The organism is Mesorhizobium sp. M0923 (assembly GCF_040319365.1).
GTDB lineage: Bacteria > Pseudomonadota > Alphaproteobacteria > Rhizobiales > Rhizobiaceae > Mesorhizobium.
In genome coordinates this window covers 286,086-399,432 of the sequence record NZ_JAMYNW010000004.1, presented here as the reverse complement: position 1 = coordinate 399,432, position 113,347 = coordinate 286,086, and the positions used below count along the sequence as shown (strand labels likewise).

The following is a 113,347-nucleotide window of genomic DNA, read 5'->3' as shown; positions in this document are numbered from 1 at the left end:
GCCGGAGGACAAAAGCACCCGCTTCTTTGCCAACGGCAATTTCTACACACCCGACGGCAAGGCACGCTTTATTGCCATCCGCCCAACCGCCCAAACCCGCACCAGCCTGGACTACCCGTTGGTGCTCAACACCGGGCGCGTGCGCGACCACTGGCACACCATGACGCGAACCGGCAAGAGCCCGCGCCTGTCGCAGCACATGGCCGAGCCTTTCGTCGAAATTCACCCGGCTGATGCGCAGCACTACGGCATCGGCGATGCCGATATTGTGCGCGTCTCGACAGCTTATGGCGAGGTCGTGGTCCGCGCGCTGGTGACAGGGCGCCAACGCCAAGGCTCTGTGTTCGTGCCGATGCACTGGACCGATCAGTTTTCCGCGCGCGCGCGCGTCGATGCCCTGGTCGCGCCGACGACTGATGCGATTTCAGGCCAGCCGGCTTCAAAGAACGTTGCCGCCCGAATCGAGCGGTTCGCCGCCACGGCCTTCGGCTTCGCGGTGCTTGCGGAACGGCCCGCATCCATCGACGCCGATTATTGGAGCCTCGCCCGCTGCCCCGCCGGCTGGCGCCTTGAAATTGCGCTGCAGGACAGCCGCGACTGGACCGGGTTTGCCGCCGCGCTGTTCGGCCCGGAAGGCGAGGCGCTCGCCTATCACGACATCGCCGGCGGGCACCATCGCTTCGCCCGTTTCGCGGGCGGTCGGCTGGTCGGCGCGCTCTATCTTGCGCCTACCCCGGTAGCGGTGTCGCGCGGCTGGGCGGCCGAACAACTGGGTGCCGACCATGCCGATCGGCAGGCGCGGCTGGCGATCGTCGCCGGCAGGCCTGGCGGCAAGAGCGTCGACCGCGGCGCCACCGTCTGCGCCTGTTTCGGGGTCGGTGCCAACCAGATCGCGGAAGCGGTGCGCGGCGGCTGCACCAGCGTCGCGGCAATCGGCGCCGCCCTTCACGCCGGCACCAATTGCGGCTCCTGCCGCGCCGAGATCAAGACCATTATCGACGGGCGGCGTCTGCAAGCTGCAGAGTGAATGCGCCGAGGAACTCTGCCGCGCCGCTGCATGATGCTTACTAGCAATTTACAAACCATAGGCTACCACCGTTCTGACTTCGATTCGTTCGGAACGGGAGCCCCATGAGTAAAGCCCTGACCTCATTCGCGCTTGCGAACGTGCTGACGGCTTTGCTGATGGCGCTCAGCCTGGCGGTGGCCAGGCATGGCTATCCCTATGGCGCGATCGGCGCCAAGCGCTTGAGTGACGTCGCCGATGCAGGGGCATTCATTCCGCTCGCGGCGGTCTACTTCCTCAGCGCACTGCTGATGATGGTTCTGCCGATCAGGCTCGCCGGCATCGTCCTGACGCATGCCGCCGATGCAATCTTCTGGACGGTCATCGTGTTGTTCGCGGTCATCGTTGGATGTCTCGCCGCCAGATTTGCTTTCGGTCAGCACGATGTGCTCTCGGCACTGCTGAACTGGCGGTTCCTGTTTGTCGCAGCCATCGTCGGATGCCATCTCTTCATCAACGAACTGCGGCGCAACATCCTGTTGAGAAGCCTGTTCTTCGTCGTCTTCGCCGCTGCGACACTGGCCTGCCTGTTTTGGTCCTTCACGATCTGAGCATGTGCGACCGTCGGGACAGACGGCTTAATTCTTGTCGACCGGCTTTGAGCGCATTCGCGAAACGGTCTCACGCTCGGCCCGCTTCGAACGCATCGGCGGCAGGCCGCGGTCGACCAGGTCCATGTCTTCCAGCACCATGTCGCCCATCCGCTTGAAAGCGATGTCGAGTGCGCCGGCCCGGTGGGCGGAGCGCAGGAACCCCGGCAATGTGCGGACCGGGTGATCTTGGGCCAGCGGCTCCTCAGGAAAAACATCACTGGCGGCGACGATGTGGCCGCTGCGGACAGCATCCATCAGTGCCGGAAAATCGACCACGCCAGCCCGGCTGAGTAGGATGAAAGCGGATCCCTCGCGCATCCTGGCAAAGGCTTCGGCGCCGAGGAAACCCTGGTTTTCGCTGGTCACCGAAGTGACGACGAAGACGAAATCGCTGCTCGACAGGACTTCATCGAGCGAGGCCGGCTCAACGCCGTTCTCGATCAGGATCGACGGCGGCAGCCACGGGTCGAAGACTTTTGTCCGCGTGCGAAAACCCGTCAAAAGCCGGTTGAGCGCGCGGCCGAGATCGCCGAAGCCGATGATGCCGACATCCGCGCCGGAAAGAAGCCGCGCCGTCCGGTTGCCGTCGCCGCCCCACAATTCCTTGCCTTGACGAAAAGCGAGGTCGGCATCGACGATGTCGCGGGCAAGGTTGAGCGCCATGGCAAGGCCGAGCTCGGCCACCGGTTCGGCAAAGACCAGCCCAGTGGTGACGACATGGATGCCGCGCGAAAACAGCGTCTCATATGGCATGTTGTTGATGAGGTTGCTCTCGACATTGAAGATGCAGCGCAGCGCCTTCATTTTTTCCAGTGTCTCTGGCGCGATCGGCGGCTGGCCGACAATGTAGCGCGCCTCGCCAAGGATATCGGCCGGCAGCGCCGCGACACCTTCGGGCGATGTTTCGACGATGCGGTATTTCGACCGAAATTTCGTCAGCGCAGCCGGCGTGAAGATCAGGTCGAGCGTGCGTGGATGGGGTGCGCTGATCACCAGCGGCAACGCGTTGTCGGACATGATACTTTTCCTCCCGTGCGATCCACGACGCACCATACTGGAATCATCTTTTCCAGCCCGACCCCTATCACATGCCTGTCGAGGAGGAGAAGTTTGCCCGCCTTTCGGCCTTGCGGTGTGGCGGTCGGTGGTCCAGATAGACGGCGATCGAAGGACGACAAGGAAGACAGCGACATGATCCCGTTTCGAAAGAACCTCATCGATGGCGAGTGGGTGGGCGATGCCGGCTCCCGCAATATCAACCCGTCCAATCTCGACGACGTGGTCGGCGAATATGCATCGGGAGGCGCCGAGCACGCCCGGCAGGCCATCGCGGCGGCGAAGGCGGCATTTCCGGCATGGTCCCGATCGGGCCTGCTGGCACGCCACGCGGTGCTGAGGAAGGCGTCGGACGAGATCACCGCGCGGAAAGATGAAATCGGCCGGGCCTTGGCGCGCGAGGAAGGCAAGACGCTGGTCGAGGGCATTGGCGAGACTGTGCGGGCTGCCCAGATATTCGACTTCTTCGCCGGCGAGACGCTACGCCTGTCGGGCGAGCTGGTGCCAAGCGTGCGGCCCGGCGTCGGCGTCGAGATCACCCGCGAAGCGGTCGGCGTCGTCGGCATCATCACGCCGTGGAATTTCCCGATCGCCATTCCGGCCTGGAAAATCGCTCCGGCGCTGGCCTACGGCAACACTATCGTCTTCAAGCCGGCGGAACTCGTTCCGGAGAGCGCCTGGACAATTGTCGACATCCTGCACCGCGCCGGACTGCCCAACGGCGTGCTCAACCTGGTGATGGGCAAAGGTTCGGTGGTCGGCCAGGCCATGCTCGCCAGCCCTGATCTCAACGCCATCACCTTCACCGGCTCGGTCGGCACCGGCAAGCGCGTGGCCGCCGCCAGCGTCGAGCACATGCGCAAGTTCCAGCTCGAAATGGGCGGCAAGAACCCGCTTGTCGTGCTCGATGATGCCGACCTTGCCGTCGCCGTCGACTGCGCGGTCAACGGCGCCTACTTCTCGACCGGCCAGCGCTGCACGGCGTCGTCCCGCCTGGTGGTGACGGACGGCATCCATGACCGCTTCGTCGAGGCGATGAAAGATCGCCTGGGCAAGCTGGTCATCGGCGACGCTCTCGATGCCAAGACCCAGATCGGGCCGGTGGTCGACCAGAGCCAGCTCAAACAGGACGAGGACTATATCGCCATCGGACGTCAGGAAGGTGCCGATCTCGCTTTCGGCGGTGAGCGGCTCGATCGCGAAACCCGCGGCTTCTATTTGCAACCGGCGCTGTTCACCGAAACCACCAACGCCATGCGCATTTCCCGTGAGGAGATTTTCGGACCTGTCGCTAACGTCATCCGCGTCAAGAATTATGATGAGGCGCTGGCGGTGGCCAACGACACGCCGTTCGGGCTGACGTCCGGCATCTGCACCTCGAGCCTCAAGCATGCCACGCATTTCAAGCGCAATTCGGAAGCCGGCATGGTCATGGTCAACCTGCCGACGGCGGGCGTCGACTTCCACGTGCCCTTCGGCGGGCGCAAGGGGTCGAGCTATGGCCCACGCGAGCAGGGCCGCTACGCCGCGGAGTTCTACACGACCGTGAAGACCGCCTATACATTCGCTGGCTGATCACGGCGGCACTCATCCGGGACCAGCCAGGCAGGCGAGCAAATCGATGGCATCTGAAAATACGGACCTGACCTGGCTCAATCCGCCGCCGCACCACGAGTTCGGCGACAATACGGTGCATGTGCGGACCGGCAAGGAGACCGACTTCTGGCGAGAGACGTTCTACGGCTTCTGGCGTGACAATGGCCATTTCCTCTATCGTGAGGTCGAGGGCGATTTCAGCGCCGAAGTCACGGCCAAGGGGCACTATGAGGTGCTTTACGACCAAGCCGGGCTTATGGTCCGCCTGAGCGAGACCCATTGGATCAAGGCCGGCATCGAATACACCGACGGGCTGATGTATTTTTCCGTCGTCGTCACCAACGATGCCTCCGACTGGTCGCTGGCCAATATTCCGGCCAACCCGGACGGCGTCAGGATCCGCTTGACGCGTCATGCCGAGACGATCCGTGTCCAGTATCTGGACGCGACCGACAAACATTGGAAGCCGGTGCGGCTTGCCTATTTCCCGCCGTCGAAAACGGTCGATGTCGGCATGATGTGCTGCTCGCCGCAGCGCGAGGGCTTCGAGGTCACATTCAGCGACTTTTCGATCGGCCCGCCGATCTCGCGGCAGCTTCACGACTGAGGCGCCGCGATCCGGTCGGGCGGTTTGCGTCCGGCCGGCCTCAGTAGGTCGCCCGGCCGCCGGAGACGTCGAAGACGGCCGCCGTCGTGAACGAGCATTCCTCGGACGCGATCCAGCAAATCAGCGCCGCCACCTCCTCGACCTCGCCGAACCGCGCCATTGGTATTTTGGACAGCATGAAGTCGATGTGCTGCTGGCTCATCTGCTGGAAGATCGCGGTGCGCACGGCCGCCCGCGTGACGCAGTTCACCGTTACCCTGGTCTTGGCCAGTTCCTTGCCAAGCGATTTGGTCATGCCGATCACCGCGGCCTTGGAGGTGCTGTAGGCCGAGGCGTTCGGGTTTCCTTCCTTGCCGGCAATCGAGGCGATGTTGACGATCCTGCCGTAATTGCGTTCGAGCATATGCGGGACCAGCGCTTTGTTGCAGAAGAAGACGCCGTTGATGTTGATGTCGATGACCCGGCGCCAATCCTCTACGGAATACTCCCAGGTCGTCATGTTCGGTCCGGTGATGGCAGCGCTGGTGACAAGGACATCGACTGCGCCAATCGCTTCGATCGTCTCTCGGGCGGCGGCTTCGACCGCTATGGGGTCGGCGACGTCTAAGGTGACGCTGTGCAGGCCTGGAACAATGGCCTTGGCCTGCTCGATCTGGGCGGCATCGCGATCCCAGACCGAAACACGCCCGCCTTCCTTAGTGATCCTTTGCGCGACGGCAAGGCCGATGCCTGAGGCGCCGCCGGTGATAACAGCAGATCGTCCGGCAAATCGTCCCGCGAAACTCATCGGCATGTGGTCTTCCTCCCAATCGGCGGCGAATGTGAAGTCAACGGCGGACAAGTTCAAGCGCGGACTTGCAGCCTCCGAACAGCTTCGTGATGGGCCAGCACCAGGCAATTGAACGGCACTGCCTCCTGGCCAAATCGTCTCGTCCGGCATGGGAGAACTGCAGGAACGACTTCGCCCAGTTTGTCATCCAGGTGACATGCAGCGCCGGATGCGCTATATTGCACTGCACAATGCGAGCGCCTGCAGGCGAGGCTCCCATCGATCCAATGAATCGACCCATGAGCGGCCCATGAAATCGGCATTGAGCTGCAAGGGCGGAAAACCGATACCGAGATGAAGATTCCAAAATCTCTGTTGATCGATCCGGACAAGAACACGGTCTATGGCAGCTTTGCCGTTGCCGTCTCGATCTGGGCGTTCTCCTACTCGACCATTTTCGGCCAGGCCATGATCCTGGCCTATTATGCAGTCTGGCTGCCGCTCATCCTGGTCGACTACCGGAAAATATTAAGGCACGCTTCCAGCGCCTGGCTTCCGCTGGCGTTTGCAGCCTATGTCTGCTTCTCGGTGTTCTGGTCGGCAGCTCCCGGCACCACGGCAAGGACGGCCGTGCAATATTGTTCCCATATCGCATGCGCCTACATTGCCGCGCGCACGGTCAGCGTCCGGACCTTGACCATAGGCGCCCTAATAGGGATTTTCGTCGTCCTGCTCTACTCGCTCAAGGTCGCGAGTTATTCCTACGACGTTCTCGACGGGACATACAATTTCGTCGGCGCTTTCAGCTCCAAGAACCAGATCGGCTTTGTCGCATCGCTTGGCATCTATTTCTGCGTTGTCTACCTGGCCTTTCTCAGGCGCGGCCGCATAGGTTTTTTGTTGATTGTACCAATCGTCCTTCTGTCGGGCTATCTGCTGGTCGTGTCGCATTCGGCCACTTCGATGGCATCGACCCCGGCGGTTCTCGCCCTGGTCGCGCTGCTTTCCATGGGCAAGCTGCTTTCGCTCCGCCATCGCCGGGTTATTTTCGTGATCGGTGCAGGCGGGCTGGTCGCCTGCACCGTGATTGCGCTGAATCTCGGGCTAATGGACTTTGTCCTTGGCCTCTTCGGCAAGGATTCGACGCTCACCGGACGAACCTACCTCTGGCAGCAGGGCTGGAATGCCGCGCAGCAATCGCCCATCCTCGGCGTCGGCTACGCGGCGTATTGGGTGCAGGGCTTCTCCGAGGCCGAGCGGCTGTGGAATGAATTCTACATCGCCGCCCGAAGCGGCTTCCACTTCCACAACACCTACATCGAGACCTTGGTGGAACTCGGCTTCGTCGGAGCGACACTGCTGTCGCTGATCATCCTGCGCACGCTCTGGGGGCACGTCTCGGCGCTGATATTCAGGACATGGCAAGCCGAGTCTGTGATTCTCGCAGGCGTCATGGTGCTTTTGTTCATCCGCTCCTTCGTCGAGGTCGAGACCCTCAATCCCTACATCATGGGATCGTTCCTGCTGTATTACAGCTACTTCAAGCTGGTGAAGGTGCCGTCCGTCGCCCGTTCCCGGTGGAGCGCCGCGAACCATCTCGAGGAACCGGACGCCGTGCGAGGCTAGAGCGGGGCCGATCCGGGCTGTTCGTCGCCCAAAGGCCGCCTTGTTTTCTGATCCATAAAATACGAAGCCCAAAACCCCGCAGGCCGCCGCCTGCGAGGTGGGTGCTTCGCTCCGGTGGAAAGAAGCTACTGGATGGCCAGGGGCGCCGGTTTGACCTTGATCACGTCCCCGGGCAGCACCGGCGTGTCTTCGTCGGCGGTGATTTCGCTGGTCTTGCCGTCGACCACCCGCACCAGGGAAAACGACATGGCGGCTGGTTCGTTGTTGCCATAGAATTGCGGCATGGGGTTGCCCGACAGGGCTTCGGTCATCAAGCCTTTTTCCATATTCAGCTTCAGCGTCGCTTCGTTGAGGTCGGCTTCCGTCTGTTGCCGGTCGGTCGCGAGGGTGGAGTTCTGGGTGTTCTCCAGATCGATAGCGTCCTGAGTGGCCTTGCTGATCGACTGCTTGGCCGTGAGAATCGCCGTTTCATAATCCAGTATCTGGCCTTCGAGGTCGGCGATGGTTTGCTGGGAATTCAAAACCCGGGTGTTGACGACCAGGCCTTTTTGCGCCAGCGAGCCGATACCGTTGAGCTGCTCCTTCGCCAGATCGACCTGCTTCTGCTGGTTGACGATCTTTTTCTGCAGCGAATCGATCTCGCTCTGCAGCAGCGCCTTCAAGTCGTCGAGCGCCTGCAAGCGTAGGTTGAGTTTCTTCTGGTCGGCCGCCAGGATCGCCGTCTCATCGGCAACGATGCTGGGCAGCTTCGGATCGTCGGCCACTTCTTTCGGCACTTCGAATGACGGTTTGTTCGCCAGTTCCGCTTCGATGCGGGCGCGCTTGACGATCAGCCTGACCTGTTGGTCTTGAAGTACGTCGAAATTGCCCTTGGCATTGATCAGGTCGCGGTCGTAGCGCTGCCCGCTCTCCGAGTTCCGCCGCGTTCCGCCGGCAATGCTCATCGCTTTCAGCACCGTCAGCCCAGGCACGCAAGGATACTGTCCGGGCGATTGCACCTCGCCAGAAATATAGAACGGCCGGTACTGCGCCATTTCGACGGAAGCCTCGGGCTTGTCAGCCAGGGCGAGCTTACGCTGTAGCGCCTCGCCGAGCGATGCCGCGATCTCCGAGGTCGTCTTGCCGGATGCGGGCATCTCGCCGACGAACGGCACCGACAAGGTTCCTGCCGGCCCGACCGTGTATTCTCCATTGATGGCCGACCAGTCACGGAACGTGCCTTCGACAGTCTGCCATTCCGCTACGCGGATGGTTAGCTTGTCTTGTGCTCCAAGCCGATAGTCATCGGCGAAGGCAAACTGCGGCAGGGCCAGCGACAGGCCGGTCGCCAGCGTGAGGCAAGTCGTCAAAAGTCGTACTCGCCGCATGCGTCTGGAGAGAATGCCGGTGCAAAAGATATCGATTATATCTGCTTTCAACTGAGCGTTTCCGATCTGGTTTGCCCCGCCCGATGCCTGAGTCCCGGGGCCTGAGTTCCGGGCTCGAATTCCGGACAGTCGCTCCTCGATGCACGGCCAGCAAGCGGCCGTCAGTAGCAGCCTCGCGACATCCAGACCGCAGGTACGGTCTTGATGATGATGCGAATGTCTTCGAACATCGACCAGTTCTCGACATAGTGTCGATCGAACGCGACGCGGCTGTCGTAGGAAACATCGTTGCGTCCGCTAACCTGCCAGAGCCCGGTCAGGCCGGGGCGCGATTTCAGGTAATAGACGGCCGAATTGCCATAGATCTCCAACTCATCGCGTACCACGGGACGAGGCCCAACCAGGCTCATATCCCCCTGCAGGATGTTGATGATCTGCGGCAACTCATCGAGGCTGAGCTTCCTCAGCACCGCTCCGACGCGCGTGATCCGCGGGTCGTTCTTCAACTTGCGGGTCGCTATCCATTCGGCGTTGGCCTCCGGATTCGCGGCGAGATAGGCAGCAAGCACCCGCTCGCCGTCTGGAACCATAGTGCGGAACTTGAGGCACGGAAAAATCCGTCCTCCGCGGCCGATCCGGCTATGACCATAGAAAATCGGCCCGCCATCGGAAAACCTGACAAGCAGCGCTATCATCACGAACAGCGGGCTGAGAGCGATCAGGCCGATCAGCGAACCGGCAATATCGAAGCTGCGTTTGAGCAGGCCGCCGATCGGCGGCGGAAAATCGACGCCGGCCTGCGAAAAATCCGCGTCGGCCGGCTTGGCTACGTCCCTCATGCGTAAACTCCATACGTTGAACGGATGGTTTAGCGCACGATACCAAAAAAATGCTGCAGCGCAACACACAATTTCCCAGCCGGCTGTAATAGTCGCGTCATGAACTGACTAAATAATGAACTCGTCCTGCACAAAATTTTGCCTTTATGTCGCAAAGGCGACAGATTATGGGCAATTTTGGAAAATCTAGTCCAATTTTGGGGCTGATTTTGGGCGAATCGCTCTTTATACCCGGTTGTGGAGCTTTGCCGTCACTTAGAAGTTCAAAATATCGACTGATGTTATGATAAGATACTGGTCAATATTATAAATCTTACTGGAGCGAGTCGATATCCGTCAATCAGTGGTGATGCCGACGTGTGCATTGCACCATGGCAGAGGCGATCCTGAGGATTCGCTTAAAATTATTCCGTAGCTGCCCTTGCCGCCTATTGCTCGCCTCAATAGAGTTGCAAATTGTTTCTGTCGGAGTATGGACAGATTGGGCAAGGCCGGAAGCAACCGGCCAGAAGCGGGCAACCTAAACAAGCTCGCAGAGTTTAAGGGAGGTGCTCGGGGTGGGCTTGTCGACATTTTTTCCCGAGCCGGTTGATGGGCTATCGGGTATGTCACTGCCAAAGTTCATTATCGGAATGTGTTTTGCGCTGGCGATCGTGGTCGTCTGGTCCTATTTGGGCGGCGCCTCGCTCGGCACGACGCTTTTTCGCGTCATCGGCTGCGCCATAGTCATCCAACTCGGTTATTTTCTGCTGGTCTTTGCCATGGTCGCAAGAAATGCCCCGACCTCGGCCGACAAAATTCGCGACGCAGAACGAAAGCTGAGTTCGAACGAAGCGGCCGAAGGCGAGAAATTAAGCGCCAGGAGAGGCCTTCACTGATTTCGGGCGTTGGCCTCCAGCAACACGCCGCAAGTCGGCATCCCGTTTCTTCAATTCCTCGATGCTCCCGGCCTCCACCAAGCGGCCGCTCTCCATCGCCACGACCTACTCGGCAGTGACTGGTTGGCCAACTGAGCGCGCCAGTGGCTTGATCCGGGCCGTGCAGGAGCGGCTCTGCCAAGCGGCGCCTTTCGGGAGCTATCCCGATTGCGGCTCGCCGCCTGCCCAGCCGCGTCATGACACCCAGCCAAATGAAAAACTGGACGGCGCCGATGATTTTGGCGATGCTTGCTTCGCACTTGCAGCATAGGCATTTGGGCCGATGCATGTCAGACGGGCGGTGAGGCATTGAGCGGGGAGGGCGAGGAAATCCGCAACGATTTCTGCAATCGAGAGGCATGTCCATGACATCATCCCAAGTCTGCGTGATCATCGCTGCCCGTAACGCGGCGCGGACAATCCCGGCTGCCATTGCATCGGCATTGCGCGAGCCGGAGGTTGCGGAAGTCGTCGTCGTCGACGACGCGTCCACCGACGATACCGCGAAAGTCGCCCATGCAGCCGACGACGGCACGGGCCGCCTTTCCGTCATCCGCTTCGACGTCAATCGCGGCCCCTCCTTTGCCCGCAACGCCGCGATAGCCGGTTCCAGGTCGCCGTTCATCAGCATCCTGGACGCTGATGATTTCTTTTTCGAAGGCAGGTTTCACAGACTGTTCGCCAGCACCGATTGGGATTTCGCGGCAGACAACATCATGCTTGTCAGGGATGACGCGGCAACCGACGTCTCGAAAATCGTCGCTCCACCGTTTTCGCCCGAGCCGGAATTCCTCGATTTCGAGGGTTTCATCGACGCCAACATCTCCAGGCGCCGTGTGCAACGAGGGGAACTGGGCTTCCTCAAACCCGTGATCAGCCGCGCCTTCCTCGATCGGCATGGGCTGCGCTACGACGAGAAGCTGCGCCTTGGCGAAGACTATGAACTCTATGCGCGCGCGGTTGCGCATGGCGCGCGCTTCAAGGTCATCAAATCCTGTGGCTACGGCGCGATCGTGCGCGCCGATTCGCTGAGCGGACGGCACAACACCCAGGATCTGAAGCATCTGGCCGATGCCGACCTGGCACTGCTTGCGATCGACAGTTTGCCGGAGGCATCGAAGGCTGCGCTGAGAAGGCACGAGCGGCACATTCGCGACAAATACCGGTTGCGGAAGTTCTTAGACGTGAAGACTGAGCGCGGGCTGGCGCCGGCTGTGGCCTATGCCTTGGCCGGCTCGTCCAACCTCACGGCCGTCGTCCGCGGCGTTGCCTCCGACAAGCTGGATGCGCTGTTTCGCCGCGCTGGCTTCGCCGCGAAGCGTCAGCATGTGCCGCCGCTGCGCTTCCTCATGGCCGGAACCAGCACAGCCGGCGAAAGCTAGGCTCGTCAACGTGGCGATCGCCTTACCTCGGTCAGCTCGCACCATTTCGACGCGATTTATGAGTTTACGATCTAGGTGGTTGCCTATGCGCGCGGGGAATGGCAATCTATGTTGCGGTGCAGCAATTTTGGACGGCCAACCGAACTGGCCCGAGACATCCCCTGTCAGAGGAGCTGGACGATGCGAGAAATGTCTTTTGAACGTGGACGGGCGCCAAGGCCGGTCATCGTCTCGACGATGATGGGGCGCTGACTGCATGGCCTCGATCTTTCGCTTCCGATCGAGAGATCCGGCGCGCGACACGCAGACCGACACCGCGCGACTCGATCGCTTGGCGAAGCTGCTGGACCAGATCGCGGCCGAGGTCGAGGCGGAGAAGAACGGACTTGAGAACCGCTACAGGACAACGGCCACCAATGCCGCCTTCCTGGTCGAGGCCATGGAAAACGGGGCGGTCTCCTCCCGCAGGTCTTCCGAAGTTGGCGAACTGACTAGGTCGATCCTGAATTGCGAGCGGCGCATCGCTGCGCTCTCGCGCCAGAAGCAGATGATGAAGGATCTCCGTCATTCGCTGGATGAAATCTTCGAGGAGGATCGGCAGAACGGCCCAGACATAAGGACCGATTTTGTGAAACCCGCCGGTCCCGGCACAGGTTGAGCGAATATCCCGGAGTCGGCGCAATGGTTTTGGGCACGCTACACGGAGCCTAGGAGCGACAGAGGTCAAGATTAGCTTGTTTCGTCACGGTTCGAACGATCGCTTTGGGGGCGCACAGCACAAAGGTGAGTTTGATATGAACGCAGATCCTAAAAGCACGTCCACCCCGGCAACCGGCGGCACCCCGTTCACGCGCCCGATCCCAGGCCAGCTGCGGCGGCTCCGTTCAGACGGCGCGTTTCTGCTGATCGTTCTCGGCAGCCTGGTTGCGGGCCTGGTGCCCGTCCGCGCCCAGGATCTCCCAACCGCGCCGTCCTTTGTCGATGATTTCACCAGCCTCAGTCGCGCGCGCTGGTACATTTCCGACGGCTGGACGAACGGCAAGCATCAGAACTGCACCTGGTCCAAAAGCCTGATCGGCCTTTCCGACGGCATGCTGACGCTCGGTTTCGAGAAGCGCAAGCTGAAGGATCGCGAATTCGCCTGCGCCGAGATCCAGACCAAGCAGCGCTTCGGCTACGGCACCTACGAGGCGCGGATGAAGACCGACACGGGCTCCGGCGTCAACGCGGCATTCTTCAGCTTCGTCGGCGATGCCGACAAGCAGCCGCATGATGAAATCGACTTCGAGGTGCTGACCAAGGACACGTCCAAGGTCCAGGTCAACGCCTACATAGCCGGCAAGGGCAAGAACGAGAAGCTGGTCGACGTCGCCGGGGGCACCGACAAGGCCTTCAACGACTACGCCTTCGTCTGGGAAAAGGACCGGCTGCGCTGGTACGTCAACGGCAAGCTTGTCCACGAGATCACCGATCCGGCGAAGCTGCCCACCCATTCGCAAAGAATCTATTTCAGCCTGTGGGGCAGCGATACGATGAAGGGCTGGATGGGGCCGTTCTCGGATCCGGGCCGCAAGCTCGCCATGCAAGTGGACCGCGTTGCATTCACCGCACTCGGCCAGCCCTGCCAATTCCCGGAATCGCTGGCATGCAAAACGAACTAGAAGCGCATCTGAACCCGCCGGGCCGAAGGTGGTCCGAGCCCGAAGCTCGAACAGGCCCCGAAGCCTTGAACAGGAATGAAACCGAATGAATTTGACTGTCTTTGGAATCGGCTATGTCGGTCTTGTACAGGCGGCGGTGCTTGCCGAAGTCGGCCATCAGGTGGTCTGCGTCGACATCGATGCAAAAAAGGTCGAGCGGCTCAACCAGGGTCATGTCCCGATCTTCGAGCCTGGGCTCGAAAACATGGTCAAGGAGAACCATGCCGCCGGCCGCATCAAGTTCACCACCGACGCCGCCGCGGCGATCAAGCATGGCCATATCCAGATGATCGCGGTCGGCACGCCTCCGGGCGAGGATGGTTCGGCAGACCTGAAATATGTGCTGGCCGTCGCCGAGGCCATCGGCCGTGAGATGGATGCGCCCAAGATCGTCGTCGGCAAGTCGACCGTGCCGGTCGGTACCTGCGAAAGGATAAAGGCCAGGATCGCCGAGACGCTGAAGGCGCGCGGGCGCGAGGATCTGGCTTTCGACGTCGCCTCCAATCCGGAATTCCTCAAGGAAGGGTCCGCCGTGAGCGACTGCATGAAGCCCGACCGCATCATCGTCGGCACCAGCAACGAGGACACCGAGGCGGTGATGCGCGAGCTCTACGCGCCGTTCAACCGCAACCACGAAAAGATGATCGTGATGGACGTGCGCAGTGCCGAGTTCACTAAATACGCGGCCAATTGCATGCTGGCGACCAAGATCAGCTTCATGAACGAAATGGCCAACCTGGCCGAGCAACTGGGCGCCGACATCGAGGAGGTCCGCAAGGGCATCGGCAGCGACCCGCGGATCGGCTACCACTTCATCTATCCGGGCCTCGGCTATGGCGGCTCGTGCTTCCCGAAGGATGTGCGCGCCCTGATCAAGACCGCCGAAGCCATCAAGTTCGACGCCAAGCTGCTGCGTGCCGTCGAGGAGCGCAACAACCAGCAGAAGTCGGTCCTGTTCGAGAAGGTGGACCGCTATTTCAAGGGCAATCTCAAGGGCAAGACCTTTGCGCTGTGGGGCCTGGCCTTCAAGCCCAATACCGACGACATGCGCGAAGCCCCGGCCCGCACGCTGATGGAGGCGCTCTGGGCCGCCGGTGCCAATGTGCAAGCCTACGATCCCGAAGCGATGCAGGAATGCCAGGCAATCTACGGGTTGCGCGACGACCTGCAATTGTGCGGCACCAAGGAGGCCGCCGTGCGAGGCGCCGACGCGCTCTTGATCGTGACCGAGTGGAAGAGCTTCAGTGCGCCGTCCTTCGATGCATTGAAGGACGCGCTGACCACGCCCGTCATCTTCGACGGACGCAACCTCTACGACCCCAAGGTCATCGCCCGCTACGGCATCGAATACCACAGCATCGGCAGAATGGCGGCGTGACGATAAGGCGGTCCAGCAAGGAGCCAGGTCCATGAAAGTTCTGTTTGCAGGCGGCAACGGCTACACGCCGCAGTTCAGCGGTGGCGTTCAGTCGAGCACGCACCATCTGGTCGAGCAGCTGCGCGAGCACGGTCATGACGCCTCGGTCCTGGCGGCACTGTTCGGTGATGGCATGTTTGGCTTCAAGGCGCGCGCCAAGATGAAGCTGCTTCGCCAGCGTGCGGTCATCGACAGCTATCCCGGCTATCCGGTCGTGCGGGCGTGGTTTCCCTGGGAGGCGGCGCGCTTCGCGGTCGAACGGCTCGATCCCGATGTCGCCGTCGTGCAGTGCCACAAATCGGTGCCGATCGGAAAAGCGCTGCAGGCGCTCGGCGTGCCGCTGGTGGTCTATCTGCGGAACGTCGAATTCCACGAACTGGCCGGCGACCTGCGCGAACTGCATTCGGCGCTTTATATCGCCAATTCCGAATTCACCGCGCGCACCTATAAGGAAAAGTTCGGCATCGACTCGACCGTGATTCCGCCGACCATCAATCCCAGGCTCTACAGCACCCCGACGACCGGCGAATTCGTCACGCTGATCAACCCTTACAATGAAAAAGGGTTCGAACTCGCCGTGCGCATCGCCGGCCAATGCCCCGAAATCCCGTTTCTGTTCGTCGAAAGCTGGAAGCTCGACGACGACCACCGGGCGCAGATCGAACGGACCATCGCGCCGCTGCGCAACGTCAGGCTGGAAGGCCGTACCACCGACATGAAGACCGTCTATGGCCGCACCAAGATCCTGCTGGCGCCCAGCAAATGGGAAGAGGCCTGGGGGCGCGTGGCATCCGAGGCCCATTGCAGCGGCATTCCGGTCGTCGGGTCCCGCCGCGGCGGCCTGCCGGAAGCGATCGGCGCCGGCGGCGTTGTACTTGACTATGACGCACCGCTCGACGACTGGGTCGCCGCAGTCAGGCGGCTATGGAGCGACAAGGCCGAGTACGACCGGCTGTCGGCGGCGGCGCAGCTGTTTTCGGAGCGGCCGCAAATGAATCCAGACATTCAGTTCGCGACCTTCCTCGGCGTTCTCGACAACGCCAGGCAAGGCGCGCTGGAGCATGCCGCCTGATGCATTTCGTCCAAAACCATGCACGTTCCCCAAAAGCCGGCTCTCGCGCCTGACCGGGGTGGGAGCTGCTTTGGGACAACGGCACGCACAACACCAGACGCTTGGGGCGCCTCGCACGGCGGCGACGGGCTTCAGCCCTCATCCGCGCGAGCAGATCGCCGACCGGCCTCGAAAGATCGTCCATTCGATGAAGATTTGCTTCGTAGTTGATAAGTTCCCCTGTTTGTCGGAGACCTTCGTCCTCGACCAGATAGAAGGGTGCCTCGAGCGCGGCATGCAAGTCGGCGTCGTCTGCAACGAGACGTCGTTCGGCAAGGACAGCAACATCGACGATCGCCGCTGGCAGGCGCTGCCTGGCAAGGTCGTCTGCTGGTGGGGGGGCGGACTGGGGCGCTTTCGCCCGATGCTCAGGAGATGGTCGGGCAGGTTCTGGGATAAGCTCTCGACCGCTATCGACATCGCCTTTGCGCGCAAATTGCAGAACGCCGATGTGATCGTCGCGCATTTCGGCAATAACGGCATGCGCGTTGCCCGCGCCATGAAACGAGGCCGGATTTCCGCTCCTTTGGTAACCATATTCCACGGCCGCGATGTCGGCGAACCGCTGCATGACGACACGCTCACGCGCTACAAGGTTGTTTTCGAAAAGGGCGTTCTCCAGCTGCCGGTGAACGCGTTTTTCCGCGACGCCCTGATCGGCGTCGGCGCGCCTGCCGCGCAAGTCATGGTTCACCATATGGGCGTGCGGCCGGGCGAGATCAGCTATCATTGGCGTTCCTGGGACCGGGACACGCTGTCCTTCATCTCGGTCTGCCGGCTGACCGAAAAGAAGGGCATCGAATTCGCCCTGCGCGCCCTCGCCGGCCTTCCGCGGCGCGACTGGGTCTATACGGTGATTGGCGGCGGCGAATTGCTGGAAGAGTTGAAGAAGCTCGCCGCAAATCTCGGCGTTGCCGACAGGGTGACTTTCCTCGGGCCGCGCCCGCACGCCGAGGTCAAGCAGCGCCTGCGCGACGCCCACGTATTCCTGCTGCCCAGCGTTGCTGCACAGGACGGCGATCTCGAGGGTATTCCGGTGGCGCTGATGGAAGCTATGGCCGCCGGGCTGATTGTTGTCAGCACCTATCACTCGGGCATCCCCGAGTTGATCGAGGATCAGGAGACAGGCTTCCTCGCACCGGAGCGAGACGTTGCGGCGTTGGCCCGCAAGCTTGTCTGGGTGGCCGAGAACCCGGACAAATGCGAGCGCATCGCACGTGCGGCGCGCCGCAAGATCGAGCAGGATTTCAACGCGGACCTGCTCAACGAACGTTTTGCGCAGATCGTTGCTCAACTGGCCGAAGCCAGGCGCCCGGCATGAACGCCAACCCGCCCCCCCAGTTCGGTCGCGTCGCTCTGCGCGGCGGCGTGGTGACGATCGGCGCGCAAGGCTTCAAGATGGCGATCCAGTTTCTCTCGGTCATCGTGCTTGCGCGTCTGCTGGTCCCCGAGGATTTTGGTCTCGTGGCTTCCGTCGGGCCGATCGTGGCCTTTGTCGGATTGCTTCAAAACCTAGGCCTGCAGCAGGCTGTGGTCCAGCGCAAGGACATCAGCACCGAACAGCTCAACCAGGTATTCTGGATCAGTGCGCTGGTTGGGCTGGGCAGTGCCGTGGTGGTGGCATGCCTGGCGCCCGCCATCGCCGCCTTCTACGGCGATCAACGCATGGTCGGGATCACCATCGGCTCTGCCTTGCCGCTGCTTCTTGGCAGCCTCGCCGCGGTGCCGCTGGCGCTGATGAACCGTCATTTGCGCTTTGGCCAGCTCGCGCTGAACGATGTGATAACCGCCGCTGCCGGACTTGCGACTACCGCAATCGCCGCCTATGCGGGACTGGGCTACTGGTCGCTGGTCATCGGCCCGGCGGTTTCGGCTGTTGTCGCGCTGGCCGCGGCATGGCAGGTGGCGCGCTGGACGCCGTCGCGGCCGGACCTGAAGGTCGATACCGACATATTGTCCTTCGGCGCCAATCTGACCGGCTTCAATCTGGCCAACTTCTTCTCGCGCAATCTCGACAACATCCTGATCGGAAAATATTCGGGCGCGATCGAACTCGGCTACTATGACCGCGCCTATAAGCTCCTGCTGTTTCCGCTGCAGAACATCAACCAGCCGCTGACACGCGTGATGGTGCCGCTGCTGAGCCGCATCCATGAGGACAAGGCGCGGTTTCGCGACATCTATGTGCGGACCAATTGGATGCTGGCGGCCATCACCATGCCCGGCATCGCGGCGCTGACGCTGACGTCGGACCAGGTCGTCGGGCTTCTCTTCGGCGAGCGCTGGACAGCGGTGGCGCCGATCTTCGCCTGGCTGGGCATCGCCAGCCTGATCCAGTCCGTCTCAAGCACCACCGGATGGATCTTCATCTGCCAGGGCAAGACCAAGACCATGTTCCACTGGGGCATCTACTCGTCGCTGACGACGGTCGCCGCCTTCATTATCGGCCTGCACTGGGGCGCCGTCGGTGTCGCCGCGGCCTACGCGATCAGCGGCTATATGCTGCGCGTCCCGGTGCTTGCCGTTCTTGTCCACCGGGTCGGCCCGGTGACCGCAGCCGACTTCCTGATCATGCAGGGGCTTTTCATTATGTCGTCGCTGCTTGCCTGGTCCGTCTACCGGGAGTTGCCCGTATCGCTGGCCGGCCAGTCAGACCTGCTCGCGGTGGTCCTGGCGGTTGCCCTCAATTATTCGATCGGCCTGATCCTCATGCTTGCCCTTCGCCAGTCGCGCAGTGCGTTGTTCACCACGCTTTCCAGCGCCATGCGCAACGCCCGCTAGGCAGGCAATAACCGGCCTCAAAAGCTCACCTGCCGACATCGCCGACGCATGCTCCTCAAGCACTGCCTGAAGGCTCGTCCTGCGATAGAGGTCGAGATTGGCGGTAAGTCTGCCGAGCTTCTCGCTCGCTTCCTCGGGCGTTACCGTGTCGATGTCGAGCAGCAGGTCGGCGACGCCGATCCGCTTGGCGAGTTCCTTGGTCTTGAATTCATAGGCGATCGGCAGCACCGGCGTGCCGACGCAGAGCGACATGATCATCATGTGCATGCGCGTCGCGACGACGAAGTCGAAGCCTTTCACCAGGGCCATCAGTTGCTCCGGCGTGTGGAACCAAGCGTCCACGCTCACATGCTTGGCGATCTCCGGATCGAGTTCGGCAACGATCGCCCGCGCCGTCTTGGAATCGTCATGGGCGTATTCCGGCACGCCCTGGCAGGTAGAGACGAAGGTCACCTGCTTGGCGTGGTCCCTGACCAGGATGGTCGCAATCTCGCGGATCGAGTCGATGTAGCGGCGCATGCCGCCCTCGCCGTCGCTGACATAGTTCCAGTGACGGACGGAAATGGCGACGCGGCCGGTGACAGTCGCCGACTGGCCGGAGGCCAGAAAACTTCCGATCCTGTCGGTATCGGCCAGCGCAAAGACGGCGTCGGCCACGACGTGGCATTTGCCGGGGTCTTTCACCATGTCCACAATGTGGCCTCTCGAACGTTCATCGCGCAGCAGGATGAGCGGGCTCCGGTCGAAGATCGGGCTCAACTCCTGGCGATTGTAACTTTTGTTGAACGGGCCGAGCGATTGCGTGAAGAAGACCGGGTCCTTGCCCAGAATCGCGTCGATCCGGAATTGATTGAGGCGCCGTTCCAGATTGTAGGTCTCGACGAGATAGGTTCCGCCTGTCGTGACCACGAGGTCGGCGTCTTTGTAGATCTTGAGACCACGGCGATTGCTTGAGCTGAACAAACGCCCGAGAACGCCGCGGATGCCGAACCGCCGCAGGGCATTGAGTACGAGCCGATTGTAGATCGGCTTGAACAGGTTCTTCAGCCCACTGCCGTATTTGTAGCGGAACAGCGATTCCGACAGCAGCTTGTGGAATTCGAGATCTGGATACTCCTTCTTCGTGTAGAGCCTCGCCGCCACCTCCGGCTGGCTGTCGAAGACGTAGAACTGGATATCGTCCTGCACGATCGTCTTGAAAACATGGCGAATCGCCAGGAGAATCGCTGCGTCTCCGGTATTCAGGCAGACGGTGTTTTCAACCGCGATCTTCATTGAATGACCTCATTTCGTGAGTAGTCCCGCGGTTCGGTCGACGGATGCCGAGGTGCGGGTTGGCCGAAAATGCTGCACGCCAAGGATGGTCCTCGCGTCGTGATTATTGGCGCGCAGCCCAATGGCAGGGCCAACGCGCGGTCCATGCGGCCCAAGCAGAGCGAGATTAACCCATCGATTTTGCAGTGCAACAAAAAATGTGGATCTTTGCTACGCTGCAACCAAAAATGTTGCGATGCAGCAAGAGCTGTACTAGCATTGTCGCGGGCGGGCCAACAGCGGTCGAGTTTTCATGCTGCATGTCTTGTACTTGGTACACGACGTCTCCGACCCGGCAGTGCGCCGGCGGATCATAATGCTCAAGGCAGGCGGCGCCCAGGTTACGCTGGCGGGCTTTCGTCGAACGGCAAGCGCGGTTGCTGATGTCGAGGGCTTGCAGCCGATCGATCTCGGCCCGACGCGTGATGGCCGATTCGCCCAGCGTCTGGCGGCGATCATGAAGGCGGTGGTCTCGACCGGCTCCAAGCTGGGTTCAATGCAACGGCCCGACCTCATTATCGCGCGCAATTTGGAAATGCTGGCGCTTGCCCGGCGCGCCAGGTCGGCTTTCCAGGCAACGGTGCCGATCGTCTACGAGTGCCTCGACATCCATCGTCTGCTGCTTCGCGACGATCCGCTGGGCTGGACGATGCGCGGTGCGGAACGCTTCCTGGCCAGGGATGTGAAGCTTCTGGTGACCAGCTCTCCGGCCTTCATCGCCAACTATTTCAAGCCGTTCGGACAGATTGCCGCGCCGGTCGAACTGCTCGAAAACAAGTATTTCGAGCCAGCCGCGGCTTCCCTGGATGACCGCATGACGGAGGAGAATCCTGTTGCGCCGCCTTGGCGAATCGGCTGGTTCGGGGCGCTCCGCTGCCGCCGCTCCCTGGAGCTTCTGGCCGAATTTTCGCGCCGCCTCGACGGCCGCTTCGAAATCGTCCTCAGAGGCCGCCCGGCGTTGTCCGAATTTCCCGATTTCCACGGTTTTGTTGAATCGGAACCCTGGCTCTCGTTTGGCGGACCCTATCGCAATCCGGAGGATATGGCGGCGATCTACCGCGAGGTTCACTTTTCCTGGGCCATCGACTTTTTTGAGCAGGGCCTGAATTCCGAATGGCTGCTGCCCAACCGTCTCTATGAGGGCTGCCGCTTCGGAGCCGTGCCGATCTCGATGGGCAACACCGAGACCGGCCGGTTCCTCGATCGGCAAGGCATCGGCGTTCTTTTGCCAGAAGCCACGCCCGAGGCGCTCGAAGCTGCCCTCGGCACCATGGAGCAGCATCGGTTCGAGACATTGAGGGCACGTGTTCTCGCCCGCAATCCGCGCACCTGGAGCTACGACCGCGCCGATTGCCGGGCGCTCGTCGAAAAACTCCGCGGCCTTGCCGCGGCGCCCGGTCCATATGCTGCCGAAGCATTGGCATAGAAGGACGGCCGATGACGCAAACCGAAACGCTCCCATCCTGCATGATCGTGGTTCCGTGCCTGAACGAAGCGCCCCATATCGGCGCGTTGCTTCGAGAGCTCCGCCCTGCGGCCAAGAGGCTGGGCGCCGTGATCATCGTTGCCGATGGCGGCAGTACGGACGGCACCAGGACGATCGTCGCGGATATCGCCGCAAAAGATCAGCGGGTGGTCCTGCTCCACAATGAAAAGCGCTTGCAGAGCGCGGCGATCAATCTCGCCGTTGCCAGGTTCGGGGAGGGCGTCGACTATCTCATTCGCATCGACGCGCATGGCGGCTATCCCGCCGACTATTGCGACCGGCTGGTCGAAGAAGCGCAGGCCACCGGGGCGGATTCGGTCGTCGTCTCGATGCTGACCAGTGGCAGCGGCATGGTGCAGAAGGCGGCGGCCGCGGCCCAGAATTCCAGGCTCGGCACGGGCGGCTCCAAGCATCGGCACCTTTCGGCGGGGGAATGGGTCGATCATGGCCACCATGCGCTGATCCGGATATCGGCCTTCACCGCGGTCGGCGGCTATGACGAGACGTTCAGCCACAATGAGGATGCCGAACTCGACTATCGGCTCCGTCAGGCCGGTTACCGGATCTGGATGACCGGTAAGACACAAATGGTCTACTACCCGCGCTCCTCGCTGAAGGGCCTCTATTTTCAGTATCTCGGCTATGGCCGCGGCCGGGCGAAGAACGTTCTCAAGCACCGCATGATCCCGAAGATCCGGCAGATGGTGCCGCTTCTGGTGTTTCCCGTGGTTCTTCTCGCCGCCTTTTCCTTCGTCCACTGGCTGGCGGCCGTGCCGCTTTTGCTATGGGTCTCGGTCTGCCTTGGCTACGGCTTCTGGACCGCGGTCAGTCAGCGCAAACCCGACATTGCGCTTGCCGGGGTCTCGGCAATGGTCATGCATTTCGGCTGGTCGGTCGGCTTCTGGCTGCAGCTGCTAGCACCGCGACCGCAGCGCGGGGTAGCGTGATGGACCCGGTCAAGAAAAATCGAAGCATCGATATTTGCGTCTGCACATTTCGCCGGCCGGAGCTTGTCGACACGCTCCGCTCCGTAGCAGCCATGGATATGCCCGCGGGATTCGATGTCGGTGTCATCATCGCGGACAACGACGATACGCCGACGGCCGAAACGCTGGTCGCCAAGCTAGCGGGGGAGTTGAAGCTGCCGGTGACCTACCGGCACGCCCCGGCCCGCAACATTTCGATCGCGCGCAACGCTTGCCTCGATGCCAGTGCGGCGGATTTCGTCGCCTTTATCGACGACGACGAGACGGCCACCGCTGGCTGGCTTGCCGAACTGGTGGCGGCGGTGGAAGCAACTGGTGCTGCGGCCGTGCTCGGGCCGGTGCAAGCCCGTTACCTGCCGGATGCGCCCGACTGGATGCGCAAAGGCGATTTCCACTCGACCTCGCCGGTCTGGGTGCGCGGCGAGATCCGCACCGGCTACACCTGCAACGTCCTGCTCAGAATTGGCGCTGAGAGCCTGCGCGGCCGGCGCTTCAGCCTGGCACGTGGCCAGACCGGCGGCGAAGATACGGAATTCTTCGACCAGATGGTCAAGGCCGGCGGCAGTATCGCCTTTTCGCCAGAGGCTTGGGTCGATGAAGTGGTGCCGCCTGCCAGGGCGGCATTCGACTGGCTCGGCCGCCGCCGGTTCCGCGTCGGGCAGACGCATGGTCACCTCCTGGGGCGCAACGCGCGCGGCCTTGCCCGGCTCAAGCAGGTCGGCATTGCCGCGGCAAAGGCCGGCTATAGTTTCCTGTCGGCAATTCCGGTCGCCATCGACCCCGTCCGACGGAACCGCAGCGTCCTTCGCGGCATTATGCATGTCGGCGTCGTCAGCGGCCTCGTCGGGGTTCGTGAAATCCGCCAATACGGCCTGTCTTCGCCGCAGCAAGGGGGCAAGCGTGCAGCCTGACGTGAGCTTCGTGATTGCCGCCTACAATGCCGAGGCGACCATCGATCGGGCGATTGCCAGCGCCGTCGCCCAGCGCAATGTCAGCCTCGAGGTCATCGTCGTCGACGACAAGTCGCGCGACCGGACGCTCGACCTGGCGAGATCCTACCCCGAAGACATCGTACGCGTTGTCGCGCTTGAGCAAAACCGTGGGCCTGGCGGCGCCAGGAATGCCGGCCTTGAGCTTGCCCGCGGCAGGTGGGTAGCGGTTCTCGATTCCGACGACGCGGTCTATCCCGGGCGAATCTGCACCATGATCGAACGCGCGGAAAAAGCCGGCGCCGAGATCGCGGTCGATAATCTGCAGGTCGTTCGGGAGGACGGCGTTGCGGAAGAGACGATGTTCCCGGCCGACTATCTGGAAGGGCTCAGTGAAATCTCGCTGGCGGATTACATCGGCGGCAATGTCCTCTTCGAATCGAGGTTCAATCTCGGCTATCTCAAGCCGATCTTCCAGCGCCGGTTCCTGAACGAGAACGGGCTTCGTTACGATGAAAGCCTGATCATTGGCGAAGACTACATCCTCCTGGCCAGTGCTCTGGCCAAAGGCGGCAAATGCGTGGTCGAGCCGACGACGGGCTATATTTACCACATTCGCACCGGTTCCATCTCCCGGGTGCTCGAACTTCATCACGTCGAGGCGATGCGCCGGGCCGATGCCACCTTCGCCGCGACCCATTCCATGGATGCTGCGGCCGCGGCGGCGTTCGCCAGGCGCGCTCGCAGCCTGCGGCGGGCGGCATCATTCCTGTCGCTGGTTCAGCACATCAAGGCGCGGTCCCCGCTCAAGGCGATATGGACGGCGCTCAGCGATCCGGCGGCGGTTCGGCATATGAGCATGCCGATCGCCGTCCGGCTGCGAAGGGTAGCGGCACAGTTTGCCGTGGTGGCGGGGAGGTAAAGGGCTGCAGGCGAATGAAGACAAATTTCGCCGCCTGCGACAGGGTTGAAATCGATCTCCTCAGAAGGAACATGCAATGAAAAAAGTCAGGAAGGCAGTCATACCGGTGGCGGGGCTTGGAACGCGGTTCCTGCCGGCGACCAAATCCATGCCGAAGGAAATGCTGCCGGTGGTCGACAAGCCTGTGGTGCAATATGCGGTGGACGAGGCATTCGAGGCCGGCATCGAGCACATCGTCTTCGTCACCGGCCGCAACAAGGCGGTGATCGAGGACTATTTCGATCTGCATCCTGAACTGATCGGAACCCTGGAGCAGAGCGGCAAGAAGGCGCAGCTCGAATCACTCGAGAGCCTGCTTCCCGTCGCCGGCGCGACGAGCTTCATCCGTCAGCAGTCGCCGCAAGGCCTCGGCCACGCCGTCTGGTGCGCGCGAGAGGTCATCGGCGACGAACCTTTCGCGTTGCTGTTGCCGGATATGGTGTCCTTTGGCGGGCGAGGGTGTCTTGCCGAAGTCGCCGATCTTTATGCGCAGACTGGCGCAAACGTTATCGCCGTCGAGCGTTGCGATCCGACCGAGACCAACAAATACGGCATTGTCGGGCGCGGCGCGGATGTCGGCACCGGCTTCGAGGTGACGGCCATGGTCGAAAAGCCGGCACCGGCCAACGCGCCGTCGAACTTCTACATCAACGGCCGCTACATCCTGCAGCCCGAGATATTCTCGCTGCTGGGCAGCCAGCAACGCGGCGCCGGCAACGAGATCCAACTGACCGACGCAATGGTGCGTCTCGCACAGACGCAGGCCTTCTTCGCCCAGCCTTTCAACGGCCGCATGTTCGACTGCGGTTCGAAGGAGGGCTTCATCCAGGCCAATGTCGCTTTCGCGCTGGCGCGTGAGGACATGAAGGGTCCGATCTTCGAGATGCTGCAGGAATTCGTCCGGTCGCATCAGCGTCGGGAAGAAGCCGCATAATGTCCATTTTTTCGAGGCATTGTGGGTGCGGCTGATGACGCAGGACAGGCCGTTGCGCCGCGCGTAACGCGCACTGTCCGGCGCAAGGTTTGCACCCTATGTGCCGATCTTCGAGGCGGTAGCGCCTGCAAACTAGAATTGGACCGAAGATGAACTATGCCAATTTTCCTGTCGACAAGAGGACGCCATTGCCGACTTCGAGTGCGGCAAACGCCGAAGACTTCATCGACATCGAGCGTCTGCTTGGCATGGCCGCGCGGCAGGCGAAAGTGGTTGCCGCCTGCGCCATCATCGGTCTCTTTCTCGGCGTGCTCTATTTGCAGACCACGCCTCCTACCTATGTGGCGACGAGCAGCGTGCTGATCGACGAAGGATTGAACAAGGTCGTCGACGATATTTCGGCGGCGTCGGTCAGCATGCAGACCGACTCCGCCGTTCTGAGCCAGATCGAAATTCTACAGTCGGCCAGGCTGGCGGGGGTGGTCGTCGACAAGCTGAAGCTCGATCAGAACGACGCTTTCATGAACCCTCCGACATCGGCCCTGTCTAAGGTCGCAAGCTTTGTACGCGGTATCATCCAGTCTGTCCGCCCCAAGCGCGCCGCGAGCACAACCGATGTCACTCAGCTTGATGCCGCGACGCGTGACGCGATCACCGCATCGTCGTCGTCCCGCGACTACGCAATCTTCAAACTGCAGAACCAACTCGATGCCGAGCGGATCGGCCGAAGCTTTGTCATCAGCATCTCCTTTCAGGCGACGGATCCGGCGCTTGCGACCGCCATCACCAAGGCCTATGCCGACGCCTATCTCGCCGATCAGCTTGATGCCAGCTTCGACGCGACCGAGCGGGCGGCTGTCTGGCTGCAGGGCCGGCTGACCGAGCTTCGTGAGAGCTCCCAAGCGGCCGCACTGGCGGTCGAAAAGTTCAGGGCCGAACATGGATTGGCCGTCAATGACGGCCAGCTGATCAGCGACAAGCAACTGTCCGATCTCAACACTCAGCTGATCGTCGCACAGGCCGATACCGCACGTGCCGGCGCCCGCTATCAGCAGTACAAGTCGATCGTCGAAAGCGGCTCGGACAATGCGTTCAAGGACGCCGCGATATCGAACGACCAGCCGAGCAGCTCCGTCATCACGACGCTGAAGAACCGCTATCTCACAGTCGCCAAGCGGCAGCAGGACGTCGAAGCCAATTTCGGCCCGCAACATCCGCAGGCCGTCGCGCTCGCCAAGGAGAAGGCCGACATATCGGCGCAGATTTTCGGCGAGCTGAAGCAACTGACCGAAAGCTACCGCAACGAATACGAGGTCGCTCTGGCGCGCGAAACCGCGCTCCGCGCAAATGTCGCCCTGGCGGCAGGCAAGAGCTCCATCGACAACCAGTCGCAGGTCAAGTTGCGTGAACTGGACCAGAAGGCGACGGCGCTCTCGACACTCTACCAGACATTCCTGAACCGCTATGAGGAGGCCGCCCAACAGCAATCCTTCCCAGTCGGCAAGATCCGGGTCATCTCGGACGCGACGATGCCACAGTCGGCCGCAACCCCGCGAACGGCCATCGTGCTGGGGCTCTCGCTGGCGCTTGGCATAATGATGGGGGCAGGGGTTGGTGGTCTGAATGAATTCAGGGAACGCTTCTTCAGGACCGGCGAGGATGTGCGCGACCGTGTCGGCCTCAAATTCCTCGGCTATCTCCCGGTCATCGGCAAGGCTGGCAAGGATGACCAGCGCAATGGCGGTCAGCCTGACGTCAAAGTCGTTGAATCCAAGACCGTCAAGTCCTCCAAATCCCAGCCCTCCAAAACATTGTCGGCAGCCGAAAAACGTGCGCGCATGCGGGTAACCGTCGATGCACCGGCATCGATGTTCTCCGAGACGCTGCGCAACGCAAAGATCGCCTTCGACGTCGTGATAGAAGGCCAGGGCAGCCGGGTCATCGGCGTGGTCTCGGTGCTTCCGGGCGAAGGCAAGTCGACGGTGGCGGCCAATCTTGCCGGGCTGCTTGCCGCCAACGGATCGAAAACGCTGCTGATCGACGGCGACTTGCGCAATCCCGGCCTCAGCCGCAGCCTCGGCATGGAGGCCGAGCAGGGCTTGATGGAAGCGGTGGTGAGCGGGCAGACCTGGCAGTCGGTCGGCAAGATCGACCGGCAGACCAAACTGGCGATCATCCCGGCCGTCCTGCGTGGCCAGTTTTCGCATACCAGCGAGCTTCTGTCTTCGGCCGGCATGCGGCGCTTCATCGACAACGCGAAGGAAACCTTCGAGTACATCATCGTCGATCTGCCGCCGCTCGGGCCCGTCGTCGACGCCAAGGCCTTCGCTCCGCTTGTCGACGGCTTCGTGCTGGTCACCGAGTGGGGACGCACGCCGCGTGCGATGGTGCAATCGATGCTCAGCTCGGAACCCTACATCGCGAAGAAGATCATTGGCGCGGTCCTGAACAAGGTCGAGCTGAAGAAACTCGCCAAGTATGGCGCGATCGGCGGCTCGGAAAAATTCTTCGACAAATATTCGAGCTATTATCTGGAAAAATCGGAAGCGCGCACAAAGGCGGCTGCCTGAGTGCGGTCCGCGCGTTTCGAGCATTTTTGCACCGAAGCGGAATCACCCGGCGTCGCAAAGATCTATTAGGGTGTTGACATTCTGAGATGCTTGCTGATGAAGCTAAGCCTCTCCAAGCCTCTGCGCACTTCCGGCGCCCTCATGAAAAGCCGCCACAACAGCCCTGTACGATGGTTCTCGATCATCGCGATGATCGGCCCCTGATTGATCGCCAGATAGATTCGGGAGTACCAGTTGCGGCTTTCGCAAAACGCGTCAACAAAGCCGAAGCGGCCCCATATGCGTTTTCGAGGCTTGCCCAGGAAGCCACGCAGTGCGCGCATCGCCTCCGCCGGGGCATAGGGAAAGCTCGACAGGGCAGCAGACGGAGTGATCACGCCAAAGTCCCTGTCGGGTGCATGCGCGACGTATCCTCGCGGCCCATGGCTCGCGGTCAGACCCCAGCAGTCCGGTCCATATCCCAAATGGCTATGGGGATTGCGAACGCAATGCCGATAATTGATCTGCGTATGACTGACGTTCTGTTGCCAGTAATCGGCGTAGCGGTCACTTAGGCCCCGGGGATCGAGCCCGCAGAAAGAATAGTGCGAAAAGAAGAGCGGGCCACCAGAATTCATTCCCAACGGCAGCACGATCCCGTCATGGTCGCGCCCGTTTCGAAAGCCAGGTCCTACAGCAAAACCCTCGTGATAGATTCCCGGATCAATAGGGTGGCGCGCCGATCCCGCCGCCAGCACGAAAGTGAGCAGGCATTCGTTCCAACCCCTGATCGGGCTGTCCATCGCCCAGCCAAAATTAGGGCTCCAATGCCACATGAGTTGCCGAGCGCCGCGTGTAAACCAGTTCCATTCGGCCTGTAGCAACAGCGCGTCCACGCGCTGGCGTAGGCGCACTTCGCCAGTTGTCATCCCGGCGAAATACTCACGGGCGCAAATCAGACCCTGAAACAGGAAGGTGGTTTCGACGAGATCAGCGCCGTCGTCCTTGCGACGAAACGGGATCGTCGCACCAGTTCGCCCGTTGATAAAATGCGGAAAAACGCCGTGGTAGCGCGGGGAGTTCTCCAAGAAATCGAGCATGCCGTGCAATCGCAGCAAAGCCACGGTGCGGTCGATCCATCCCCGCTCGACCGCAACGATGATGGCTGCAATGCCAAAACCGGCCCCCCCGATCGTCACCAGATCGTTGGCAGGATCACCTGTGGTCTTTTGCCGGTCGCGGGCAAGACCGCTGACGGGATGCGCGCCTTCCCAGAAATAGCGCACCGTCTGCCGCTGCACGACATCCAACAGCGCATCATCGTCGAGCTCGAGAGTATTTTCCGGGAGGTCGAGTGCTGGAATCATCGAGCCGGTGTTAGCGCCTCGGGTGTCCTAAGGCCATTCCTAAAACAATTGTGCGCACGGACCGGCCGCTCACTCGTGTCAGGCCGATTCAATTCGCGACAGGTGCCTGGCGACCCGGTAGAAAGAAAATCAAGGGGAAACAGCCCCTGGATTGGCCTCGAAGCCTATGTTCCATCCCATTGCGAATATCGAAGACGCGCAGACGCTGGCACAGGCCATCGTCAATACGATGGTCGAACCCTTCCTCGTTCTCGATGAGAACTTTCGCGTGCTGGCGGCCAACCACTCCTTCTATCAGACCTTCAGGGTCGACCCCGAGCAGACGCACGGCTCGCTGCTCTACGCGCTGGGCGACGGCCAGTGGGACATTCCAGCGCTTCACCTGCTCTTGGAGACGATCATTCCCGAGAAGACCGCCATGGACGGCTTCGAGGTCGAGCATGATTTCCCCGATATCGGCCGGCGCACGATGCTGCTCAACGCGCGGAAGGTCCTTTACGACCACAGTTCAGCCGCGACCATCCTGCTCGCCTTCAATGACATCACGGCGCGCCGCGCCATAGAAAGGGAAAAGGAAGAACTTCTCGGCCGCACCGAAGACCTGCTGCGGCAGAGATGTGCTGCTGCGCGAAATGGAGCACCGGGTCGCCAACAGCTTGCAGATCATCGCCAGCATTTTGCTGCTGAAGGCCCGGTCCGTCACCTCAGATGAAACGCGGCAGCACCTGAAGGATGCCCATCAACGCGTGCTGTCGGTAGCAGAAGTGCAGCGGCATCTCCATGCCTCAACCGGTGCCGACGAAATCGAGGTTGGTTCTTATCTGTCGAAGCTTTGCAGTAGTTTGGCCGCTTCGATGATCGGGGAAGCACAGGCTATTGCTGTAAACGTTATGGCGGAAAATGGAAGGATAGATTCCCAGAAGGCGGTCAGCCTTGGCCTGATCGTTACCGAGCTCGTTCTCAACGCCATCAAGTATGCATTCTCGACAGAAAAGGTCGCTGATCTTGGTGACCTATGAGACCGATGCGGAGGATTGGAAGTTGACCGTATCGGACAACGGGTGGGGCAAACCCGTTCGCGACATTCCAGGTGCGGGACTGGGGACAGCGATCGTCGAGGCGCTTGTCAAACAGCTTGAAGCACGCATTGACACGGTCACGGGCAATACTGGCACGACGATTGCCATTACCAGAGCGACGTTCACGTCGCGGATGCCGAAAGCAGCATAGTTTGGTGCTTGGCATGCGTTTCAAGCGGCTGTTCCGAATATCGCCTTGAAGGTCGTGTCCCCTCAGGTGGTGTAGCTCGAACGTTGCGAAGCCGCTCGCGAGCGGCTGCCGCTGATGTTCCTATTCTCTGTGCTATAGATTCCGTTTAATTGAAGAAGAAACCAATGCAGCGGACGGTGACAGTAATCGAGAAAATTACGGGCCGGGTGATCGGCGCGTATCCGATCGATCTTTCGGGCCAGGATCACCAGACTTCCGATGATCAGTATTTTGCCAAAGCGTTCGAAGCCGCCGTCGACGGCGGCCTCATTGCCGAGGCTGAAGCGCACGCTGTCGAATTCCGTCTGGAATAGACACTCAAGCCGAGATCCACGCTACTTTCGCTTTTCCATCGCCGCCTTGGCGCCGCTACGAAAACCCCGCGCGATGCGAGGTTGTTGATGCGGTCAAAAACCTTACGTTTCAGTACGGCGAATTACACTGCTGCCGAGGGCCATAGCTAGGCTGGAATGTATCGTCTGAAGCTCGATAGCTCCGGTATCGGTCGTAGCACCACTGTACATGCGAATCGCCGCGATCGACCGGGTTCTGGTTGTTGTTAATGATCACGCCGCTGATCACCGCGCCGGCAGCGAAGGCCGCCAGAGGAAACCAGTAGTCACCATGACGGCGATAACCGCGATGGTATTCACGATAGCCGCGATGACCGATCCAGTTTACGCCATCGTTGCGCGAAAAATTGCGATTGCGGTTGGATTTCCGCTTCATCCACGGCTTGTAGTCGACCGTCGCCACATATCTTGTTCATAAATCTCCTTTGAAGGAATGGTTGATATCCCTTCTCGGATTTAAAACGATTTAAAGAGGTTAAGGTTCTGTGGCGTGCCAGACAGCCTTCGACACCGCCAGCCAGGCTGTTCGAATCACTTGTCAGGTGCTACGGCTCGAACAAGCATGGGCAATCTTCACTCGACGCGGTGTGCTGGCTTTTTTCTACGTTTCATACAGTGAGGGACAATGGCCGGCACTCCGTTGATCAGCATTCTGATCACTTTCCTTGTCATCATTCTGGTGCTGTATCTGGTCAATCGGCTGCCGCTTGATGGTCGCACTCGTCAGATTGCCCAGATTGTCGTGATCATTATTGGCATCATTTCGCTGCTGAAGTACCTCGCAGTGTTTTAAGCCATCACGGTTGGGAGATGCGACGCTGCTGGCGTCCGAGCGAGCAAGACAACCCAGCGCTTTACACCCACTCATGAGCAGGCGGCTTGAGACCTTCCCGCTCTAGGAAAATATCAGCCTCGCGCGGTTGTCGACGATCCTGAGGGCGGCCAGCTGGCCGGTTTGGAAGGCGCCGGTGTCTATGCCAAGCCGGCGTCCCTCAAGCTTCGGAATGTCGACCGGCGTATGCCCGTGCACGACATAACGTTCGAGAAGATGCGCGGCTTCGAAGAACTCCGAGCGGATGTTGAGCAGGTCGTCCTCGTCTTGCGCGGCCAGCTCGATGCCGGGCCTGATGCCGGCGTGTACGAACACGAATTTGGCCGAATAGACCATGACCGGCAGCGCACGCATGAAGCTGACATGGCCGGCTGGAATGATCTCCCGGATGCGCCGGTCGACCTCCTCGCTTGAACCGTAGAGATCGGCCATGCGCGACGGATCAACGCCGTAGGAAAACAGCGTTTGCAGGCCACCTATCGCCAGCCACGATTCTCTCGAAATGATCCCGTCGAGGTAGTTCAGCATCACGACTTCGTGGTTGCCGGCAAGGCAGACGCGCTGGAAGCCTTGGAGTGGCGGCGCCAGCAGATGATCGAGCACGCGCGCCGACTGGGGGCCACGATCGACGTAGTCGCCGAGCATGATGATGAGCTTGCGCCTTTCGAAAGACGCAGAATCGACCAGGATGTTCTGCTCCAGGGAGCGAAGCTCCTTATAGCAGCCATGCACGTCGCCGATCGCATAGACGACCGTGTCCTGCAGATCCATCTCGAGCCGCTGGCGCGCCACGGTCCGGGGCTTTCTCGATCGCTGGAACAAGGTCACGAATGGCGTCTCGTATGGCTATGAATGCGCCTCGATCTCGAAACAACCTGGCGACGCAGCGCGTGGATACCATGTCTGGCACCGGTCGTTCCATACCGGAGCTTCGGACGCAACTCGGCTTCGGCGTCTTACAGGCCGATGCCACGGCCGTTCAGCGCGGCGGTGATCTCGTCGAGGATGGCGGGGTCGTCGATCGTCGCCGGCATGCTCCATTTCTCCTTGTCGGCGATCTTCTGCATGGTGCCGCGCAGGATCTTGCCGGAGCGCGTCTTCGGCAGGCGCTTGATCGTCACCACCGTCTTGAAGGCGGCGACCGGGCCGATCCGTTCGCGCACCAGCGCGACCACCTCGTTTTCGATGATGCCCGCGTCGCGGTCGACGCCGGCATTCAGCACGACGAAGCCGAGCGGAACCTGGCCTTTCATCGCATCGGCGATGCCGACGACGGCGCATTCGGCAACGTCGGGATGCGCGGCCAACACCTCCTCCATGGCGCCGGTCGACAGCCGGTGGCCGGCGACGTTGATGATGTCGTCGGTGCGGGCCATGACATAGAGATAGCCGTCCTCGTCCATCATGCCGGCATCCGCCGTTTTGTAGAAGCCGGGGAACTCCTCGAGATAGGCTTGGCGAAACCGCTCGTCGGCATTCCACAGCGTCGGCAGACAGCCGGGCGGTAATGGCAGTTTGACCACAACGTTGCCCAGTGTGCCGCGCTTGACCGCATGCCCGGCATCGTCGAGCACGCGAATGTCGTAGCCGGGCATCGGCATGCCGGGCGAGCCGTATTTGACAGGCAGCAGGCCCAGTCCGGCGGGATTGATGGTCATCGGCGAACCGGTCTCGGTCTGCCACCAGTGGTCGATCACCGGCAGGTTTAATTTCTGCTCGGCCCATTTGATGGTTTCCGCATCGGCGCGCTCGCCGGCAAGGAACAGCGTGCGGAACCGGGACAGATCGTGTTTCGGGACGAACTCGCCCCTCGGGTCCTGTCCCTTGATGGCGCGGAAGGCGGTTGGCGCGGTGAAAAGTGCGACCACGCCATGCTCGGCGATCACACGCCAATAGGTGCCGGCATCGGGCGTGCCGACCGGCTTGCCTTCGAACAGCACCGTCGTGCAGCCATGCAGCAGCGGGCCGTAGACGATGTAGGAGTGGCCGACCACCCAGCCGACGTCCGAAGCCGCCCAGAACACTTCGCCGGGTTTCACACCGAACTCGTTTTCCATCGACCATTTCAACGCGACCATGTGGCCGCCATTGTCGCGCACGATGCCCTTTGGCTGGCCGGTCGTGCCGGACGTGTAGATGATGTAGAGCGGATCGGTGGCAAGCACCGGAACGCAGTCGACATTGGCACCCGCGGCCCGCTCCCGCGCCACAGCGTCGGCATAGTCGATGTCGTAGTTTTCCCTGAGCTCGCAGCGCAATTGGTCGCGCTGCAGGATGAGGCAGGCTTCGGGCTTGTGCCGCGACATCTCGATCGCCTTGTCGAGCAGCGGCTTATAGGCAACGACACGCGCGGGCTCCAGGCCGCAGGACGCCGAGATGATCAGCTTCGGCTTGGCATCGTCGATGCGCGTGGCGAGCTCATGTGAGGCAAAACCGCCGAAGACCACTGAATGCACGGCGCCGATCCGCGCGCAGGCAAGCATGGCGAAGGCTGCTTCCGGCACCATCGGCATGTAGATGATGACGCGATCGCCTTTTTGGATGCCGCGATTCTTGAGTACCGAGGTCAGTGCGACCACCTCGCGCTTCAACTCGGCATAGGTGAATTTCCTGATTGTGCCCGAAATCGCGCTGTCATGAATAAGCGCTATTTGGTCGGCGCGGCCGTCCGCCACATGACGATCGACGGCATTGAAGCAGGTGTTGCACGAGGCACCATTGAACCACCGGCCATAGACGCCGGCATTGGCATCGAACACGGTCTCGAAGGGCGAGAACCAGTCGATTGCGCCGGCGGCATCGGCCCAGAATTTTTCCGGGTCGCGTTTCCAGCCATCATAGACCTCGTGGTAGCGTGACGCCATCCAGCTTGCTCCCCAGGAATGTTTGCTGTCCTTGAAATAGCGTATGCTGCTTTCTGTAACCATGTATTTGTGCTTTTCGTTTGCCGTCGGTCTAATTCGGCCGCAAATGCAGGGTCGTCGTGGCCTGCGGGGCTGATACGGCCGAATTTTCGACATTGGGGGCAGGGCGCGATGAAACTGCGATACGAGCTTGGATTTGCCGTCGTTGCGACGCTGGCGTTCGCACTCGCTTCAGCTGCTCAGGCCGGCGATGCGGCGGCACGGCGCATCATCGGCTTTTCGCCCGACGGCAACTATTTCGCCTTCGAGCAGTACGGCACGCTCGATGCCGGTGCTTCGGATTCGGGCTGGTCGGAGATCGAAATCATCGACACCCGCACCGATGAGTTCGTCGGCGGCAAGCCGATCCTCATCGTTGACGAGACGGAGGATTCGACGCTGACACTTGCGCAGGCGAGGGCACAGGCCGCCGAGCTGGCAGCGCCGTTGCTGGCCAAATATGCCATCGCACTGCGCGGCGAGCGGACGGGCTTCGACAAATTCACCTTTCCCGACGACATGGTCGCCTACAACGACATTGCGCGCCTCGAGCAAGTCTCGCAGAAATGGCTTTGGCCGACTTATGACGAGCTTGGCATCTCGACCATTCAGCTCGACCAGATCCTTGCCGACAGCACGGCGGATTGTTCATCGAGTTTCGACAGGACGCAGCAAGGCGAAACGACCGGCAAGGCGCTCGGCTTTCGCCTGACGCTGCAGGGTCAGGACGGCAAGCCGATCAAGCTGCTGCATGAGGACAGGGCGGTGCCGGGTTCGAGGAATTGCCCGACTTCCTACAGCCTGTCGGAATCTTACGCATTCACCCCCGACCGCAAAGCAGGCGTGCTTGTCGTACTCGTGCAGCGTTTCAGCCAGGGATTTGAAGGGCGTGACCGCCGTTTCATAGCCGTGACAGGGCAGGCGCGTTGAGACAACCCGCTGAGAAATAATCTGCTACTCGAGTTGATTCCTAAAGCGGCAGCGCAGCGAGCATGAGGCAAACCCCGCCGGCGATCAGCAAGGCGGCTGCCAGCATTTTCCCATGACGCTCGAAACCTGTCGGCGCCCGATCCCAATTGTAACGCATGCCCCAACTCCGCAAGCCCGCTGAGTCCCTTATCTTACCTAGGGTGAGGAGGACAACAGTCTGGCGATGCACCACGCTGCTGCTGTCGGTCTTATCACCGACTATCTCTGAGGCATTCTCCGCCGCTACATGCCCCAGCGCAGCGCGGCGGTGTGCACAGGCGCATCCCAAAACACTGCCGTCTCGGCGTCGAACATGCTCAGCGTGATCGAGCAGCCGGCCATGTCGAGCGAAGTCACATAGGAGCCAACCAGCGACCGGGTCACCGTCACGCCGTGCTTCTCGAAGGTTTTGCGGGCGCTGTTGTACATCAGATAAAGCTCCATCAGCGGCGTGCCGCCAAAGCCGTTGACGAAGAGCAGCGCCCGGCCTTTGGCGCCGTCGCCCAGATCGCCGAGGATCGCGGTACAGATCTCCTCGACGATAGCGTCGGCGCTCTTCAACGTGTCGCGCCGCCTTCCGGGCTCGCCATGGATGCCGACCCCGAACTCCATCTCGCCGTCGCCGATGTCGAAGGTCGGCTTGCCCGCCGCCGGCACGGTGCAACTGGTCAGCGCCACGCCCATCGAGCGCGTTGCGCCGTTGACGCGCTCGCCCAGCGCCTTCAAAGACTCCAGTGGCATGCCTTGTTCGGCCGCCGCGCCGACGATCTTCTCGACCACCAGCGTACCGGCGACGCCGCGCCGGCCGGTGGTGTAGGACGAGTTTTCGACCGCGACGTCGTCATTGGTCACGATTTGCATCACGCCTTCCGACATTTCAGCGGCCATGTCGAAATTCATCACGTCGCCCTCGTAGTTCTTGACGATGAACAGGCAGCCGGCGCCCGTATTGACGGCTTCCACGGCCGCCATCATCTGGTCCGGCGTCGGCGAGGTGAACACCTGCCCGGGGCAGGCGGCATCCAGCATGCCGTGCCCGACGAACCCGCCATGCAGCGGCTCGTGACCCGAGCCGCCACCGGAGATCAGCGCCACCTTGCCCGATTTGAGCAGCTTGCGGCGGACAAATTTGTGTTCCTCGCCAAGCGCCAGAATGTCGGCATGCGCGGCAACGAAGCCGTCGAGGCTCTCGGTCAGCACCGTGTCGACCGAATTCAGAAATTTCTTCATGGCTGTCCTCCCGAAATAGCCCAGCGTCAGCTGCCCTTGCCGGCGATGCTGGTGATCTTCTGGATGAAATCATTGACCGCCCGGTCGAGCGCCGCATTCTGCTTATCGTCGCCGAAATCGGGAACGATCAGCGAGACATGGCGTGTCTTCCGCATGCCTGCGGCCAGCGACATCTTTCCCGGATGCGCCCGATGATATGCTTCAAGGAAATGATCACGTTCGGCCGGGCTGAAATGGCAGACGGAGAAGATAGCCGGCAAATGCTTCGATGGTATCGGCGTCGAATAGGCCGGGCTGGAAATCTGCGTGACGAAGCTGCGGTGCTTGCCGAGCGCGTCGGCGAGGCGCTGGCGCATGCCGGATGGGCGCTGGTCGATCACCTGCGACAGGATCGTCTTGTAGGCGCGGATAGTCTCTTCGGGGCCGGATTGCGACGCCTTGTCTGCCATGCCGGGGCCCTAGATCGAAACGTCCGCGATGGCCGCCTTGGCCATCGCGAGTTGGGCGGGAGCGACGGAGAGGTCACGCAGGCCGGTTTCGAGCAGCGCCGGGATCGAGGCGGGGTCGCCGCCGGCATCGCCACACAGGCTGACCGGGATATTATGCTCGCGGCCGAAGGCGGCAACGGAGGCGATCAGCCGGAGCACGGCCGGGTGCCTGACGGAATTCAGATGTGCGACAGAAATGTTGTCGCGAGCGGCGGCCATCACATATTGGGTCAAATCATTTGAACCGATCGAGAAGAAAGCGGCCTCGGCGAATACCTCCGGTACGATGGCCACCGACGGCACCTCGACCATGATGCCAAGCGGCGGCATTTTGTGCGCGATGCCGCGCGCGAAAAGGTCAGCCTGCTCTTCCGCGAACAGCGCCGTCGCGCGTTCATATTCTTCCGGGACGGCGATCATCGGGAACATCACCTTCAGATTGCCGTGCATGGCGGCACGTAGCAAGGCGCGGATCTGTATGCGAAAGACCTCCGGACGCGCCAGCGACAGCCTGATCCCGCGCAGGCCAAGGAATGGATTACATTCCTCGACGGTCAGGCCCGGCACAGGCTTATCGCCGCCAGCATCGACGGTTCGGATCGTCACCGGCCTGTCGCCTGCCCATTCCAGCACTTTGCGGTAGGCGCGATATTGCGTCTCCTCGTCCGGCAGCGTCTTGCCGACCAGGAATTCGGTCCGCATCAGCCCGACGCCGTCGCACGTCGCAGCATCGATGCTGTCGACATCGGACGGATCGGCGATATTCACCTGCACCCGGACCGCTATGCCGGTCTTCGTTGCCGCAGGCCTTGTCAGATAGGCTGCCGCTTTGCCGCGATGCGCCGCGAAAGACAACGACGATCGCCGGAATATGGCGATCTCCGCTTTCGAAGGTGCCAATACGATGCCGCCATGTTCGGCATCGAGCAGCGCGATTTCGGCAAGGTGAGCCGGCGAAGCACCGAGTTCGGCCGGCCCCAGCGCTACTATCATTGGCACGCCGCGCGAGCGCGCCAGCATGGCGACATGGCTTGCGGCACTTCCGGCTTTCAGCGCAATGCCGCCGCCCGCACTCCAGTCGGTTTCGAGGAAGCGCGTCGGTGCGATATCCTCGCCGTAGAGGATCGCGCCCGCCGGCGCGGCAATGTCGCCGCCCCCGGTCAGTGCGCGCAGCACCTGGTCGCGTATATCGCGCATGTCGGCGGCGCGGGCACGGAAATAGTCCTGCTCGGATGTTTCGTAGCCGGCGATTTCGGCGTCGAGTGCCTGCCGCCAAGCCACATCAGCGGCCATGCCCTCGGCGATGTGCGAAAAGGCCGGGGCGGTCAGCGCATCGTCCTCCAGCATGGCGAGCTGGAATTCGAGGATATCGGACGCCTCGCTGTCGCTGGTTTCGATCAATATCGCGAGCCGGCCTGCGGCAATGGAGATGGCGGCCTCAAGCGCCGCTTTCTCGTCCGCGGCAGTCGCCTTGCGGACATAACGCACAGCAGCCTGGTCGAGGTCGAACAGCGGCCCCTCGGCATAGCCGGCCGATGCCGAAATGCCCTGCAGCCTAAGCGGTTCGGGCATGGTCCTTGCCTTCGTCGAAATCGCGCCGCACCAGCTCGACCAGTGCCCCGACGGCCTCGCCGGCGCCGTCGCCTCTGGCCCTGATATGCAGGACAGTGCCTTTCGGCGCTTTCGCAGCCATCACCTTGACGATGCTCTTGGCGTCGAACCATGGCCCGTTGGCGGCGAGCGCAATCTCGACGTCGGCCGAAAACGTCTTGGCAAGCTTGGTGAACTTCACCGAAGGACGCGCATGCAGTCCCACCTCATGTGTGATCAGGACGCTGGCTTCGGCTGCTGCGGACATGCTTGTCAAAGTTCCCGTTCACTCACGACGGCGACAGTTCGTGCGCCGTCGCCACCACTTCCTTGAGCGAGGCGCCGCCGGAAGCCTCGGTCGCCGCCATCACCGCGCCTTCGACGATCGGCGCATTGCAGACGATGATCTTCTGGGCGCGTGGTTCGCCGATCATCTCGACCGCCATCTCGCTATTGGTCTCGGCGCCGCCGAGATCGACGAGGATGGCGACACCCGCCTCCGACCAGGCCTTGTCGATGGCGCCCATGATCGCCTCGACATTGGTTCCCAGCCCGCCATGGCCGTTTCCGCCGCACCATGCAAGCGGCACTTCGTCGCCGACCATCTGCCGCACCATATCGGCGGTGCCTTCGGCGACCAGCGGCGAATGCGATACGATGACGATGCCGACATTGCTCATGCGCGCCTCTCGATTATCTCGGCTACGGCCCGCACCAGAAGCGCGGTCGAGCGTGCGCCGGCATCCATATGACCGATCGAACGGTCGCCAAGGAAGGAGGCGCGCCCACGCAACGCCTTCATCGGCACGGTCGCCTCGGCTGCGTTGTCAGCGACCTCGGCGATGTCCGCTGCCGCCCTTCCCTGCAGCAGGGCCTCATGCACCGGCTGCAGCACATCGAGCATGGTTTTTTGCCCGGCCTGCGACTTGCCTCTGGCGGCCACCGCTTCGATCGCCTTGCCGAAGGCCGCAGCCAGATTGGCGCGATCCGGCGCGGCGGAAATCTCCTTGCCGAGCGCCATGAAGAGCGTGCCGAACAGGGGTCCGGAGGCTCCGCCGACAGTCATCACCAGTTTGGTGCCGATCGCCTTCAGCGCCTCGGGCAACGGCTTTGCCGCGAACGCGCCGGCCTCGGCCCGCACGGCCTCGAAGCCGCGTTTCATGTTGAGCCCATGGTCGCCGTCGCCGATCGCCTGGTCGAGCCCGGTCAGCTCTTCGGCATGGGCGGCGATGGTGTTTGCCGCCGCCTCGATTAGCCTGGAAAGATCCGCTACCGCCATATCACCCATGCTCCTGGCCTCCGCGCTGCCGGCAGTACGAGAAAATTGCATATCCGGCAATTGAAGCATTCTTTTCCCCAGTCAAGCGGGTTCGAGCAACGCAGCGAGGGCAGTGAAGACCTCGGCGATGGCAAAGGCGCCGGGGTCGACCACGCCGTCGAGCTGGCTGCCAATATAGGCGGACCGCCCGGCCTTGGCCTTGCGCATGGCCGCGGTGGCCTCGGCGCCGCGTCGCGCCGCGACCGCCGCGTCCTCCAGACTGCCGCTATCCAACGCCCTCAAGGCGGGTTCCAGGGCATCGATCATCGTGCGATCGCCGACCCTCGCTCCGCCATGGAAGGACATCCGATCCAGGCCGACGAGAAGCGCCTTGGGAAGCGTTTCGCCAGATTTCGACGCCTGCGCGGCGGCGGTTAAGAAGATCGACAGCAGCACGCCACTGGAGCCGCCCATGCTGGTACTCAGTATGTCGCCGACGGTGGCGAGCGTTGCGGCAGCGTCGGCGAGCGGCAGTGTCTCAAGGCGGCTAAGCACGCTCCGCGCACCGGCCGCCACAGTCGATCCGGTGTCGCCGTCTCCCGCCTTGGCATCCAGTCCGTTCAACGCGCCTTCAAGCGAGATCAGCCGTTCGCAGACCGCGACAACCAACTGCTCGGTGCGTGCATCCTGGCTGGCTTTTGACGCGTTGTTCGGGCCGGTGGCTTTGGCCACCGGCACGACGCTCACTGGGCGAACGGCTCTTGCCGGCAGCCAGGCGTGAGGGCCGACCGGCGCCCGCAAGGCTACTTCGCGAGGCGCATCGAGCCGGATCAGCGACAGGGAAAAGCCGTTCATGTTGAGCGCCGTCATAAGCTGCCCGGGCCCGATCGTCAGCGTCACCTTTCGTGCCAGCGGTGAAGCCAACACCGCATTGGTGACAAGCAACATTTCCAGCGGCGGCACCGAACCGAGATTGTTGATCAGCAAGGCGTAGTCACTGGCGGGATCGAGCCGCGCGGCAAGGCGCTCCGACATGATCGCAACCAGCCTTTCGGCACTTTGCACCGCAATCCGCTCAACGCCCGGTTCGCCATGAATGCCGAGGCCGAGTTCGGCGTCGTCGGCGCCAAATCTTTCGTCATGGCTCTGGCCGGGGATCGAGCAGGACGACAGCGATATGCCGAGTGAAACGATGTCCACCGCCGCGGCCCGCGCCGTAGCGGCAACCGTCGCCAGATCGTTGCCGGCTTCCGACAGGTGGCCGGCGATCTTGTGCACGAACAAGGTGCCGGCAACGCCACGCGGCTGGGCAATATCCGGCAGGGCAATGTCGTCGGCGACGATCACCATCTCGACGCGGAAGCCTTCGGCGCGCGCCTTCTCGGCTGCCAAGCCGAAGTTGAGGCGATCACCGGTGTAGTTCTTGACGATCAGCAGGCACCCGGCGGGACCGCTTACCGCGCGGATGGCGGCCAATACTGCTTCCACGCTCGGCGAAGCAAAGATCTCGCCTGATACTGCCGCCGTCAGCATGCCCACGCCGACGAAGCCGGCATGCGCGGGTTCGTGCCCGGCCCCGCCGCCGGAGATGATGCTGACCTTGCTCTTATCCCAGTCCGCACGGAGGACGACCTTGATTTCGGGATAGCCGTCGAGGCGAGCGAGATCGCCGGCGCCGGTCGTGCCGAGAAAGCCGTCCAGTGCCTCAGTTACGATCGTATCCCTGCGATTGAAAAAATGCTTCATCGAATTGGTCCAGTCCGGTGCCCGAAATTGCCGGTTGAAAGGTGCCAGGAAAACACTCGCGCAGCGCTCACATCAGCCGTCGCCCATCGGCGCCAAAATACAGCGGCGAGCGATAGCGGATCATGATCTTGTCGCCCTGCGCCAGGTCGGTGTCGGGGTCGGTCAGCGTCACCAGCTTCTTGGTCCCCACCGTCACGTGCAGATGGTTCTGGTCGCCGAGATGCTCGACCCAATCGACGACGCCGTCGGCATGGCCGTTCGCCGCCTTCTCGATCGAAAGATGTTCGGTGCGCGCTCCGATCGTCTTGGTTCCCGCCGGCGCGCCGCCATCCGGCAGCAGTCCGACCGGCAACAAATTGATTGCCGGTTGGCCTAGCCTTGCCGCGACGTGAAGGTTTGCCGGCTCAGAATAGATCGTGCGCGGCGAACCGATCTGCACCAGCACGCCGTCGGCGAGAATGCCGATGCGGTCGGCCATGGTCATCGCTTCGATCTGGTCGTGGGTGACGTAGAGCATTGTGGCGCCGAGTTCGGCCTGGATGCGCTTCAGCTCGAGCCTGAGATCGGCGCGCAGTTTGGCGTCGAGCGACGACAGCGGCTCGTCCATCAGGTAGATCGACGGCTTGCGCACCAAGGCGCGGCCGATGGCGACGCGCTGCATCTCGCCGCCCGACAGTTTGATCGAGCGATTATTCAGCTTGTGGTGGATGCGTACCATCTTGGCCACTTCCTCGACGCGGCGGCGGATCTGGTCCTCCGGCATTTTCCGCGCCGGCGAGCGCAGTGGAAAGGCGAGGTTGTCGTAGACCGACAGATGCGGATAGAGCGAATATTGCTGGAAGACGAAAGCGGTGTCGCGCTCGGCCGGCGACAGCGTCGTCGTGTCGTGGCCGGCAATATGGATCGAGCCCGCTTCCGGCCGCTCCAGCCCGGCGATCAGCCTGAGCGTCGTCGTCTTGCCGGCGCCGGTCGGCCCGAGCAGCACGACGAATTCCCCGTCGGCTATATGCAGGTCGAGATTGTCGATGGCGATTTGCTCGCCGAAGGCCTTGGTCACCCCCTTGATGTGAACGTCAGCCACGATGCGCTCTCCCCTGCGAAGCCGAGTCATGGATTTCGGTGCGCACCGCACGGCCGGATCCTTTTGCGAACAGCGACAGCCGCGCGCTGCTCAGCGCCAGGCCGACATGATCGCCCGGATTGAGCCGGATTTCGGCCGGTACCCTGGCCTTGATGATGCCGTCTGCCGTCTCCACTGCCACAATCTGCGTGGTGCCGAGATATTCGGTGCCATAAATGGCGCCGCGCAGCTTCGAAGCGTCATCGAAACGGATGTGCTCCGGCCGGATGCCAAGCGCCATCTCGGCCGGCGCAATATCCTCCCGCACCTCCGGCACGGCCATCTTCGCGCCTTGCACAACAATTTCCCTGGCGCCCTTTGAAAGGCCGCCGCCGAAGCCGAGGAAATTCATCGGCGGCGAGCCGATGAAGTCGGCGACGAACATCGTTGCCGGCCGGTCGTAGATTTCGCGCGGCGTGCCGAACTGCTCGATGACGCCATGGTTCATCACCGCGATCTTGTCGGCCATCGACATCGCTTCCATCTGGTCATGCGTGACATAGACGGTGGTGGCGTGGATGCGGTTGTGCAGTTCGCGCAGCTCATGGACCATCAGGTCGCGGAATTCGGTGTCGAGCGTGCCGAGCGGCTCGTCCATCAGGAAACACTTTGGCCGCCGCACGATGGCGCGGCCGAGCGCTACGCGCTGGCGGTCGCCGCCGGCAAGCCCGGAGACGGATTTGTTGAGCAGATGGTCGATCCGCAAAAGCTTCGCCGTCTCTTCCACCCTGGCCCGGATTTCAGCGCCTGGCATGCCTTGCGCCAGCAACGGAAAGCCGATGTTCTTCCTCACATTCATGTGCGGATAGAGCGCGAACAGCTGGAATACGAAGGCGATGTCGCGCTCGCGGGCACGCCGCATGGTGACGTCCTCGCCGCCAAGCAGGATCTTGCCGCCGGTCGGCAGTTCGAGCCCGGCGATCATACGAAGCGTCGTCGTCTTGCCGCAGCCCGACGGCCCTAGCATGACGAAGAATTCGCCGTCCTCGACGACGAAGTTGGAATCCTTCACGGCGACGAAATCGCCGAATGCCTTTCTCAGATGTTCGACCCTGATCTCGGCCATCGTCTACTCCGGAAATTTCGAGACGATGATGAACATCGCCGTGCCGGCCAGCATGGTGATGAAGGAATAGGTGTAGAGCGCCAGCGCGAAGGGCTGGAACAGCATCAGGAAGCCGATGGCGATGGTCGCCGTGGCGACGTTTTCCATCAGCCCGCGCCTGGCCCAAACGGGCCAGCGCGATTTGCGTTTTGCGGTCATGCTCATTTGCGCACCGCGCCGAAGGTGATGCCGCGCAGCAATTGCTTGCGAAGCAGGATGGTGAAGACCAGGATCGGCACCAGGAAGATCGTTGTGCCGGCCGCGACCGCCGGCCAGTCCTGGCCGCCTTCGCCGATGATGGTCGGGATGAAGGGCGGCGCGGTCTGCGCCGTGCCCGAGGTCAGTAGCGCAGCGAAGGCATATTCGTTCCAGGCAAAGATCAGACAGAAAATGGCGGTTGCGGCAATACCGGTGGTCGCCTGCGGCAGTACCGTGCGCCAGAACGCCTGCAGCCTGGTGTAGCCGTCGATCATCGCCGCTTCTTCATATTCGCGCGGGATCTCGTCGATGAAGCCTTTCAGCAGCCACACTGCCAACGACACGTTAACCGCCGTATAGAGCAGGATCATGCCGAGAGCCGTGTCCGACAGGCCAAGCTCGCGATACATCAGGTAGATTGGGATGGCGACAGCGATCGGCGGCATCATCCGCGTCGACAGGATGAAGAACAAAAGGTCGTCGGCGAGCGGCACCTTGAAGCGCGAAAAACCGTAGGCCGACAGCGTGCCGAGGAACACTGCGCAAAAGGTTGAGCCGAAGGCGATGATCAGCGAATTGACGAAGCGCGGCATGAAGTTCGAGGGGCCGGCGATCACCATGTTGCGCTTGCGCACCGTCTCGTCGCAAAGGCCCGTCGCCGGCCCCAGCGAGTTGATGTATTCCGGCGTCTGCCTTGTCCGCGTCGTGAACAGGTTGCAGTAGCCCTCAACGCTGGGCTGGAACAGGATCTTCGGCGGATAGGCGATCGAATCCGGCGGCGTCTTAAAGCTGGTGGCGAAGATCCACAGCAGCGGCACGATCGAGATCAGCGCGTAGGCGACGATGATCGTGCCGGCGACGCGCTTCGACGTGGCCGAGGGTGCGACAACGGAATGGGCTGACGTCAGGCTCATCTCTGCTTCACCTTGTTGAGCGCCTTGACGTAGATGTTAGCCAAGCCGAACACCGCGACGAACAGGATGATGGCGAAGGCCGAGGAATAGCCCGTCCGCCAGCTTTCGAAGGCCTGCCGCTTCAGCGTGATCGAGGCCACTTCGGTGGTCGATCCCGGCCCGCCGCCGGTGAGCAAATTGACCATGTCGAACATCTTGAAGTTTTCGATTCCGCGAAACAGCACCGCCAGCATGATGAAGGGCAGCGCCATCGGCAGCGTGATCGACCAGAACTGCCGCCAGTTGGAGGCGCGGTCGACCTCGGCCGCTTCGTAGATGTATTCGGGGATCGAGCGCAGGCCGGCGAGGCAGATCAGCATCACGTAAGGCGTCCACATCCAGGTATCGACGATGATGATCGACCATGGCGCCAGCGACACGTTGGACAGCATGCTGATCTCGGTTGCCGGAATGCCGGTGACGAACGAAACGGCGTAGGCGAACAGCCCGATCTGCGGCTCGTAGAGGAAGCGCCAGAAATTACCGACCACCGCCGGCGACAGCATCATCGGCACCAGGATGATCGTCGTCCAGAAGGCGTGCCCGCGGAACTTGCGGTCGATCAGCCAGGCCAGCGTAAAGCCGATCAGCGTCTGCAGCAGGATGGTCCAGAACACGAAATGCGCCGTCGTCTGCATGGCGATCCAGATGTCCTGGTCAGCGAGGATGCGCTTGTAGTTGGCCAGCCCAAGGTTCTTCACCACCTCGTTGGGGCGATTGGCGCGAAAGTTGGTGAAGGACAGGTAGATCGCCCAGAACAGCGGGAAGATATTGATGGCGAGAAGCAACAGGATCGTCGGCGAGATGAACAGCCAGGCGAGGCCCTTGTCGCTGATGCCCCGGACCTTGCGGGCCAACGGCTCAGGCGTAGCCCGGGCAACGCTGTCCGCCGTCCGATTGAGCATGGTCAGTCCTGCTTCGGTCACTTGGATCGTCTCGACAATGGAATTTATCTGAACTGTGTCCCGTGCCAAGGGCGGCACGGGACGGTTCGGTCATGGGCTCGGGAGGAGCCGGTTACATCCGATTACATCTTGCCATCGTCCTGGAAGACCTCGGTCCAGTCCTTGACGAGGCCGTCGAGCGCGTCCTTGGCCGAGCCTTGCCCGGCAACGACATAGTCGTGGAAGCGCTTCTGCGATGCCTGCAGCAGCGGTGCGTAGCTCGGCTCGGCCCAGAAATCCTTCACGATGGCCATAGAGTCGAGGAAGGTCTGCGCATAAGGCTGGCTGGCCGGGAAGCCCGGGTCCTTGACGACCGCGTTGAGGCAGGAATAGCCGCCGAGCGACCACCATTTGGACTGCACGTCCTTGTTGGCGAACCATTTGATGTATTTGAGCGCGGCTTCCTGCTTGTCGGAATAGGAGACCACCGAGATGCCCTGGCCGCCGAGCTGGGCGAACTGGTCGCCGTCGGGACCCTTGGGATTGACGAAATAGCCGATCTTGTCGCCGCCGACATTTTCGTCCTTCTGCAGGCCTGGCCAGGTGAAGGCGAAGTTCATGTGCATCGCCACCTGGCCGGATTTGAAGGCGTCGACGCCTTCGCCCATGTAGCTGTTCGAGGCGCCGGGAGGGGTGCAGCAATCATAGAGCGCCTTGTAGAACTCCAAGCCCTTCACCGATTTATCGGAGTTGACGAAACCTTCCATCTCGTAGGGCTTTTTCGGATTTTCATACTGGAAGCCGAAGCTGTAGAGGACGTCCATGGCACCCATGGTGATACCTTCCGAGCCGCGCTCGGTGTAGATCGACGCGCCATAGACGGTCTTGCCGTCGATCTCGCGCTTTTGGAAGAATTCGGCGATCTGCCTCAGCTGGTCGAAGGTTGTCGGCGGGCCGAGATCCCAACCGTATTTCTCCTTGAATTCCTTCTGCAGTTCCGGCTTGGAGAACCAGTCCTTGCGATAGGTCCAGCCGACGACGTCGCCCATAGCCGGCAGCGCCCAGTAATTCGGCGAGTTCTTCGGCCATTCCGAGTAGCCGACGACAGTCGCCGGCACGAAATCGTCCATGCTGATCTTCTCCTTGTCGAAGAAGTCGTTCAGCTTGACGTAATGGCCGTTCTCGGCGGCGCCGCCGATCCACTGGCTGTCGCCGATGATCATGTCGCACAGCTTGCCGTGCGAATTCAGCTCGTTGAGAAAGCGGTCGGCATAGTTGGTCCACGGCACGAATTCGAATTTCATGCCGATTCCGGTTTCCTTGGTGAAGTCCTTGGACAATTCCACGAGCGCGTTAGCCGGGTCCCAGGCTGCCCAGCAAAGCGTCAGATCTTCTGCCTGCGCGACGTTCGAAACGGCTGTCGACGCGAGGAGTGTCGATGCCAGTCCCAACGCCAGTTTCAAGGTCGATTTCATGCCTTCCTCCCATTTGCGAAACGCGTCCGGATGACGGTTTCAAGAGCCCGCTAAACCCCTCCTCCGGGGCCTAAACACAACGGCGCGGCAACACGTCGGATGTTTAGTAATTTGTTTAGTGATGCAATTTTTACTAAACAAGGCAAGCGAATTCGTTGCTGCACCGCAGCATGCTGGATAGGAAAGCAACGTGAGAAGTTGCGGCGACCTGCCTAGGTCACCGTCTTGTTGCTGACCGCCACCGGACGGATCACTGGGGCCGGCGGCAGCAGCGCGCGGATATCGGCGAAGGGGAAGACCGGCTCGAAGCGGAAGGCCTCGGCGAACGATCCGGCTGGGCCGTTGCACTGGCCGGCGCGAAAGGCGTTCTGCGTGCGCGCCGCGTCGACGAAACGCTCGGGATCCTGCGATTGGTGCGCCCGGATCGCCTCCGCCTTGAGATCGAAATGCCTGGAGATATCGACGTAGTGCGTTGGCGAAAACCCGGTGCCGCCGAGCGTGTCGGCATGCAGCACCGGCACCGAGAATGACGCTGCGATGCGCACGCTATCCGATAGCGCGCGGTGGTCGCCATGATAGTCGTTCGGCGCATGGGTGATCGCCAGATCCGGCCCTATCTCGCCGATCAGTGCTTTCAGCGCCGCGATCAGGGCGGCGTCCGCCACCAGCGCGCCATCGGGAAAATCGATGAAGCGCGGCGTCACGCCAAGCAGACCGGCCGCCGCCGTCGCCTCTTTGCGGCGCGTGCGGGCAAGCGCGGCCGGATCGCCGTAGCCGCCCCTGGCGCCATCCGTGGCTACGGCAAAAAAGAGTTCTGCGCCTTGCGCGGCATAGGCGGCCATCGTACCGAACATGAAGATCTCGATGTCGTCCGGATGCGCGCCAAGCGCCAATATCTTCACTCTCATCCCTCCCGGAAATGGAAAACGTGCCCAACGGAATTCTGCTCGCTCTCATCGCCTATGCAAGCTATTCGTGCAGCGACGCGGTTGTCAAAAGCCTGGGCGGGCAGTTCAACGTCTTCGAGATCGGCTTCTTCTCGACATTGTTTGCCGGCTGCTTTCTGCTCTTTGCCAGGCCGCCAGGCGAGCGTTGGCGCGATTTCTGGCGCACGACACGGCCTTGGGCGGTACAGGCCCGCGCCTGGGCCGGCATCGCCTCCGGCGTGCTCAGCGTCTACGCCTTCACCACCATCCCGCTGGCGGAAGTCTATGCGCTGATCTTCCTGGCGCCGCTGTTCGTCACCATCCTGGCCACGCTCGTCCTCAAAGAGAAGGTCGGCCCATGGCGGTGGCTGGCGGTCGTCGCTGGCTTTGCCGGGGTGATGCTGGTCGTCAGGCCTGGGTTTCGCGAGTTGCATCTTGGTCATCTGGCGGCGTTCATCATCGCCTTCCTGGCCGCCACCAATGTCATCCTGATGCGTTCGCTCGCCGCGCAGGAAAAGCGCACGACGATGCTCGGCGTGCTGATCGGCTACGGCCTGCTCTTCAACGGCGTCGGTGCGGCGGCTACCTCGTTCTCGCTGCCGGATGGCAGGCAATGGGCGTGGCTGGTGCTGGCCGGCGCCTTTACCGCCGGCGGTCAGTTGCTGCATCTGCTGGCGGTCAAATACGCGCCGGCCAACCGCATCGCGCCAACGCATTATTCGCAGATCGTCTGGGCGGTGGTTCTAGGCGCGCTGTTCTTCAGGGAATATCCGGATTTTCTGTCGCTGGTCGGGCTTGCCGTGGTCGGCGGTTCCGGTCTGCTGACGATGGTGCGCGAGGAGGTGCGGCTCGGCACGGTGCGCTGGAACCCGTTTGCGCGGACCCGACTTTGAGCTGGTACCAAGCTTGCGCGGCGACCGCCACCGCTGATATGCGATCGCTGCCAACTGGCTGCACATCATAGGACAATGACGACAAAACCTTTGCCGGACCTGCCGGTCTCCGCGGTCTTGCCGGCGCTCAATGAAGCGCTGAGCCATGGTAACAGCGCCGTGCTGGTGGCTCCGCCCGGCGCCGGCAAGACGACGCTGGTTCCGCTGACGCTGCTCGATGCGCAATGGCTCGGCGCCGGAAAGATCATCCTGCTCGAGCCGCGCCGCCTCGCCGCCCGCGCTGCCGCCCGCCGCATGGCCGAACTGCTTGGCGAAGAGCCCGGTGAAACCGTCGGCTATGCCATGCGCATGGAAAACCGGACTTCCGCGAAGACCAGGATCGTCGTCGTCACCGAAGGCGTGTTGTCCCGCATGATCCTCGACGATCCCGAGCTGCCTGGTGTCTCGGCGGTGTTGTTCGACGAGTTCCACGAACGTTCGCTCGACGGTGATTTCGGGCTGGCGCTGGCGCTCGACGTGCAGGGTGCGCTGAGGCCCGACCTCAGATTGCTGGTCATGTCAGCGACGCTCGATGGCGCGCGTGTCGCAAAATTGCTTTCCGGCGCGCCGGTGATCGAGAGCGCAGGCCGCGCCTTTCCGGTCGACATCCGCTATGACGAGCGGCCGGCCGGCGTCACCATCGAGGATGCCATGGCCAGGGTGATCCGCTCGGCGCTTGCCGGGGAGGAGGGCAGCGTGGTTGTCTTCCTGCCCGGCCAGCGCGAGATCGAGCGCACCGCCGAGCGGCTGGCGGGCAAGGTCGGCGCCGACACCGACATCGTGCCGCTCTACGGCATGCTCGACAACAGGACGCAGGACGCAGCGATCAAGCCGGCGCCGCCCGGGCGTCGCAAGGTCGTGCTGGCGACGTCGATCGCCGAAACCTCCATCACCATCGACGGCGTGCGCGTCGTCATCGATTCCGGCCTGTCGCGGCTGCCGCGCTATGAGCCGGCCAGCGGCCTGACGCGGCTGGAGACGGTGCGTGCTTCCCGCGCTTCCGCCGACCAGCGCGCCGGCCGGGCCGGGCGCACACAGCCGGGCGTCGCTATCCGGCTGTGGCGGGCCGAGCAGACAGCGGCACTGCCGGCCTTCACGCCACCGGAAATCCTCGAAGCCGATCTCTCCGGCCTGTTGCTCGATTGCGCGGCGTTCGGCGTTGCCGATCCGACGAGCCTGTCCTTCCTCGACCCCCCGCCGGCTCCGGCGCTCAACGAGGCAAGGGCGCTGCTGCGCGCGCTCGATGCCGTCGATGCGGCAGGGCGCTTGACGGAGGCCGGTGCCGCGATGCGCAAGCTGGCTCTGCCGGTCCGGCTCGCCCACATGGTCGCCGAGGCGGCAAGGACCGGCCAGGCGCTCGAGGCGGCGATGCTGGCCATGCTGCTCACCGAGCGCGGCCTTGGCGGCGATGGTGCCGATCTCGAACGGCGGCTGATGCGCTTTCATGCCGAAAGATCGCCGCGTGCCACCGCTGCCCGGCAGCTGGCCGAGAGGTTGGCAAAGCAGGCTTCACCCTCCCCTCGACGGGAGGGTCGGCGAGCGAGCCGAGCGCAGCGAGACGAGGGAGACGCGGCGGGGTCGCCGATGGCGTGCCCGAACCGACCCCACCCCGGTCCGCTACGCGGATCGACCCTCCCCTCAAGGGAGAGGGCAGCACCGCCGGCGCTCTCCTCATCCATGCCTGGCCGGACCGGGTCGCTAAAGCGCGCGGCGAGCGTGGCCGCTTCGTGCTTGCCAACGGCTCCGGCGCCATGCTCGACGCCTCCGACCCGCTGGCCGGCGAGACCTGGCTCGTCGTCGCCGATCTGCAGGGTAAGGCGCAGAACGCCCGCATCACCGCGGCGGCGGCGCTCGACGAGGCCGACATCCGCACCGCGCTGGCGGAAAAGATCGAGACTCGCCGCGAGGTGAGCTTCGACCGCGATAGGCGCGCGGTGCGGGTGCGCGAAACGGTTCGGCTCGGCGCCATCACGTTGTCCGAACGCATGCTGCCGGCGCCGACCGGTGCCGACGCAGACAGCGCCATTCTCGACGCCTTGCGCGAACACGGCCTGTCGCTGCTGCCGTGGAGCAGGGAAGCGGAGACGTTGCGGCAGCGGCTCGGCTGGCTGCATCGCGGCCTCGGTGCGCCATGGCCCGATGTCTCCGATGCGGCGCTCGTCGAGCGCCTCGACGACTGGCTGCTGCCGTTCCTTTCCGGTGCCGCATCCTTTACGGCGATCGATCCCAGCGTGCTTTCGCAAGGCCTGATGACGCTGGTACCGCACGAATTGCAGCGCAAGATCGACACATTGGCGCCGACCCATTTCGACGCGCCGTCGGGCAGTCGGCTGCCGATCCGCTATGACGGCGAATGGCCGGTGCTGGCGATCCGCGTACAGGAGCTGTTCGGCCTCGACCGGCATCCCGCGATCGCCAACGGCACTGTGCCGCTGACGCTCGAATTGCTGTCACCGGCGCACCGGCCGATCCAGACGACGCGCGACCTGCCCGGCTTCTGGCGCGGCTCCTGGGCCGATGTGAGGACAGACATGCGCGGCCGTTATCCCAGGCATGTCTGGCCGGAGAACCCGCTTCTCGCCGCCGCCACGAGCCGCGCCAAACCGCGCGGTACCTAATGATTCCCGGACTGTTATCCCGAACGGAAGGCCAGCTTCGGCGCTTTTTCGGAAAAGACCTCCGGCTGTTTCCCCTCTATAATCATTGACCATGATAAACATCCTGCACGCACCCGACTTCCAGCAAAGCCAGCGGCTGCGCCTCAACACGCTGATCAGGTTGCGCTGGCTTGCCATCGTCGGCCAGAGCCTGACCGTGCTTGTCGTCGCTTACGGGCTGAAATTTCCGCTGCCGGTCAGCATGTGTTTTGCGCTGATCGCTTGTTCGGCCTGGATGAACCTTTTGCTGACCTTCCGCTATCCGGCGGCGCATCGGCTTACCCCGCTCTCGGCCTTTGCCATCCTGACCTTCGACAGCCTGCAGCTTGCCGGCCTGCTCTACATGACCGGCGGCCTCACCAATCCGTTTTCGCTGCTGATGACCGTGCCCGTCGTCGTCTCGGCGACGTCGCTGCCGCTGCGGCTGACCGCCATGCTCGGCGCGCTGGTGATCGTGGCGGCGACGCTGCTGGTCTTTTACCACCTGCCGCTGCCTTGGCATGAGGGCGCACCATTGGCGATGCCGTTCATCTATGTCGCCGGCATGTGGATGGCGGTGTTCTGCTCCATCGCCTTTACCGCGATCTATGCCTTCCGGGTGGCCGAGGAGGCGCGGCTGCTTGCCAACGCGCTTGCCGCCACCGAACTGGTGCTGCAGCGAGAGCAGCATCTCTCAGCCCTCGACGGCCTCGCCGCGGCCGCCGCGCACGAGCTCGGCACGCCGCTCGCCACGATCACGCTTGTCGCCAAGGAGATGGAGAAGGCGCTTGGCGAAGATCCCAAATACGGCGAGGACGTGAAGCTGCTGCGTTCGCAGAGCGAGCGCTGCCGCGAAATCCTAAAGCGCCTGACCAGCCTTTCCTCCGAGAGCGAGGTGCACCTCTCGCGCCTGCCGCTGACCTCACTGGTCGAGGAGGTGACGGCGCCGCACCGCGATTTCGGCATTTCGATCAAGCTTCGGCCGGGCGAGCGCATCGGCCCGGAACCGGTGGGCCGGCGCAATCCCGGCGTCATTTACGGCCTCGGCAATCTGGTCGAGAACGCCGTCGACTTCGCTCGCAAGAACGTCACTGTACGCTGGAGCTGGAACGAGGCCGCCGTCAGCTTCTCGATCATCGACGACGGGCCGGGCTTTCCGCCGGAGATCATCGACCGGATCGGCGAACCTTATATGTCGACGCGACAAGGCACCGAAGCCGGCGGCGGCCTCGGCCTTGGCTTATTCATCGCCAAGACCTTGCTCGAACGCTCCGGGGCGACGCTCGATTTCCGCAATTCGAGCGAGCCCGGCGAGGGCGCTATCGTGCAGATATCGTGGCCGCGCAGCGTCTTCCTCAATCCCGAGCAGGCTTCGGCCACCATGTTCGACACGGCCTAAATTGGACAATAGCGTCGCGAAACTATATTTGCGTAAAAATCAGGCAGCAGGATTTTCAGCACGATGAGTACTGACGAAACGATTGGCGCAATGGTCGAAGGCGAGGACACCTCGCTGCTGATCGTCGACGACGACAAGCCGTTCCTGACGCGGCTTGCCCGCGCCATGGAAACCAGGGGTTTCGTGGTCGAGACGGCCGAGAGCGTCGAGGAGGCGGTTGCCAAGGCGCGCGCCAATCCGCCTGCCTACGCGGTGGTCGACATGCGGCTGGCCGACGGCAACGGCCTCGACGTCGTCGCCGCGATCCGCGAGAAGCGCGACGATGCCCGCGCCATCATCCTCACTGGCTACGGCAACATCGCCACCGCGGTGACGGCGGTGAAGCTCGGCGCTATCGACTATCTGTCGAAGCCGGCCGACGCCGACGACATCTTTGCAGCCCTGACCCGCACGGCGGGCGAACGCGCAGCACCGCCCGAAAATCCGATGTCGGCCGACCGGGTACGCTGGGAGCACATCCAGCGCGTCTATGAAATGTGCGACCGCAACGTCTCGGAAACCGCGCGCCGGCTGAACATGCATCGCCGCACGCTGCAGCGTATCCTCGCCAAGCGCGCGCCGCGCTAAAAGGCTCTGACTGCAGGCTTGCCCGGCCGGCGCTGTTTGCGCATCATCGCTTGGCGGTGTCGGACCTTGCCGCTGATACGACGGAGGCGACATGCAGGACGAAAAGCGGCTGGTCTCCATGCTGCGCGAATTCCTCGACAGCGAGGCGGCCGGCGGCCTCATCCTGATGGCTGCGGCGGCCCTGGCCCTGATCGTCGCCAATTCGCCGCTGGGCGAGGCTTATTTCTCCGCCCTCCACGCCTATCTCGGACCGCTCAGCGTCTCGCACTGGATCAATGACGGCCTGATGGCGGTGTTCTTCCTGCTGGTCGGCCTCGAGATCAAGCGCGAGATGCTCGACGGCCAGCTCTCGACCTGGCCGCGCCGCGTGCTGCCCGGCATCGCCGCCGCCGGCGGCATGGCGGTGCCGGCACTGGTCTACGTCGCCATCAACCGCAACAATGAAGCCGCTCTGTCCGGCTGGGCGATCCCGACCGCCACCGATATCGCCTTTGCGCTCGGCGTGCTGTCGCTGCTTGGCGGCCGCGTGCCGGGCTCGCTGAAGATATTCCTCACCGCGCTCGCCATCATCGACGATCTCGGCGCCGTGCTCATCATTGCGGTGTTCTATACCAGCGGCCTGTCGCTCGCCTATCTCGGCGCCGCCTTCGCCGTCATCGCGCTGCTGGTGGTGCTCAACCGCATGCGGGTGCTGACGTTGCTGCCGTACGTCTTGCTCGGCATCGTTCTGTGGGTTTTGGTGCTCAAATCGGGCGTCCATGCGACGCTTGCCGGCGTCGCGCTGGCCCTCACCATTCCATTGAAGATATCGCTGGGCAGCGGCCACGATCTCGACCATTCGCCGCTGCACCGGCTCGAACACGGCCTGCACAAAGTCGTCGCCTTTTTCGTCATTCCGATTTTCGGCTTTGCCAACGCCGGCGTCTCGCTCGGCGGTCTCAGCGCTGCCGCCCTGGCCGAGCCGCTGACGCTCGGCGTCGCCGCCGGCCTCGTCGCCGGCAAGCTGGTCGGCGTGTTCGGGTCTTCTGCGCTTGCCATCCGGCTCGGCTTCGCCGATCTGCCGGTCAATGCCGGCTGGCTGCACATGATCGGCATTTCGCTGCTCTGCGGCATCGGCTTCACCATGAGCCTGTTCATCGGCCTGCTCGCCTTCGCCAGCGACGTCGCTCTGCAGGACGCGGTCAAGGTCGGCATCCTCGCCGGCTCCTTCATCGCCGCGCTCCTCGGCGCCACCGTGCTGCTGGTGGCGCCGGCGGCGGACGGGACGGACGAGGCGGAAGAATAGTCGCGCCGCCACTTCCGGCCTTCAGGCCACCTTCTCCCGCATCTGGACCCTACCCGTGCGCAATCATGACGTGGCGGACGGCTGTATAATCCTCCAGCGCATAGAGCGACATGTCCTTGCCGTAGCCGGATTGTTTCAACCCGCCATGCGGCATCTCGTTTGTCAGCATGAAGTGGGTGTTGATCCAGGTGCAGCCATATTGCAGGCGGGCGGCCGTCGCCATGGCGCGCGAAACGTCCTTGGTCCACACCGATGACGCCAGGCCATAGTCAGAGTCATTGGCCCAGTTCACCGCCTCGTCGACTTCGGAAAAACGGGTGACCGAAACCACCGGGCCGAACACTTCGCGGCGCACGATCTCGTCTTCCTGCAGCGCGCCGGCGACGACGGTCGGCTGGTAGAAGAAGCCGGAGCCCTCGCCCGGCTTGCCGCCCGTGGTGATCTCGATGTGCTTGAGCTCAGACGCGCGCTCGACGAAGCTCGAGACGCGATCACGCTGGCGACGCGAAATCAGCGGGCCGATCTCGTTCTCGGTATCGTCGGGGCGATCATACTTGATGGTCGAGACCGCAGCGGAGAGGTCGGCGACAAGCTTGTCGTAGATCTTCTTGCCGGCATAGATGCGGCAGGTGGCGGTGCAGTCCTGGCCGGCATTGTAATAGCCGAAGGCGCGCAGGCCGTTGACCACTGCACCGAGATCGGCGTCGTCGAAGACGATGACGGGCGCCTTGCCACCGAGCTCGAGATGTGTGCGCTTGACCGATTTGGCGGCGGCCTGCAGCACCTTCTTGCCAGTGGCGACGTCGCCGGTGATCGAGATCATGTTGACCTTCGGGTGGTTGATCAGCGTGTTGCCGACACTGTCGCCGCGGCCGAGCACGACGTTGACGACGCCTTCCGGCAGGATCTCGGCAAGGATTTTCGCAAGCTTCAGCGCGGTCAGCGGCGTCTGTTCCGACGGCTTGAAGACGACGGTGTTGCCGCCGGCAATCGCCGGCGCCAGCTTCCAGGCCATCATCATCAGCGGATAGTTCCACGGCGCAATCGACGCGACAACGCCGATGGCGTCGCGGCGGACCATCGAGGTGTGGCCGGGAATGTATTCGCCGGCGACCTGGCCGGGCATCGAGCGGACCGCACCGGCAAAGAAGCGATAGCAGTCGACGATCGCCGGGATCTCGTCATTAAGCACGGCATTGATCGGCTTGCCGCAGTTCAGCGCCTCGAGCGCCGCGAAATCCTGTGCCGCGGCCTCGATGCGATCGGCGATCTTCAGGAGATAGCCGGCGCGCTGCGCCGGCGTTGTGCGGGACCAGGTGACGAACGCTTTTTCGGCGGCAAGCACCGCCGCCTCGATCTGCGCCGGGCTGGCCTCGGGCAGATTGAGGATGCTCGCCCCGGTCTTCGGGTTGAGGATCGGTTCCTCGGTCTCGGTGCCTTTTTCGAATTTCGAGCCGATCAGCATCTGCGTGTCCATGGAAGTCTCTCCCTTATGAACGAGATCATTTGCCCGAACCGGCGATCTGGTCGCCGTCGCGGGTCAGGTAATAGGCAGCGAGGATGGGAAGCAGCGTCACCAGCACCACCACCATGGCCACGACATTGGTGACCGGACGCTGGCGCGGACGGATCAACTCTTCGAGCATCCAGATCGGCACCGTCTGCTGCTGGCCGGCGGTGAAGGTGGTGACGATGACCTCGTCGAAGGACAGCGCAAAGGCAAGCATGCCGCCGGCCAGCAGCGCGGTTGCGATGTTGGGCAGCACGACATGCCGAAAGGTCTGGAAACCGTCGGCGCCGAGATCCATCGACGCCTCGATCATCGAGCCGGACGTGCGGCGGAAACGGGCGACCGCATTGTTGTAGACGACGACCACGCAGAAGGTGGCGTGGCCGAGGACGATCGTCCAGAACGAGAACGGGATTTCGGCCAGCGCGAAGGCCGAGCGCAGCGCAATGCCGGTGATGATGCCGGGCAACGCGATCGGCAGGATGACCAGCAGCGAGATGGTTTCGCGGCCAAAGAATTTTGTGCGGGACACGGCGGCGGCGCAGAGCGTGCCGAGGACCAGCGCGATGGCGGTCGAGATCGCCGCGACCCGTACAGACAGCGACAGCGCCTGCCAGACGTCGGGGCGGTTCCAGGTGACGGCGAACCATTGCGTGGTCAGGCCCGGCGGCGGCCAGACGAAGCTCTTCTCCTCGGTGGTGAAGGCATAGACGAAGATCAGCAGAATCGGCAGGTGCAGGAAAAGCAGGCCCCCGGTGGCAGCGAGCTTCAGGCCGATCGGCGCGGATTGGCCGCGGTCAGAGCGCATCGAAGGCCCCCATGCGCTTGGCGCCCCAGAGATAGAAGCCCATGATGACGATCGGCACCACAGTGAAGGCGGCGGCGAGCGGGATGTTGCCGGCGGTGCCCTGCTGCGAATAGACGGCCTGGCCGATGAACAGCCGCGAGGTGCCGATGATCTGCGGAATGATGTAGTCGCCGAGCGTCAGCGAGAAGGTGAAGATCGAACCGGCGACGATACCCGGCAATGCCAGCGGGAACAGCACGTTGCGGAAGGTCTGGCCGGGTGACGCGCCGAGATCGGAAGAAGCCTCGACCAGATTGCCCGGCACGCGCTCGAGGGCCGCCTGCACCGGCAGGATCATGAACGGCAGCCAGACATAGACAAAGACGATGAAGGTGCCGGTGGACGATACCGACAGCGAGTTGCCGCCGACGATCGGCAGCGACAGCCAGGCATCAAGCAGCCACAGAAGATGCAATTTGGTCAGCAGCCACGTCAGGATGCCTTCCTTGGCGAGGATCAGCTTCCAGGCATAGATCTTGACCAGGTAGCTCGACCACAGCGGCAGCATGACGCCGAGATAAAACAACGCCTTCCAACGGCCGCGCGCATAGCGCGCCGCGTAATAGGCGATGGGAAAGGCAATGACCGCCGACGCAAACGTCACCAGCGCCGCCATCGTTACCGTGCGCAGGATGATGTCGAGATTGGCGGCCTGCAGCAGGTCGCCATAAGTCTTCAGCGTGAACTCGCGGTTGATGAGGCCGGAGAACTCGTCGATCGAGAAGAAGCTCTGCAAAAGCAGCGCGAACAGCGAGCCGATATAGACGATGCCGAGCCAAAGAACCGGCGGCAGCAGCATGAGCAGAAGCAGGAGTTGGGGCCGGCGCCAGAAGAGGTCGGAGAGCGCGCCGCGCAGGCCGCCGCTTCCCGGCAGGATGGCGGGGGTCGTGGCCCGCGGCATGGCGGCGTCCAGGCTCATCCCAGCTCGTCCATCAGATGCAAATGCTCGCGGTTGAAGGTGAGCACCACCGCCTCGCCTTCCCGGGGCAAGGCAGCACCCGCCGGCACGATGGCATGCAGCCGCAAGCCTTCGGCATCGAGCGCCAGTCTTATCGTCGCGCCGAGATAGTTGGTCGACACCAGGCGAGCCGCAACGCCGTCGCCCTTGGCCGCCCGGCCGATGCGAATGGATTCAGGGCGCAGGCTGCCCCAGCGATGCTGGCCGGCATAGCGCTGGACGAAATCCGGCGGCAGTACGTTGGACGAGCCGACGAAATCGGCGACGAAGCGGGTCTTGGGGCGCTGGTAGATGTCTTCCGGCGTGCCGATCTGCATGATCTTGCCGTCGTTGAAGACGGCGACGCGATCGGCAATCGACAGCGCCTCGCCCTGGTCATGGGTGACGAACACGAAGGTGATGCCGAGCGCCTTCTGCAGCGATTTCAACTCCTCCTGCATGTTCTCGCGAAGCTTGAGGTCGAGCGCGCCGAGCGGCTCGTCGAGCAACAGCACCTTGGGCTGGTTGACCAGCGCACGGGCGAGCGCGACGCGCTGGCGCTGGCCGCCGGAAAGCTGGCCAGGGCGACGCGCGCCGTAGCCGGGAAGCCGCACCAGCGCCAGCGCTTCTTCCGCCGCCTTTTGCCGCTCCGGTCTGCCGACGCCCTTGACCATCAGCCCATAGGCGACGTTGTCGAGCACGTTGAGATGCGGGAACAGCGCATAATCCTGGAACACGGTGTTGACGTTGCGGCGATAGGGCGGCACGCCCTCGGCGCGTTCGCCGAAGATCGAGATCGAGCCCGCCGTCGGCTGCTCGAACCCGGCGATGAGGCGCAGGCACGTCGTCTTGCCCGAGCCGGAAGGCCCGAGCATGGCGAAGAACTCGCCCGGCACGATGTCGAGATCGACCGCGTCGACGGCACGCACGCTGCCGAAATGGCGGGAGACTTTTTGGAAAGAAACGGCGGAGGTCATGGGTTGTCCTGATCTGTCAGGCTCATCAAATTCAGGGTAGCGCTGCCCCTCATCCGCCTGCCGGTACCTTCTCCCGTAGTGGACGGGGAGAAGGGAGGCGCTCCAACGCTGGCGACCCCCCGTTCTTCACGGGGAGAGGGTAAGGGTGAGGGGCAGCGCCGAGCTTCGTAGGTGAGACGAACTCACCGTCCGCCGATGACGCCGATATAGTCCGACACCCAGCGGTAATAGGGCACGCACTGGTCGTTCTGGGTGGCGCATTTCGAGACCGGCGTCTTCCAGAACTTGATCTTGTCGAAATTGTCGTAGCCGTTGGTCTTGCAGCCCTCTTCGCCGAGCAGTTCGTTGCCCTTGCAGGCGGCGGGCACCACCGGCAGCGAGCCGAACCAGGCGGAGACGTCGCCCTGCACTTTCGGCGACAGCGAATGCTCAATCCACATGTAGGCGCAGTTCGGGTGGGCCGCATCGGCCTCCATCATGGTGGTGTCGGCCCAGCCGGTGACGCCCTCCTCGGGAATGGTCGAGGCGACCGGCTTCTTGGCCGCGATCAGCGTGTTGACCTGATAGGGCCATGAACCGGAGGCGACGACGCCTTCGTTCTGGAAATCGTCGACCTGGATGGCAGCGTCATGCCAGTAGCGTCCGACCAGCGTACGCTGGACGCGCAGCAGGTCGAGCGCAGCCTTGTACTGGTCCTCAGTCAGGTCGTACGGATCCTTGATGCCGAGCTCCGGCTTGTGGGCCATCAGGTAGTTGGCGGCATCAGCAATGTGGATCGGCCCGTCATAGGCCTGGACGCGGCCCTTGTTCGACTTGCCGTCGGGTAGCTTCATTTCCTCGAACACGATGTTCCAGCTCTTCGGCACCTCCTTGAACACTTCGGTGTTGTACATCAGCACATTCGGCCCCCATTGGTACGGCACGCCGTAATGGACACCGCCGACGGTGAACCAGGGCGCATCCTTCAGCCGGTCGTCGACCGTCTTCCAGCTCGGGATGAGGTCGGTGTTGATCGGCTGGACGCGCTTGCCCGCAACCAGGCGCAGCGAGGCGTCGCCCGAGGCAGTGACAAGGTCGAAACCGCCTTCGTTCATCAACGAAACCATCTCGTCGGAGGTGTTGGCGGTCTTGACGTTGACCTTGCAGCCGGTTTCCTTCTCGAACGACGTGACCCAATCATAGCCCTTGTCGGTTTCGCCGCGCTCGATATAGCCCGGCCAGGCGACGATATTGACCTCGCCTTCACCCTTGCCCAGCTCCTTGACCTGGGCGATGGCCTGGCCGGAGAAGGTCAGCGCGACCGTCAAGGCAGTGCATGATTTCAGCAATGAATTCATCGTCGATCTCCCATTTTGCATGACCCCGAAACCGGTTTCGGTTTTCGGAAGAAGATCATGCGCCCGTTCAAAAACGTTGGATGCGCGGCTCTGAAGGGCCGTGCTCCGGCGGCAGCTTTGTTCCCTGGCCGAAAAGTGCTGCGAAATTTCCGGTTTCGCAAATTCATTTATCAGAAAGCCGATATCGGTTTTTCCGATACATCAGCGGCCGATCTTCTCGGGCCGTTGGCGCACCATGCGCTGCGACTGGGCAAGTCCGATGAAGTCGCGCGCCGCCTGCGGCAGGCCGGAGCCGCGCCGCCAGACCATGCCGACCTGGACGACCGGCAACGATCCCGAAATATCGCGCGATTCGATGCGGTCGCCTTCTAGCGACCATGGCCGGTAGACCAGGTCCGGCAGCAGCGCAACACCGGCGCCCGTGGCGACGAGGCTGCGCACCGCTTCGACCGAGCGGGTGCGGAATGCGACGTGCGGTTTGGCGCCGATCGCCGTCAGCAGCTTTCCGGTATTCTCCTCGATCTCGTCGACGGTCAGCATGATCAGCGGTTCCGGGGCGATATCGCCGATGCCGATGATGTCGGCACCGGCCAATGGATGGCCGAGCGGCAGCCACAGCCGGTAGGCCGAGACTTCGAGGATTTCGGACTGCAGCGCCGTGCGGTCGCGCAGGTTCGAGGTGACCATGACCGCAATGTCGAGCTTGCCGCCGATCAACAGGTGCTCGAGATAGTCGCCATTGTCTTCGATCGCCGAGACCTCGACACCTGGATAGGCGCGGCGATAGCGGGCAAGAAGATCGGACAGCACATAGCCGGCGACCAGCGAGGTGACGCCAAGTTGCAGCCGCCCGCTTGCCGCGATCTGTTCGCCGAAGAAGGCGCGGCGCGCATCGGAAACGTCGGCAAGGATCTTCCTCGCATGGCGCAGGAACTGGTGGCCCTTGTGGGTGATGTTCAGCCCGCGCGGGTGGCGCTCGAACAGCTCGACGCCGAGATCGTGCTCCAGCTCCTTGATCGCCTCGGTGACCGAGGATTGCGAGATCGACAGATTCTGGGCGGCGCCCGACACCGTGCCTTGCTCGGCGACGGCGATGAAGAACTGCAATTGGCGGATGGTGAAAGCCATGGCCGGACTAAACACGGCAGAGGCGGCGCTGGGAAGTGGGTGCTGGTGCCGTTCTCCCGATAGAGCTCAGTCCTCGCTTCCGCCATCCTCAATGCTGAGCCGCGCGCCGGCCTGGGCAAGGGCGGCGGCGATGTCATGCGGCGGCGGCCGGTCGGTCGCGAGTTCGGAAAAGCCGTCGAAGCCGCAGACCTGAACCAGACCCTGCCGGCCGAATTTGCTGTGGTCGGTGACGACAAGCGAACGCTGGCCGCGCGACAGCACCATGCGGGCGAACTCAGCCTCTTCGAGGTCATAGTCCATGACACCCGTGATGGCATCGACCGCGCCGGTCGAAATCACCGCGTGGCTGACGGAGAAGCGGCTGACGAATTCGATGGCTGAGACGCCGAAAGCAGCACCGGAATCGCTGCGCAGCTCGCCGCCGGCCATATAGACCTTGTTGCCGTTGACGGTGGCCAGCGTGCGGGCGATGTCGGAGGAATTGGTGACGACCGTCAGCCGCCGGTGGCCGAGCAGCTCGCGGGCCAGGAAGCTCGTGGTCGTGCCGGTGTCGAGCATGATCGACTCGCCGTCGCGGATGGTGGCAGCGACCATGCGGGCAATTGCCCGCTTGGCATCGGCGTTCTCACGCATGCGCCGCTCGAACGGCGCTTCGCCGGCAATCGACGGCAGGCCGACGGCGCCATGCATCTTGAGGATGGAACCATCGCTGGTCAGTGGCTTGACATCGCGGCGTACCGTCTCCAGCGAGACGCCCAGCCGGTCAGCCAGGCTGGCAATGGTGACGGTGCCTTCCTCCTTGAGGAGGCGCAGGATTTCGCCATGCCGCTTCGAGTGGCCCATCGGTTCCAACCGGTCGAATTGTTGCACCATTGACCGTTTCTACGGCATAAATGCCACTTACTCCAACATATTTCGCAACATTCGGGCAAAAAAGCAGAAAACACCACAATTTCGCGTTGACAACGTCTCCAGCCTGGCGCGACATTATCGCTGTGACAGGCCCGGAACGGAGGCCGACGGCTGAGCCGCACGAAAAATCGCCTGCCTGAACGCCTGGGAAATCCTCGGGTGCGAGGGAACCGAAATCTAGGATCCGCGGGGGCGGATGCCGGCGTCGAAGAACCCGGCACAAAGGGGCTCGTCGGTGCGGTGCGGGATACCGATCCCGAGATCTGCACCGACGAGATCTTCGTGTTGCCTCCATTCCTCCGTCCGATTGTCATCGCTGGCCAGCCATGACATGCGTGGAAAATTGACCCAATGTTGGACGAGATCGTGACTGTCGAAGACCGCATCCGTGCGCTGCCTTGCTGGACCGGCAGCATCGACATTGCGCCGCTGCCGGGCGGCCTGAGCAATGCCAATTATCTGGTCAAGGACGCGGCCGGGCGGCATGTCGTTCGCCTCGGCCAGGACTATCCGTTCCACCATGTCTTTCGCGAGCGCGAGATGATGACCGCGCGGGCAGCACACGCGGCAGGCTTCGCTCCGGCGGTCCGCTACACCGGACCCGGCGTCATGGTGACGGAGTATCTCGGCGCCAAGGCCTATGTCGCGCAAGACGTGCGCGCCGATCTCGGCCGCGTCGCCGCGTTGCTGCGCGGTTTCCACCGGGAGATGCCCGGTCATGTCTCCGGCGCCGGCTTCATGTTCTGGGTATTCCACGTCATTCGCGACTATGCGCGCACGCTGGAGGAAGGCGGCAGCCGCAAGCTGGGCGAATTGCCACGCCTGCTGACGCTGGCGGACGAGCTCGAGCGCGCGCAAAAACTGCTGCCGATCGTCTTCGGCCACAACGATCTTCTGCCGGCTAACATAATCGATGACGGTCACAGGCTATGGCTCATCGATTTCGAATATGCCGGCTTCAACACCGCGATGTTCGACCTTGCCGGCGCGGCTTCCAATGCCGGCATGAGCGACGAGGAATCCTTCGCCTTCCTGACCGCCTACTTCATGAAGGAGCCGGACGAAGCGATACGGCGCTCGCACGCCGCCATGCAATGCGCGTCGCTGCTGCGCGAGGCGATGTGGGGCATGGTTTCCGAGCTTTACCTCGACGCCCCCGGTGTCGACTACGCCGCCTATACCGACGAAAACCTGGCGCGGCTCGAAGACGCCCTGGAAAACTACAGGACAAAATACGGGACGCGGACATGACCTTGCCCGCCCAGGCCGGCATCGTCGTCATCGGCGGTGGCATCATCGGCTGTTCGACGGCCTATCATCTGGCGCGCGACCACAAGGCCGAAATCGTGCTGCTCGAACAGGGCAAACTGACCTCGGGCTCGACCTGGCATGCTGCTGGGCTGGTCGGCCAGCTGCGCTCGTCGGCGTCGATCACGCGCGTGCTCAAATATTCGGTCGATCTCTACAAAGGGCTGGAAGCCGAAACCGGCCTTGCCACCGGCTGGAAGATGACCGGCTGCCTGCGGCTAGCCACCAATGCCGACCGCTGGACCGAGTATAAGCGGCTGGCAACGACGGCAAAGAGTTTCGGCATGGACATGCATCTGCTGTCGCCGACCGAGGTCAAGGAAATGTGGCCGCTGCTGGAAACCGGCGACCTCGTCGGCGCTTCCTGGCTGCCGAGCGACGGGCAGGCAAGCCCTTCCGACATCACCCAGTCGCTGGCCAAAGGCGCGCGTATGCACGGCGCAAAATTGTTCGAGGAGGTGCGGGTCACCGGCTTCGAAATGACCAACGGCCGGATCGTCAAGGTTAGGACGAACAGGGGCGACATCGCCTGCGACAAGGTTGTGAACTGCGCCGGGCAATGGGCGCGGCAGGTGGGTGCGCTGGCCGGCGTCAACGTGCCGCTGCAGCCAGTGAAGCACCAGTACATCATCACCGATAGGATCGAGGGGTTGGCGACCGACGCGCCGACAGTTCGCGACCCCGACCGCCGCACCTATTTCAAGGAGGAGGTCGGCGGGTTGGTGATGGGCGGTTACGAGCCGAACCCGCAGGCCTGGACGACCGGTCTACCCGCCGGCGATGTGCCGGACGATTGGGAGTTCCGGCTGTTCGACGACGATTACGATCATTTCGAGCAGCATATGAGCCAGGCGATCGAGCGTGTCCCGGCGCTCGCCAATGTCGGCGTCAAGCAGATGATCAACGGTCCGGAGAGCTTTACGCCGGACGGCAATTTCATCCTCGGTGTGGCGCCGGAATGCCCCAATATGTTCGTCGGCGCCGGCTTCAATGCCTTCGGCATTGCGTCCGGCGGCGGCGCCGGTTGGGTGCTGGCGCAATGGGTCGTCGACGGCGAGGCGCCGCTCGATCTGTGGGTGGTCGACATCCGCCGCTTCTCCGACCTGAACCGCGACCGGCAATGGGTCGGCGACCGCACGCTGGAAGCCTATGGCAAGCACTACACGATCGGCTTCCCGCACGAGGAATATGTCACCGGCCGGCCGTGCATCGTCTCGCCTTTATACGAGCGGCTGCAAAAACATCGCGCCGTGTTCGGCTCGAAACTCGGCTGGGAGCGGCCGAACTGGTTCGCGCCGGAAGGCATCGAGCCGAAGGACGTCTATTCGATGGGCCGGCAGAACTGGTTTTCACCCGTCGGCGACGAGCACCGCCACGTGCGCGAAAAGATCGGCATTTTCGACCAGTCGTCTTTCGCCAAATACGAAATGACCGGCGCCGACGCGCTGAAGGCGCTGGACTGGATCTGCGCCAACGACGTTGCCAAGCCGGTCGGCCGGCTGACCTACACGCAGCTCCTCAACACGCGCGGCGGCATCGAGGCCGATTTGACCGTGGCGAGGCTCGATGAGGAGAAATTCTACATCGTCACCGGCACCGGTTTCCGCACGCATGATTTCTGCTGGATTGCCGATCATATCGGCAGCGAGTTCGACGTGACGCTGACCGACGTCACCGAGGAGTTCGGCACATTGTCGCTGATGGGGCCGCGCGCCCGCGACGTGCTGTCAGCGGTGACCGATGCCGACGTCTCGAACGCCGCCTTTCCGTTCGGCCATGTTCGCGAGATCGCCATTGCCGGCCACGTCATTCGGGCACTGCGCGTCACCTATGTCGGCGAGCTCGGCTGGGAGCTGCATGCGCCGATCGCGGCGACGGGCGAGGTTTTCGACGCGCTGATGACGGCGGGCGCTGTCCACGACATTCGCCCGGTCGGCTATCGGGCGCTGGAATCGCTGCGGCTGGAAAAAGGTTACCGCGCCTGGGGCGCCGATATCACGCCCAACGACACGCCGCAGGAGGCCGGCCTCGGCTGGACGGTGAAGCTCAGGAAGAACACCGATTTCCTCGGCCGGCGGGCGCTTGAAAAGCTCGACGGCGCGGCGCTCAGGAAACGTTTTGCCGGCTTCACAGTCGATGATCCGGATATCGTGCTGCTCGGGCGTGAGACCATCCTGCGCAATGGCGAGGCCGTCGGTTATCTCACCAGCGGCGGCTATGGCTACACCGTCGGCAAGAACATCGGCTACGGCTATGTGCGCAATGCCGATGGCGTCGGCGATGATTTCCTCACCTCCGGCGATTACGAGCTGGTGGTGGCGATGGAACGGACGCCGGCTAAAATCCACCTCGAGCCGCTTTACGATCCGGCGGGAGCAAAGGTGAAGGCCTAGAGCCTTCCGGTTTCAGCCTCAGTTCACGATGAGCACCAGCCCCCGGCTGGGCACCGTATCGGCCTCGCCTGGCATCGAGACATAGGGCGGCGTCTCCTCGGCGCGGGTGACGGTGCCTTGCGCCTCGAGCTCGGCGATCCGCGCGGCAAAACCCGCATCCCACAGCGTGTTCTTCACCGTCAGCACGATCACCCCGCCCGGCCGGCAGATGCGGATCAGCTCGTCCAGACCCTCGGCCCCGACATGGCCGGACGTGAAGACGCCGGCTGAGATGATCCCGGCATAGGCATCGTCCACGAAAGGCAGCGGCGCGCCAAGCGCCAGGCAATGAAGGGCCGAATAGACGCCTTTGCGCGCGGCTTGCGCCAGCATGCCTTCCGAAATGTCGAGCGCCTCGACCTGCGGATAACCGGTGATGGCAAGCCATTCGCCGATGAGCCCGGTGCCTGCGCCAGCATCGAGGAGAGGAGCGGCGCCGCGCGGCAGATGGCGGGCCAGCAAGGCAAGGCAGATGGTCGGATGGCGATAGCCGGCCGCCGACATGTCGGCGTCATAGGTGCCGGCCCAGCTGTCGTAGAGCGCCGCGACGTCTTCCGGTCGCTTCGCCGCATAGGCTGCGGCGAGCGCGCTCTGCTGTTTGCTGTCCGTCATCGCTTTCCGTCGCCTGGTATCGATCTGCGACGCGATCATAGCCAAACGGCGAAAACTGTGGAACCGTCGTCGCGACAATAAAGACTGGAAAAGGAGCGAAAGCCATGGCGGACGACCAGGCACGCGCCGCACTTGCGGCCATTCCGATGCTGGCCGGTTATGACGGCCCGCTGGAACGGCTCGGCGGCCTGACCAACCTCGTCTTCAGGGGTAAGGATTTCTGCCTGCGTATCCCCGGCAAGGGTACCGAGGAATACATCAACCGCGCCAACGAGGCAGTGGCGGCGCGGGAAGCGGCGAAGGCCGGCGTCAGCCCGGAAGTGCTGCATGTCGATGCCGAGACCGGCGTGCTGGTGACCCGCTTCATCGCCAGCGCCGAGACGATGTCGCCGGAAAAATTCAAGACCCGACCGGGCAGCCCGGCACGCGCCGGCAAGGCCTTTCGCAAACTGCACACATCCGGCGCGGTGTTCCCCTTCCGCTTTGAACTGTTTGCGATGATCGATGATTATCTGAAAGTGCTGTCGACCAAGGACGTCGCCCTGCCTGCCGGCTACCACGATGGGGTCCGCGAAGCGGAAACCGTGCGCTCGGCACTTGCGGCTCATCCTCTGCCAATCGTCGCCTGCCACTGCGATCCGCTCTGCGAAAACTTTCTCGATACGGGCGACAGGATGTGGATCGTCGACTGGGAATATTCCGGGATGAACGATCCGCTCTGGGATCTCGGCGACCTCAGCGTCGAAGGGCAATTCGACGCCGCGCAGGACGAGGAGATGATGCTGGCCTATTTCGGCGGCGAGCCGAGACCGGCGGAGCGCGCCCGCATCGTCATCTACAAGGCGATGTGCGACCTGTTGTGGACGCTGTGGGGCTTGATCCAGCTTGCCAACAAAAATCCGGTCGACGATTTCCGCGCCTACGCCGACGGCCGCTTCGCGCGCTGCAAGGCACTGATGGAGACGCCGGAATTTTCCCGGCATCTCGCGGCGGTGCGCCGGGGTTAATTCACACCCTTCGGCACGTTTTCGGGCGGCACCGTGTCGACCACCTTCTGGCGGTGGAAGATGAACAGGCCGGCCAGCACGACAATGGCCGAGCCGACCAGGATGCGTGGCCCAGGCACATCGCCGAAGAAGGCCGAGCCGAAGATCACTGCCCACAACAGCAGGCTGTAATGCAGCGGCGCCAAGGTCGAGGCAGGCGCAAGCTTCAATGCCCTAGTGATCATCAGATGCGCGCCGCAGGAGACAATGCCGAGAAGCAGCATGGCGCCGAAATCGAGCGAGGACGGCGTCTTCCAACTGCCGATGGTCAACGCAGCGCCGACCAGCAGCGTGCCGATGGTTTGCCAGGTGACCAGCGAGGTGTCGCTGGTGCCGCGCAGTCGCCGGTTGAGGATGATGGCGAAGGCAAAGGAAATGCTGCCGGCGAGCGCGAACATCGACGACAGCGAGAACGCGGCCGAAGACGGCTTCAGCATGATCAGCACGCCGCAGAAACCGACCAGGATAGCCGCCCAGCGGCGCCAGCCGACCCTTTCGCCAAGCAAGAAGTGCGACAGCGCCGCGACATAGATCGGCCCGGCCATGTAGAAGCTCATCACGTCGGCGAGCGGCAGATAGACGACCGCCGCGTAGAACAGCGCCGTGTCGAGCGTCGTCATCACCACGCGCAGCAGCTGCAGCTCCGGCCGCTCCATGCGAAACAGCTTGGCCGCACCCTGATGTGCAATCATCGGCCCGAGTATGAAAAAGGCGCCGATCGAGCGGATCAGCACGACCTGGCCGACGGAAAAACTGGCGACCAGCCACTTGCCCATCGCGTCGTTCAAGGCAAACAGGAAATCGCCGGCGAGCATCAGCAGGATGCCGGCCAGCAGCACGTTCCTGATCGTCGAGTTCTGGGCTGCGGGCTGCGCCATTCCGTTACCGGTTCCTCGCCGTGGCTACGGTGACCCGCGTCGTAGTCGCTAGCAGCGGCCGTGACGAGGCGAAAATCGAGAATTCGGTAAGACCAGCGCCGGAAATCGGCTGGTCTAAGCGTGGCGCCGATTCACGGTGCCCGGCCTTCCGGCGATCGAAAGCCGCGTGTCCTGCCGGCTCCGCTCGGCCACCACCTTGCCTTTGGCAATGACGCAGAGCCGCTCGGGGCGCAGGCGCAGCGCCTCGAGCGGGTTGCCGGCATCGAGAACGACCAGGCTGGCGCGCTTGCCGACGGCCAGGCCAAGGTGGTCGAGACCCATGATGGCGGCATTGACGTTGGTGACCATGTCGAAACAGCGCGCCATCTCGGCTGGGCTCGACATCTGCGCGACATGCAGGCCCATGAAGGCGACGTCGAGCATGTCTGCGGTGCCCAGCGAATACCAGGGGTCGAGCACGCAATCCTGGCCCCAGCCGACGCGGATCCCGTGCGCCAGCATTTCCTTGACCCGCGTCAAGCCGCGGCGCTTGGGAAAGGTGTCGTGGCGGCCCTGCAGCATGATGTTGATCAGCGGATTGGGGATCGCCGAAACGCCGGCCTCGGCGATCAGCGGCAACAGCTTCGAGACGTAGTAATTATCCATCGAATGCATCGAGGTGAGGTGCGAGCCGGCCACTCTGCCCTGCAATCCAAGCCGCTGCGTCTCATAGGCAAGCTGCTCGACGTGGCGCGACAGCGGATCGTCGGTCTCGTCGCAATGCAGGTCGACCATCAGGCCGCGCTCGGCCGCGATCTCGCAGAGCTCGGTGACGGAGCGCGTACCGTCGGCCATGGTGCGCTCGAAATGCGGGATGCCGCCGACGACATCGACGCCCATGTCGAGCGCGCGGGTGGTGTTGTCGCGCGCCGTCGGCGAGCGGTAAAACCCGTCCTGCGGGAAGGCGACCAATTGCAGGTCGATATACGGCGCAACCGTCTTCTTCACGTCGAGCAGCGCTTCCACCGCCAGCAGGCGATCGTCGCAGACATCGACATGGGTGCGGATGGCGAGCAGGCCCATCGACACCGCCCAGTCGCAATAGGCAAGCGCACGGTCGCGCACCGCCTCGTGGGTCAGAAGCGGCTTCAGCTCGCCCCACAGAGAAATGCCTTCGAGCAACGTGCCCGAGACATTGATGCGGGGAATGCCGAGCGAAAGCGTGGCGTCCATATGGAAATGCGGATCGACGAAAGGCGGCGAGACCAGATTGCCATGGGCATCGATCGCCGTGCCGGCGCTGATGTTGAGCTCAGGCTCGATCGCCGCGATCGTCTCGCCGACGATGCCGATATCGGCGATCCTGCCGTCGGGCAGCGTCCCGCCGCGCACCACAAGGTCGAAATCCATTTATCGCCACCTCGTTGAAGAATGATGCCTATTCCGGCACGTACCGCACCGCACCCTTGGCAGCACTGGTTGCCATCGCCGCATAGGCGCGCAAGGCCATCGTCACCTTGCGCTTGCGCTTTTCCTCGGGCTTCCAGGCAGCCGTTCCCTTCGCCTCCATCGCCGCGCGACGGGCGATGAATTCCGCGTCGTCGACAGCCAGCCGGATGGTGCGGTTGGGGATGTCGATCTCGATCGTGTCGCCTTCCCTGACCAGCCCGATCAGCCCGCCTTCCGCCGCTTCCGGCGAGACGTGGCCGATCGACAGGCCGGAGGTGCCGCCGGAAAAGCGCCCGTCGGTGATCAGTGCGCAGGCTTTGCCGAGACCCTTCGATTTAAGATAGCTGGTCGGATAGAGCATTTCCTGCATGCCGGGGCCGCCGCGCGGCCCTTCATAGCGGATGACGACGACATCGCCGGCCTTGACCTCGTTCGACAGGATCGCCTTGACGCTGGCATCCTGGCTTTCGAACACTCTTGCCGGACCGGTGAATTTCAGGATCGATTCATCGACGCCGGCAGTCTTCACGATGCAGCCGTCGAATGCGAGATTGCCTTTCAGCACGGCGAGGCCACCATCCCTTGAGAAAGGATGTTCGGCCGAGCGGATGACACCTTTCTCGCGGTCGAGATCGAGATCATCCCAGCGGCGGTCCTGGCTGAACGCGACTTGCGTCGGCACGCCGCCGGGTGCCGCCAGGAAGAAATCGCGGACATTCTGGCTGGTGGTGCGCGAGATATCCCAGTGGTCGAGCGCTTCGCCGAGGCTCGCGGTGTGCACCGTCGGCAGGTCGCGGTTGATCAGCCCGGCGCTATCCAGCTGGCCGAGGATCGCCATGATGCCGCCGGCGCGGTGGACATCCTCCATGTGGACGTCGGCCTTGGCCGGAGCCACCTTGCAAAGCACCGGTACCCGCCGCGACAGCCGGTCGATGTCCTCCATGGTGAAGTCGACCTCGCCCTCATGTGCTGCGGCAAGGATGTGCAGCACGGTGTTGGTCGAACCGCCCATGGCGATGTCGAGCGTCATGGCGTTCTCGAAGGCGCCCTTCGAGGCGATGCTGCGCGGCAGCGCGGTGTCGTCGTCCTGCTCGTAATAGCGCTGGGCGAGATCCACGATCAGATGGCCGGCCTCGACGAACAGGCGCTTGCGGTCGGCGTGCGTCGCCAACGTCGAGCCGTTGCCGGGTAGCGAGAGGCCGAGCGCCTCGGTCAGGCAGTTCATCGAATTGGCGGTGAACATGCCCGAGCACGAGCCGCAGGTCGGGCAGGCCGAGCGCTCGATGATCTTGACGTCCTCGTCGGAGATCTTGTCGTCGGCGGCGGCGACCATGGCGTCGACTAGGTCGAGCGCCTGGCTCTTGCCGGCGAGCACCACCTTGCCGGCCTCCATCGGTCCGCCGGAGACGAAGACAGTCGGGATGTTGAGGCGCAGCGACGCCATCAGCATGCCCGGCGTGATCTTGTCGCAATTCGAGATGCAGACCATGGCGTCTGCGCAATGCGCGTTGACCATGTATTCGACGGAATCGGCGATCAATTCGCGCGACGGCAGCGAATACAGCATGCCGTCATGGCCCATGGCGATGCCGTCGTCGACGGCGATGGTGTTGAATTCTTTGGCGACGCCGCCGGCCTTCTCGATCTCGCGGGCAACCAGCTGGCCGAGGTCCTTGAGATGGACGTGGCCCGGCACGAACTGGGTGAAGGAATTGACCACGGCGATGATCGGCTTGCCGAAATCCGAATCCTTCATCCCGGTGGCGCGCCACAGGCCGCGGGCGCCGGCCATGTTGCGGCCATGGGTGGTGGTGCGGGAACGGTAGGCGGGCATTGAACTGTCCTTGCTGTCTGCGTCGCACCCAAAGGTGCGGAAAACCGGAATTGAGCCGCAGGCCTTATAGACGCCACGCTCTGGTCTGGCCACAATTTTGCGCTGCGCCAGGTAGCGGAACGAACGGCCAGCCAAAGACGCAGCCGGTCCAGACCGCAAAAAAGTCAGAGGTGCTGTCGGATCGTGTTTTACTCGAGCGTCCTTGGGCAGACGGCAGGAGCGGGGCATCAATCACCAGCCGGCCGTTTCGAAAGCAAACAAACCAGCCCGAGGAGCAAGAGAATGCAAAAGATCACCACCTGCCTGTGGTTCGACGACCAGGCCGAGGAGGCCATGAACCACTACGTTTCCATCTTCAAGAATTCGAAGGTGCTGAGCGTGATGCGCTGGCCCAAGGGCAGCGGCGATCGTGAGGGCAAGGTGCTGATGGTCTCATTCGAGCTCGACGGCGTTCCGTTCCAGGCCCTCAACGGCGGCCCGCAATTCAAGTTCACCGAGGCGGTCTCGCTCTCCATCGACTGCAAGACGCAGGAAGAGGTCGACTATTTCTGGGACAGGCTCATCGCGGGCGGTGGCGAGCCCAGCCAGTGCAGCTGGCTGAAGGACAAATTCGGCCTCTCCTGGCAGGTCGTTCCCGAGCAGCTGCCCAAACTGCTGTTGGACCCCGACAGGGAAAAGGCCGGCCGCGTGATGCAGGCGATGATGCAGATGACCAAGATCGACGTCGCCAAGATCGAAGAGGCGGCCAAGGCGTGAACGAACGCGATCTTCCCTTCTCCCCCTGTAAGGCAGGGCTATCGCATATGAGTGATGGCATTGATGAGATAGTCGTCGTTCCAGGCGCATTTCTTGATGCGATGGCTGATGGGAACTTTGGCAGCATCGGCGGCCTGAAGGATGTTTCTGGCGAGGCGATTGAGAAGGGCTGTGTTGGCGGGAGCATTGTCCTTGCGGGCACGGCTGAGATCCTCATCGAGATGGACATCGAGCATCCAATGCAGGCCGTTCTCGATCTGCCAATGAGCTCTGGTGAGGTCGAGCGCCCGCTGCGGCGACATGAGCGTGGAGGCCATGAACAGGCGCATCAAAGGTCTGGCCTGATCGCGCCGGCTGGTGATGCGGATGAAGGCCTGGTGGCGAGGCATCAGCGGCTCGGCCGCCGCCACGATCTCGGCCTGCCGCCACTCGTTGCGGCCGTGGCTGGTCTCGGTGCGCTCGGCAATGGAAGGGGTGGCGTCGGCCAGTTGCAGGTTGGCGCGGCGCAGCCAATGACGACGGTTGCCCTTCAGCGCAAGCAGGTAATCGCCACCTCTTTGGGTAATGGCCGCAGCCATGCGGGTGTGGCAGTGGAGCGCATCGGCGGTGACCAATCTGCCCGTAAGATCAATGAGTTCGACGACCTTGAGCGCGGCCTCGACTTCGTTCTCACCATCGCTCGGCGAGACTGCCGCCAGGCACAGCCGGGTCTCGGCGGCGAAGGCCGACACCGTCAACGGCGGACTGGCTGCCAAGCCCTTCTCGTAGGCCCGCCGCAAAGCCTTGCCGTCAAGCGACACCACCTCGGGCGTCTCTCGGCTGGTTCGGGCGAAAGCTGCGGCAAAGGCAGCAAAGGCGCGACCGAAGGCCTCCGGGTCGAGCAGGCGCAGCAGCCGCGAGAAGGTGTCGTGGCTGGGGGCTGCGTCATAGTCGATCAGCCGCGACAGCGCCTGCTTGCGCTCCTGCGCGAGCAGGGCAAATTCCGTCGCATTGCTGGCGCCGCACAGGCTTGCTGCGATCATCATCACGATCAGGTCGCCAAGCCGGTGCGTGGCGTTGGGCGCGCGTGGATCAGGCACCGCGCCAAAGTAGCTCTCGAGGCAGGAAATGGCAGTCGCTCCTTCGCTCAACTGCCTCTCCAAAGAATCCTTTCTCAGCCTAAACTCAACCCCAAAATCGCCATATGCGATTCCCCTGCCCTGTAAGGGGAGAAGGTGGATCGGCGCAAGGCGCCGAGACGGTTGAGGGGTGTTGGACGGAATGAGACGTTGGTGTTTCCTGGAACACCCCTCATCCGTCGCCTTCGGCGACACCTTCTCCCGCAAGGGGAGAAGGAAAGCGCCGCATCAAGCCGCTCTGTCGCGGACCTGGTAATCCTTCACCGCCGCGAAGCGGATCGCCTTCCAGCGTTCGGCTTCGTAGTTTAGCGAGAAGGCGTGCTGGGCGAGGAACACTGGATCATTGTCGAGGTCGCGGGCGATGTCGCCGCGATGCGCTTCGATGAAGCGCTGGAATTCGGCCCTGTCGTCGGCCGATATCCAGCGGCAGACGGAAAAGCGCGACATCTCGAAATCGACCGGCAGCGTGTATTCGAAGTTCAGCCGCTCCTTTAGCACGTCGAGCTGCAGGGCGCCGACGACACCGACGATGGCCGGCGAGCCGTCCTCCGGCGAGAACAATTGCACGACGCCTTCCTCGGCCATCTGATGCAGCGCCTCCTTGAGTTTCTTGGCTTTCATCGCGTCGCCGAGGCGAACGCGGCGCAGGATTTCAGGCGCGAAATTCGGCACGCCGCGAAACAGGATCTCCTCGCCCTCGGTCAGCGTGTCGCCGATGCGCAGCGTGCCGTGGTTGGGGATGCCGACGACATCGCCGGCAAACGCCTCGTCGGCGGTGACGCGGGTGCGGGCGAAGAAGAATTGCGGCGCCGACAGGCTCATCGGCTTGCCCGTGCGCACCAGCTTGGCCTTCATGCCGCGCTCGAGCTTGCCGGAGCAGACCCGGACGAAGGCGATGCGGTCGCGGTGGTTGGGGTCCATATTGGCCTGGATCTTGAAGACGAAGGACGTCATCTTGTCCTCGGTCGCCTCGACCTTGCGGCTGTCGGCCTCCTGCGCACGCGGCGGCGGCCCATAGGCGCCGAGCGCCTCGATCAGGTCGCGCACGCCGTAATTGCGCAGCGCCGAGCCGAAATAGACCGGCGTCAGATGGCCCTCGCGGAAGGCATCGAGGTCGAGCGGGCGGCAGGCTTCGCGCGCCAGCTCCAGCTCTTCGATGAAAGCCTCGCGCTCGTTCTCCGGCAGCAGGCCGGCAACGCGGTTGGAATCGGGGCCGTGGACCGGCGTGCGCTCCTTTTCGGCGTCGCCCTTGCGCACCGCGTTCAGCGCCAGATGGTAGGTGCCGGAAAAGGTCTTGCCGCGGCCGATCGGCCAGGTGATCGGTGCTGTGTCCAGCGCCAACTTCTGCTCGATCTCGTCGAGGATATCGAACGGGTCGCGGCTTTCGCGGTCCATCTTGTTGACGAAGGTGATGATCGGGATGTCGCGCAGCCGACAGACCTCGAACAGTTTCAGCGTGCGCGGCTCGATGCCCTTGGCGGCGTCGATGACCATGACCGCACTGTCGACCGCCGACAGCGTGCGATAGGTGTCGTCGGCGAAATCCTCGTGGCCTGGCGTGTCGAGCAGGTTGAAGACAGTGTCCTCATATTCGAACGTCATCACCGAGGTGACCACCGAAATGCCGCGCTCGCGCTCGATCTTCATCCAGTCGGAGCGGGTCTGGATACGGTCCTTCTTGGCCTTGACCTCGCCGGCAAGCTGGATCGCGCCGCCGAACAAAAGCAACTTTTCGGTGAGCGTGGTCTTGCCGGCGTCGGGGTGCGCGATGATCGCGAAAGTGCGGCGGCGCGATACCGCTTCTGTAATCATTTCGGACATTTTTCAGGATTTCCGTGTGAGGCCGGGCTTCTAGCAGCGGAGTGCAGAGCTGTCGACCTCTCCGGCGGCAGTGGCCATGCTCCGGCGTCAGGCCGGTTCGGTCGCACGGCTCTCAGTGGCTATCTCGGGAATCCACTCGGCAATTGCGGTGCCGATCTTGTCGGCATGGTCCTCCTGCAGATAATGCGCGCCGGGTCCGAGATCGATCAGGCGGCAATTCTTCAGCCCAGCCGCGAATTCCCGGGCCGCCTGCGGCGAGACGAGGGCGCCGGGATCGCCTGAGAAAAGCAGCTTCGGGTAGGAGGAAGCCCGGAGCGCCCAATGGTCGTGCTCACTGATGGCGGTGACATCGGCAGGCTGGCCTTCGATCGGCAGGTCGCGCGGCAGCCGCAGGACCGGCTTGCGCGATTGCGGTGTCGGGAAGGGCGCCCGGTAGGCGGCCATTTCCTCATCGCTCATCGTGCGCAGCACAGCGGCCGGCAGCACCCTTTCGACGAAGACGTTGTCTTCCAAGACAAGCTTCTCACCGACGCCAGGCGTGCGCATTGCCTTGAACAATTCGCGCGCCTGCGGACGCTGGTGGAAATCGTCCCAGCTCTCGAAGGGGCGGATGAATTCCATGAAGGCGAGTCCGAGGATCCGCTGCGGCCGCCGGGCCGCGAGATGGAAGGCGAGTGCGGTGCCCCAGTCCTGCGCGACGACCACCATGTCGGCGACGCCAAGCGCCTCAAGGAAAGCATCGAGATACCGGACGTGGTCGAAGAAGCGATAGTCGATGTCCGGCTTGCCGGACTGGCCATAGCCGATCAGGTCGGGTGCGATGCAGCGGCCGAACGGCGCCACATGCGGGATGATGTCGCGCCAGACGTAGGATGACGTCGGGTTGCCGTGCAGGAAGATTGCCGTCGGGCCAGCCGTGCCTGCCTCGACATAGGAGATGGTGGAATCGAGTACCGCGACTTGCGAGCGCGGCAACATTGTGCGGGATTGCTGCTTTTCGAGTTTCGGGTTCATCGGATCAGCTCCTTTTTGCGAAGACTGTTTTGAAGACGATATTCTTGAAACGCTCGAGCGGCTCGGGACTGCGCTCCACCTTCATGCGCAGCATCGCGCCTTGCCAGGAACTCAAAAGGAAATCGGCGAGATCCTCGGCATCGAACGCGTCGGTGATATCGCCGGCCGCCTGGCCTTCGGCGATGCATTCGGCAAAGGGCTTACGCCAGCGTTCGAAAATGGCGACGAGTTGTAGCCTCAGCGCCTCACTGTGAGCCGCCGTCTCGAGGCTGAGATTGCCGATCATGCAGCCCCGTGCCCAATCATGCGCCTCCAGCTTCGACGTGATGATTTCGAGATAGCGGCGCAAGCGCCCGACCGGGGGCGTGCCGTCTCGGGCGAGGGCCTGCTCCACCAAGCCGCTCACATAGGCGAAATAGCGGTCCAGCACCTCGCCGGTGAACGCCTCCTTGGAGGCAAAATGATTGGTGAAGGACCCCGGGCGGGCATCGGCCGCGGCGACGATGTCGCGTACGCCGGCGGACGAATAGCCGGAATTCCAGATGGTTTTGAAACCGGCGTCGAGAAGTTTTTCGCGAAGTGAATGTCTGGCCATATCGATACAATACGTACGTACGTATTAAAGTCAAGAAGCATATTTGATACCGCGCGCTCTTGGCAGAACCCACGGGCAATGGCATCGCGGTGGTGGCGTTGGAACGAGGAGTGAAGCATGACAGAGGCGAAAGAAGTGATTGTCACCGGCGCCGGCATCATGGGCGCCTCCATCGCTTGGCACCTGACCAAGGCCGGAGCAAAGGTGACGGTCATTGCCGGCAGCGGCGCCGGCGGCGTCGCGACGCCGAATTCCTTTGCCTGGATCAATGCCAGCTGGGGCAATCCGGAGCCCTATTTCCGGCTGCGCATTCGGTCGATGGCCGAATGGACGCGACTGGCGAACGAGGTGCCCGGCATCCCGTTGCAATGGTGCGGCGGCCTGTGCTGGGACCTGCCACGTCCCGAACTTGAGGCCTATGCGGCCGAGCACTCCGCCTGGGGCTACGGCATCGAGCGTGTCGACCGTGCCGGAGCTGCGCGCATCGAGCCCAATCTGACCGAACTTCCCGATTTCGCCCTTTATGTCGCCGAGGAAGGTGTCGCCGAGCCGGTCGCCGCCACGCAAGCACTGCTGGCCGACGTCGAACGGCGCGGCGCGCGGCTGCTGACAGGAGTTACCGCGACCGCGCTTGTGCGGGCCAACGGCCAGGTCTCCGGTGTCGACACATCCGCCGGGCGGATTGTTGCCGACGAGGTGGTGATCGCGGCCGGAGCCGGCTCTCCGGCACTAGCGGCAACAGCCGGGATAGAACTGCCGATCGGGACACCGCCCGGCCTGATCGTGCATTCGCGCCCCTACCAAAAGCTGCTCAACGGCCTGGTGATCGGCGACCGACTGCATATGCGCCAGACCGCGGAAGGCCGCATCATCGCCGGCTCGGATTTCGGCGGCGCCGATCCCGGCATGGATGCCGCGGCGACCGCCCGCGACCTGTTTGCGGCGATGAAGGCCATGCTGCGCGGCGCAGATGGGCTGGAACTCGATTTCCACACCATTGGCTACCGGCCGACGCCGGTCGACGGCTTTCCGATCATCGGCCGCGCCGAAGGCGGGGGCGGCGTCTACGTCGCCGTTATGCATTCCGGCATCACGCTGGCACCGGCCGTCGGCCTGTTCGCCGCCCGCGAGATCCTCGACGGCGATCGCGATCCGCTGCTTGATCCCTACGGGCTGGCGCGGTTTACTCAATAACCGGGCGGGCGGCGAAAGCCGCCGGCCAGCGGCTCGATTGCCCTGGCGATCCCGAGCAGGCGCGACTCCGACCAGCGTTTGCCAACAAGCTGTAGTCCGATGGGCAGGCCATTGCTGTCCTGTCCGCGGGGCAGCGACAGTGCGGGATGGCCGCTGTAGTTGAACACCGCGCCATAGGCCGGCAGCATCCAGTAGCTTTGCTCGCTATCGTCGACCTCGATCGGCGTTCCCGGCTCGCAATGCGGGAAGGCGGTGACCATTGCGACCGGGCACAGCAAGGCGTCGCAACCGTCGAAGAACCGATCCCACGCCAGGATGGAGCGGTCGCGGCGGGCGAGCGCCTCGAACCAGCGCGAGACCGGCGTCGGCTTCTCCGGTGGTTCGGGCTGCGCCGCCTCCAGCATCATGCCGATCAGGACGCCGCCCTGCTCCAGGTCGTCGTGCAGGTCGAGCTCCGGCAATTTGGCTTCCTCGACGATGGCGCCCGCGGCCTGAAGCTCTTTTGCCAGACTTTCGACCACCGCGCTGATCTCGCCGACCACCGGAAAGCCCGGAAAGGACGGCGCGATGGCGATGCGCAAATTCCTGAGATCCAACTCCGGCATGCTTTCGACCGGTACCGGCGCAAGGTCGGTGTCGCTTCCATCCGGCCCGGCAATGAGGCGGTAGATCAGTACCAGGTCTTCGACGCTGCGCGCCATCGGTCCGAGGCAGGAGATCCGCCGGACGCTGCGCGGCGCGCCGCCTGGATCGGGGAAGGCGCCGGCGAGCGAGACGCGGTGCTCGGTCGGCTTGAGGCCGTAGACGCCGCAAAAGGCAGCGGGCAGCCGGATCGAATCCTGCATGTCGGTGCCGACCTCGAACGGCGTCATTCCAGCGCTGAGCGCCGCCGCCGCACCGCCACTGGAGCCGCCGGCGGTGCGCTGGAGGTCCCAAGGATTGCCGGTACGGCCGAACAGCGGATTGCTCGACTGCCAGTCACTAAGCATTGTCGCCACGTTCGTCTTGCCCACCAATATGCCGCCTGCCGCCTTCAGCCGTGCAACGACTGGACTGTCTGCCCTCGCGGCATAGTCGGCGAAGGCCGGGAAGCCGACAGTGGTTCTCATGCCCGCGGTTTCGTGCGTGTCCTTCAGTGTGAACGGCACGCCGTGCAGCGGCCCAAGGGCTTCGCCGCGCGCCTGCGCTTCGTCGGCCTTGCCGGCGCGCTGCCGCGCACCTTCCCGATCGAGGGTTACGACGGCATTGACCGCCTCATTGTGCCTGTCGATCTGCGCCAGATGCGCGTCCAGCGCTTCCACAGCGGAAATCTTGCGGTCACGAATGGCGGCAACCAATTCTGTGGCGGAGGAAAAGGCGAGGTCCATGACCAATACTCCGGCTTGCCAGCGGCGCCAGCCTCACCAAATGGCGGGCAACGGCGCGTCTTCAAGCCGAGTTCAGCATTCGAGGACAGGCGGTGCTTGATCGGAATTGCGCTGCCTGCTGCAATCGGCGCTGTCCTGCGACGCGTAGCGAGGAATCTACACGGCCAGCGCCAGCTTTGCCGCGGCGGGCACAAACGGACGAATGCTCATGCCGTCTCTGCCGATGGTGACGAAGCTCGAGGGCGGAATCGCCTGCCAGTCGCTGCCGTCGCGGTCGAAGGGTTCCGACACGACGCAACGGCCTCCGCCATTGCGGAAGGCGGACGTGTAGAGCGTCGGCGCGTGGCCGTCGCTCGTATAGCGCACCGCGTAAAGCGATTGTCCGTCGGAAAAAGCCGCCGTCAATTTCAGCGCCGGCTCGAAGCCGCCGCGGCGCGAGGCGTCGATGACGCGGCTGGTGGCGCGCGATACGGCGCCCTGCGGATCACCTGCCAGGTCCTCTTCGGTCATCATCAGAAAGAACAGTTCCGAATCCGTGGCGCCCTCACGCTGGTCGAAGGCGGCGTCGGAGAGCGAATTCTCCAGCGCGCGACGGATCTTTTCGAAGCCGCCGATCTGGCCATTGTGCATGAACGACCAGCGGCCCGAAATGAACGGATGACAGTTCATGCGGCTGGTGGCGCCACCGGTCGAAGCCCGGATATGGGCGAGGAACAGGCCTGACTTGATCTGCCGGCACAGGCTTTTCAGATTGGGGTCCGACCAGGCCGGCAGGATGTCGCGATAGAGGCCGGGCTCCGGTCGGTCGCCATACCAGGCCAAGCCAAAACCATCGCCATTGGTCGGCGATTTGGCTTCCTGGGCGCAGTGGCTCTGGGCGATCAGCGAGTGGCAGGGCGCCGTGACGATGTCTTCGAGAAAGACGGCTTCGCCGAGATAGGCGGCCCACCGGCACATAGCGCCTAACGTCCCCTGTTATGCGTCCGCTCGTAGAGCTCACGGATGATGCCGCTTGCCGTGGTCTCGAACAGAAACGGCAAGAAAGCATGAATGAGCGCGGCAAAAGCCGCCATGAACAATCGCGACGAGAACCATGCGGCGAAAGCCATATGGCCGAAATAACTCTCGCCGACCGCAGCCGGGTGAGAGGTGAAAAGTCTTGCGAGCCGTGCGGTCATGTCGGTCCCTCCTGCCAGCATGAAGAGCCGACGATGAATATCCTGGCATGGGTGTTCGGTTCATCGGTCCCAAATTGTCCTTGTGAAAGGCTGAATTTTGGGACAAACATCCCACATGACGCCGGAAATCGACGAAATAGACCGGAGATTGCTGGCCGAGCTGCAGCGCGACGGCACGCTGTCCGTCGACCAGCTCTCGGCAAGAATATCGCTGTCGCGCAATGCCTGCTGGCGCCGGGTCAAGCGGCTGGAGGAAGACGGCGTCATCACCGGCCGCGTGGCGCTGGTCGACGCCGACAAGCTCGGGCTCGGCCTTTCCGTGTTCATCCTGATCCGCACCTCGAATCACGATCCCGACTGGCTGCAAAAATTCCGGGCGGCGGTGACCGGCTTTGCCGAGATCACCGGCGCCTACCGCATGTCCGGCGATCTCGACTATGTCTTGCGCGCCCGTGTCGCCGACGTCAAAGCCTATGACCGGCTCTATCAGCGGTTGATCGCCAAGGTGGCGTTGTCGGACGTTTCGGCCTCGTTCGTCATGGAAGAGATCAAGGAGACCACGATCGTTCCGATGGAACTGCGCTGAGGCGGAACTGCGCTGAAAGAAAGCCGTTGATAGCATTGTCGCCGAGTTGACTGGACCGGCGTTCGCGACGATAGGATCAGCCTTATGCGCGCAGCACTTTATCCCACCTCCGTCATCGGTCCGGCTGTCGGCTTCGTCAGGCTGCCGCATGGCGAGGGATTGCCGCTTCCCGCCTATGAGAGCTCGGGCGCCGCCGGCATGGACCTGCGCGCCGCCGTCCCGGACGACAGGCCGCTCTTGATCCTGCCGGGAAAGCGCGCACTGGTGCCGACCGGCCTGGTCCTGGAAATTCCCGAGGGCGTCGAAGGCCAGGTCCGGCCGCGTTCGGGCCTCGCCTTCAAGCACGGGCTCACCTGCCTCAACACGCCCGGCACCATCGACAGCGACTATCGCGGCGAGGTCAAGGTGCTGCTGATCAATCTCGGCGACGAGGATTTCGCGGTAACGCGCGGCATGCGGATTGCCCAGATCGTCTTCGCCCCGGTGACGCAGGCGACCGTCGAGGAGCGCACATTGGCCGGCGGCACAACGCGCGGCTCCGGTGGCTTCGGATCGACCGGCACGGCCTGATGAGCGCGGCGAAATGAAGATCCCCAAGCTCGTCATCTTCGATTGCGACGGGGTTCTGGTCGACACCGAGAACCTGGCCAACCGGCGCCTCGCCGAATGGTTGAGCGCGGCAGGCTTTCCGGCCAGCTTCGAATATTGCCGCAAGAATTTCTCCGGCCGCAGCATGGTCTCGGTGCAGAAGGAAGTCGAGGCGACCGGCGTCAGCCTCGGCGCCGATTTTGTCGAGCGCTGGAACGCCGGCCTGCCGGACCTGTTCGCGCATGGCGTCGAGGCCATCCCCTACGTTCGCGAGTTCATCGAAACCGTGCACGCCGCCGGCATCGCCACCTGCGTCGCCTCGTCGGCACGGGTATCGAAAATGCACATCACACTCGGTCTGACCGGGCTGCTGCCGCTGTTCGAGCATGCGCTGTTCAGCTCGACCATGGTCTCGCGTGGCAAGCCGTTCCCCGACCTCTTCCTGCATGCGGCAGCGACGATGGGCTTCGCGCCCGCCGATTGCATCGTCATCGAGGACAGCGTCGCCGGGACGGCAGCCGGCATCGCCGCCGGCATGCGCGTCTATTCCTACCACGGCGACCCGCTTTCCGACCGCGACGGACTGAGCGAAGCCGGCGGCATCCTGTTCGACGACATGCGTGAACTGGCCGGGCTGGTGCCGATCCACTAATCGCCTTTGCGCAGGCTGTACGCGCTCGATCTCAGACCGGGCGTGACGCTCCAAGTACTCGGTCGACCGTGTCGCGTATAAGACTGCGCAGATTGGCCGGCCTGTCGAGATGACTGACGACAAGGAGTCCGTCCGCCGCCACCGTTAGCGCGTCCGCGGTGCGGTCCGGATGGGAATTTGCGTCCGCGATCAGCAGATCCCTTAGGATGCCCCACTTCCAGTGACGATGCTTATCGATCGCCTGGCGAACCGGGCTGCTGGGATCGGGGTATTCGGCAGCGGCATTCTGGAACGGGCAGCCGCGGTAGCCCGGCTGATCCGCCGCATCGGCGATGAGATCGAATATGGCAAGGATCATCTGGCGAGGTGGCCGCCGGCCAAGTCTCGCGATGGCCGCCCGTCCTCCCTTGCTGAGCTCCTCGATGTAGGCGCGGACGAGGTCGTCCTTGGCCGCGAAGTGATGATAGAACGTCGCCTTGGCAACGCCGGCTTCGGCGATAATGCGGTCGATGCCGACTGCACGGACCCCCTCCAGACAAAACAGCGCGGTCGCCGTATCGAGGATGCGGCGGCGCGCAAGGCTTTCGGGGCGATCGTTGATTCGGGCTGTGGACATGCCTTGACTGTATAGCAGACAGGTCTGTATATCTACACATGTAGACAGACAGGTCTACCTGCTAACGAAGGAAGGCGAAACATGGCTTCGATAGTCAGGGAAATCATCGTAGATGCTCCACCGGAAAGCGTATGGGCGACAGTCGGCGACTTCGCCGGCGGGCGCCCAACGGATAGCCCCAGGCGTTTTCGTCGACTGCCGGGTGGAGGAGGGCGACGTGCGGGCCCTTATGTTCGCCGACGGCAAGATTGTGCGAGAGCGGCTCATCGCTCGCGACGAGCAGAGCCGGCGGATCGTGTGGGGATGGCTCGGCAACGAGGTCACCCACGATAACACTTCCATGCAGGTCTTTGCCGAGGGCGAGGGCCGGAGCCGCCTGGTCTGGATCCACGACACTCTGCCCGACGAACTCGGCGCGTGGCTCGCAGCCGCCATGGATCACCTGGTGCCGGTTTTCCAGCAGACCCTGGCGACCGAAGCCAAGCCAACATAGTGAGGCAACGCCAGGTGTTTCCCCTTGGCCGCAAAATGCTCTAGCTTGCGCGCGCCCGACTTAACGAGCGCGCGCATGACCTTCTCCCTGCTTCGTTTCATCTTTGCCTGCCTGCTGCTGCCTTGTCTTTGGACGGGCAGAGCGGAGGCCGTCAGCTTGCCGGAGCTCGGCAGCGCCGTCCCTGGCCACGGCGATGTCACCTATCTCGATCTCGCCAGGATGGTCATTCCCGATCTGGCCGCGGACAAGGACGGCTTTTTCCGGGGTTCGATGCCGATCGAGATGCGCCACATCGCTGGTCCGGACTACGACGGCTCGCCGCCGGCGACGTCGGGTCTTTCCAACGCCGGCGTGCTCGGCATCAAGGCCGGCGGCAAGGAGCGGCTGACCATGCTGTTCGACCTCGGCGACTCGCCTGACAGTGCCGAGGGCTATGCGGTGCTGGCACTCTACGACATCACCGGCAAGCCGGCCCTGCTCGACGCGGTCAATGTCGCTGTCGACCGCATCACCTATCTTCGCGATCCGGGCAAGCTGCCGATCGGGCCTGGTGACGACGCCATCATCAGCATGAGCACGCATTTCAATTCGAGTCAGGGCTATGGGATCACGCCGCTGATCATGGTCCGCAGCGAGAGGTTCGAGCTGATCGACATGATCTATACGTTCGACGAAAACCTCTGCACCAACCGAAGGACGCAGAATGCGGCGTTCCAGGCGATTGCTGACGGCCAGCCCTATGCAGCCATCAAGGTTACGGTGACCGACGCGACGGTACCGGGCGAAGAAAGCTGCGACGGCCAGCGCCGCCAGCGGCGTCTTCGCGCAACATTTCCGTCACCTATCATTGGGACAAAAACGCTTCGCACTACGTCAAGGATTCCGACGCGCTGGACCGATTGGCAGAAGAGAACGCCAAACGCTTCTGAGCCAACCGCATTTGTTTGCCCGGCGCGTTCCGCCGGGCTAGAATTTGCCTCACATTCTGCACTGGAGGGGAGCATCCATGGATAAGGGCAAGATTTTTCGCGACCTGCATGCCTCGATCTTCGTCATGGCCAATTCCTGGGACGTCGGCACGACCAAGCTTTTGGCCTCGTTCGGCTTCAAGGCGCTGGCGACGACCAGCGCCGGTTTTGCCTTTTCGCGCGGCCTGCCCGATGGCGCGGTGACGTTCGAGGCGATGATCCACCATTGCCGTGAAGTGTCGGCGGCGACCGGGCTGCCGGTTTCGGCGGATCTCGAAAAGGGCAAGGGCGACAGCGCGACAAGTGCCGGCGAGACGATCTTCGCCGCCGAGGCGGCTGGCCTCGCCGGCTGCTCGATCGAGGACCATACCGGCGAGCCCGACAAGCCGATCTATGATTTTTCGCATGCGGTCGAGCGCGTCGCGGCGGCGGCGGAAGCGGCACGGGCGCTGAAACGCGATTTCGTCTTCACCGCGCGGGCCGAGAATTTCCTGTGGGGCAAGCCCGACCTCGACGATACGATCAAGCGGCTGCAGGCGTTCGAGAAAGCCGGCGCCGACGTGCTCTATGCACCAGGGCTGAGCGACATCGAGACGGTGCGGACCGTCTGCTCGGCGCTGACCAGGCCGGTCAACGTCATGGCCCGGCCTGGCTTCACCATCGCCGACCTGGCCATGGCGGGGGTAAAGCGCGTCTCGCTCGGCCCATGGCTCACCAATTTCGCCTTCGGCATGCTGGAGACCGCGGCGCGCGAGATCCAGCAGGACGGCACGTTCGGCTTCACCCGCGCCGCCATGCCATTCGGCAAGCTGCAGGCGCTGTTTGCCAAATCTTCAGCCTAGGTAGGCCCCGGCGAATGACGCTCACCGTCGTCGACATGCACACCGGCGGCGAGCCACTGCGGATCGTCACCGGCGGCTACCCCGACATTCCCAAGGGCACGATTCTCGAAAGGCGTGCCTATGTGCGCGACCATCTCGATCATCTCAGAAAGATCCTGATGTTCGAGCCGCGCGGCCATTACGACATGTATGGCGCGCTGCTGGTGGAGCCTGACCTGCCGGGCGCCGACCTCGCGGTGCTGTTCATGCACAATGAAGGCTATTCGACGATGTGCGGCCACGCCATCGTCGCGCTCGGCCGCTATGCCGTCGACGAGCGGCTGGTGGCGCCACGCGAGCCGATGACGACGGTCAATATCGAGGCGCCATGCGGGCTGATTTCGGCTGCGGTCGAGGTAAGGGATGGCAAGGCCGGTGCGGTGTCATTCGAAAGCGTGCCGGCGTTTCTGTTTGCCCGCGACCAGCGGATCGAGCTGCCGGGCTACGGCGCAGTCGGCTTCGACATCGCCTATGGCGGCGCCTTCTATGCGCTGGCCGACTGCCGCCAGTTCGGGCTGGAATTCGGCAGGAACCGGGTGCGCGATTTCGTCGATGCAGCGACGGCGCTGACCAATAAGCTCAAGGCCGAATTGCCGCTGTCGCATCCCGACCATGCCGATCTCGCCTTTCTCTACGGCACCATCCTGACCGACGGACAGGATGCGATCTCCGATACGCCGACCAAAAACATCTGCGTTTTCGCCGAAGCCGAGGTCGACCGTTCGCCGACCGGCTCGGGCGTCACCGCGCGGCTGGCGGCCATGCACGCCAAGGGCCAGATCGAGATTGGCCGGACACGGCTGTTCGAGAGCATCGCCGGTTCGCGCTTTTCCGGCGCGGTCGTGCGCACGGCCAAAGCCGGGCCGCATGACGCCATCATCGCCCGCGTCGGCGGCCGCGCTTACTACTCAGGGCGGGCCGAATTCATTGTCGAGGACGACGACGAACTGGGGCGCGGCTTTCTGCTGCGCTAAGCATCATCCCGCGCCGAGATCGCCTTGTGCAGGTGCACCATCATGGCGGCGGCGAACAGCGGCGTCAGAAGGTTGAGCAGCGGCACGGCGAGGAAGGCGGCGACAACCAGCCCGGCCAGGAACACGGTGACCGCGTGCTTCCTGCGCAGCGCCTTGGCCTCGGCCTCCGGGCGAAAACGCATGGCGGCGAACTCGAAGAACTCGCGCCCGAGCAGATAACCGTTGACGACGAAGAAAGCGGCGATATTGATGCCTGGCACCAGCAGAAGCAGCAGGGCGACGATGTTGCCGAGGATGACGACGCCGAAGAACCTGATCGCCAGCACCAGCGAGCGCAGCGCCGGCACGACGCGGCCGGGCGGATCGTTGGGATAGTCGGTGCGCTCGACGACTTCGGCGACGTCGTCGAGGAACAGGCCAGCGATGATCGCCGTCACCGGCGCGATGAGCAGCGCCAAGCCCAGCGCAAGGCCGATGCCGGCGACGACGGCGCCCAGCCATCCGGCCCAGGAGGGCAGGCTGGGCAGCCATGCATCGATCCATGGCCAGGCCAGCCAGTCGAACAGGCCCTTGATCCCGAACCAAAGTGCCGCCAGCGTCAGCAAGGTCAGCCCCAGCGTCTTCACGAACACGGAACGGAATTCGGGCGAGAACAGCCGGCTCAAGGCGGCGCGGGCGGCGTCGAGGATCACGGCGTTTCCAATTCCATGTCAAACGTGCTCGTGGCTGAGATCTCCGGAATAGGCGGCGACAGCGCAGGCCGCAAGTGCCCTAGCGCGCGACCTTCGCCTGGGGAATGGTCATCGCCGCCACGCCGACGACGACCAGGGCCATTCCCCACCACGCGCTCGGACCAAGGCTTTCGCCAAGGAACACGGCTCCGATAGCAACGCCGATCGGCACCCGCAAATAGGCTTGCGAGGTGGTGCCGACGGAGCCCAGCGTGTGGAGGAGACGGAAATAGATGCAAAAGGCCAGCGCGGTTGAAAAAACCGAAAGCCCGAGCAGCGCAAGGATCGAAGCCGTCGATGGCGCCAAGGTCCATGGCTTGTCGAATGCAAGGCTCAAGGGGACCAGCATCGCGGCGCCGCAGAGCATCGAACCGGCGGCCGGCACCATCGGGTCGAGCCCCCTGAAGCCGCGGCCGAAAACGGCCGCGCCAGCATAGCAGATCGTCGCCGTGACGACGGCAAGTTGCGGCAACAATTGCCGTCCGAGGCCGCCAAGCGCCGGGGCGCCGACGACGAGGCATATTCCGGCGATTCCCGCCGCGACGCCGAACAGCTTGCGCATGGTCGCCGGTTCGTGGCGGGTGATGAGGGCGGTCAACAAAAAGGTGAAGATCGGCGAGGTTGCATTCAGGATCGTGGCCAGCCCGGCATCCAGCGAGCGCTCGGCCCAAGCGATCAGCGTGAACGGCACGACGCTGTTCAGGCATGCCTGGAATGCAAACCGGCGCCAGCTTGTGGCATCACCCGGCAAGGTCAGCCCGCGCCAGCGGATCAGGGCAAGCAGGATGCCACCCGCGATCAGGGTTCGCGCGGCGATCAGCGTCACCGGCGGGATCGTCGCTACGCCGATCTTGATGAAGCTGTAGGATGCACCCCAGAGCACCGCCAATATGACGAGCAGCACCAGCTCGATCCTCGTGTCGGTTTTCATAGACATGGCCGGCGGGCACCTCTGGGCATCGCTCATCTCAGCCATGCTTGTAAGCCAGGCACGCGAGAAATGCTTCGGCCGCCATCCAACGATGGTCGCTATGCTGACATTCGTCGGATCGCCGCATTGTCGACTAGGCAAAGCCGCATCAAACCGCTAGACCCGCCCGCGCCCGGCATGGCAGAAAGCCGGTGGGTTTTTGGCGGAGACATGAATTGATGCCGGATTATGACGTGCTTTGTATCGGAAATGCCATCGTCGACATCATCGCCCAGTGCGACGAGGCGTTCTTGGAGACCAACGGCATCATCAAGGGCGCGATGAACTTGATCGACACGAGGCGCGCCGAACTGCTCTACAGCCGCATGGGCCCGGCCATTGAAGCCTCGGGCGGCAGCGCCGGCAACACGGCGGCGGGCGTTGCCTCCTTCGGCGGTCGCGCCGCCTTCTTCGGCAAGGTCTCCAACGACGCGCTCGGCGAAATCTACGCGCACGACATCCATGCCCAGGGCGTCGCCTTCGACACAAAGCCGCTCAACGGCGAACCGCCGACGGCGCGCTCGATGATCTTCGTCACGCCGGACGGCGAGCGCTCCATGAACACCTATCTCGGCGCTTGCGTCGAACTCGGCCCGGAGGACGTCGAGGCCGACAAGGCGTCGGGCGCCGCCGTCACCTATTTCGAGGGCTATCTGTGGGATCCGCCGCGCGCCAAGGAAGCGATCCGGCAGACGGCGAAGCTCGCGCATGCCGCCGGCCGCGAAGTGTCGATGACGCTGTCGGATTCGTTCTGCGTCGACCGCTACCGCGACGAATTTCTGGACCTGATGCGCGCGGGCACCGTCGACATCGTCTTTGCCAACAGCCACGAGATCAAGTCGCTCTACCAGACCGCGTCCTTCGACGAGGCGCTGGCGCAGATCCGCAGGGACTGCAAGATCGCCGCCGTCACCCGCTCGGAAAAGGGCTCGGTCATCGTGCGCGGCGACGAGACCGTCACCATCGAGGCGACCAGGATCCGCGAGCTTGTCGACACGACAGGCGCCGGCGACCTCTACGCTGCCGGCTTCCTCTACGGCTACACGCAAGGCCGCAGCCTGAAGCGGTGCGGCGATCTCGGCTCGCTGGCCGCCGGACTGGTCATCCAGCAGATCGGCCCACGGCCGAGGCAGAATTTGCGCCACGAGGCTGAGCAGGCTGGGCTGATTTAAGGACGCTTCTGTCTTAACGTTGCCTTCCGCGATCTTTCGGGCCTTGCCTCACGCGAAAGCCAAATGGTTGGCCCACTGCCCCGGTTGCGTCTCAAGCTCTGCCGTTTCTGTCAGCCGAGGAAAGGCTTTGATCACACGTGATCGTTCGTCGCATAAAAACGAAGCGCCTGAGTCTCGAAACAAGATAATTCACATTCCATGATAACACTGGCGCGCACGTTTTCTTGCTAGGGGACTTCAATGTCGACAAGCGCGGTTCAATTTCGTCGTGTGGGGTTGTTTGTTGATTGGAATACTCAAATCTTGGCCAGCCCGCCGGAATATAAAGAACAACCAATCGAAAAGTGTCGTTATGCTTTGGCGCGAATAGGAAAGATCGTTACCAAATATCTATGCAATCTTGAGGACAAAGCGGTTTATCGGGTCAGAATTCGACTTTACCATGGATGGACAACAGGCGTAACGCAAACCGCAAATCGCCGAGCGTTTTCAAGCGTACGGGAGTTTTTGAACCCGGACGAGATATTTGGCTCGAGACGGGTACTGGCGCTCTCAGATATCGAATTTGGGGACCGACTCATCGATGCGCTCCCCACAAGGGAAAATCACGGGCTCAGAATACATTTGCCAAACACCTATCGTCGGCAACGGTCTGATGCAGAGCCCGCCGAAAAGATGGTGGACACAGCGCTAGCCTCAGATCTCTTAAGTTGGGCTCGAATCGATTCCAACGGAATCGCGCTCGTGTTTTCGAGTGATGACGATATTATACCCCCGGTCTTTGTCGCGGAGGCTTGGATGAAACCTTTTGGGGGGTCAGTTCATCTGTTTCGTCCGGAAGCCCGTGCTGACAGCCGCTATCTCTCACTGGAAGGTTTACTCTGTTGAACGCGAGTTCGTTAATACTAACTGCCGAACAGATAGCCGCCGATATCGGTGTCTTCGCCGATGTCGGAACTGAAGCTCCATCAATAGAAAACGTGCAAGGCGGAAAGGTTGTCCGATTTACGAGGAATGGAGAGGCCACAGAGATCGCAGTCGCGTCTAAAAATAATGTATTAATTGAAAAATACGGAAGCGAAACAGCCAAACATGCAAATTTCAAAGCGCTTCTCGCTTCCGATAGATTCGGTGGCCTGAGAGAGTGGGCCACGAAACAGTTAGCCTATATTTCTCAAGAGCTTTCATCTACAGGAGATTTGTTAGAAATATATGGTACGTTGAATGGCGGGATTGATGGCACAGGAATTGCTGCCGTTGATCAATTATTGGCGGCTAGCCAGGCAAATGATTCTACCCGAATTCTTCTCATAGACGGCCCAGCCGGCATTGGTAAGACTCAATTCATACTTAGCCTTACAGAACGAAGGGTTAGGAGATATCTATCGGAGAGGCGCCCACTGATACTACATATTCAAAGTAGAGGTAGAACCTTATCCTATTTATACGACTTGATAGCTTTTAGCTTGCAGCGCCTTCGGGTCGGTGTTACCTTTGATCAAGTTCCAATACTTGCAAAATATGGCTTGATAACCATCGCTATAGATGGTTTTGACGAATTGGCCGATCCGGATGGTTATGATCTTGCATGGTCGCAAGTTAGCGATTTGATTCAATTACTAAGAGGATCTGGCAGTCTTATCCTTGCCGGTCGCGAGACATTTATCGGACGCGACAGAGTACTAAAGGACATCGCGTCCCTTAGAGATGGTATCGATGAGGTGTCCGTTCTCACCCTTCAACCTCCGACAAAAACTGCGGCAATAAATTGGCTTCAGAACGAGGGGTGGACTAACCACCAAGTAGGCCTCATTGAAGGATTCTTAGAGCCGTCTTCGCTCGCGCTCAGACCGTTCTTCCTAAAAACGCTGTCGGATCCCAGCGTAGCGGCGCTTCTCTCTTCTACGTCTGCCACAAGCGTGCTGTCTATACTCATGCAGGCGATGATTGAGCGCGAAGTCGACAAATTTGGTGAGGCGGTCGACCGTGAATTGACCAGAGTTGAACGGAGGGCTTATCTTCACACATTCGTTGGCGAGGTGGCTCGGGACATAGCGGAAAGCGGCACGTCATCTATCAGCGACGCAACGCTTTCGTGGTTAGTCGAGGCTTCGCTCCCGTGGCCGATATCCGAAAATATTCTCCGGATATTAAAGGCCCGAAGCCAGTTTATAGCCTTCTTTACCAATGATGACCGAACAGGATATCGAAGATTCTTTCATGAAAAGTTTTACGAATATTTTTTGGCAGAAGTTCTTGTTGATACAGTTGGGCGAGCGGAAACCGGTAAATTACTTGGAAGAAGCATATTTGGATCAAGCTTACTTGAGACCTTCGGCGAGGTGATTTCGAGCGTCACTCGTACAGACCAACTTAAGCTGTTCTTGGTCCAAGCGTTGAGGCTTATACAGGAATATCCGCCGATAGACCGGACACGGAAGAACCTTGCGGCGCTAGCAATTGCATCCCTTTCAACGGCGGATGTCATTGCTGAATTTCAGGTGTCGGCGGTAGAAGTTGACGAATGCAGATTTACTTGGCACCGCTTCTGGCGGAGTTTTGGAGTCTTTGCTTATCAACCAGCTTGACTGCAGAGGGGGGAATTTGTCTGCAGTTAATTTCATCAATGTTACGGTGCTCACCTTAATCGCCGACCGGGACACTCTCCTGCCGGATTCGTTTCCTGTCCCAACACGCGTTCAGGATATTACGATGGGAGGGAGCACATTGACGTCACCTACCGATGTCCAGAATTGGGTTGACGCTCACCGGACCAATCCACCTCAAGCTGAACGCGGATTGATACCCGAAAGTTTGCGTGGCCACGAAGCTATAAGAATATTGCACAAGGCTTGCCGGTTGCGCCAATACTGGCTGAGGCGTGGGGACGATGTACATGCCTCACGAATCTTGGATAACCGTTATTGGCCTTTAATCGAGGCTACGCTATCCAACAGCGATTTGTTGCGCGTAGAGACACGGCAGGCATCAGGGAACGATGCGCGCTTTATACATGTTCGGCACGCTGCCGAGATACTTTCAGAAGACGCGTCAAACAATGAGGTCAGGAAGATGTACGCTACGCTGGCGACGGAACTCGCAGAGGGAAGTTGAACCTCAAGCCCCCGCGCTGTACGCCGCAATCGCAGCCATATTCACGATATCCGAATCCTTCGCGTTGAGCGAGACGATCTGAACCGGCTTGTTCAGGCCGACCAGCAGCGGGCCGATGACGGTCGAGCCGCCGAGCTCCTGCAGCATCTTGGTCGAGATCGAGGCCGAGTGGAACGCCGGCATGATCAGCACATTGGCGGGGCCGGTCAGCCTGATGAACGGATACTGCGCCATGGCGCGGGCGTTGAGCGCCACGTCGGCGGCCATTTCGCCGTCATACTCGAAATCGACGCGGCGCTTGTCGAGGATGCGCACCGCTTCCTGGACGCGCTCGGAGCGCTCGCCCTGCGGATGGCCGAAGGTCGAATAGGCGAGCATAGCGAGCCTCGGCTCGTAGCCCATGCGGCGGGCGAAGCCGGCGGCCTCCTCGGCGATGTCGGCGATCTGTTCGGCGTTCGGCATGTCGTGCACGGCGGTGTCGGCGACAAGCACGGTGCGACCCCGCGCCAGCACGATCGACACGCCGATGACGCAATGGCCGGGCCTAGCGTCGATGACGCGGCGGATGTCGTCGAGCGCCGTCGAATAGTTGCGGGTAACGCCGGTGACGATGCCGTCGGCATCGCCCAGCGCCACCATGCAGGCGGCGAAATGGTTGCGGTCGTTGTTGATCAGCCGCTGGCAGTCGCGGAACAGGAAGCCTTTGCGCTGCATGCGCTCGTAGAGATAATCGGTGTAGACGGAGTTGCGCCGCGACAGCCGCGCATTGATGATCTCGATGCCTTGCTTGCCGAGGTCGATGCCGGCATTCCGGGCGTTTTCCTTGATGATGTCGTCGCGGCCGAGCAGGATGGCGGTGCCGAGCCGCTGGTTCACATAAGAGACGGCGGCGCGCATCACCTGCTCCTCCTCGCCCTCGGCAAAGACGATGCGCTTGGGCTGGCGGCGCACGCGGTCGTAGATGCGCTGCAGCGTCGAGGCGATTGGGTCGCGGCGGGCGGAAAGCTCCTGCGCGTAGCGGTCGAGATCGAGGATCGGCTTGCGCGCGACGCCGGAGTCCATCGCCGCCTTGGCGACCGCGATCGGGATCGCCGAGATCAGCCGCGGGTCGAACGGCACCGGGATGATGTAGTTGGGGCCGAATTTCGGCCGGTTGCCCTGATAGGCGGCGGCGACGTCGTCGGGCACGTCCTGGCGCGCCAGCTCCGCCAGCGCCCGGGCGGCGGCGATCTTCATGTCGTCATTGATGGTGGTCGCCCGCACATCCAGTGCGCCGCGAAAGATGTAGGGGAAGCCAAGCACGTTGTTGACCTGGTTGGGATAGTCGGACCGTCCGGTCGCCATGATGGCGTCGGTGCGGATCTCGGCGACCTCCTCCGGTGTGATCTCGGGGTCGGGATTGGCCATGGCGAAGATGATCGGGTTCTTGGCCATCGACTGCACCATCCTGGTGGTCAGCGTGCCCTTGGCCGAGAGGCCGAGGAAGACGTCGGCGCCGTCCAGAGCCTCAGCCAGCGAGCGCGCGCCGGTTTTCACGGCGTGCGCCGACTTCCACTGGTTCATGCCTTCGGTGCGGCCCTGGAAGACGACGCCCTTGGTGTCGCACAGAATGATATTTTCTGGCGCAAAGCCCATCGCCTTCATCAATTCGATGCAGGCGATGCCGGCAGCGCCGGCGCCGTTGCAGACCATTTTCGTGGTCTTCATGTCGCGGCCGGTGATTTCCAGCGCGTTGATCAGGCCGGCGGCCGAGATGATGGCGGTGCCGTGCTGGTCGTCATGGAAGACCGGGATGTCCATCAGCTCGCGCAGCCGCTGCTCGATGATGAAGCATTCCGGTGCCTTGATGTCCTCGAGGTTGATGCCGCCGAAGGAGGGTCCAAGGAAACGCACGCAGTTGATGAATTCGTCGGCATCCTCGGTGTCGACCTCGAGGTCGATGGAATCGACATCGGCGAAGCGCTTGAACAGCACCGCCTTGCCTTCCATCACCGGCTTCGAGGCCAGCGCGCCGAGATTGCCGAGGCCGAGGATAGCGGTGCCGTTGGAGATGACGGCGACCATGTTGCCGCGAACCGTGTAGTCGAAGGCGCGGCTCGGGTCCTCGGCAATGGCGAGAACCGGAACCGCGACGCCCGGCGAATAGGCGAGGCTGAGATCGCGCTGCGTCGCCATCGGTTTTGTGGCGACGATTTCCAGCTTGCCCGGACGGCCCATGGCGTGGAATTCCAGCGCCTCCTGGGCGCTTACGGAGGGCCCGTTGCTTTCGGTTTTCTTGGCCATGGTACTTTTGGTTTCCTCGCCGTACGGCACCGCTTGAGATGGGTGCGCATGCTTTCTTTTGTGGAAGGTTCGGGATTAAGGCTACACTTCGCCGCTGTAAACCGCCAAGCATGGCTTGGAAAATTTTGGAAGCAGCTTCTTGAACGACGAGACGCCCATTCGAAGCGACAACGCCACGCCGGCCTTCGCGCCGGCGACGCCGATGATGGAGCAGTATATCGAGATCAAGGCGGCGAACCCGGATTCGCTGCTGTTCTACCGCATGGGCGATTTCTACGAGCTGTTCTTCGACGATGCCGAGAAGGCAAGCCGGGCGCTCGGCATCGTGCTGACCAAGCGCGGCAAGCACCAGGGGCTCGACATCCCGAGGTGCGGCGGGCCGGTGCACGCGGCCGACGATTATTTGCAGAAGCTGATCGGCCAGGGGTTCCGCGTCGCCGTCTGCGAGCAGATCGAGGATCCGGCCGAGGCCAGGAAGCGCGGCGGCAAATCGGTGGTGCGCCGTGACGTCGTGCGGCTGGTGACCCCCGGCACCATCACCGAGGACAAACTGCTGGCCCCGTCGGAATCGAGTTTTCTGATGGCGCTGGGACGGGTCAAGGGCGGGGCAGAGCACGCTTTTGCCTTGGCCTGGATCGAGATCTCGACCGGTGTCTTCCGCGTCGCCGAGACCACCGCCGACCGGCTGCTCGCCGATGTCTTCCGCGTCGACCCGCGCGAGCTGATCGTCGCCGAGCCGGTGTTTTACGACCCGGAGCTGAAACCGGTCTTCGACGTGCTCGGCCGCGTCGCCAGCCCGCAGCCGCCGTCGCTGTTCGATTCGGCTTCGGCCGCCGGCCGCATCGCCCGCTTCTTCGAGGTGGCGACGCCTGACAGTTTCGGCTCGTTTTCGCGCGCCGAGCTGTCGGCGATCTCAGGCGTCATCGCGTATGTCGAGAAGACGCAGAAAGCGGAGCGGCCGCCGCTGTCGCGGCCGGAGCGCGAGGAGCAGGGATCGACACTGTTCATCGACCCGGCGACGCGCGCCAATCTGGAGCTGCTGCGCACGCTGTCCGGCAGCCGCGAGGGGTCGCTGTTCAAGGCGATCGACCGCACGGTGACCGGTGGCGGCGCAAGGCTGCTCGCTGACCGGCTGATGGCGCCGCTGACCGACCCGGCGGCAATCGCTGCAAGGCTGGATTCGGTGTCGTTCTTCCGCTCCGAGACGCGCCTCTGCCAGGCGGTGCGGGCCAGCCTGAAGAGCGTCGCCGACATGCCGCGCGCGCTGTCCAGGCTGGCGCTCAACCGCGGCGGTCCGCGCGATCTCGGCGCGCTGCGCGCCGGTTTCGAAGCGGCCGGCGCCATCGCCGGACTGTTCGGGCAAACCGCCTTGCCCGCCGAACTGGCGGCGGCGCTAGCGGCCACCAAGGCACTGCCCGGCGCGCTGGCGGCGCATCTGGCACAGGCGCTCAGCGACGAGCTGCCGCTGCTCAAGCGCGACGGCGGCTTCGTCCGTTCCGGTTACCACGCCGAGCTCGATGAGATGCGGGCACTGCGCGACGAGTCGCGAAAAGTGATCGCCGGGCTGGAGCGCTCGCTGATCGACGAGACCGGCATCCGCTCGCTGAAGATCAGGCACAACAATGTGCTGGGATACTACATCGAAGTCACCGCCAACCACCATGCGCTGATGACCGGCAGCGACGGCGCCAAGGCGCGCTTCATCCACCGCCAGACCATGGCCAACGCCATGCGCTTCACCACCACGGAACTCGCCGAGCTGGAATCGAAGATCGCCAATGCCGCCGACCGGGCGCTGGCGATCGAGCTTGCCGCTTTCGAGGCGCTGACGGCGGAAGTCGTCGGCCAGGCCGACACGATCCGCGCCGGCGCCGAAGCGCTCGCCGCGCTCGACGTTTCGGCAGCCCTTGCCTTGCTTTCCGAAAGCGAGGCCTGGTGCCGGCCGCTGGTCGATGCGAGCCTTGCCTTCGAGATTTCGGGCGGACGCCATCCGGTGGTCGAACAGGCACTGCGGCGTTCCGGCGAAGGCCCGTTCGTCGCCAATGATTGCGATCTGTCGCCGCAAGGCGATGCCAAGGCCGGCGCGATCTGGCTGCTGACCGGCCCCAATATGGGCGGCAAGTCGACCTTTCTCAGGCAAAACGCGCTGATCGCCATCCTTGCCCAGACCGGCTCCTTCGTGCCGGCGGCATCAGCCCATATCGGCGTCGTCGACCGGCTGTTTTCGCGGGTCGGCGCCTCCGACGATCTGGCGCGCGGCCGCTCGACCTTCATGGTCGAGATGGTCGAGACAGCGGCGATCCTCAACCAGGCCGGCGAACGCGCACTGGTCATCCTCGACGAGATCGGCCGCGGCACCGCCACTTTCGACGGCCTCTCGATCGCCTGGGCGGCGGTCGAATATTTGCACGAGAAGAACCGCTGCCGGGCGATCTTCGCCACGCATTTCCACGAGATGACGGCGCTCGCCGGAAAACTGCCGCGGCTCTCCAACGTCACCATGCGGGTCAAGGAATGGGAGGGCGACGTGGTCTTCCTGCACGAGGTCGGCAAGGGTGCCGCCGACCGTTCCTACGGCGTCCAGGTAGCGCGGCTTGCCGGCTTGCCGGAAGCCGTCGTCGGCCGGGCCAAAGAAGTGCTGCACCAGCTTGAAGCCGGCGAGGTCTCGGGCAAGGCCAACCGTCTGGTCGACGACCTGCCGCTGTTTTCCGTGGCGGCGAAGCGGGAAGCGTCGAAGCCGGCCAGGAGTGATGGGCTGGGTGAAGCGCTAGCGGAGATCAATCCCGACGAGATGACGCCACGCGAGGCGCTGGAAGCGCTGTACCGGCTGAAGGGGCTTGTGGGGAAGTAGTGCTCGTCCGATAGCGCTCTACGGCGCCCCCCTCTGTCCTGCCGGGCATCTCCCCCTCAAGGGGGGAGATTGGCAGTTTCGCTGACAGCGCTTTTTCCTTCGACGTTCGAAGTTGGCGAAAGCCGATGCGAGATCCAATCTCCCCCTCAGTGGGGGAGATGTCCGGCAGGACAGAGGGGGGTGTGACGGAACGCTGCTTTGGCTTGCCTTCCGCCCCACCCCCTCAAATCATCGCCAGGCCCGACTTCCGCCTCGGCGGTGGGAAGGCGCGGTCAATTTCGGCGAAATCTTCGCTCGTGAGCTCGATGTCCAACGCCGCGACATTCTGCCGGACATGCTCCGGGCGGCTAGCTTTGGGAATGGCGATCACCCCGTCCTGCGCCATCACCCAGGCAAGCGCGATCTGCGCCGGCGTCGCACCGTGGCGAGCGGCGATGGCATCTAACCTGGCATTGCGCGCCAATACCCCCTGATCGACCGGCGAATAGGCCATCAGCGGCATACCGCGTTGCCGGCTCCACGGGGCGAGGTCGAACTCGACGCCGCGCTGCGACAGATTGTAGAGCACCTGATTGGTCTGGACGTTGCCGCCGGCCGGCAATCGGACCAGCTCTTCCATCTCGCCGGTATCGAAATTGCTGACGCCCCAATGGCGGATCTTGCCGGCTGCCTTCAACGCTTCGAATGCCTCGACCGTTTCCGTCAAGGGCACGCTGCCCGGCCAATGCAGCAGATAAAGATCGATGCGGTCGGTGGCGAGATGCCTCAGGCTGTTCTCGCAGGCCCGTTTCACGCCGGCGCGCGAGGCATTGGACGGCAGCACCTTGGAGACCAGGAAAACCTCGTCGCGGCGACCAGCGATGGCCTCCGCCACCACCTCCTCGGCACCGCCGCTGGCATACATTTCGGCGGTGTCGATCAGCGTCATGCCGAGATCCAGCCCGAGCTTCAGGGCATTGGCCTCGTCGGTACGGCGGCGGCCGTCTTCGCCCATCTTCCAGGTGCCCTGGCCGAGCACCGGCACGGCTTCGCCGCAGGGCAGGGTGGTCGTTCGTATCGTCGATGGCATGGCATGCTCCAGTCCGAGGCCCGGATAGCACCATAGCCGCCAAGGGAAATCCAGGTGAAGCAGAAATCCAGGTGAAGCCTCTCGCCTGGTTTCCCCGACAGCGTGACGCCTACTTCACCGGATGGGCAGCGAGCCAGTCCTGCATCTGCTTGATCTCGGCTTGCTGCGCGGCGATCACCGCTTCGGCCAGCTTGCGGATTTCCGGATCCTTGCCATTGGCGAGCTCGACCTTGGCCATGTCGATGGCAGCCTGGTGATGCGGGATCATGCCGCGGGCGAAATCGACATCGGCATTGCCGGAATATTCGATCGCCATCATGTCGGTATGCATCTTGTCCATCGCCGCCTTGTAGCCCTCGGTCGAGGGGCTCTGCGCGCCCATGCCGCCCATGTCGTGCTTCATCTCCTCGGCTTGTGCAGGAACGCTTTCGAGGAAAACAGCAAGCAGCATTCCCGCCGCCATCATCAGCAGCACGATCTTCTTGGCCAAGGTCATTCATCGTCTCCTTTTTTGAACAGGGTGTATCTGGAAGTTTTACTCAGAGTTTCAATGTCCTGAGCCGCAATGCGTTGGCGATGACCGAAACCGAAGACAGGCTCATCGCCGCCGCCGCAATCATCGGCGACAACAGCGTGCCGGTGAGCGGATAAAGCACGCCGGCAGCCACCGGCACGCCAAGCACATTGTAGAGAAAAGCGAAAAACAGGTTCTGGCGGATGTTGCGGATCGTCGCGCGGGCCAGCGTCCTGGCCCTGACGATACCGTTGAGATCGCCCTTGACCAGCGTAATCCCCGCACTTTCGACCGCAACATCGGCGCCGGTGCCCATGGCGATGCCGACATCGGCGGCGGCAAGTGCCGGCGCATCGTTGACGCCATCGCCGGCCATGGCGACGCCGGCACCGCCGGCGCGCAACTCCTCGACCAGCGCGTTCTTCTGTTCGGGCAAAAGCCCGGCATGCACCGCGTCGATGCCGAGCTTGGCGGCGATGGCCTTGGCGGTGCGCTCATTGTCGCCGGTCGCCATGACGATCTTCAGCCCGCTGTCATGCAGCGCCTTGATCGCCTCGGCGGTGGTCGCCTTGATCGGGTCGGCGACGGCGACGAGGCCGGCGAGCTTGCTTGCGACAGCGACGAACATCGCGGTCTTGCCGTCGGACTGCAGCGCCTCGGCACTGGCCAGGACCGAAGCCGTATCGATGCCGAGATCGGCCATCATCGCGGCATTGCCAAGCGCCACCTTCTGTCCCGAAACCGTGCCGGAAACACCCTTGCCGGTGACAGCCTCGAAACCGCTCGCGTCGGGGACCTTCACCCCGCGTCCGCGGGCGCCGTCAACGATCGCCTCGGCCAGCGGATGCTCCGAGCCTTTTTCCAGCCCGGCGGCGAGCGCCAGCAACTCGTCTTGCGCCATGCCTTCGACGGCAACGACGTCGGTCAGTCGCGGCCGGCCTTCGGTCAGCGTTCCCGTCTTGTCGACGATCAGCGTATCGACCGAGGCAAAGCGCTCGAGCGCCGCCGCTTCCTTGATCAGCACGCCGGCATGCGCGCCGCGCCCGGTGGCGGTCATGATCGACATTGGCGTCGCAAGGCCGAGTGCACACGGACAGGCGATGATCAGAACCGAGACCGCCGAGACGATGGCAAACACCAGGCTGGGTTCCGGTCCGACGATCGCCCAGGCGATAAACGCAATGATCGCAACGAGAACAACGGCCGGGACGAAGTAGAACGAGACGCGGTCGGCCAACCCCTGGATCGGCGCGCGCGACCGCTGCGCCTTGGCGACCAGTTCGACGATGCGCGCCAGTGTCGTCTCGGCGCCGATCTTTTCGGCTCGCATGATCAGTGAGCCATTCTTGTTGAGCGTGCCGCCGGTGAGGTTGTCGCCTTCGGTCTTTTCGACCGGCAGCGGCTCGCCCGTGATCATCGATTCGTCGACGGAAGAGCGCCCTTCAAGCACAATGCCGTCGACCGGTACAGCGTCACCTGGGCGGATGCGCAGGCGGTCGCCGGCCTTGACAATATCGAGCGGCACGTCGTTTTCGGAACCATCCGCGCCGATCAGCCGCGCCGTCCTGGGCGCCAGGTCGAGCAGCGCACGGATCGCCGAGCCGGTTTTCTCGCGGGCACGCAATTCCAGCACCTGGCCGAGGAACACCAGCGCGACGATTACCGCCGCCGCCTCGAAATAGACCGGCACGGTGCCGTCATGGCCGCGGAACTGGTGCGGAAAGAGGCCTGGAAACAGTGTGGCGACGACACTGTAGAGATAGGCGGCACCGACGCCGAGCGAAATCAGCGTCCACATATTGGGGCTGCGATTGAGGATCGAATCCCAGCCGCGGTGGAAGAACGGGAATGCCGCCCACAGCACCACGGGGCTCGCCAGCGCCAGCTCCAGCCAGACCTTCGCGCGGTCGTCGATGAAGGCCTGGAATGTCAGGCCGAGCATCGGTGCCATGGCGATGACCAGCAACGGCACGGACAGCACCGCGCTCACCCAGAAGCGCCTGGTGAAATCGACCAGTTCGGGGTTAGGCCCCTCGTCGCCGGTCGGCACGCCCATCGGCTCCAGCGCCATGCCGCAGATCGGGCAGGAGCCGGGCTTGTCGCGGATGATTTCGGGATGCATCGGGCAGGTGTATTGCGTGCCCTTGGGCATCGCCTGCGGCGCCGGCTTGTCGCCGAGATATTTTGCCGGCTCGGCCTCGAACTTCGCCTTGCAGCCGGCGGAGCAGAAATAGAAGCCTTGGCCCTCGTGGCGCAAAAAGTGCTTGGCCGTGGCGCGATCGACGCTCATGCCGCAGACGGGATCGGTTGCGGTCAGATATTTTTCAGGTTCGGCGACGAATTTCGAACGGCAGCTTTCGCTGCAGAAATGATAGCGATGGCCGTCATGCCCGGCGGTCGGCTTGCCGGCGGCCGGATCGACGGTCATGCCGCAGACCGGATCCCGGACGACGGCGTCCGCGGCAGGCGAGGCGCTCTTTGCCGAGCAGCAGCTGCCATGGCTGTGATGATCGTGGTCGGAATGCGTCATGCCGAAAGCCCCTGTATTTCGATGTTGCAGCGGAGGTAGTGCTTCCAGTAACTGGAAGGTCAAGGGCCGATTTTCGATTTTTCGCGGCCAGGCCCAAACCGAACCGGCTGCGGGCACGAGACGATCGTCCCGTCGGCGGCCGCGGAGAACGCGTCCGTCCGCCCCATACCCAGCGCCGCGAAAACGCGCTATAGACGCCGCCGAAACGGCGAGGCCGAACGGCATTTATGGCAAGAATATCCCTGAAGCTCGAGGAACTGATCGACGGCGAAGCCTTGCGCCGCGAGATGACCGAACTGACCGCGGCCACGGCAGGCGACGGTTCGGGCAAGGCCGCGCGCGGCGGCGTCCTCAAGCTGCTCAAAAGCCGGCTCGCCGACGGGCGCACTGTCGCCGAACGCATGCTGATGGACGACGGCAGCGGCACCGCCTGCGCCGCCCGGCTGTCGCATCTGATGGATGAGATCATCCGTGCGCTCTACGATTTCGCTGCCACCCATGTCTACCGCGTGAAAAACCCATCGTCGGCCGAGCGCATGGCGGTCGTTGCCGTCGGCGGCTATGGCCGCGGCACGCTGGCGCCGGGCTCCGACATCGACCTGCTGTTCCTGCTGCCCTACAAGCAGACGCCATGGGGCGAGCAGATCGTCGAATATATGCTCTACATGCTGTGGGACCTCGGGCTGAAGGTCGGCCACGCGACGCGCAACATCGACGAGTGCCTCAGGCTGTCGCGCACCGACATCACCATCCGCACCTCGATCCTGGAGGCGCGGTTCCTGTGGGGCGAGCAAAAGCTCTATGACGAGCTTCTGCAGCGCTTCGACCACGAGGTGGTGCGCACCACCGGCCCCGAATATGTCCAGGCCAAGCTTGCCGAACGCGACGAGCGTCACGCCAAGGCCGGCGAGAGCCGTTACCTGGTCGAACCTAACGTCAAGGACGGCAAGGGCGGCCTGCGCGACCTGCAGACGCTGTTCTGGATCGCCAAATATTTCTACCGGGTGCGCACCGGCGAGGAACTGGTCGACAAGGGCGTCTTTACCGACGCCGAATACAGGGAATTCCAGAAGGCCGAGGACTTCCTGTGGGCGGTGCGCTGCCACATGCATTTCCTCACCGGCAAGGCGGAGGAGCGGCTGCATTTCGACATCCAGCGCGACATCGCTGAGCGGCTCGGCTACACCACCCATCCCGGCCTGTCGGCGGTCGAGCGCTTCATGAAGCACTACTTCCTCGTCGCCAAGGATGTCGGCGACCTGACCCGCATTTTCTGCGCCGCGCTGGAAGAGGAGCAGGCCAAGCATGTGCCGGGCTTCAACCGCATCTTCCTCACCTTCTCGCGGCGCAAGCGCAAGCTCGCCGGCACGGCCGATTTCATCGTCGACAACCACCGCATCAACATTGCCGACGACGAGGTGTTCGAGCGCGATCCGGTCAACCTGCTCAGGCTGTTTTGGTTTGCCGACAAGCACGGCCTGGAATTCCACCCCGATGCGCTGAAGCTTTTGACCCGCTCTCTCGGCCTCGTCGGCAAGGCGCTCAGGCGCGACGAGGAGGCCAACCGGCTGTTCCTCGACATCTTGACCTCGGACCGCAACGCCGAGCTCAATCTGCGGCGAATGAACGAGGCCGGACTGCTTGCCAAGCTGATCCCGGACTTCGGCAAGATCGTCGCCATGATGCAGTTCTCGATGTATCACCACTACACCGTGGACGAGCATTTGATCCGCTGCATCGGCGTGCTGGCCGAGATCGAGCGCGGCGACGGCGAAAAGGTGCATCCGCTTTCCCACGCGCTGATGCCGGGGCTGAAGAAGAGCCGCGAGGCGCTCTATGTCGCCGTGCTGCTGCACGACATCGCCAAGGGCAGGCCTGAGGACCATTCGCAAGCCGGCGCCAGGATCGCGCGGCGCATCTGCCCGCATATGGGGCTCTCGCCGGCCGACACCGAAACGGTCGCCTGGCTGGTCGAGAACCACCTCGTCATGTCGATGACGGCGCAGACCCGCGATCTCAACGACCGCAAGACGATCGAGGATTTTGCCGCCATCGTGCAGTCGGTCGAACGGCTGAAGATGCTTTTGGTGCTTACCGTCTGCGATATCCGTGGCGTCGGGCCGGGGGTCTGGAACGGTTGGAAAGGCCAGTTGCTGCGCACGCTCTACTACGAGACCGAGCTTTTGTTGACCGGCGGGTTTTCGGAGGTGTCGCGCGCCAAGCGGACGGCGGCGGCGCGCGAGCAACTGGCCGAGGCGCTTGCCGACTGGCCGGAAAAGGCCCGCAAGCGTTATGTCGGCCAGCACTACGAGAACTATCTGCTGGCGGTCGATCTTCCCGACCAGCTGCGCCATGCCGAATTCATCCGCGAGGCCGATCACGCCGGCAAGAAGCTCGCCACCATGGTCAAGACTCACCAGTTCGAGGCGGTGACCGAGATCACGGTGCTGGCGCAGGACCATCCGCGCCTGCTTTCGGTGATTGCCGGCGCCTGCGCGGCGGCCGGCGGCAACATCGTCGACGCGCAGATCTTCACCACTTCGGATGGCCGCGCGCTCGACACCATCCTGATCTCGAGGGAGTTCGACCGCGACGAGGACGAGCGTCGCCGTGCCGAGCGCGTCGGCCGGCTGATCGAAGACGTGCTGTCGGGCAAGAGCTGGCTGCCCGAAATGATCGAGAAGCGCACCAAGCCACGGCGCGGCGCCAAGGTCTTCCGCATCCCGCCACGCGCCGAGATCCGCAACACCCTGTCGAACCGGTTCTCGGTGATCGAGGTCGAAGGACTGGACAGGCCGGGCCTTCTGTCGGAGATCACCGGCATGTTGTCGGACCTGTCGCTCGACATCGCCTCGGCCCACATCACCACCTTCGGCGAAAAGGTCATCGACACGTTCTACGTCACCGATCTCACCGGCCAGAAGATCGACAGCCCGTCGCGTACGGCGACCATCCGCAACAGGCTGATCGCGGTGCTCGAGGGCACGGCGTCCGAGCGCGGCAAGACCAAAACGGCCGCCGAGTGACTGTTACCTTCCATTTGCCCCAATCCCACAGGCAGTCTTCAAGCGCATGAGCCTTGTCAAGAAATTCGCCACGGTCGCTTCCGGCACGCTGATGAGCCGCGCCCTCGGCTTTGGCCGCGAGATGCTGATGGCTGCCGCACTCGGCACCGGGCCGATCGCCGACGCCTTCAACGCCGCCTTCCAGTTTCCCAACACCTTTCGCCGGCTGTTCGCCGAAGGCGCCTTCAACGCCGCCTTCGTGCCGCTGTTCGCCAAAGAGATCGAGACGCACGGCACCGACGGCGCCAAGCGTTTTTCCGAAGAGGTGTTCGGCGTCTTGTTCACCGCGCTTCTGGCGCTGACCATCGCCATGGAATTGGCGATGCCGCTGATCGTGCGCTACCTGGTGGCGCCGGGCTTTGCCGACACGCCCGGAAAATTCGAGATGACGGTGGCACTGGCGACCGTCATGTTCCCTTACCTGATCTGCATGTCGCTCGGCGCCATGATGGCCGGCATGCTGAATTCGCTGCGCCGCTATTTCGCCGCCGCGGTGGCGCCGGTGTTCCTCAACATCATCCTCATCGCCGTGCTTGCCTATGCCTGGTACAAGGGTTCGGACGCCCGCACCGTCGGTTTCGGGCTGGCCTGGGGCGTACTGGCGGCCGGCTTGGTGCAGCTGGCGATCGTCTGGGCGGCGGTGCGCCATGCCGGCATTTCGATCGGCTTCCGCCGGCCGAAGATGACGCCCAGCGTCAAGCGGCTGCTGATCCTGGCACTGCCGGCGGCGATCACCGGCGGCATCACCCAGATCAACCAGCTGATTGGCACGGCGATCGCGTCGGCGCAGGACAGCGCGGTGTCGTCGCTGGCCTATGCCGACCGCGTTTACCAGCTGCCGCTGGGCGTTGTCGGCGTCGCCGTCGCCATCGTGCTTTTGCCGGAACTGTCGCGGGCGCTGAAGTCAGGCAATCTGGTCGAGGCGGCCAATCTGCAGAACCGCTCGGTCGAGTTCACCCTGTTCATGACCTTGCCGGCGGCGGCCGCCCTGCTGGTCATGTCCGAGCCGATCGTGCGGCTGGTCTATGAGCGCGGCGCCTTCGCCGCCAACAATTCGACGCCGACGGTCGCGGCAATCCTGGCGATCTTCGGCCTCGGTCTGCCGGCCTTCGTGCTGATCAAGGCCTTCACCCCAGGCTATTTCGCCCGCGAGGACACGCGCACGCCGATGATTTTCGCCGCCATCTCGGTGGCGGTTAACATTACGACGGCACTGACGCTGTTTCCGACGATGGGCGCGCCCGGCATTGCCGTTGCCTCCGCCGTCGCCGGCTGGGTCAATGCGGCGATGCTGCTGGCCGTGCTGATCCGGCGCGGCCACTGGGGCCGCGACTTGCCGCTCATGAAACGCATCCCGCGGCTGGTGCTGTCGGCGGCGGTGATGGCGGCGGCGCTCTATTTTGCCGAGCACTGGTTCGCCGCAAGTCTCGGCTCGGGCTCGCCGCTGGTGATCAAGGCGGTAACGCTGCTTGCGCTCGTCGCCGGCGGGGCGCTGCTTTACTTCGTCACTGCGTTTGCCACCGGGGGTGCGGATTTCGGCATGATCCGCCGCAATATCGGGCGTAAAGGCTCCCAGCCGGTCAAGGAGCAATCTCCGGATTCGTGAGGCGGAAAATTCGTCAGGTCCAATTTTGTTCTTGCTTTGTGCCTGCAGCTATGCTACTAATTTGCGTATGGTGCTGATTCGCACCGACGACCCCGCCGCAAGGCGGGTTTTTGATTCTGGTCGGCGCCATCCCCTTCAAACAGCCTTCTGTGGCGTCTTGCTCGGCCACGGTCAAAGCCCCGCGCGGCCTAGCCAACACCCCTCTTGATCGTCTCCTCGCTCTCGTCCATAAGCGCGCCGTCGCAAGACTTTCGCCGCGCGCGAAACGGCCCTCCACAAGCCAGGGATACACCATGACCGGCCTCAACCAGCCCGCCTTCAAGCCACTCGTCTTTTCCGGCGTCCAGCCAACCGGCAATCTGCATCTCGGCAATTATCTCGGCGCCATCAAGAAATTCGTCGCCCTGCAGGACACCTCCGACTGCATCTACTGCGTCGTCGACCTGCATTCGCTGACCGCGCAGCTCGTCTATGAGGATCTTCAGGACCAGACGCGTTCGATCACCGCGGCGTTTCTCGCCTCCGGCATCGATCCGACCAAGCACATCGTCTTCAACCAGTCGCGGGTGATGCAGCACGCCGAGCTTGCCTGGATCTTCAACTGCGTGGCGCGCATTGGCTGGATGAACAGGATGACGCAGTTCAAGGACAAGGCCGGCAAGGACCGCGAGAACGCCTCGCTCGGCCTGCTCGCCTACCCCTCCCTGATGGCCGCCGATATCCTCGTCTACCGCGCCACCCATGTGCCGGTCGGCGACGACCAGAAGCAGCATCTGGAGCTGACCCGCGACATTGCGCAGAAATTCAACAACGATTTTTCGGACCGTATCGCGGCGATTGGTGTCGGCGTCGAGATGCAGGTGGGCGAAGAGACGGTGAACGGCTATTTTCCGCTGACCGAGCCGGTCATCGGCGGCCCGGCGGCGCGCATCATGTCGCTGCGCGACGGTTCGAAAAAGATGTCGAAGTCCGACCCGTCGGACCTGTCGCGCATCAACCTGACCGACGATGCCGACGCCATCTCGAAGAAGATCCGCAAGGCCAAGACGGACCCGGAGGCTTTGCCCGGCGAACTGGACGGGCTTGCCGGCCGGCCGGAAGCGGAAAACCTCGTCGGCATCTATGCCGGCCTCGCCGAAATATCGAAAGAGGCGGTGCTGAAGGAATTCGGCGGCCAGCAGTTTTCGGTGTTCAAGCCGGCGCTGGCCGATCTCGCGGTGGAAAAGCTGGCGCCGATCGCCGGCGAGATGCGCCGCATCTCCGGCGACCGCGCCTATGTCGACGCGGTGCTGCGGGATGGCGGCGAGCGTGCCGGCACATTGGCCGAAGCGACGATGAAGACCGTGCGCGACATTATCGGCCTGCTGCAAGGCTAATTTATGTCGCGCAAAAGTGTGCAGCGGTTTTGCGATAACGACCTGCATAAAACAAGAACCTGAAGCGCGTCGCATGAGGCCGGTCGAACGCGACGCGCTTTAAGCTGCACCAACATCGCCACAGCCGCCGGTCGCTTGCGGGCGGGCTGTGGCGGTGGCAGATTGCGGCCGAAACCATCGAGCAGGGTGAATATGGTCTCCAAACGCCTCAGCCGCGAAGCCGGTCATCGCCGCAAGTTCCTGGCGATCATCGACGACACGCCGGAATGCGAGCGCGCCGTCGCCTACGCCTCGAAGCGGGCGCAAAGCACGGGCGGCGTGCTGGTGCTGCTCTATGTCATCGAGCCGGATGATTTCCAGCACTGGCTGGGCGTCGAGAAGATCATGCGCGAGGAGGCGACCGCCACGGCGCGCGCCGCGCTCGACAGCTACGCCAACAAGGTGCGCCAGAAGCTCGGCATCGAGCCGGAACTGGTGGTGCGCGAAGGCAAGCCGACCGAAGAGATCCACAAGCTGATCGAGGAAGACCAGGACATCGCCATCCTGGTGCTGGCGGCAGGCGCTGGCAAGGAAGGGCCTGGGCCGCTGGTCGGCGCGGTTGCCGGCAAGGGCGCCGCCTTTCCGATTCCAGTGACTGTGGTGCCGCAGAACCTGTCGGACGAGGAGATCGACAGCCTCGCCTGAGATGTGCCGATATTCAGGTGAGGCCGGCCTACAAATGGCGGCTTCCTGCGCTTCCGGTGCTCACGTACCAAAAGTACGCTCCGCTCCGGTTCTCGGAAACCATCATTTTCGGCTCGGCCTGACCTGAATCTCAACACATCTCCAATTGTTTCAGCGAGCTAGCAAAACATTCCACCAGCCAGCCGTTCCCCGCGATGCCTTTCGCTTGAATGTCGGGCGGATAAAGCCTAATTAGAATTATTCCAAACTAGCTGCCCGAAACGGGCACGGAGATGGCCATGTTCATCCAGACCGAGTCGACGCCAAACCCGGCGACGCTGAAATTCCTGCCCGGCAAGGAAGTGCTGCAAGAAGGCACCGCCGATTTCCGTGATGCCGACAGCGCCGCGACGGCTTCGCCGCTGGCCGGCCGTCTGTTCGAGATCCCCGGCGTCACCGGCGTCTTCTTCGGCTATGATTTCATCACCGTGACCAAGGACGGTCCCGACTGGCAGCATCTGAAGCCGGCTATCCTCGGCGCCATCATGGAGCATTTCATGTCCGGCGCCCCGGTGATGGCCAAGGCCGGCCCCGCCGCCGAGACCAGCCAGACCGGCGAATTCTACGACAAGGCCGACGAGGAGCTGGTCGTCACCATCAAGGAGCTGCTCGACACGCGGGTGCGCCCGGCGGTGGCCCAGGATGGCGGCGACATTACCTTCCGCGGCTTCGAGAACGGCACCGTATTCCTGCACATGAAGGGCGCCTGCGCCGGTTGCCCGTCCTCGACGGCGACGCTGAAGCACGGCATCCAGAACCTGCTCCGGCACTTTGTGCCGGAAGTGCAGCACGTCGAACAGGTCTCCTGACGCGCCGTTCCATCGTCAATGTCGATAGACAACAAAAAACCGGGCCAAAGTGCCCGGTTTTCTGTTTGCGACGTCTGTGTGTTGCCTAGACGGTCCGCGTATAAAGCTCTTCTTGTTTGACCATGATCTTGTCCGAAAACCGGGTCCCGCTTTTCGGGATCATGGTCTTACAGCACAATGACCTTGGCGCCGACCGAGGTGCGGTCGTAGAGGTCGATAATGTCCTGGTTCATCAGCCGGATGCAGCCCGACGACATCGCCTTGCCGATCGAATTCCATTCCGGGCTGCCATGCAGGCGGTAGCCCATGTCGCCGCCCTTGTTGAACAGGTACATGGCGCGCGCGCCGAGCGGGTTCTTCAACCCCGGCTCCATGCCGCCGGCAAACTTGGCCAGCTCCGGCTGCCGCCTGATCATCTGCGACGGCGGCGTCCAGGTCGGCCATTCGCGCTTTAGTGCGATACGGGCGGTGCCGTGCCATTCGAAACCTTCACGGCCGACGCCGATGCCGTAGCGCATCGCCTCGCCGTCGCCCATGACGAAATAGAGGAACTTGTTCTGCGTATCGACGATGATGGTGCCCGGCTTTTCCCTGGTGTCGTAGTCGACGATCTGCCGGCGGTATTTGAACGGCACCTTTTCGATCGGGATGCGCGGCAGATGATAGCCGGCATCGGTCACCGCGCCGTAGTTGTTGGTGAAGATCTGCGAGCCGATGGTGCTGCAACCGGCGACAGCCGTCGACAGCGCCAGGGCCGCGACGATTGCAAGTGACTTCATGCGCATGAAAAGGTCCGATGCCTGCCCAAACAACAGCGGCTCGAGTCGGCCGCTTTTTTCATCTTCATTCATGCTGGCATTTGCTTTGCTTGCCAAGCGGGCGATGCCTATATCCTTGGACTTGCGTGCTGGTAAACCTGCGACTATGGCATTTCGGCAACAGCCCCCGCAGGATTATGCTGCAAAATCAATGGGCCAAGAACAAGAACCCCGAGACGGGGAATCACCATGAATGTCGGTGACGCTGGCTGGCGCTCTGGCCTGCCGGCCAAGGCCATCCGTTACTACGAGGAGATCGGCCTGATCTCGCCTGAGACGCGGCCGCTGCAGGAGATAATCCTGACAAGCCTGGTTCAATAGGCCGGTTCAATAAAGAACGCCGCGAAGCACCGTCCAAGCCAGAAGCCCGAACGTGCCGATCACCACCACTGCACCAAGGACCGTGCCGATCTTTTCAGGCAGTCCATCGGGGCGACCAGGATCGTCGGCCATTCAACTATCGATCATGACGTAGGCGGCACCAAACACGGCAACGATGATTGCCCCAAGCACCGCCCAGCCTCTGATGGCCGAGCGGATTTCCTCCGGTGTCGCCGATTTGCGTCCGTCATCGTCCGTCATCTAATGCTCCTCGTAAAATACCGTGGCCGACATTGAAAGCGCAAGCTGCCGGCGCTGCCAAGAGGGTGCAGCGGACATTTTTTTTGCGCAAAAGTTTAGGAGCGTGCGCCGTTCGACAGCAAGCGTTACCTAGCCTTCGACACTCCGCGAAGCACGGGCGGCCGTCACGATCCCGGTGGGCGATACCGGATCGACTTCGCCCTGCCAAGCGCTTCCATCGTCTCTTCGACACTTAGCAGCACGGTGGTCTCGTAGGAGCTGAGCGCGCCTCCCGCACCAATGGCAAGCATGACCGATGCCATGGAGACGTTGTCCGGCGCCTCCCACAGATTCCAGCCGTCATGCTCTCCAAAGGCGTACCAGAACCCGTGCAGCTTTCCGCCCACCGACTCGATGTAGGAACGGGCAGCCTCGCGTCTGTCCTCGGGGTTGTCCATCAAGCGCGCCCAGGTTTCGGGCCTGTAGCTGAATCGCGTGAGATACATCGGCATGGTTCGTCTCCTCCCAGAGCTACCCCCACGAATGTAGTAAAGCGCCCCAATCCGGGAGAACGCGAGTCGTTTCCGAGGCGTAGTACCGCTGGCTTAGTTGCGGGACCGCTAATGGACCTGCTTCAATGCCTTTCCCAAGGGGAGTAAGGTCAATGGCAGCCTATCTTATTGCCGATGTCGACATAACCGACGCCGCCGTTTTCGAGGAATACCGCCGGGACGTGCCTGCAACCGAAGCCCGCTACGGGGGAAGGTACATCGCTCGTGGCGGAGCCACCAAAGTGCTGGAAGGCGACTGGGAGCCTCATCGCCTTGTCATCGTCGAATTTCCCGACATGGCCTCGCTCCTCGCATGGTACGACTCTCCGGAATACGGCCGCCTCAAAGCCATCCGCGAACGCTGTGCAAAGACGAGGATCATTGCTCTCGAGGGCATGATGCCGGTTAGTTAGAGGGGGTTGTCAACCAGATAATAGCCGCCCAGAAGGCGGCTATATATTTGACAAACCCGGATGACCGCTGACCAAAGCTCCGCTACAAATCAGCCGTGACGCCCGCGCCTATTAGTAGTTTCATTGGAGCCATGATCCTCAGTTTGGTTGGGGTTCTAGCCTACCGCTGGTTTGGCCCTGTCGCGCTGGTTATTGTCGGAGGCATTGGTCTTCCAGCGGTGCTCGCCTGTTCCTTATACCGATTTGATTTGAAAAACCGGAAGGCGCGTGAGTGGCTTAATCCGACAGACAAGAGCTCCTAGACCAGCACTGGCCCCAGCACAAAGGCGATTATCTGGTTGGCAACCCGCCTTGGCAGCGGCGACAAAACATGATTCAAATGCGGTTGTGTTGGGGGAAAACATGATCCGCATAGCCATCGTTATAGCCATTGCCGTCAGTGCATCGGCATGCACTAGCCAGGCGAACGTTCCTTATGACACGAGTAAAAAAACCTGTAGAATCTATGTTGAGCCGGGGTCAGGCCACAAGCGTGAACTTTGTCTTCCGGACACTCCAAATAAATACTGTGTGCGTGCTTATTATATAAACACACCAGGTGGAGAAAGGGTAATGTGCGGCCCACTAACCCGCAAGGCAACCACTGCCGAGGGTCGTGCCAGACAGCTTGCAG

The 113,347-nt window shown here is 62.8% G+C and carries 98 protein-coding genes and 5 pseudogenes; 51 read left to right on the top strand and 52 right to left on the bottom strand.

Translation table 11 applies throughout. The features are described from left to right. Both NKH89_RS09920 and NKH89_RS09915 read left to right on the top strand, forming a co-directional pair. The coding region (locus NKH89_RS09920) for a molybdopterin dinucleotide binding domain-containing protein (RefSeq protein WP_352908674.1) at positions 1 to 1,027 on the top strand (1,027 nt) is incomplete at its 5' end. Between the two features lie 104 nt (positions 1,028 to 1,131). Next, the gene (locus tag NKH89_RS09915; protein ID WP_352908672.1) at positions 1,132 to 1,617 is read left to right on the top strand and encodes a hypothetical protein; all 486 of its coding nucleotides are present in this window, start codon (positions 1,132 to 1,134) and stop codon (positions 1,615 to 1,617) included. A 27-nt stretch (positions 1,618 to 1,644) separates the two neighbouring features. Here NKH89_RS09915 and NKH89_RS09910 read toward each other — a convergent pair whose 3' ends face one another. Then, positions 1,645 to 2,676 carry a hydroxyacid dehydrogenase gene (locus NKH89_RS09910; RefSeq protein ID WP_352483965.1) on the bottom strand — a complete coding sequence of 344 codons (1,032 nt, stop codon included), beginning with the start codon at positions 2,674 to 2,676 and terminating at the stop codon, positions 1,645 to 1,647. 177 nt (positions 2,677 to 2,853) lie between these two features. Between NKH89_RS09910 and NKH89_RS09905 the strand changes: the two genes are divergently transcribed. Both NKH89_RS09905 and NKH89_RS09900 read left to right on the top strand, forming a co-directional pair. Next, positions 2,854 to 4,290 carry an aldehyde dehydrogenase family protein gene (locus NKH89_RS09905; RefSeq protein ID WP_352908686.1) on the top strand — a complete coding sequence of 479 codons (1,437 nt, stop codon included), beginning with the start codon at positions 2,854 to 2,856 and terminating at the stop codon, positions 4,288 to 4,290. 46 nt (positions 4,291 to 4,336) lie between these two features. Next, positions 4,337 to 4,918 carry a DUF1349 domain-containing protein gene (locus NKH89_RS09900; RefSeq protein WP_352790657.1) on the top strand — a complete coding sequence of 194 codons (582 nt, stop codon included), beginning with the start codon at positions 4,337 to 4,339 and terminating at the stop codon, positions 4,916 to 4,918. A 40-nt stretch (positions 4,919 to 4,958) separates the two neighbouring features. Here the strand turns inward: NKH89_RS09900 and NKH89_RS09895 are convergent, their stop codons facing one another. After that, entirely contained in the window at positions 4,959 to 5,711 is a 753-nt protein-coding gene (locus NKH89_RS09895; RefSeq protein WP_352908670.1) for an SDR family NAD(P)-dependent oxidoreductase, read from the bottom strand. Positions 5,712 to 6,041: 330 nt separating this feature from the next. On the opposite strand from NKH89_RS09895, the gene NKH89_RS09890 reads away from it, so the two are divergent. Continuing rightward, the gene (locus tag NKH89_RS09890) at positions 6,042 to 7,313 is read left to right on the top strand and encodes an O-antigen ligase family protein (RefSeq protein WP_352790656.1); all 1,272 of its coding nucleotides are present in this window, start codon (positions 6,042 to 6,044) and stop codon (positions 7,311 to 7,313) included. A 125-nt stretch (positions 7,314 to 7,438) separates the two neighbouring features. On the opposite strand, the gene NKH89_RS09885 is transcribed toward NKH89_RS09890, so the two are convergent. Beyond that, positions 7,439 to 8,662, bottom strand: coding sequence for a polysaccharide biosynthesis/export family protein (locus NKH89_RS09885; protein ID WP_084642532.1), 1,224 nt, complete (start codon positions 8,660 to 8,662; stop codon positions 7,439 to 7,441). Between the two features lie 179 nt (positions 8,663 to 8,841). Next, entirely contained in the window at positions 8,842 to 9,519 is a 678-nt protein-coding gene (locus tag NKH89_RS09880; protein ID WP_292659405.1) for a sugar transferase, read from the bottom strand. 548 nt (positions 9,520 to 10,067) lie between these two features. Between NKH89_RS09880 and NKH89_RS09875 the strand changes: the two genes are divergently transcribed. The 8 genes from NKH89_RS09875 (at position 10,068) to NKH89_RS09840 (ending at position 18,827) form a co-directional block, all read left to right on the top strand. Beyond that, positions 10,068 to 10,397, top strand: a complete 330-nt coding sequence (locus NKH89_RS09875; protein WP_352895156.1) for an exopolysaccharide production repressor protein — start codon at positions 10,068 to 10,070, stop codon at positions 10,395 to 10,397. A 398-nt stretch (positions 10,398 to 10,795) separates the two neighbouring features. Further along, positions 10,796 to 11,818, top strand: a complete 1,023-nt coding sequence (locus tag NKH89_RS09870) for a glycosyltransferase family 2 protein (RefSeq protein WP_352591597.1) — start codon at positions 10,796 to 10,798, stop codon at positions 11,816 to 11,818. 256 nt (positions 11,819 to 12,074) lie between these two features. Continuing rightward, positions 12,075 to 12,476, top strand: a complete 402-nt coding sequence (locus tag NKH89_RS09865; protein ID WP_023717989.1) for a hypothetical protein — start codon at positions 12,075 to 12,077, stop codon at positions 12,474 to 12,476. A 136-nt stretch (positions 12,477 to 12,612) separates the two neighbouring features. Next, a complete protein-coding gene (gene exoK / locus NKH89_RS09860) occupies positions 12,613 to 13,479 on the top strand; it encodes an endo-1,3-1,4-beta-glycanase ExoK (protein ID WP_352856532.1) in 867 nt (288 codons plus the stop codon). A gap of 85 nt (positions 13,480 to 13,564) precedes the next feature. Further along, the gene (locus NKH89_RS09855) at positions 13,565 to 14,896 is read left to right on the top strand and encodes a UDP-glucose dehydrogenase family protein (protein ID WP_352790650.1); all 1,332 of its coding nucleotides are present in this window, start codon (positions 13,565 to 13,567) and stop codon (positions 14,894 to 14,896) included. A 31-nt stretch (positions 14,897 to 14,927) separates the two neighbouring features. Then, positions 14,928 to 16,007 (top strand): glycosyltransferase, encoded by a 1,080-nt coding sequence (locus tag NKH89_RS09850; protein ID WP_352790648.1) that lies wholly within the window; start codon positions 14,928 to 14,930, stop codon positions 16,005 to 16,007. Between the two features lie 187 nt (positions 16,008 to 16,194). After that, entirely contained in the window at positions 16,195 to 17,367 is a 1,173-nt protein-coding gene (locus NKH89_RS09845) for a glycosyltransferase (protein ID WP_352908684.1), read from the top strand. Continuing rightward, positions 17,364 to 18,827 carry a lipopolysaccharide biosynthesis protein gene (locus NKH89_RS09840; protein WP_352495742.1) on the top strand — a complete coding sequence of 488 codons (1,464 nt, stop codon included), beginning with the start codon at positions 17,364 to 17,366 and terminating at the stop codon, positions 18,825 to 18,827. The genes NKH89_RS09845 and NKH89_RS09840 overlap by 4 nt, the downstream gene beginning before the upstream one ends. 222 nt (positions 18,828 to 19,049) lie before the next feature. Here the strand turns inward: NKH89_RS09840 and NKH89_RS09835 are convergent. Then, a pseudogene (locus NKH89_RS09835) lies at positions 19,050 to 20,102 on the bottom strand (polysaccharide pyruvyl transferase family protein); the annotation flags it as partial. Between the two features lie 292 nt (positions 20,103 to 20,394). Between NKH89_RS09835 and NKH89_RS09830 the strand changes: the two are divergent. The 6 genes from NKH89_RS09830 (at position 20,395) to NKH89_RS09805 (ending at position 28,007) form a co-directional block, all read left to right on the top strand. Continuing rightward, complete coding sequence (locus tag NKH89_RS09830) at positions 20,395 to 21,567, top strand: glycosyltransferase family protein (protein ID WP_352908668.1); 1,173 nt, start codon at positions 20,395 to 20,397, stop codon at positions 21,565 to 21,567. 11 nt (positions 21,568 to 21,578) lie between these two features. Continuing rightward, positions 21,579 to 22,574 carry a glycosyltransferase family 2 protein gene (locus NKH89_RS09825; protein WP_352483973.1) on the top strand — a complete coding sequence of 332 codons (996 nt, stop codon included), beginning with the start codon at positions 21,579 to 21,581 and terminating at the stop codon, positions 22,572 to 22,574. After that, positions 22,574 to 23,524 (top strand): glycosyltransferase family 2 protein, encoded by a 951-nt coding sequence (locus tag NKH89_RS09820; RefSeq protein WP_023717980.1) that lies wholly within the window; start codon positions 22,574 to 22,576, stop codon positions 23,522 to 23,524. Before NKH89_RS09825 ends, NKH89_RS09820 begins: the two co-directional genes overlap by 1 nt. Beyond that, positions 23,514 to 24,464: a glycosyltransferase family 2 protein gene (locus NKH89_RS09815; RefSeq protein ID WP_023717979.1), complete on the top strand. Its 951-nt coding sequence runs from the start codon at positions 23,514 to 23,516 to the stop codon at positions 24,462 to 24,464. The genes NKH89_RS09820 and NKH89_RS09815 overlap by 11 nt, the downstream gene beginning before the upstream one ends. 76 nt (positions 24,465 to 24,540) lie before the next feature. Continuing rightward, positions 24,541 to 25,437, top strand: a complete 897-nt coding sequence (gene galU / locus NKH89_RS09810) for a UTP--glucose-1-phosphate uridylyltransferase GalU (RefSeq protein WP_352483974.1) — start codon at positions 24,541 to 24,543, stop codon at positions 25,435 to 25,437. Between the two features lie 149 nt (positions 25,438 to 25,586). Next, positions 25,587 to 28,007, top strand: coding sequence for a polysaccharide biosynthesis tyrosine autokinase (locus NKH89_RS09805; protein WP_352548918.1), 2,421 nt, complete (start codon positions 25,587 to 25,589; stop codon positions 28,005 to 28,007). Between the two features lie 65 nt (positions 28,008 to 28,072). On the opposite strand, the gene NKH89_RS09800 is transcribed toward NKH89_RS09805, so the two are convergent. Next, entirely contained in the window at positions 28,073 to 29,353 is a 1,281-nt protein-coding gene (locus NKH89_RS09800; RefSeq protein WP_352856538.1) for a glucoamylase family protein, read from the bottom strand. Between the two features lie 166 nt (positions 29,354 to 29,519). On the opposite strand from NKH89_RS09800, the pseudogene NKH89_RS09795 reads away from it, so the two are divergent. Then, a pseudogene (locus tag NKH89_RS09795) lies at positions 29,520 to 30,583 on the top strand (sensor histidine kinase). Positions 30,584 to 30,747: 164 nt separating this feature from the next. Continuing rightward, positions 30,748 to 30,936 (top strand): hypothetical protein, encoded by a 189-nt coding sequence (locus tag NKH89_RS09790; protein ID WP_352495744.1) that lies wholly within the window; start codon positions 30,748 to 30,750, stop codon positions 30,934 to 30,936. A 109-nt stretch (positions 30,937 to 31,045) separates the two neighbouring features. Here NKH89_RS09790 and NKH89_RS09785 read toward each other — a convergent pair. Next, positions 31,046 to 31,378 (bottom strand): annotated as a pseudogene (locus NKH89_RS09785) (BA14K family protein); the annotation flags it as partial. Between the two features lie 222 nt (positions 31,379 to 31,600). Here NKH89_RS09785 and NKH89_RS09780 point away from each other — a divergent pair. Further along, positions 31,601 to 31,768, top strand: coding sequence for a Thivi_2564 family membrane protein (locus NKH89_RS09780; protein ID WP_023717974.1), 168 nt, complete (start codon positions 31,601 to 31,603; stop codon positions 31,766 to 31,768). 102 nt (positions 31,769 to 31,870) lie between these two features. Here the strand turns inward: NKH89_RS09780 and NKH89_RS09775 are convergent, their stop codons facing one another. Continuing rightward, complete coding sequence (locus tag NKH89_RS09775) at positions 31,871 to 32,635, bottom strand: metallophosphoesterase family protein (RefSeq protein ID WP_023717973.1); 765 nt, start codon at positions 32,633 to 32,635, stop codon at positions 31,871 to 31,873. Between the two features lie 128 nt (positions 32,636 to 32,763). After that, positions 32,764 to 34,671, bottom strand: coding sequence for a propionyl-CoA synthetase (locus NKH89_RS09770; protein WP_352790632.1), 1,908 nt, complete (start codon positions 34,669 to 34,671; stop codon positions 32,764 to 32,766). Between the two features lie 171 nt (positions 34,672 to 34,842). Between NKH89_RS09770 and NKH89_RS09765 the strand changes: the two genes are divergently transcribed. Continuing rightward, positions 34,843 to 35,640 carry a DUF2259 domain-containing protein gene (locus NKH89_RS09765; protein WP_352790630.1) on the top strand — a complete coding sequence of 266 codons (798 nt, stop codon included), beginning with the start codon at positions 34,843 to 34,845 and terminating at the stop codon, positions 35,638 to 35,640. Between the two features lie 282 nt (positions 35,641 to 35,922). Here the strand turns inward: NKH89_RS09765 and dhaK are convergent, their stop codons facing one another. From dhaK to NKH89_RS09695, 14 genes are all read right to left on the bottom strand, one after another. Next, on the bottom strand, positions 35,923 to 36,909 hold the full coding sequence (gene dhaK, locus NKH89_RS09760) for a dihydroxyacetone kinase subunit DhaK (RefSeq protein WP_352790629.1): 987 nt from the start codon (positions 36,907 to 36,909) through the stop codon (positions 35,923 to 35,925). Positions 36,910 to 36,935: 26 nt separating this feature from the next. Continuing rightward, on the bottom strand, positions 36,936 to 37,358 hold the full coding sequence (locus NKH89_RS09755; RefSeq protein WP_352790627.1) for a hypothetical protein: 423 nt from the start codon (positions 37,356 to 37,358) through the stop codon (positions 36,936 to 36,938). A gap of 9 nt (positions 37,359 to 37,367) precedes the next feature. Beyond that, on the bottom strand, positions 37,368 to 38,969 hold the full coding sequence (gene ptsP, locus NKH89_RS09750; RefSeq protein ID WP_352790626.1) for a phosphoenolpyruvate--protein phosphotransferase: 1,602 nt from the start codon (positions 38,967 to 38,969) through the stop codon (positions 37,368 to 37,370). Then, entirely contained in the window at positions 38,953 to 39,255 is a 303-nt protein-coding gene (locus tag NKH89_RS09745) for an HPr family phosphocarrier protein (RefSeq protein ID WP_023717966.1), read from the bottom strand. The genes ptsP and NKH89_RS09745 overlap by 17 nt, the downstream gene beginning before the upstream one ends. 22 nt (positions 39,256 to 39,277) lie before the next feature. Continuing rightward, on the bottom strand, positions 39,278 to 39,667 hold the full coding sequence (gene dhaM / locus NKH89_RS09740; RefSeq protein WP_172220312.1) for a dihydroxyacetone kinase phosphoryl donor subunit DhaM: 390 nt from the start codon (positions 39,665 to 39,667) through the stop codon (positions 39,278 to 39,280). After that, a complete protein-coding gene (dhaL, locus tag NKH89_RS09735; RefSeq protein WP_352483978.1) occupies positions 39,664 to 40,266 on the bottom strand; it encodes a dihydroxyacetone kinase subunit DhaL in 603 nt (200 codons plus the stop codon). The genes dhaM and dhaL overlap by 4 nt, the downstream gene beginning before the upstream one ends. Before the next feature lie 81 nt (positions 40,267 to 40,347). Beyond that, entirely contained in the window at positions 40,348 to 41,991 is a 1,644-nt protein-coding gene (locus tag NKH89_RS09730; protein ID WP_352483979.1) for a dihydroxyacetone kinase subunit DhaK, read from the bottom strand. 67 nt (positions 41,992 to 42,058) lie between these two features. Beyond that, complete coding sequence (locus NKH89_RS09725) at positions 42,059 to 43,072, bottom strand: ABC transporter ATP-binding protein (RefSeq protein ID WP_352483980.1); 1,014 nt, start codon at positions 43,070 to 43,072, stop codon at positions 42,059 to 42,061. After that, positions 43,065 to 44,177, bottom strand: a complete 1,113-nt coding sequence (locus NKH89_RS09720) for an ABC transporter ATP-binding protein (protein WP_352908665.1) — start codon at positions 44,175 to 44,177, stop codon at positions 43,065 to 43,067. Before NKH89_RS09720 ends, NKH89_RS09725 begins: the two co-directional genes overlap by 8 nt. Positions 44,178 to 44,180: 3 nt before the next feature. Continuing rightward, on the bottom strand, positions 44,181 to 44,381 hold the full coding sequence (locus NKH89_RS09715) for a hypothetical protein (RefSeq protein ID WP_352483982.1): 201 nt from the start codon (positions 44,379 to 44,381) through the stop codon (positions 44,181 to 44,183). Beyond that, complete coding sequence (locus NKH89_RS09710) at positions 44,378 to 45,328, bottom strand: carbohydrate ABC transporter permease (protein WP_023717959.1); 951 nt, start codon at positions 45,326 to 45,328, stop codon at positions 44,378 to 44,380. Before NKH89_RS09710 ends, NKH89_RS09715 begins: the two co-directional genes overlap by 4 nt. Then, entirely contained in the window at positions 45,325 to 46,272 is a 948-nt protein-coding gene (locus tag NKH89_RS09705) for a carbohydrate ABC transporter permease (RefSeq protein WP_031211681.1), read from the bottom strand. The genes NKH89_RS09710 and NKH89_RS09705 overlap by 4 nt, the downstream gene beginning before the upstream one ends. 122 nt (positions 46,273 to 46,394) lie before the next feature. Further along, positions 46,395 to 47,726 (bottom strand): ABC transporter substrate-binding protein, encoded by a 1,332-nt coding sequence (locus tag NKH89_RS09700; RefSeq protein WP_023717957.1) that lies wholly within the window; start codon positions 47,724 to 47,726, stop codon positions 46,395 to 46,397. A gap of 212 nt (positions 47,727 to 47,938) precedes the next feature. Next, positions 47,939 to 48,628: a PIG-L deacetylase family protein gene (locus NKH89_RS09695; protein WP_352483983.1), complete on the bottom strand. Its 690-nt coding sequence runs from the start codon at positions 48,626 to 48,628 to the stop codon at positions 47,939 to 47,941. Between the two features lie 26 nt (positions 48,629 to 48,654). Here NKH89_RS09695 and NKH89_RS09690 point away from each other — a divergent pair, with 26 nt between their 5' ends. The 5 genes and pseudogenes from NKH89_RS09690 (at position 48,655) to nhaA (ending at position 55,531) form a co-directional block, all read left to right on the top strand. Further along, complete coding sequence (locus NKH89_RS09690) at positions 48,655 to 49,545, top strand: DMT family transporter (protein ID WP_352483984.1); 891 nt, start codon at positions 48,655 to 48,657, stop codon at positions 49,543 to 49,545. A 75-nt stretch (positions 49,546 to 49,620) separates the two neighbouring features. Then, a pseudogene (hrpB, locus tag NKH89_RS09685) lies at positions 49,621 to 52,202 on the top strand (ATP-dependent helicase HrpB). Positions 52,203 to 52,293: 91 nt separating this feature from the next. Continuing rightward, a complete protein-coding gene (locus NKH89_RS09680) occupies positions 52,294 to 53,619 on the top strand; it encodes an ActS/PrrB/RegB family redox-sensitive histidine kinase (protein WP_352483986.1) in 1,326 nt (441 codons plus the stop codon). 63 nt (positions 53,620 to 53,682) lie between these two features. Next, on the top strand, positions 53,683 to 54,246 hold the full coding sequence (locus NKH89_RS09675; protein WP_023676342.1) for an ActR/PrrA/RegA family redox response regulator transcription factor: 564 nt from the start codon (positions 53,683 to 53,685) through the stop codon (positions 54,244 to 54,246). 91 nt (positions 54,247 to 54,337) lie between these two features. After that, positions 54,338 to 55,531, top strand: coding sequence for a Na+/H+ antiporter NhaA (nhaA, locus tag NKH89_RS09670; RefSeq protein ID WP_352908662.1), 1,194 nt, complete (start codon positions 54,338 to 54,340; stop codon positions 55,529 to 55,531). A 49-nt stretch (positions 55,532 to 55,580) separates the two neighbouring features. Here the strand turns inward: nhaA and NKH89_RS09665 are convergent, their stop codons facing one another. The 7 genes from NKH89_RS09665 to NKH89_RS09635 form a co-directional block, all read right to left on the bottom strand. Then, entirely contained in the window at positions 55,581 to 57,008 is a 1,428-nt protein-coding gene (locus tag NKH89_RS09665) for a gamma-aminobutyraldehyde dehydrogenase (protein ID WP_352908660.1), read from the bottom strand. Between the two features lie 25 nt (positions 57,009 to 57,033). Continuing rightward, positions 57,034 to 57,849, bottom strand: a complete 816-nt coding sequence (locus NKH89_RS09660) for an ABC transporter permease (protein WP_352483989.1) — start codon at positions 57,847 to 57,849, stop codon at positions 57,034 to 57,036. Next, positions 57,839 to 58,789: an ABC transporter permease gene (locus tag NKH89_RS09655; protein WP_352484000.1), complete on the bottom strand. Its 951-nt coding sequence runs from the start codon at positions 58,787 to 58,789 to the stop codon at positions 57,839 to 57,841. The genes NKH89_RS09660 and NKH89_RS09655 overlap by 11 nt, the downstream gene beginning before the upstream one ends. A 14-nt stretch (positions 58,790 to 58,803) precedes the next feature. Further along, the gene (locus tag NKH89_RS09650) at positions 58,804 to 59,802 is read right to left on the bottom strand and encodes an ABC transporter ATP-binding protein (protein ID WP_352908658.1); all 999 of its coding nucleotides are present in this window, start codon (positions 59,800 to 59,802) and stop codon (positions 58,804 to 58,806) included. Positions 59,803 to 59,984: 182 nt separating this feature from the next. Further along, positions 59,985 to 61,139, bottom strand: coding sequence for an ABC transporter substrate-binding protein (locus NKH89_RS09645; protein WP_352908657.1), 1,155 nt, complete (start codon positions 61,137 to 61,139; stop codon positions 59,985 to 59,987). A 201-nt stretch (positions 61,140 to 61,340) separates the two neighbouring features. Beyond that, positions 61,341 to 62,267, bottom strand: a complete 927-nt coding sequence (locus tag NKH89_RS09640; RefSeq protein ID WP_352495760.1) for a LysR family transcriptional regulator — start codon at positions 62,265 to 62,267, stop codon at positions 61,341 to 61,343. A 66-nt stretch (positions 62,268 to 62,333) separates the two neighbouring features. After that, positions 62,334 to 63,110, bottom strand: coding sequence for a DeoR/GlpR family DNA-binding transcription regulator (locus tag NKH89_RS09635; RefSeq protein WP_352495767.1), 777 nt, complete (start codon positions 63,108 to 63,110; stop codon positions 62,334 to 62,336). 435 nt (positions 63,111 to 63,545) lie between these two features. Here NKH89_RS09635 and NKH89_RS09630 point away from each other — a divergent pair, with 435 nt between their 5' ends. Next, positions 63,546 to 64,430 carry a phosphotransferase gene (locus NKH89_RS09630; RefSeq protein ID WP_352495768.1) on the top strand — a complete coding sequence of 295 codons (885 nt, stop codon included), beginning with the start codon at positions 63,546 to 63,548 and terminating at the stop codon, positions 64,428 to 64,430. Then, positions 64,427 to 66,880 carry a GcvT family protein gene (locus tag NKH89_RS09625; protein ID WP_352908656.1) on the top strand — a complete coding sequence of 818 codons (2,454 nt, stop codon included), beginning with the start codon at positions 64,427 to 64,429 and terminating at the stop codon, positions 66,878 to 66,880. The genes NKH89_RS09630 and NKH89_RS09625 overlap by 4 nt, the downstream gene beginning before the upstream one ends. An 18-nt stretch (positions 66,881 to 66,898) precedes the next feature. On the opposite strand, the gene NKH89_RS09620 is transcribed toward NKH89_RS09625, so the two are convergent. Next, positions 66,899 to 67,531 carry a class I SAM-dependent DNA methyltransferase gene (locus NKH89_RS09620; RefSeq protein WP_023717942.1) on the bottom strand — a complete coding sequence of 211 codons (633 nt, stop codon included), beginning with the start codon at positions 67,529 to 67,531 and terminating at the stop codon, positions 66,899 to 66,901. Between the two features lie 104 nt (positions 67,532 to 67,635). Here NKH89_RS09620 and NKH89_RS09615 point away from each other — a divergent pair, with 104 nt between their 5' ends. Beyond that, positions 67,636 to 68,538, top strand: a complete 903-nt coding sequence (locus NKH89_RS09615) for a phosphotransferase (protein ID WP_352495762.1) — start codon at positions 67,636 to 67,638, stop codon at positions 68,536 to 68,538. On the opposite strand, the gene NKH89_RS09610 is transcribed toward NKH89_RS09615, so the two are convergent. From NKH89_RS09610 to ilvD, 3 genes are all read right to left on the bottom strand, one after another. After that, a complete protein-coding gene (locus NKH89_RS09610; protein WP_352495763.1) occupies positions 68,535 to 69,455 on the bottom strand; it encodes a DMT family transporter in 921 nt (306 codons plus the stop codon). The genes NKH89_RS09615 and NKH89_RS09610 overlap by 4 nt on opposite strands. A gap of 114 nt (positions 69,456 to 69,569) precedes the next feature. Beyond that, a complete protein-coding gene (locus NKH89_RS09605) occupies positions 69,570 to 70,844 on the bottom strand; it encodes an amidohydrolase family protein (RefSeq protein WP_352495764.1) in 1,275 nt (424 codons plus the stop codon). A 28-nt stretch (positions 70,845 to 70,872) separates the two neighbouring features. Beyond that, on the bottom strand, positions 70,873 to 72,717 hold the full coding sequence (gene ilvD / locus NKH89_RS09600; protein ID WP_352495765.1) for a dihydroxy-acid dehydratase: 1,845 nt from the start codon (positions 72,715 to 72,717) through the stop codon (positions 70,873 to 70,875). A gap of 282 nt (positions 72,718 to 72,999) precedes the next feature. Here ilvD and NKH89_RS09595 point away from each other — a divergent pair, with 282 nt between their 5' ends. After that, a complete protein-coding gene (locus tag NKH89_RS09595) occupies positions 73,000 to 73,473 on the top strand; it encodes a VOC family protein (protein WP_023717939.1) in 474 nt (157 codons plus the stop codon). A 38-nt stretch (positions 73,474 to 73,511) separates the two neighbouring features. On the opposite strand, the gene NKH89_RS09590 is transcribed toward NKH89_RS09595, so the two are convergent. The 4 genes from NKH89_RS09590 to NKH89_RS09575 form a co-directional block, all read right to left on the bottom strand. Continuing rightward, positions 73,512 to 74,603 carry an ISAs1 family transposase gene (locus NKH89_RS09590; protein WP_352908654.1) on the bottom strand — a complete coding sequence of 364 codons (1,092 nt, stop codon included), beginning with the start codon at positions 74,601 to 74,603 and terminating at the stop codon, positions 73,512 to 73,514. A 216-nt stretch (positions 74,604 to 74,819) separates the two neighbouring features. Next, the gene (locus NKH89_RS09585; RefSeq protein ID WP_352908652.1) at positions 74,820 to 76,412 is read right to left on the bottom strand and encodes a peptide chain release factor 3; all 1,593 of its coding nucleotides are present in this window, start codon (positions 76,410 to 76,412) and stop codon (positions 74,820 to 74,822) included. Positions 76,413 to 76,499: 87 nt separating this feature from the next. Further along, positions 76,500 to 77,426 (bottom strand): haloalkane dehalogenase, encoded by a 927-nt coding sequence (locus tag NKH89_RS09580; protein WP_352908650.1) that lies wholly within the window; start codon positions 77,424 to 77,426, stop codon positions 76,500 to 76,502. A 4-nt stretch (positions 77,427 to 77,430) separates the two neighbouring features. Continuing rightward, positions 77,431 to 78,021, bottom strand: coding sequence for a TetR/AcrR family transcriptional regulator (locus NKH89_RS09575; RefSeq protein WP_352484939.1), 591 nt, complete (start codon positions 78,019 to 78,021; stop codon positions 77,431 to 77,433). Positions 78,022 to 78,138: 117 nt separating this feature from the next. Between NKH89_RS09575 and NKH89_RS09570 the strand changes: the two genes are divergently transcribed. After that, the gene (locus NKH89_RS09570; RefSeq protein ID WP_352484938.1) at positions 78,139 to 79,215 is read left to right on the top strand and encodes an NAD(P)/FAD-dependent oxidoreductase; all 1,077 of its coding nucleotides are present in this window, start codon (positions 78,139 to 78,141) and stop codon (positions 79,213 to 79,215) included. On the opposite strand, the gene NKH89_RS09565 is transcribed toward NKH89_RS09570, so the two are convergent. The 3 genes from NKH89_RS09565 to NKH89_RS09555 form a co-directional block, all read right to left on the bottom strand. Further along, positions 79,209 to 80,582, bottom strand: a complete 1,374-nt coding sequence (locus NKH89_RS09565) for an amidase (RefSeq protein ID WP_023717934.1) — start codon at positions 80,580 to 80,582, stop codon at positions 79,209 to 79,211. The two genes, NKH89_RS09570 and NKH89_RS09565, sit on opposite strands and share 7 nt — an antisense overlap. A 156-nt stretch (positions 80,583 to 80,738) precedes the next feature. Continuing rightward, positions 80,739 to 81,539, bottom strand: coding sequence for a class II glutamine amidotransferase (locus tag NKH89_RS09560; RefSeq protein WP_352484936.1), 801 nt, complete (start codon positions 81,537 to 81,539; stop codon positions 80,739 to 80,741). A gap of 5 nt (positions 81,540 to 81,544) precedes the next feature. Then, on the bottom strand, positions 81,545 to 81,760 hold the full coding sequence (locus NKH89_RS09555) for a DUF6356 family protein (protein WP_023717932.1): 216 nt from the start codon (positions 81,758 to 81,760) through the stop codon (positions 81,545 to 81,547). A gap of 115 nt (positions 81,761 to 81,875) precedes the next feature. Between NKH89_RS09555 and NKH89_RS09550 the strand changes: the two genes are divergently transcribed. The 3 genes from NKH89_RS09550 to NKH89_RS09540 all read left to right on the top strand — a co-directional run bounded on the left by NKH89_RS09550 (position 81,876) and on the right by NKH89_RS09540 (position 83,586). After that, a complete protein-coding gene (locus NKH89_RS09550) occupies positions 81,876 to 82,346 on the top strand; it encodes an Lrp/AsnC family transcriptional regulator (RefSeq protein ID WP_023717931.1) in 471 nt (156 codons plus the stop codon). A gap of 84 nt (positions 82,347 to 82,430) precedes the next feature. After that, the gene (dut, locus tag NKH89_RS09545) at positions 82,431 to 82,916 is read left to right on the top strand and encodes a dUTP diphosphatase (RefSeq protein ID WP_023717930.1); all 486 of its coding nucleotides are present in this window, start codon (positions 82,431 to 82,433) and stop codon (positions 82,914 to 82,916) included. 13 nt (positions 82,917 to 82,929) lie between these two features. Continuing rightward, complete coding sequence (locus tag NKH89_RS09540; RefSeq protein WP_023717929.1) at positions 82,930 to 83,586, top strand: HAD family hydrolase; 657 nt, start codon at positions 82,930 to 82,932, stop codon at positions 83,584 to 83,586. 31 nt (positions 83,587 to 83,617) lie between these two features. Here the strand turns inward: NKH89_RS09540 and NKH89_RS09535 are convergent, their stop codons facing one another. Further along, positions 83,618 to 84,202: a TetR/AcrR family transcriptional regulator gene (locus NKH89_RS09535; protein ID WP_352908649.1), complete on the bottom strand. Its 585-nt coding sequence runs from the start codon at positions 84,200 to 84,202 to the stop codon at positions 83,618 to 83,620. Between the two features lie 229 nt (positions 84,203 to 84,431). Between NKH89_RS09535 and NKH89_RS09530 the strand changes: the two genes are divergently transcribed. The 4 genes from NKH89_RS09530 (at position 84,432) to NKH89_RS09515 (ending at position 87,518) form a co-directional block, all read left to right on the top strand. After that, positions 84,432 to 84,695, top strand: a complete 264-nt coding sequence (locus NKH89_RS09530) for an SRPBCC family protein (RefSeq protein WP_352908648.1) — start codon at positions 84,432 to 84,434, stop codon at positions 84,693 to 84,695. Between the two features lie 75 nt (positions 84,696 to 84,770). Further along, on the top strand, positions 84,771 to 85,709 hold the full coding sequence (locus NKH89_RS09525; RefSeq protein ID WP_352908647.1) for a hypothetical protein: 939 nt from the start codon (positions 84,771 to 84,773) through the stop codon (positions 85,707 to 85,709). Further along, on the top strand, positions 85,702 to 86,505 hold the full coding sequence (locus NKH89_RS09520; protein ID WP_352484928.1) for an isocitrate lyase/PEP mutase family protein: 804 nt from the start codon (positions 85,702 to 85,704) through the stop codon (positions 86,503 to 86,505). Before NKH89_RS09525 ends, NKH89_RS09520 begins: the two co-directional genes overlap by 8 nt. 14 nt (positions 86,506 to 86,519) lie before the next feature. Then, positions 86,520 to 87,518 carry a proline racemase family protein gene (locus tag NKH89_RS09515; protein ID WP_352484926.1) on the top strand — a complete coding sequence of 333 codons (999 nt, stop codon included), beginning with the start codon at positions 86,520 to 86,522 and terminating at the stop codon, positions 87,516 to 87,518. Here the strand turns inward: NKH89_RS09515 and NKH89_RS09510 are convergent. After that, a complete protein-coding gene (locus NKH89_RS09510; protein ID WP_352908645.1) occupies positions 87,515 to 88,210 on the bottom strand; it encodes a sulfate transporter family protein in 696 nt (231 codons plus the stop codon). The two genes, NKH89_RS09515 and NKH89_RS09510, sit on opposite strands and share 4 nt — an antisense overlap. A gap of 79 nt (positions 88,211 to 88,289) precedes the next feature. Further along, positions 88,290 to 89,180, bottom strand: coding sequence for a DMT family transporter (locus NKH89_RS09505; RefSeq protein WP_502896882.1), 891 nt, complete (start codon positions 89,178 to 89,180; stop codon positions 88,290 to 88,292). Between the two features lie 218 nt (positions 89,181 to 89,398). Between NKH89_RS09505 and NKH89_RS09500 the strand changes: the two genes are divergently transcribed. From NKH89_RS09500 to NKH89_RS09490, 3 genes are all read left to right on the top strand, one after another. Further along, positions 89,399 to 90,391, top strand: a complete 993-nt coding sequence (locus NKH89_RS09500) for an adenosine kinase (protein WP_352908642.1) — start codon at positions 89,399 to 89,401, stop codon at positions 90,389 to 90,391. A gap of 240 nt (positions 90,392 to 90,631) precedes the next feature. Beyond that, the gene (locus tag NKH89_RS09495; RefSeq protein WP_352908640.1) at positions 90,632 to 91,279 is read left to right on the top strand and encodes a PIN domain-containing protein; all 648 of its coding nucleotides are present in this window, start codon (positions 90,632 to 90,634) and stop codon (positions 91,277 to 91,279) included. Further along, a complete protein-coding gene (locus tag NKH89_RS09490; protein WP_352908639.1) occupies positions 91,276 to 92,979 on the top strand; it encodes an NACHT domain-containing protein in 1,704 nt (567 codons plus the stop codon). Before NKH89_RS09495 ends, NKH89_RS09490 begins: the two co-directional genes overlap by 4 nt. A gap of 529 nt (positions 92,980 to 93,508) precedes the next feature. Here NKH89_RS09490 and NKH89_RS09485 read toward each other — a convergent pair. Continuing rightward, positions 93,509 to 95,788 (bottom strand): NADP-dependent malic enzyme, encoded by a 2,280-nt coding sequence (locus NKH89_RS09485; protein ID WP_023717919.1) that lies wholly within the window; start codon positions 95,786 to 95,788, stop codon positions 93,509 to 93,511. A gap of 202 nt (positions 95,789 to 95,990) precedes the next feature. On the opposite strand from NKH89_RS09485, the gene mutS reads away from it, so the two are divergent. Next, entirely contained in the window at positions 95,991 to 98,639 is a 2,649-nt protein-coding gene (gene mutS, locus NKH89_RS09480) for a DNA mismatch repair protein MutS (RefSeq protein ID WP_352908681.1), read from the top strand. A 223-nt stretch (positions 98,640 to 98,862) separates the two neighbouring features. On the opposite strand, the gene NKH89_RS09475 is transcribed toward mutS, so the two are convergent. From NKH89_RS09475 to NKH89_RS09465, 3 genes are all read right to left on the bottom strand, one after another. Then, positions 98,863 to 99,708, bottom strand: coding sequence for an aldo/keto reductase (locus NKH89_RS09475; protein WP_352483314.1), 846 nt, complete (start codon positions 99,706 to 99,708; stop codon positions 98,863 to 98,865). Between the two features lie 109 nt (positions 99,709 to 99,817). Further along, positions 99,818 to 100,204, bottom strand: a complete 387-nt coding sequence (gene copM / locus NKH89_RS09470; protein WP_352483313.1) for a CopM family metallochaperone — start codon at positions 100,202 to 100,204, stop codon at positions 99,818 to 99,820. Between the two features lie 43 nt (positions 100,205 to 100,247). Beyond that, positions 100,248 to 102,752, bottom strand: a complete 2,505-nt coding sequence (locus tag NKH89_RS09465; RefSeq protein ID WP_352908636.1) for a heavy metal translocating P-type ATPase — start codon at positions 102,750 to 102,752, stop codon at positions 100,248 to 100,250. Between the two features lie 227 nt (positions 102,753 to 102,979). Between NKH89_RS09465 and NKH89_RS09460 the strand changes: the two genes are divergently transcribed. The 5 genes from NKH89_RS09460 (at position 102,980) to NKH89_RS09440 (ending at position 110,331) form a co-directional block, all read left to right on the top strand. Then, positions 102,980 to 105,778, top strand: a complete 2,799-nt coding sequence (locus tag NKH89_RS09460) for a [protein-PII] uridylyltransferase (protein WP_352483311.1) — start codon at positions 102,980 to 102,982, stop codon at positions 105,776 to 105,778. 46 nt (positions 105,779 to 105,824) lie between these two features. Then, complete coding sequence (gene murJ / locus NKH89_RS09455) at positions 105,825 to 107,423, top strand: murein biosynthesis integral membrane protein MurJ (RefSeq protein ID WP_352493727.1); 1,599 nt, start codon at positions 105,825 to 105,827, stop codon at positions 107,421 to 107,423. 293 nt (positions 107,424 to 107,716) lie between these two features. Continuing rightward, a complete protein-coding gene (gene trpS, locus NKH89_RS09450; protein WP_352716812.1) occupies positions 107,717 to 108,799 on the top strand; it encodes a tryptophan--tRNA ligase in 1,083 nt (360 codons plus the stop codon). A gap of 192 nt (positions 108,800 to 108,991) precedes the next feature. Continuing rightward, positions 108,992 to 109,483: a universal stress protein gene (locus NKH89_RS09445; protein ID WP_023717912.1), complete on the top strand. Its 492-nt coding sequence runs from the start codon at positions 108,992 to 108,994 to the stop codon at positions 109,481 to 109,483. Positions 109,484 to 109,761: 278 nt separating this feature from the next. Beyond that, positions 109,762 to 110,331 carry a NifU family protein gene (locus NKH89_RS09440; protein ID WP_023676386.1) on the top strand — a complete coding sequence of 190 codons (570 nt, stop codon included), beginning with the start codon at positions 109,762 to 109,764 and terminating at the stop codon, positions 110,329 to 110,331. Positions 110,332 to 110,498: 167 nt separating this feature from the next. On the opposite strand, the gene NKH89_RS09435 is transcribed toward NKH89_RS09440, so the two are convergent. Continuing rightward, complete coding sequence (locus tag NKH89_RS09435; RefSeq protein WP_023717909.1) at positions 110,499 to 111,116, bottom strand: L,D-transpeptidase; 618 nt, start codon at positions 111,114 to 111,116, stop codon at positions 110,499 to 110,501. A gap of 222 nt (positions 111,117 to 111,338) precedes the next feature. Between NKH89_RS09435 and NKH89_RS09430 the strand changes: the two are divergent. Further along, positions 111,339 to 111,425, top strand: a pseudogene (locus tag NKH89_RS09430) (MerR family DNA-binding transcriptional regulator); the annotation flags it as partial. A 51-nt stretch (positions 111,426 to 111,476) separates the two neighbouring features. On the opposite strand, the gene NKH89_RS09425 reads toward NKH89_RS09430, so the two are convergent. The 3 genes from NKH89_RS09425 to NKH89_RS09415 form a co-directional block, all read right to left on the bottom strand. Next, entirely contained in the window at positions 111,477 to 111,602 is a 126-nt protein-coding gene (locus tag NKH89_RS09425; RefSeq protein ID WP_352483308.1) for a hypothetical protein, read from the bottom strand. Continuing rightward, entirely contained in the window at positions 111,603 to 111,731 is a 129-nt protein-coding gene (locus tag NKH89_RS09420) for a hypothetical protein (RefSeq protein ID WP_352857156.1), read from the bottom strand. A gap of 164 nt (positions 111,732 to 111,895) precedes the next feature. Beyond that, positions 111,896 to 112,222, bottom strand: a complete 327-nt coding sequence (locus NKH89_RS09415) for a GYD domain-containing protein (protein ID WP_352483306.1) — start codon at positions 112,220 to 112,222, stop codon at positions 111,896 to 111,898. A gap of 152 nt (positions 112,223 to 112,374) precedes the next feature. Between NKH89_RS09415 and NKH89_RS09410 the strand changes: the two genes are divergently transcribed. Continuing rightward, entirely contained in the window at positions 112,375 to 112,674 is a 300-nt protein-coding gene (locus NKH89_RS09410; RefSeq protein WP_023717905.1) for a DUF1330 domain-containing protein, read from the top strand. Positions 112,675 to 113,347 lie beyond the last annotated feature (673 nt).

What these genes read in the sequence shown, in the direction of transcription:
- NKH89_RS09830 (WP_352908668.1), top strand. Translation starts at nt 20,395, where the DNA reads ATGCTGCATGTCTTGTACTTGGTACACGACGTCTCCGACCCGGCAGTG.
- NKH89_RS09675 (WP_023676342.1), top strand. Translation starts at nt 53,683, where the DNA reads ATGAGTACTGACGAAACGATTGGCGCAATGGTCGAAGGCGAGGACACC.
- NKH89_RS09635 (WP_352495767.1), bottom strand. Translation starts at nt 63,110, where the DNA reads ATGGGCCACTCGAAGCGGCATGGCGAAATCCTGCGCCTCCTCAAGGAG.
- NKH89_RS09445 (WP_023717912.1), top strand. Translation starts at nt 108,992, where the DNA reads ATGGTCTCCAAACGCCTCAGCCGCGAAGCCGGTCATCGCCGCAAGTTC.
- NKH89_RS09515 (WP_352484926.1), top strand. Translation starts at nt 86,520, where the DNA reads ATGACGCTCACCGTCGTCGACATGCACACCGGCGGCGAGCCACTGCGG.
- NKH89_RS09730 (WP_352483979.1), bottom strand. Translation starts at nt 41,991, where the DNA reads ATGAAGCATTTTTTCAATCGCAGGGATACGATCGTAACTGAGGCACTG.
- NKH89_RS09620 (WP_023717942.1), bottom strand. Translation starts at nt 67,531, where the DNA reads ATGACGGACAGCAAACAGCAGAGCGCGCTCGCCGCAGCCTATGCGGCG.
- NKH89_RS09895 (WP_352908670.1), bottom strand. Translation starts at nt 5,711, where the DNA reads ATGCCGATGAGTTTCGCGGGACGATTTGCCGGACGATCTGCTGTTATC.
- NKH89_RS09705 (WP_031211681.1), bottom strand. Translation starts at nt 46,272, where the DNA reads ATGCTCAATCGGACGGCGGACAGCGTTGCCCGGGCTACGCCTGAGCCG.
- NKH89_RS09570 (WP_352484938.1), top strand. Translation starts at nt 78,139, where the DNA reads ATGACAGAGGCGAAAGAAGTGATTGTCACCGGCGCCGGCATCATGGGC.
- NKH89_RS09410 (WP_023717905.1), top strand. Translation starts at nt 112,375, where the DNA reads ATGGCAGCCTATCTTATTGCCGATGTCGACATAACCGACGCCGCCGTT.
- NKH89_RS09575 (WP_352484939.1), bottom strand. Translation starts at nt 78,021, where the DNA reads ATGGCCAGACATTCACTTCGCGAAAAACTTCTCGACGCCGGTTTCAAA.
- NKH89_RS09520 (WP_352484928.1), top strand. Translation starts at nt 85,702, where the DNA reads ATGGATAAGGGCAAGATTTTTCGCGACCTGCATGCCTCGATCTTCGTC.
- NKH89_RS09880 (WP_292659405.1), bottom strand. Translation starts at nt 9,519, where the DNA reads ATGAGGGACGTAGCCAAGCCGGCCGACGCGGATTTTTCGCAGGCCGGC.
- NKH89_RS09665 (WP_352908660.1), bottom strand. Translation starts at nt 57,008, where the DNA reads ATGGACACGCAGATGCTGATCGGCTCGAAATTCGAAAAAGGCACCGAG.
- NKH89_RS09525 (WP_352908647.1), top strand. Translation starts at nt 84,771, where the DNA reads ATGACCTTCTCCCTGCTTCGTTTCATCTTTGCCTGCCTGCTGCTGCCT.
- NKH89_RS09425 (WP_352483308.1), bottom strand. Translation starts at nt 111,602, where the DNA reads ATGGCCGACGATCCTGGTCGCCCCGATGGACTGCCTGAAAAGATCGGC.
- mutS (WP_352908681.1), top strand. Translation starts at nt 95,991, where the DNA reads ATGATGGAGCAGTATATCGAGATCAAGGCGGCGAACCCGGATTCGCTG.
- NKH89_RS09650 (WP_352908658.1), bottom strand. Translation starts at nt 59,802, where the DNA reads ATGACCTCCGCCGTTTCTTTCCAAAAAGTCTCCCGCCATTTCGGCAGC.
- NKH89_RS09485 (WP_023717919.1), bottom strand. Translation starts at nt 95,788, where the DNA reads ATGGCCAAGAAAACCGAAAGCAACGGGCCCTCCGTAAGCGCCCAGGAG.
- nhaA (WP_352908662.1), top strand. Translation starts at nt 54,338, where the DNA reads ATGCAGGACGAAAAGCGGCTGGTCTCCATGCTGCGCGAATTCCTCGAC.
- NKH89_RS09910 (WP_352483965.1), bottom strand. Translation starts at nt 2,676, where the DNA reads ATGTCCGACAACGCGTTGCCGCTGGTGATCAGCGCACCCCATCCACGC.
- NKH89_RS09420 (WP_352857156.1), bottom strand. Translation starts at nt 111,731, where the DNA reads ATGACGGACGATGACGGACGCAAATCGGCGACACCGGAGGAAATCCGC.
- NKH89_RS09850 (WP_352790648.1), top strand. Translation starts at nt 14,928, where the DNA reads ATGAAAGTTCTGTTTGCAGGCGGCAACGGCTACACGCCGCAGTTCAGC.
- NKH89_RS09720 (WP_352908665.1), bottom strand. Translation starts at nt 44,177, where the DNA reads ATGGCCGAGATCAGGGTCGAACATCTGAGAAAGGCATTCGGCGATTTC.
- NKH89_RS09535 (WP_352908649.1), bottom strand. Translation starts at nt 84,202, where the DNA reads ATGTCCACAGCCCGAATCAACGATCGCCCCGAAAGCCTTGCGCGCCGC.
- NKH89_RS09870 (WP_352591597.1), top strand. Translation starts at nt 10,796, where the DNA reads ATGTCCATGACATCATCCCAAGTCTGCGTGATCATCGCTGCCCGTAAC.
- NKH89_RS09555 (WP_023717932.1), bottom strand. Translation starts at nt 81,760, where the DNA reads ATGACCGCACGGCTCGCAAGACTTTTCACCTCTCACCCGGCTGCGGTC.
- NKH89_RS09610 (WP_352495763.1), bottom strand. Translation starts at nt 69,455, where the DNA reads ATGGCGCAGCCCGCAGCCCAGAACTCGACGATCAGGAACGTGCTGCTG.
- NKH89_RS09585 (WP_352908652.1), bottom strand. Translation starts at nt 76,412, where the DNA reads ATGTCCGAAATGATTACAGAAGCGGTATCGCGCCGCCGCACTTTCGCG.
- NKH89_RS09655 (WP_352484000.1), bottom strand. Translation starts at nt 58,789, where the DNA reads ATGCCGCGGGCCACGACCCCCGCCATCCTGCCGGGAAGCGGCGGCCTG.
- NKH89_RS09505 (WP_502896882.1), bottom strand. Translation starts at nt 89,180, where the DNA reads ATGAAAACCGACACGAGGATCGAGCTGGTGCTGCTCGTCATATTGGCG.
- NKH89_RS09615 (WP_352495762.1), top strand. Translation starts at nt 67,636, where the DNA reads ATGGCGGACGACCAGGCACGCGCCGCACTTGCGGCCATTCCGATGCTG.
- trpS (WP_352716812.1), top strand. Translation starts at nt 107,717, where the DNA reads ATGACCGGCCTCAACCAGCCCGCCTTCAAGCCACTCGTCTTTTCCGGC.
- NKH89_RS09540 (WP_023717929.1), top strand. Translation starts at nt 82,930, where the DNA reads ATGAAGATCCCCAAGCTCGTCATCTTCGATTGCGACGGGGTTCTGGTC.
- NKH89_RS09595 (WP_023717939.1), top strand. Translation starts at nt 73,000, where the DNA reads ATGCAAAAGATCACCACCTGCCTGTGGTTCGACGACCAGGCCGAGGAG.
- NKH89_RS09715 (WP_352483982.1), bottom strand. Translation starts at nt 44,381, where the DNA reads ATGAGCATGACCGCAAAACGCAAATCGCGCTGGCCCGTTTGGGCCAGG.
- NKH89_RS09465 (WP_352908636.1), bottom strand. Translation starts at nt 102,752, where the DNA reads ATGACGCATTCCGACCACGATCATCACAGCCATGGCAGCTGCTGCTCG.
- NKH89_RS09845 (WP_352908684.1), top strand. Translation starts at nt 16,195, where the DNA reads ATGAAGATTTGCTTCGTAGTTGATAAGTTCCCCTGTTTGTCGGAGACC.
- NKH89_RS09915 (WP_352908672.1), top strand. Translation starts at nt 1,132, where the DNA reads ATGAGTAAAGCCCTGACCTCATTCGCGCTTGCGAACGTGCTGACGGCT.
- NKH89_RS09560 (WP_352484936.1), bottom strand. Translation starts at nt 81,539, where the DNA reads ATGTGCCGGTGGGCCGCCTATCTCGGCGAAGCCGTCTTTCTCGAAGAC.
- NKH89_RS09800 (WP_352856538.1), bottom strand. Translation starts at nt 29,353, where the DNA reads ATGATTCCAGCACTCGACCTCCCGGAAAATACTCTCGAGCTCGACGAT.
- NKH89_RS09440 (WP_023676386.1), top strand. Translation starts at nt 109,762, where the DNA reads ATGTTCATCCAGACCGAGTCGACGCCAAACCCGGCGACGCTGAAATTC.
- dhaL (WP_352483978.1), bottom strand. Translation starts at nt 40,266, where the DNA reads ATGGCGGTAGCGGATCTTTCCAGGCTAATCGAGGCGGCGGCAAACACC.
- NKH89_RS09700 (WP_023717957.1), bottom strand. Translation starts at nt 47,726, where the DNA reads ATGAAATCGACCTTGAAACTGGCGTTGGGACTGGCATCGACACTCCTC.
- NKH89_RS09645 (WP_352908657.1), bottom strand. Translation starts at nt 61,139, where the DNA reads ATGAATTCATTGCTGAAATCATGCACTGCCTTGACGGTCGCGCTGACC.
- NKH89_RS09900 (WP_352790657.1), top strand. Translation starts at nt 4,337, where the DNA reads ATGGCATCTGAAAATACGGACCTGACCTGGCTCAATCCGCCGCCGCAC.
- NKH89_RS09660 (WP_352483989.1), bottom strand. Translation starts at nt 57,849, where the DNA reads ATGCGCTCTGACCGCGGCCAATCCGCGCCGATCGGCCTGAAGCTCGCT.
- NKH89_RS09415 (WP_352483306.1), bottom strand. Translation starts at nt 112,222, where the DNA reads ATGCCGATGTATCTCACGCGATTCAGCTACAGGCCCGAAACCTGGGCG.
- murJ (WP_352493727.1), top strand. Translation starts at nt 105,825, where the DNA reads ATGAGCCTTGTCAAGAAATTCGCCACGGTCGCTTCCGGCACGCTGATG.
- NKH89_RS09680 (WP_352483986.1), top strand. Translation starts at nt 52,294, where the DNA reads ATGATAAACATCCTGCACGCACCCGACTTCCAGCAAAGCCAGCGGCTG.
- copM (WP_352483313.1), bottom strand. Translation starts at nt 100,204, where the DNA reads ATGACCTTGGCCAAGAAGATCGTGCTGCTGATGATGGCGGCGGGAATG.
- NKH89_RS09605 (WP_352495764.1), bottom strand. Translation starts at nt 70,844, where the DNA reads ATGGATTTCGACCTTGTGGTGCGCGGCGGGACGCTGCCCGACGGCAGG.
- NKH89_RS09765 (WP_352790630.1), top strand. Translation starts at nt 34,843, where the DNA reads ATGAAACTGCGATACGAGCTTGGATTTGCCGTCGTTGCGACGCTGGCG.
- NKH89_RS09435 (WP_023717909.1), bottom strand. Translation starts at nt 111,116, where the DNA reads ATGCGCATGAAGTCACTTGCAATCGTCGCGGCCCTGGCGCTGTCGACG.
- NKH89_RS09805 (WP_352548918.1), top strand. Translation starts at nt 25,587, where the DNA reads ATGAACTATGCCAATTTTCCTGTCGACAAGAGGACGCCATTGCCGACT.
- NKH89_RS09825 (WP_352483973.1), top strand. Translation starts at nt 21,579, where the DNA reads ATGACGCAAACCGAAACGCTCCCATCCTGCATGATCGTGGTTCCGTGC.
- galU (WP_352483974.1), top strand. Translation starts at nt 24,541, where the DNA reads ATGAAAAAAGTCAGGAAGGCAGTCATACCGGTGGCGGGGCTTGGAACG.
- NKH89_RS09780 (WP_023717974.1), top strand. Translation starts at nt 31,601, where the DNA reads ATGGCCGGCACTCCGTTGATCAGCATTCTGATCACTTTCCTTGTCATC.
- NKH89_RS09530 (WP_352908648.1), top strand. Translation starts at nt 84,432, where the DNA reads ATGTTCGCCGACGGCAAGATTGTGCGAGAGCGGCTCATCGCTCGCGAC.
- NKH89_RS09790 (WP_352495744.1), top strand. Translation starts at nt 30,748, where the DNA reads ATGCAGCGGACGGTGACAGTAATCGAGAAAATTACGGGCCGGGTGATC.
- NKH89_RS09565 (WP_023717934.1), bottom strand. Translation starts at nt 80,582, where the DNA reads ATGGACCTCGCCTTTTCCTCCGCCACAGAATTGGTTGCCGCCATTCGT.
- NKH89_RS09865 (WP_023717989.1), top strand. Translation starts at nt 12,075, where the DNA reads ATGGCCTCGATCTTTCGCTTCCGATCGAGAGATCCGGCGCGCGACACG.
- ilvD (WP_352495765.1), bottom strand. Translation starts at nt 72,717, where the DNA reads ATGCCCGCCTACCGTTCCCGCACCACCACCCATGGCCGCAACATGGCC.
- NKH89_RS09475 (WP_352483314.1), bottom strand. Translation starts at nt 99,708, where the DNA reads ATGCCATCGACGATACGAACGACCACCCTGCCCTGCGGCGAAGCCGTG.
- NKH89_RS09890 (WP_352790656.1), top strand. Translation starts at nt 6,042, where the DNA reads ATGAAGATTCCAAAATCTCTGTTGATCGATCCGGACAAGAACACGGTC.
- NKH89_RS09745 (WP_023717966.1), bottom strand. Translation starts at nt 39,255, where the DNA reads ATGTCCGCAGCAGCCGAAGCCAGCGTCCTGATCACACATGAGGTGGGA.
- NKH89_RS09550 (WP_023717931.1), top strand. Translation starts at nt 81,876, where the DNA reads ATGACGCCGGAAATCGACGAAATAGACCGGAGATTGCTGGCCGAGCTG.
- NKH89_RS09820 (WP_023717980.1), top strand. Translation starts at nt 22,574, where the DNA reads ATGGACCCGGTCAAGAAAAATCGAAGCATCGATATTTGCGTCTGCACA.
- NKH89_RS09855 (WP_352790650.1), top strand. Translation starts at nt 13,565, where the DNA reads ATGAATTTGACTGTCTTTGGAATCGGCTATGTCGGTCTTGTACAGGCG.
- exoK (WP_352856532.1), top strand. Translation starts at nt 12,613, where the DNA reads ATGAACGCAGATCCTAAAAGCACGTCCACCCCGGCAACCGGCGGCACC.
- dut (WP_023717930.1), top strand. Translation starts at nt 82,431, where the DNA reads ATGCGCGCAGCACTTTATCCCACCTCCGTCATCGGTCCGGCTGTCGGC.
- dhaK (WP_352790629.1), bottom strand. Translation starts at nt 36,909, where the DNA reads ATGAAGAAATTTCTGAATTCGGTCGACACGGTGCTGACCGAGAGCCTC.
- NKH89_RS09460 (WP_352483311.1), top strand. Translation starts at nt 102,980, where the DNA reads ATGGCAAGAATATCCCTGAAGCTCGAGGAACTGATCGACGGCGAAGCC.
- NKH89_RS09625 (WP_352908656.1), top strand. Translation starts at nt 64,427, where the DNA reads ATGACCTTGCCCGCCCAGGCCGGCATCGTCGTCATCGGCGGTGGCATC.
- NKH89_RS09770 (WP_352790632.1), bottom strand. Translation starts at nt 34,671, where the DNA reads ATGGCGTCACGCTACCACGAGGTCTATGATGGCTGGAAACGCGACCCG.
- NKH89_RS09500 (WP_352908642.1), top strand. Translation starts at nt 89,399, where the DNA reads ATGCCGGATTATGACGTGCTTTGTATCGGAAATGCCATCGTCGACATC.
- ptsP (WP_352790626.1), bottom strand. Translation starts at nt 38,969, where the DNA reads ATGCCCGAACCGCTTAGGCTGCAGGGCATTTCGGCATCGGCCGGCTAT.
- NKH89_RS09710 (WP_023717959.1), bottom strand. Translation starts at nt 45,328, where the DNA reads ATGAGCCTGACGTCAGCCCATTCCGTTGTCGCACCCTCGGCCACGTCG.
- NKH89_RS09840 (WP_352495742.1), top strand. Translation starts at nt 17,364, where the DNA reads ATGAACGCCAACCCGCCCCCCCAGTTCGGTCGCGTCGCTCTGCGCGGC.
- NKH89_RS09755 (WP_352790627.1), bottom strand. Translation starts at nt 37,358, where the DNA reads ATGGCAGACAAGGCGTCGCAATCCGGCCCCGAAGAGACTATCCGCGCC.
- NKH89_RS09495 (WP_352908640.1), top strand. Translation starts at nt 90,632, where the DNA reads ATGTCGACAAGCGCGGTTCAATTTCGTCGTGTGGGGTTGTTTGTTGAT.
- dhaM (WP_172220312.1), bottom strand. Translation starts at nt 39,667, where the DNA reads ATGAGCAATGTCGGCATCGTCATCGTATCGCATTCGCCGCTGGTCGCC.
- NKH89_RS09640 (WP_352495760.1), bottom strand. Translation starts at nt 62,267, where the DNA reads ATGGCTTTCACCATCCGCCAATTGCAGTTCTTCATCGCCGTCGCCGAG.
- NKH89_RS09580 (WP_352908650.1), bottom strand. Translation starts at nt 77,426, where the DNA reads ATGAACCCGAAACTCGAAAAGCAGCAATCCCGCACAATGTTGCCGCGC.